The organism is Streptomyces sp. NBC_01261 (assembly GCF_036226385.1).
Taxonomy (GTDB): Bacteria; Actinomycetota; Actinomycetes; order Streptomycetales; family Streptomycetaceae; genus Streptomyces.
In genome coordinates, this window is the sequence record NZ_CP108463.1 from 3,550,001 (window position 1) to 3,665,343 (window position 115,343).

The following is a 115,343-nucleotide window of genomic DNA, read 5'->3' on the forward strand; positions in this document are numbered from 1 at the left end:
CGGGTTCCCCCTCAGGCGGAGCCGTAAACGTACTGGAGCGGGCCGCCTCGATGCAAATCGAGGCGGCCCGCTCCAGGTTCACGCGTACGAGGGGTCGTACAGCGGTCAGACCTCCACGACGACCGGGAGGATCATCGGCCTGCGCCGATAGTTGTCGGAGACCCACTTGCCCAGCGTGCGGCGGATCAGTTGCTGCAGCTGGTGGGGTTCCACGACGCCGTCCTGGGCCGAGCGCTCCAGGACCTCCGTGATCCTCGGGACCACGTCCACGAAGGCGGAGTCGTCGATGCCGGAGCCGCGGGCCTGGATGTGCGGGCCACCTGTGATCTTGCCGGTGGACGAGTCCACGACGAGGAAGACCGAGATGATGCCCTCGTCGCCCAGGATCCTGCGGTCCTTCAGCGCGGGTTCGCCGACATCGCCGACCGAGAGGCCGTCGACGTAGACGTAACCCGCCTGGACCTTGCCCGAGATCTTGGCCTTGCCCTCGATGAGGTCGACGACCACGCCGTCCTCGGCGATGACGATCCGGTCGTGCGGGACGCCGGTCATGGCGCCCAGTTCGGCGTTGGCCCGTAGGTGGCGCCATTCGCCGTGGACCGGCATCAGGTTCTTCGGCCGGCAGATGTTGTAGAAGTACAGCAGCTCGCCGGCCGAGGCGTGTCCGGAGACGTGGACCTTGGCGTTGCCCTTGTGGACGACGTTGGCGCCCCAGCGGGTGAGGCCGTTGATGACGCGGTAGACCGCGTTCTCGTTGCCCGGGATGAGCGACGAGGCCAGGATCACCGTGTCGCCCGCGACGATGCGGATCTGGTGGTCCCGGTTGGCCATGCGGGAGAGGGCGGCCATCGGTTCGCCCTGGGAGCCCGTACAGACCAGGACGACCTGGCTGTCCGGGAGGTCGTCGAGTGTCTTGACGTCCACCACCAGGCCCGGCGGGACCTTGAGATAGCCGAGGTCACGGGCGATGCCCATGTTCCGGACCATCGAGCGACCGACGAAGGCGACCCTGCGGCCGTGCTCGTGCGCCGTGTCCAGGACCTGCTGGATGCGGTGGACGTGGCTGGCGAAGCTGGCCACGATGATCCGCTTGCGGGCGTTGCCGAAGACCTGCCGCAGGACGTTCGAGATGTCGCGCTCGGGCGGGACGAAACCCGGGACCTCGGCGTTCGTCGAGTCTGCGAGGAGCAGGTCGATGCCCTCCTCGCTGAGCCGGGCGAACGCGTGTAGATCCGTGAGACGGCCGTCCAGCGGGAGCTGGTCCATCTTGAAGTCGCCGGTGTGGACGACCATGCCCGCGGGCGTGCGGATGGCGACCGCGAGCGCGTCCGGGATCGAGTGGTTGACCGCGACGAACTCGCAGTCGAAGGGACCGATGCGCTCGCGGTGCCCCTCGGCGACCTCCAGCGTGTACGGCCGGATGCGGTGCTCCTGGAGCTTCGCCTCGATGAGGGCGAGGGTCAGCTTGGAGCCGATCAGCGGAATGTCCGCCTTCTCACGAAGGAGGTACGGGACGGCGCCGATGTGGTCCTCGTGGCCGTGTGTGAGGACGATGCCGTCGATGTCGTCGAGCCGGTCCCTGATGGACGTGAAGTCCGGCAGGATCAGGTCGATCCCAGGCTGCTCCTCCTCGGGGAAGAGCACGCCGCAGTCGACGATGAGCAGACGGCCGCCGTATTCGAAGACCGTCATGTTTCGGCCGATTTCCCCGAGGCCACCGAGCGGGGTGACCCTCAGGCCGCCTTCGGGGAGCTTGGGCGGCGGGGCGAGTTCAGGATGCGGATGACTCAAAAGACTCTCCTACCCATGCGCGCCACGTACCTGTGGGCACGTGGCGCGCATGACGTTCGTGCAAATGCAGTTATCGGATGTGGGGTGCGGGCGCCGAAGCCCCGCGTATTCAGTTGTGAAGTCCGTTGTCAGAGCTGTACCCCGCCGGCGGCAAGATCGATCTTGAGCTGGGCGATCTCCTCGGGCGAGCACTCGACCATCGGTGAGCGCAGCGGTCCGGCGGGCAGTCCCTGGAGGGTGAGCGCGGCCTTGGTGGTCATGACGCCCTGGGTGCGGAACATGCCGGTGTAGACGGGGAGCAGCTTCTGGTGGATCTCGGTGGCCTTCTGGACGTCACCGGAGACGTACGCCTCCACCAGGGTGCGCAGCTCGGGTGTGACCACATGGCCGACGACCGAGACGAAGCCGACCGCGCCCACGGAGAGCAGCGGCAGGTTCAGCATGTCGTCGCCGGAGTACCAGGCGAGGCCGGTCCGGGCGATGGCCCAGCTGGCGCGGCCCAGGTCGCCCTTGGCGTCCTTGTTGGCGACGATCCGCGGGTGCTCGGCGAGTCGGACCAGTGTCTCGGTGCCGATCGGGACGCCGCTGCGGCCGGGGATGTCGTAGAGCATGACCGGCAGTTCGGCGGCGTCGGCGACGGCCGTGAAGTGCCGGTAGAGGCCCTCCTGCGGGGGCTTGTTGTAGTACGGCGTGACGACGAGCAGGCCGTGTGCGCCGGTGCGTTCGGCCGTGCGGGCGAGTTCGACGCTGTGGTGGGTGTCATTGGTGCCGACGCCGGCGATGACGTGGGCGCGGTCTCCGACCGCTTCCAGTACGGCTCGTACGAGATCCGCTTTCTCCGCGTCGCTGGTGGTCGGGGACTCACCGGTGGTGCCGTTGATGATCAGGCCGTCGTTGCCTGCGTCCACCAGGTGGGTAGCGAGCCGCTGAGCGCCGTCGAGGTCGAGTGCGCCGTCCGCCGTGAAGGGCGTGACCATGGCGGTGAGGACCCGCCCGAAGGGGGTCTGCGGAGTGGAGGTCGGAGCCATGGGTAACACGCTACTCGCTGCTCAATGCGGGGTCTGCCTCAGGGGCAGGCGACAAGTCATGACAAATGTGGAGCCCGGCACTGCCTGCTCGGGGGTTCAAGCAGTGCCGGGTCCGTTTGATCAGGCTAGATGAACTTCTCTAAATGCCGCAATACGGACACTTCGCGCGACCCATCCGTACATGTGTGCCCGACCGGCAAACGGAGGGGCGCTACGGGGCGACACGACCGTTGGCATTGAAGGCGGCGTAGGTGAGCGGCATGAGCTTGGCCCACTCCTCCTCCATCTTCTCGCCGACCATCTCGATCTCCCGCTGCGGGAAGGACGGGACCTTCGCCAACTCGTGCTGCGTGCGCAGGCCGAGGAAGTGCATCAGCGAGCGTGCGTTGCACGTGGCGTACATCGAGGAGAAGAGGCCTACGGGGAGGACGGCTCGGGCGACCTCGCGGGCGACGCCGGCGGCGAGCATCTCCTGGTAGCGCTCGTACGCCTGGACGTAGGACTCCTGCATCGAGCGTTCGACGATGGCCTGCTGCGCCTCGGTACCCGACACGAACACGTACTTGCCCGGGCGTCCCTGCTGGACCAGCTTGCGGTCCTCTCCGGGGACGTAGAAGACCGGCTGGAGTTCCCTGTAGCGGCCGGATTCCTCGTTGTACGAATTGTGTACGACGACACCGTTGGCCAGGAAGTTGTGCCAGGGGCCTTCCACCGACAGGTCGTACGTCATCTCCTCGCCGTCGTCCTCGATGGAGATCACCGGATCAGGCACGGCTACCGCGGTCTTCCCGCCGCGACGTGCGAGCTTCTGTTCCTCCGCGCTCTTGGCCGCGTGGCAGGGCTCGCAGGCAGGCGCCAGGTTCCGCTCGTCGAGTGCTCGGGTCAGGTCCTCGGCCACGGGAACGACGTGAGCGAGCGCGAGGTCTTCGCGTGCGAAGACCTCGCCGCAGGCGTAGCAGGTGTCGGTCTCACCGATGAGGCGGTCGCGCTGCATCGACGTCCAGACACCCACACCGCGCCCGAGGCTCGGCGGAACCAGCCTTTCGGAGGGGCGCGGTTCCGTCCCGGCGGTCATCACGGCATCTCCCACCGCGAGTTCACCAGCCTTGCGCCAGCCGTCCGGGGTGAGCACCGCATGATCGACTGTGGAGCGCAGAACCTTTCCACCTGCCGTGGTGATCTTGATCAGCGGCTTGACGCCCGACTGGATGACGTCGACGATCTGGGCCCGCTGGGCCGTCAGGGTCTCCTCGTCGTAGCAGCGGACGTGGTTGCGCCGGACCGATTCGAGTTTGCGCAGTCGGGTGGACGGGTGCTGCTCCCGGAATTCCGCGACGGCCGAGTCGGCCGCGTCCCGGTTGTCGTAGAGCCCCAGGTAATGGTCGGTCTCTCCGCGCCGGACCTGCGCCATCCACTTCTGTGCACCTGCGTGCCAGGTCACACCACCCGCCGAATGCGGCAGACGGTCCTCCACGCCCAGGTGCCACAGCTTGTACAGGTCCTCGATCGAGCGGCGCCTGAGGTTCCCCGCCTCGCTTTCGAGCGTGATCTCGGTGTCACCGGAGACGCACCAGCCCACCCGATGCCGCATGAACTCACGGAAGACGAAGATCGGGGCGCTGATGAAGAACGTCATCGAGTTGTGCTCGAAGGGGCTGCCGTGCCGGTCCCGCATCAGGTAGTTGATCAGACCCTTGGAGCGCTCGGGGTCCTTGCCCATCTCGTCCAGGGACTGCTCGCCGATCGTCGAGACGCGGGCGGCGAAGAGCACGTCCGCGTCGGACGCGGTGTGCTTGACCAGCTCGACGGTCACGTCACTGCGAAAACTGGGCTTGAGGTCGTCGGCGGGGGTGTCGGTCACGGCTCGGAGGGTCCTTCCATCACGTCTCTCGGGCGGCGCCCACTCTACGGCCAGGCACTGACATCGGGGCGTTCGGTGCCGGGCCACGACATTCATTGGCGAACTTCTGCGAATTCGGTGAAACGGGGCACCAATTGGGGCGTTCGCTCGTCTGTCTTGGTGAGAGTCACCCGTTCGATCCCGATTCGACCCCAGAGGGGAGAAGCACCACCGATGTTCCGTCGGCGCGAACCCGTTCCGTTCGCCTTCATCGCCGAGACCGACCGCTTCCGCAGCAATGTCGCACCGCCGCCGCGTGAGCGTGCGTCCGCCGGTCAGCTAGCCGGGCGTTGGCTCCTGGGTCTCACCATCGTCGCCGGAATCGTGGGCTCCCTGGTCCTCGGGATGCCGGCGCTGTCCCAGAACAACCTCTCGACCCAGCACCAGCAGTCCCAGGCCGCCGACAATCGCTGACCCGGCACGCGGCCGTACAGCTGACCATGACTCATCCGGACCCCCAACGGTGGTGAGTGGGAACCCGGCCGGATAGCCTCACCGGGCACAGCCCACGCATGGATTCAGTGAGGACACCAGCCGTGCCCCTGCCCTTCCTTACGGCCGACCGCGCATTCGAGGCCGCGGACGAGCTCGCGCTGCCGTTCGACGACCGCGACCGCTGGCGGCGCCCCTACCGGCCCGGCCCGTGGCGGGTGGCAGCAGCCGCGCTCGTGCTGCTGCTCGCGTCGTATGTGCTGTTCGCCGCAGTCATCATCGCGTTGACGGGCTCGCGGTCCGAGGCAGCGGTGATCCTCGGTATCGCGGTGGCCGTCATCCTCTGTGCCCTGCGGCTGCTGCGCATGGGCGTGTGGGTGAGCGCGCGCGGGCTGCGCCGGGTGCGGTTCCTCTTCACCCTGACGGTGCGGTGGGACCGGGTCGTCGCGGTGCGCACGGTGCAGCAGCCGGTGCGCTGGCTCGGACTGCCGCGCACGGTGCAGGGGCAGGCGCTGGTCCTCGTACGCAAGGACCGTGCTCCGGAGGACGTGACCGCGCTGCTGACCACGCACGACATCGACTTCGTGGCGCGTGCCTCCTCCTTCGACCGGGCTGCGGACTCGGTCGAGGTGTGGTCCGACGAGTACCGGCGGAGCTGACCGCCCGACAGCGGCCGTAATAAGCCGAGCAGTCGTATGCCGAAGGGGCCGGTCCGCAGTGAGTGCGGACCGGCCCCTTCGGCGTACGGGCGTTTCAGCCGCTCATGCCTGGACGGGGCGGCCGTCGTGCAGGGCGATCGCGCGTTGCATCGCCTTGCGGGCGCGCGGGGTGTCACGGGCGTCGTGGTAGGCGACGGCGAGGCGGAACCAGCTGCGCCAGTCGTCGGGGGCGTCCTCCGTCTCGGCCTTGCGCTTGGCGAAGACCTCGTCGGCGGAGTCGCGGTCGATGCGGCCGCCCGCGGTACGCCGCAACTCGTCGACGGGCAGGCCGCCTTCGGCGTCGAGTTCGGCGGCGAGCTTGTTGGCGTTGCGGACGAACTGGGTGTTCTTCCAGAGGAACCAGATGCCGATCACCGGCAGGATCAGGACCGCGACCCCGAAGGTGACCGTGATGAGCGTGCCCGACTGTATGAGCATGACGCCGCGGCTGCCGACCAGGACGAAGTAGAAGACCAGGACGGCGGCCGTGACGGCGTAGGTGACTTTGGCGCGCATGTCAGCCCAGGTCCAGGAAGTGCTCCAGGCCGAAGGTGAGGCCCGGGGTCGTCACCACGCGGCGGGCGCCGAGCAGGATGCCCGGCATGAAGCTGCTGTGGTGGAGCGAGTCGTGGCGGACGGTCAGCGTCTCGCCCTCGCCGCCCAGCAGGACCTCCTGGTGGGCCAGCAGGCCGCGCAGCCGGACGGCGTGCACCGGGATGCCGTCGACGTTCGCGCCGCGCGCGCCGTCCAGGGCCGTGGTCGTGGCGTCCGGCGCGGGGGCCGAGCCCGCCTTGGCCCGGGCCTCCGCGATGAGCTGGGCCGTGCGCGTGGCGGTGCCGCTGGGGGCGTCCACCTTGTTCGGGTGGTGCAGCTCGATGACCTCGACCGACTCGAAGTAGGGCGCGGCGATCTGCGCGAACTTCATGGTGAGTACGGCGCCGATGGAGAAGTTGGGCGCGATGAGGACGCCCGTCTCCGGAGACTCGGCCAGCCGGCCGTTCAGCTGCGCGAGGCGTTCGTCGGTCCAGCCCGTCGTACCGACGACGGCGTGGATGCCGTGCCGTACGCAGAAGTCGAGGTTGTCCATCACCGAGGCGGGCGTGGTCAGTTCGACCGCGACCTGGGCGCCCGAAGCCGTGAGCGCCTCCAGGGTGTCGCCGCGGCCCAGGGCGGCCACCAGTTCCATGTCCTCGGCGGCCTCGACGGCTCGTACCGCCTCGGCGCCGATCCGGCCCTTGGCACCGAGGACCGCCACGCGCAGCTTGCTCATCGTTCTTGCTTCCTTACCGGATACGGGTTCCGAAACCGGATACGGGTTCCGAAGGCGGGTGTCAGGCGACGGCGTCGTGCAGTCGGGCCGCCTGCTTGTCCTTGAGCGGGCCGATGACCGACAACGAGGGCCGCTGTCCCAGGATCTCGCGGGCGACCTCGCGGACCTCGTCCGGGGTGACCGACTGGATCCGGGCCAGCAGGTCGTCGACGGACATCTGCTCACCCCAGCACAGCTCGCTCTTGCCGATGCGGTTCATCAGCGCGCCCGTGTCTTCGAGGCCCAGGACCGTGGAGCCCTGGAGCTGGCCGACGGCGCGGCCGATCTCGTCGTCGGACAGGCCGTGTTCGGCGACCTGGTCGAGTTCGTCGCGGCAGATCTTCAGCACGTCGTGGACCTGCGAGGGCCGGCAGCCGGCGTAGACGCCGAAGAGGCCGCAGTCGGCGAAGCCGGACGTGTACGAGTACACGCTGTAGGCCAGGCCGCGCTTCTCCCGGACCTCCTGGAAGAGGCGGGACGACATGCCGCCGCCGAGGGCCGTGTTGAGGACCCCCAGCGCCCAGCGGCGCTCGTCGGTGCGGGCCAGGCCCGGCATGCCGAGGACGACGTGCGCCTGCTCGGTCTTGCGGCCGATCAGCTCGACCTTGCCGGTGGAGCGCAGCACGCGGCGGCCCTCGCGCGGGGCGATGGGTGTGGCCTCGGGGGTGCGGAAGGCGCCCGCCTTGTCGAAGGCCGCGCGGACCTGTCGTACGACCTTGTCGTGGTCGATGTTGCCGGCGGCCGCGACCACGAGGTGGGTCGGGTCGTAGTGCTTCTTGTAGAAGCGGCGGATGCGGTCCGCGGTGAGGGCGTTGACGGTGTCGACCGTGCCGAGGACGGGGCGGCCGAGGGGGTTGTCGCCGAACATCGTGCGCGCGAACAGGTCGTGCACGCAGTCGCCCGGGTCGTCCTCCGTCATGGCGATCTCTTCGAGGATGGCGCCACGCTCGACGTTGACGTCGTCCTCACGGATGAGGGAGCCGGTCAGCATGTCGCAGACCACGTCGATCGCGAGCGGCAGGTCGGTGTCGAGCACGCGCGCGTAGTAGCACGTGTACTCCTTCGCCGTGAACGCGTTCATCTCGCCGCCGACCGCGTCGATCGCGGAGGAGATGTCCAGCGCGCTGCGCTTGTGCGTGCCCTTGAAGAGGAGGTGCTCCAGGTAGTGCGTGGCGCCGTTCAGGGACGGTGTCTCGTCGCGGGAGCCCACGTGTGCCCAGATGCCGAAGGTCGCGGAGCGGACCGAGGGCAGCGTCTCGGTGACGATGCGCAGGCCGCCCGGGAGGGTGGTCTTGCGGACCGTGCCGATGCCGTTGGTGCCCTGGATGAGGGTTTGGGTACGGGCGACGGCCCGCGCCTCCGAAGAGGTGCGGGCCGTCGCCGTGGAGCTGCTCGACGTCACTTGTCGCCGTCGTCCTTCTTGTCGTCCTCGGCGTTCTCTTCACCCTCGATGACGGGGATGAGGGAGAGCTTGCCGCGGGAGTCGATCTCGGCGATCTCGACCTGGACCTTCTGGCCCACGCCGACGACGTCCTCGACGTTCTCCACGCGCTTGCCGCCGGCGAGCTTGCGGATCTGCGAGATGTGCAGCAGACCGTCCTTGCCCGGGAGCAGCGACACGAACGCGCCGAAGGTGGTGGTCTTGACGACCGTACCCAGGTAGCGCTCGCCGACCTCCGGCATGGTCGGGTTGGCGATGCCGTTGATCACTGCGCGAGCGGCCTCGGCCTGCGAGCCCTGCGCGGCACCGATGTAGATGGTGCCGTCGTCCTCGATCGTGATGTCGGCGCCGGTGTCCTCCTGGATCTGGTTGATCATCTTGCCCTTCGGGCCGATGACCTCGCCGATCTTGTCCACGGGGATCTTGACGGTGATGATCCGCGGGGCGTTCGGGGACATCTCGTCCGGCGTGTCGATCGCTTCCATCATCACGTCGAGGATGTGGAGGCGGGCGTCACGGGCCTGCTTGAGAGCGGCGGCCAGGACGGAGGCGGGGATGCCGTCCAGCTTGGTGTCCAGCTGGAGGGCGGTCACGAACTCCTTGGTGCCGGCGACCTTGAAGTCCATGTCGCCGAAGGCGTCCTCCGCACCGAGGATGTCGGTGAGGGCGACGTAGTGCGTCTCGCCGTTGATCTCCTGCGAGATCAGGCCCATGGCGATACCGGCGACGGGGGCCTTCAGCGGCACACCGGCGTTCAGCAGCGACATGGTGGAGGCGCAGACCGAGCCCATGGACGTCGAGCCGTTCGAGCCGAGGGCCTCGGACACCTGACGGATCGCGTAGGGGAACTCCTCGCGCGTCGGGAGCACCGGCACCAGGGCGCGCTCGGCGAGCGCTCCGTGGCCGATCTCGCGGCGCTTCGGGGAGCCGACGCGGCCGGTCTCGCCCACCGAGTACGGCGGGAAGTTGTAGTTGTGCATGTAGCGCTTGCGGGTCACCGGGGAGAGGGTGTCCAGCTGCTGCTCCATGCGGAGCATGTTGAGGGTGGTGACGCCCAGGATCTGGGTCTCGCCACGCTCGAACAGCGCGGAACCGTGCACGCGCGGGATGGCCTCGACCTCGGCGGCGAGCGTACGGATGTCCGTCACGCCACGGCCGTCGATGCGGATCTTGTCCTTGATGACACGCTCGCGCACCAGGGACTTGGTCAGCGAGCGGTACGCGGCGGAGATCTCCTTCTCGCGGCCCTCGAACTGCGGGAGCAGCTTCTCGGCGGCGATCTCCTTGATGCGGTCCAGCTCGGCCTCGCGCTCCTGCTTGCCGGCGATGGTGAGCGCCTGGGAGAGCTCGCTCTTGACCGCGGCGGTCAGGGCCTCCAGGACGTCGTCCTGGTAGTCGAGGAAGACCGGGAACTCGCCGGTCGGCTTGGCGGCCTTCGAAGCGAGGTCGGCCTGGGCCTTGCAGAGCACCTTGATGAAGGGCTTCGCGGCGTCCAGACCGGAGGCGACGACCTCCTCGGTGGGCGCCTCGGCGCCGCCCGCGACCAGCTGGATGGTCTTCTCGGTGGCCTCGGCCTCGACCATCATGATCGCGACGTCGCCGTCCTCCAGGACGCGACCGGCGACGACCATGTCGAAGACGGCGTCCTCAAGCTCGGTGTGCGTCGGGAACGCGACCCACTGGCCGTTGATCAGCGCGACGCGGACGCCGCCGATCGGGCCGGAGAAGGGCAGACCGGCCAGCTGCGTGGACGCGGAGGCGGCGTTGATCGCCACGACGTCGTACAGGTGGTCGGGGTTGAGGGCCATGATCGTGGCGACGACCTGGATCTCGTTGCGCAGGCCCTTCTTGAAGGACGGGCGCAGCGGGCGGTCGATCAGGCGGCAGGTGAGGATCGCGTCCTCGGACGGCCGGCCCTCACGGCGGAAGAAGCTGCCGGGGATCTTGCCGGCGGCGTACATCCGCTCCTCGACGTCCACCGTGAGGGGGAAGAAGTCGAGATTTTCCTTGGGCTTCTTGGAGGCGGTGGTGGCCGACAGCACCATGGTGTCGTCGTCCAGGTACGCCACGGCGGAGCCGGCGGCCTGCCTGGCCAGCCTGCCCGTCTCGAAGCGGATGGTGCGGGTGCCGAAAGTACCGTTGTCAATGACGGCCTCGGCGTAGTGGGTCTCGTTCTCCACTAGCGTTTTCTCCGTTACTTGTCGTCTTTCGTCCCTCCCCGCCCGTGTGGCGGGGGGACGGTGGCGGAGAAGCGCTGTCTGGTGCGGGCCGGTCTTCGATCGAAGCACCCGGGGTTTCCTGCCCGGGGGCCACTACCGAGGACCGGCGGCTGCGAGGCGCGCTTCTCCTCTTCGTGGTCGTGCTCTGTCGCACGCGGTCGTGCTGGGTCGTACGTCCTGCGTCTCACATCGTGCGTTGTGCTACCACACTACAAAGCGTCAGTGACACTCCGCACGTTTCCGCACGTACGGGCAATCCGCACATACGGCAAAGGGAGCGGCTCCCGATCGTTTCGGGAACCGCTCCCTTCACGGCGTCTTACTTGGCGCCCGCCGCACCGCGGCGGATGCCCAGGCGGTCCACCAGCGCACGGAAGCGCTGGATGTCCTTCTTGGCCAGGTACTGGAGCAGCCGGCGGCGCTGACCGACCAGGATCAGCAGACCACGACGGGAGTGGTGGTCGTGCTTGTGGGTCTTGAGGTGCTCGGTCAGGTCCGAGATACGGCGCGAGAGCATGGCGACCTGGACCTCGGGGGAGCCGGTGTCGCCCTCCTTCTGACCGAACTCACTGATGAGCTGCTTCTTCGTAGCGGCGTCGAGCGACACGCGTACTCCTCGTAGTCTGAGATGTGCCACCGAGTGCCCCTGGTCCACTTCTCAGGGGAGCTTCCATAACTCGGGAGGCGGGTATCCGCTGGGCGCTGCCTCCGGAGCGGTGAGCTCCAGGGGTGCGTACACAAACGGCCGCTACACAGCGTACCAGCCTGGGGGGACACCTCGGTCCAGCTCCGTGAAGGGCCCTGACCGGGGCGGATACGGCCACTAGGGTGATCTCCATCCACATGTGGATGGAGATGTGGACGCAGATCACGTCGGTTCGTCCGGAAGGGGTCGCTTCGCCATGGCGGAGACGGAGCAGGAGATCAAGGCACGCAAGGAGCGGGAGCGGGACGAGCTGTACGCCCTCGACATCTCGGGTGTCGAGTGGCGCAGCGCGCCGGGCACGGAGGACCACGAGGAGCGCGTCGAGATCGCCGACCTGCCCGACGGCGCGGTGGCCATGCGCTCGTCACTCGACCCGGACACCGTGCTGCGGTACACGGAGGCGGAGTGGACGGCCTTCGTGCTGGGGGCGCGGGACGGGGAGTTCGATCTGGAGCCGGCTCCGGAGGAGCAGCAGTAGCAGTCTTAGGAACGGGAAGAGGGGCGGCACGCGTGCGTGCCGCCCCTCTTCCCGTCAACGCTCCTTGCCGTCACTGCTTCGTGACGCTGCTCCCGATGCCCAGGACCAGCCAGGTCCACGCCTTGCCGCTGCTGGGACCGTCCGCCGCGTGGGCCGCGAAGTACAGCCGGCCGTCCTGGACGACGATGTCGTTCGCGTCGAGGGTCGTCAGGGTGTCGGCGTCCTGCGGCACCCCGAAGTAGAGGTACGGGGTCTCCTTGCCGGTCCTCGGGTCGAGGCTGACGAGTGCCGACGGCGATATGCGGTCGTCACTCATCCGCAGTGCGAGGAGCCGGCTGCCGCTCACGCGCAGCGGGTACAGCAGGGAGTTGGGCCCGGACTCGAACTTCTCCGTCGTCTTCCCGGTCGCCAGGTCGAAGCCGATGATCCAGTTCGCGTTGTGCGGGGCGCCCGCCTCCTTGCTCCGGACGAAGACCTGACCGAGGCCGACGGCGATCGTCTGGCAGTCGTCGATCACCAGGTAGTCGACCTGGTCGGAGCAGTCGCCGACGTAGTTGCCGCTGGTCAGGCCGATCGTGGCGCGCACCTTGCCCCGGTCGTCCAGGGAGAGCAGCTCGGTGAAGCCGGTCTCCCCCGCCGAAACGGCCACGACCGGCGGATCGCTCGACGGCAGTTCGAGATCCCGCAGGCCCTTGGTCCCGGCGTACGTCCACTTCTCCTTGCCGGTGCCGGGATCGACCTTGCGCACCTTGTAGGTGATCGTCTGCCAGGAGGCTGCGGTCGTGCTGTCGTCCCAGCACTCAAGGCGGACGAACAGGGCGCGTCCGCCCGCGGCCCCCATGTCCTGGCACGAGCCGGACTCCGTCGTACGCCAGATCCGCTCGCCGGAGTCCATGTCGTACGCGTCCGTGCCGCCGCCCCAGGTGACGGTCACGGTGGCGTGGGTCAGGGTGACGCTCGGGGTGTCCTGGGTGGCGCCGTCCGTCGGGGTGCCCGGTTCGTCGCCGATCGTGGAGACGGGGAACTCGTGCTCCCAGATCCGCTTGCCGTCGTCGAGGTCGAAGAAGGCGACGTGGTCGCAGAGGGACGCCTTGTCCTTGCCGTCCCTGAAGACCACGGCCGTGCGGTTCTCGCCGGTCACACGGCGGGTGTAGCCGCAGATCGGGCCGGCCAGGCGGAGTTTCCAGACCTCGTCGCCCGGTGCGGCGTCGGTGCCCGTCCTGAAGCCGACCAGCGTCTGGTTGATGCCCTTGGCGAGGATCTTGTCGGTGGCCCAGGTGCCGGGCATCTCGGTGTGTTCGCCGGCGGTCGCGTCGTCGATCGAGAAGCGGAACGCCATGTCGCCGGTGGTGGTGGCGGGCTTCTTCTCGACCGTGTCCCGGACGTCGAGGCGTCCCAGGCTCGCCGCGGGGGCGTTGTCGGTCGTCGCCCTCTTCTTGTCGTCGCTCCTGGCCGCCAGCAGGCCGACGGTACCTACGGCCGCTGCGAGGACGACCGCGAGCAGCCCCAGCAGCCTGTTCCGGCGGCGCTTCTTCTGCTGGTCGTTCCGGGTGAGGACGGAATGGGTGTACGGGGAGGGGGGTGGGCCGAAGCTCACGCGGGCGAATCCTTTCGGCGCCTTTTCATCGGTAGCACGTCGCCGTACGTCTGCTTCTCCTCGGCCGTCGGTGACGCCGGGTCAGCTCGTCAGTGAGCGGACCGTCGCGTACACGTCGAAGACAGCGAGCGCCAGCGGCACCAGCGTCAGCAGGACGAAGCCCTCGGCGATCTCCAGGAAACGCCCCCAGAACGGGGTGAGACCGCTGCGCGGGACGATCAGCCCGATCGCGGTCACGAGCGCGGTGGCCGCCGCGATCGCCGCGACGAGCCAGACCGTACGGAGGTCGAGGCCGCCGCGGTCGCCGTGGATCAGGGAGTCCGGCGGGTTGAGCGCGAGGCCCAGGCCGAGCAGCACGAGGGAGCCGAGTCCGGCGGCCAGAATGGGGGCGACCTGGGCGGTGTAGCGGAAGAGGTGGGCGCGCATCAGCAGCGCGACACCGGTCGCGAGGGCGAGCAGCTGGGCCCAGACGTCGTCGGAGAAACCGAGAACGGCCGAGGTGCCGACGGCGGTGACCGCGCAGCCGCCGACGAGGCCGACGAGGAGTTCGTGACCGCGGCGGGCCTGGGCGGCGACGCGTTCGGTGTCGACCGCATCCTGGGCGGCGGGCTCGGCGCCGTACGCGCTGCGCGGGGCGGTGTTCGGGGGGTCGAAGCCGATCGGCAGACGGGCGAAGCGCATCGAGAGGCCCGGCAGGAAGGCCAGCGCGCCGACCGCGACCGGGGCGCACAGGGCGGCGATCTCGGACGGCGTCCAGTGGGCCCGGATCGCGATGAACGCGACGATCAGGCCGACCGCGGACGCGAAGACGAGGGCGACGAACGGCGCGTCCCCGCCGGGTGAGCACAGGGTGAGGACGACGGCGGCCACCAGCACGGCCGCGCAGGCGAGGAGGAACTGCAGTTTGCCGATCCCCTGGCCGTCGGTGAGCGGCAGGAGGCCCGAGCCGGCCACCCCGATGTCGGTCAGGGCGCCGAGGCCCAGTGCGATGGCCGAGGACCTGTCGTCGTAGACCCGGGCGCGGACGCAGGCCAGGACGACCAGCAGGACGCCGACGACCGCGGCGAGGATGCCGGGCAGGCTGTTCATGTCGTGGCGCGGGTCTGCGGTCCAGGCGACGAAGGCGAGCAGGGCCGGCAGGACACCGCCGCCGACGAGGCCGGCGGCTCGGGTCAACTCGCCGTCCCACAGGGTGTGTTCGCGGGTCACCGCGGCCGAGACCGCCTCGGACACGTCGTCGAACACGGCCGGCGGGAGGGACTCGGAGAAGGGGCGCAGGGTGAGGAGTTCGCCGTCGAGGATGCGCTGGCCGGCGAACGTGCGGGAGCTGTCGAGGACGGTGCCGTCCCGTCGCACCAGGTGATAGCCGACCGGGGCACCCTCGGCGGGGCTCTGCCGGGAGAGCCTGAGGATCTCGGGATAGATGTCGGCGACCGGGATGTCGTCGGGCAATGCCACGTCGATGCGACTGTCGGGCGCGACGATCGTGACCCGGCAGAAACCGAGCCCCGGGCCGGTGCCGACAGGGGCTCCGGTACCGGGCCCGCCCGCCGCGGAAGCCGTGATGCTCACCTGCTGATCCCCCTCGATGGTGATGGTGCGTCTGCGTCGTGAAGGTGTCGCGCGGTGCGTTCCGCAGACCTTCACATCGCGCGGAATGCCCTGTTTTCCCAGCCTGGTTGGCGTGTGCTCACGCGAACATCCGGCACCCTACCGCTCACCTGTCCCGCGCGAAGTCAGTAGGATCGCGCGGCGGCCTGCGTCCGCCTGACACGGGGTGGCGGACGGTAGTCCCGGGGCCGCGCAAGGGAATTGGTGAGCAGTGAGCCACATCGTCGTCAAGCGCCCGCCGCGCGCGCTGCCGTCCGAGGTGCCCACGGACGAGATCGTTCTGCAACCGCCGCCGGAGTTGCCCCGGGGGCATCAGGAGAGCGTCCTGATGCAGTTGCTGCCGACGCTCGGCATGGGCGGCTCGGTGGTGTTCTTCTTCACGAACGGGCAGCCGTTCATGAAGATCATGGGCATGGTGATGATCGTCTCGACGGTGGCCATGTCCATCGCGATGGTGGTCCGCTTCCGGCGCGGCTCCCAGGGTCAGCTGGCGGACATGCGCACCGACTATCTGCGCTACCTGGCGCAGACCCGGCGGACCGCCCTGGACACCGCCCGGGCACAGCGCGACGCGCAGTACTACCTCCACCCCTCCCCCGAGCAGCTCTGGGCGCTGGTCGCCGAGGGCAGCCGGGTGTGGGAACGGCGGCCGGGCGACGAGGACTTCGGCCAGGTGCGCATCGGCCTCGGCCGGCAGTCGCTCGCCACCGCGCTCATCGCCCCCGAGACCGGCGGGGTGGAACAGCTGGAGCCACTGACGGCGGGTGCGATGCAGCGCTTCCTCTCCGTCCACGGCACCCTCGACGACCTGCCGATGGCAGTCTCCCTGCGTGCCTTCTCCTACCTCACCATCAGCGGCGAGACGCAGTCCGTACGGTCCTCCGCCCGGGCGCTGGCCGGCTCGCTGGCCGCGCTGCACTCGCCCGAGGACCTGGTGATCGTGGTCGCGGCGGCGAGGGAGGCGCTGCCGCACTGGGAGTGGGCCAAGTGGCTGCCGCACGCGCAGGCGCCCGGTGCCACGGACGGTGCGGGCACCCGCCGGCTGATCGACAGCGACCTCCGCGAGCTGGAGAACCTGATCTCCGCCCGGCTGACCGGCCGTCCGCGCTTCCACCCCGACGCGGCGCCGCTGCCGGACGAGCCGCACATCGTCGTCGTCCTCGACGGAGTCTCGCTGCCCCCCGACTCGGTCCTGGCCAACCCCGAGGGCCTGCAGGGCGTGACGCTCGTCGACGTCGTCCCCGGCGAACCGGCAGCGGCCCGCGGCGAGCTCTCCATCGTCGTACGGCCGACGTCGCTGCATCTGGAGTCCGGTCACGGCGATGTCTACGAGGGGACGCCCGACGCTCTCTCGTACGAGTCCGCCGAGGCGCTCGCGCGGCAGTTGGCGCCGCTGCAGATGGCGTCCGGTGGGGACGACGACCAACCGCTGCTCGCCAACCTGGAGTTCACCGATCTGCTGAACCTCGGTGACGCGGCCTCCGTGGACACCAAGCGCACCTGGCGGACGCGTTCGCTGGCCGAGCGGCTGCGGGTGCCGATCGGGCTCGGGGAGGACGGCCGACCCGTGATGCTCGACCTCAAGGAGGCGGCGCAGGAGGGCATGGGCCCGCACGGACTGTGCGTGGGCGCCACCGGCTCCGGCAAGTCCGAGCTGCTGCGCACGCTGGTCCTCGGTCTCGCGGTCACCCACTCCTCGGAGACCCTGAACTTCGTCCTCGCGGACTTCAAGGGCGGTGCCACCTTCGCCGGTATGGCGCAGATGCCGCACGTGGCGGCCGTGATCACCAACCTCGCGGACGACCTGACGCTCGTCGACCGCATGGGCGACTCCATCCGCGGAGAGCTCAACCGCCGCCAGGAACTCCTGCGCGACGCGGGCAACTACGCCAACATCCACGACTACGAGAAGGCACGCGCCGCGGGCGCCCCGCTGCAGCCGATCCCCTCCCTGGTGCTGGTGATCGACGAATTCAGCGAACTGCTCACCGCCAAGCCGGACTTCATCGAGATGTTCGTGCAGATCGGCCGGATCGGCCGCTCGCTCGGTGTGCATCTGCTGCTGGCCTCGCAGCGCCTGGAGGAGGGCCGACTGCGCGGTCTGGAGACCTATCTGTCGTACCGCGTCGGTCTGCGCACCTTCTCGGCGGCCGAGTCCCGGGCCGCGCTGGGCGTGCCCGACGCCTACGAACTCCCGAACGTCCCCGGGTCCGGCTTCCTGAAGTACGGCACGGACGAGATGGTGCGGTTCAAGGCCGCCTACGTGTCCGGCACTTACCGCTCGGACTCCCCGCAGGCGTCGTTCGGTGCCGGTCAACTGCCCGTCGACCGACGGCCGGTGCTGTTCACGGCGGCCGAGGTGCCGGTGCGGTACACGGCGGTGCCGCAGCAGCGCACCGAGTCCCCGGACATCGACGACGCGCTCGCCGACACGGTGCTCGACGTGATCGTGCGCCGGCTGGAGGCGCAGGGTCCGGCGGCCCACCAGGTGTGGCTGCCGCCGCTCGACAGCCCGCCGTCGCTGGACGGACTCCTGCCCGGCCTCACGGCGGTGCCGGGCCGCGGACTCACCCAGCCCGGCTACGAGGGCGCGGGCCGGCTGGTGGTCCCGGTCGGCCTGGTCGACAAGCCGTACGAGCAGCGCCGCGACCACCTGTGGATCGACTTCTCGGGCGCGGCCGGCCATATGCAGATCGTCGGCGGCCCACAGTCCGGCAAGTCCACCCTCCTGCGCTCCCTGATCTGCGCCTTCGCCCTGACCCACACCCCGCACGAAGTCCAGTTCTACGGCCTCGACTTCGGCGGCGGCGGTCTGTCCTCGGTGGCCGGCCTGCCGCACGTGGGCGGCATCGGCTCCCGCCTCGACCCCGAGAAGGTCCGGCGCACGGTCTCCGAGGTGTACGGCGTGATGACGCGCCGCGAGGAGTACTTCCGCTCGGCGGGCATCCCGTCGATCGCGGAGTTCCGGTCGCGCCGGGCGCGCGGCCAGATCTCGGTCACGGACCAGCCCTGGGGCGATGTCTTCCTCGTCATCGACGGGTGGGGCAACTTCCGTGCGGATTATGAGGGGTTGGAGGCGGCGGTGCTGGACATCGCCGCGCGCGGCCTGGGCTTCGGCATCCACCTGGTGCTCACCGCGTCCCGGTCGATGGAGGTCCGCGCAAACCTCAAGGACCACCTGATGAACCGCCTCGAACTGCGGCTCGGCGACACGATGGACTCCGAGATCGACCGCAAGGTGGCGGTGAACGTGCCGACCGGCGTCCCCGGACGCGGTGTGTCGCCGCAGCGGCTGCACTTCATGGCGGCGGTGCCGCGCATCGACGGCCTGGTCTCGGACACCGATCTGGCCGACGCCACCCAGGCGCTGGCGACCGAGGTGTCCCGGCACTGGGAGGCGCCTGGCGCGCCCGAAGTACGGTTGCTGCCCCGCGAGTTGGCCGCCGCGCAGCTGCCGACGGGCGACCTTTTCCCGCAGCGCGGCGTCGCGTTCGCCATCGACGAGAACAATCTGGAGCCGGTCTTCGTCGACTTCGAGCAGGACCCGTTCTTCCTTGTGTTCGGCGAGAGCGAGTCCGGCAAGTCGAACCTGCTGCGGCTGCTGGTCAAGCAGTTGACGGAGCGGTACACCGGCGACGAGGCGAAGCTCTTCGTCATCGACAACCGGCGCTCCCTGCTGGACGCGACGCCCGCCACGCACCTCGCCGAGTACATCCCCATGTCGAACGCCATGGACCATCACATGGTCGCCCTGGGGGACCTGATGCAGCGCCGTACCCCGACCGCCGACGTCACCGCCCGGCAACTCCGCGAGCGGAGCTGGTGGCAGGGCCCGACGGTGTACGTCGTCGTGGACGACTACGACCTCGTCTCCACGTCCAGCGGCAACCCGCTGGGCAACCTCACGGAGATGCTGCCGTTCGCCCGTGACGTCGGCGTCCGCTTCATCATCGCCCGCTCCACGGCGGGCGCCGGACGCGCCGCGTACGAGCCGTTCATGCAGCGGATGCAGGAACTGGGCGCCCAGGGCGTCGTCCTGGCGGGCGACCCCGGCGAGGGCGACGTGCTGGGCGGGGTACGGCCCCGGCCGATGCCTGCGGGGCGGGGGGTGTTCGTGTCACGGAAGCGGGGGAAGCCCTTGGTGCAGACGGGGTTGGTGCCGGAGACGGTGTTCTGACCGTCGGGCGAGGCCGGTCCGGTCCCTTGAACGAAGGCTCCGGACCGGCCTGTTGTTGGGTTGACGGACTGGTCCCGTCCGACGGGCGGGGTCCTACGGGGGCACGGGGAAGGGGTCCACGCGTGACATGGGACGAGTGGGAACAGCTGAAGAGTCAGGCCGCGCAGAAGCAGTCCGCGCGCATGCAGCTCAATCAGCTTCCGGCAGAGGACGGCGGCAGCACACCGCAAGGCGATCTGACCGTCGACCACAAGGATCTGGCGGCGATCGGCGACCGGGCGTTCAAGCTCTGGGAGGATCTGGGCCGGTACGGCCGTGACGCCTGGTCGAGCAGCCAGACCGCGGCCTCGGATCTCACGACCCAGGGGTTCAGGCTCGGCGGGGCGGTGGACCACGTACAACAGCGTTGGGAAGAGCAGCTCACGAGTCTGCTCGACGCATGCGCCCATATCTCCAACCACATGGACTACACCAAAAAGGCGCACCAGGGCGACGAGTTCTACATATCCGGCCAGATAAGCAGTATCTCGACACTGGACAAGGGTTTCAGTGAAGGGACGGGGCGCTGATGGACCTCGATACGCTCCGATTCGGGAACTTCGCCTCGCTCGGCACCGCCATTGACGACTGGTCCCGTGTGGTGAAACACCTGGAGACCCTTGAGAAGGACGCGCGTGACGGTCTCAAGGGACTGGCCGACAAAGCCAATTGGTCCGGTGTCAACGCGACCGTCTCCCGCGAGTTCATCACCAAGACGGCCGGCGAGTTCACCGACGCCCACACGCAGGCGACGACGATCTACAACATTCTCAAGGACACCCACGACGAACTCGTCGGTTACCACGATCAATTGGTCGAGACGATCTCACGCGGCCTCAAGAAGAACCTCACCGTGATGGACACCGGCAAAGGCTCCTTCACCGTCACCATGAACATCCACCCCGACCGCGCCGCGAAGGGCACCACGGTTCCCGAGCACAGCCAACAGGACGTGGACGAACTGTGCGAGGACGTCAAACGCCTCCTCAGCAGGGCGACCCACAGCGACGACACCGCCTCCGACGCCCTGCGGGCCATAGCGGACGAGGCCGAGTACGGCTTCTCCGGCGCGGCGTACGAGGACAGGGACTCCGCCGCGCAGGCGCTCAAGGATGCCGAGAAATACGCGAATCTCATCAAGAGCAAGGGGGACTCCATGTCCCTTGAGGAATTCGACGATCTCAACCGGCAGCTCGCGGGATACAAGAACGATCCCCTCTTCCAGGAGAAGTTCGCCACCACGCTGGGCCCCAAAGGCGTGCTGGACTTCTGGGCGGACCTCTCCGATCCCTCCGACGGAGGCGATCTCCAGCGGGCCCGCCTGGACCAGCTGGGCGATTTCCAGAAGAACCTCGGCCTCACCCTCGCGGGAGCGACGCGGTCGGACTCGCCGGCCATGCGGCAGTGGGAGGACGGCATGGTCAACCTGGCGGACGACCGCATTCAGACCCGTGGGACGCAGGTCTACGGCTTCCAGCTCATGAGTAATCTCATGCGCGTGGGTGACTACGACGACGCGTTCCTGGACAGGTACGGGAACGCTCTCGTCGCGACCGAGAAGAAGATGCAGCTTCCCGACCATTACTGGAACGGCAGCGGTGGGCCGTTCATGCCCAAGATGAATTTCATCGGCGAGGATTTCGGCCGGGACCCGATGACCGGTTTCATGACGGCCCTGTCGAACAGTCCCGATGCCGCGACCGCGTTCTTCAACGAGACCCAGCCCCAGGACAACGCGGAATGGGTTCTCAAGGACCGCCCCACGTTCGACGACACACCGTTGAACAGTCACGACGGAAACCAGTCACGCGACGCCACCGGAAACGCACTCGTCGCCGCGGCCACCGGTGTCAACCCCAATGATCCCCATGCCGTTCCGGTGCAACACAGCGCCGAGAACCGGAGCGTCCTCGACCGGTCGCTGAAGATCATCTCCGGCACGGGTGACGACTTCGCCCCCGAGATGCGTGACGACATGGCGAAGGTGCTGGTGAACTACGGCGACGAGGTGCACAACACGGCGAGTTCACTCGCGGACGATCCCAGTGACCCCCGCCAACTCGACCGGCACCAGCTGCTGGAAGTGACGAAACAGGTCTCGCGGGACCAGCACGCCTACGGAGTCCTCAACGACGGCCTGAACAAGGAGATGGTCCGCGACATTTACACGGACCACCCCAGTGACCCCAAGGAGACCCTACTCAGAGCCGGGCACACGGTGGGCTTCCTGGAGGAGGCCCGCTATCAGGCACTGGCGACCGACAAGGAAGATCCTTCGTGGAACGCCAAATGGCTTTACCACGGCTTCGGCGGCGCCGTTAACTTCATTCCGGTCGTCGGTGACGCGGCTCAGCGCGGCGTCGATGCCCTCGCATATCAATGGCAGTTGGACGAGCAGGCCCGTATCAACGACGACAACGCACGCCAGAACGGCGAGGTGTTCACCGCACGGGAGAACCAGTTGCAGAAGCTCAGCGACCTGTGGATCGACGCCAATCCGAACCACGGCGACAGCAACAGATACACACTGACCTCCGAGATCAACGGTGCCGCTTTCGACGGCAACGCGCGGGCTCAAGGACTGGCGGGCAATCAGTGATCACGGGTGCATCAGGACCTTCGGTACGGCGCGCGGCCGCCGCGGTGACGCTGCTCGTCCTGGCCACGGCCGGCTGTACGGACTCGGACTCACGCGCCTACACCGTTCCGGGCAAGGTCTGCGGAGTGGCCGTCGACTCGGATCTTCTGTCGCCGTTCCTGCCGGACGGACAGAAGCTCACCCAGCGTGCGTACAACGCCGGTCAGGAGAGCCCGCGTTGCCGGCTGTCGGTGGACGGCAAACTGGTCGTCTACCTGTCGGGCGATGTCGTTCCCGCGGAGACCGACCCCGTCAAGGTCCAGGACCGGGCCCTGGTACGACTCGGCAACCCCGCCTCCGTCGACATCGGTGACAGCGCCAGAGTGGCGGACAACGGAGCCTTGGCGGTGGCCGCGTGCACGTACGAAGGCCGACAGCGCAAGTTCGTCGCGTTGGTGCAACTCCAGGAGAAGACTCCCGCGAAGACCTCGGAGCGGCGGGACGCGTTGCGCTCGTTCCTGAAGTCCTACTTCCCGAGCGCCATGGCCAAGCAGGGGTGCAAGCAAGCGAGTTGAGCCGCTGCTCCGGATGAACGCGCGGTTGCGAAGACGGGGTGGGCACCTCCCGTGCGTGCCCACCCCGTTGTCACCGGCCGACCTGTCCTACTCGAAGAAGCTGGCGGCCTTCTTGTCGCCGCCGCGGTAGTCGCCGCCGGCCTGGTGGACCTTCTGCGTGATGGACAGCAGCGCCTGGTGAATGGCGGAGGTGTGGCCGTCCCACTCCCTCGACTTCCGGTTGAAGGACTCGTAGGCGTCACCGGCCCAGCCCTCGGCCGCGTCGTGGACGCCCTTCTTCAGCGCCGTGAGGTCGCTCTCCAACTGCTTGGCCAGATTGCCGAGTTCAGTGGCGAGCGCGTCCAGGGTGCCGTACTTGACGGCAAGATCCTGCATGTGCGGCGTGCCGGTCATGTTTCCTCATCTCCTTGACGATGTGAGAGGGACCTCGCGGTCCGGGGTGCGACGCTCGGGGCGGTCAGTAGAGGTTGAGCGCCGAGGTCTTCGCACCGGCGTCCACTTCGATGCTGGAGATCGTGGAGTGGAGTTCGTCCTCCAACTTGTCCTTGTCCTGCTTGGTGAGGTGAATTCCGTTCAGGAAGTCGTCGAGCATGCGGCCGATCCCGACCATGTGGTCGTTGATCTCGTGCTGCTTGGTCTTGAAGGCGTTGGCACCGTGGCCCGTCCAGTTCGCCTCGATCATGTCGATGCAGCCCTGGAGCTTCTGCAGGTGCTTCTTGACGTTGTCGTACCTGTCGATGACGTTCGTCTGGAGCTTTTGTACATGTGCGTCATCAAGCTTGCGGCCGTCAGCCATCTCGGCACTCCCTTTCGCGAGAGAGGTTGATGTTTCTGGGACGCAACACCGAGTGGTGAAGCGCTGGTTGGTCGGGTGAGCCCGGTGTACGAGCTCTCATGCGCCTCGCCGCGAACGAGCCACCGCGAAGGCTCCACCGCCGAGCACGACTACGGCCGCTGCGGCGCCGAGAGCGACCCACAGGGTGGTGTTGCCGGACGAGTCGGAGCTTGATGCTGCGGCGGAAGTCTGGCCGCCCGATGTGGAGTTGGGGGCCTGGGACGAGGTTGACGCGGAGACGGAGGGCGAGGCGGCGGTGCCGGTGGTCAGCCCGGGTGTCTTCTTGTTGCTGACGGGATCGATGTCGGCGGCTCCGGGGTCTCCCTTGCCCTTCAGGAGAACCTGCGCCGGCCGGATCGTGCCGTAACCGAGGTACCGGCTCGGCGTGTTCTTCGGCCAGTCCCGTCCCGCAGTGTCGATCATGACGCGGAGGACCTGGTTGGCGGTCCACTTGGGGTGGGCGGACCAGATGAGGGCGGCGGCGCCGGAGGTGATGGCGGTGGCTTGGCTGGTGCCGTTGCTCTGGGGGCAGTAGGCCCTGAATGTCTTGTCACACCAGGTGGGCACGTCTACGCCGGGCGAGGCCAGGTCAACGTAAGCACCGCTCTCCGAGAACTTTGCCACCTCGCCGTTCTCGTTGATTGCCGAGACGCCGACCACACCGGGGTATTTGGCGGGATAGCCGATGTAGTTCTTGTCTCCATCACCGTCGTTACCCACGCCGGCGATGAGCAACTTCCCCTTGCTCTGCGCATACTGCACGGCTTCAAGTCCACCGTCGATCGGGAAATCGCCAGTGAACGACATACTGATAATTTTCGCATCGGAATCGGCAGCGGCACGGATGGCCTCCACCAAAGTGCCGCCCTGCTTCTCGGTCTTCTTGTCGATTCCGGTAAGTGCAGTGCGGATCGGGATAATTTTAGCCCCCGGCGCAACACCTTTCAGGCCGCCCCCTTTGCCCGTCCCTGCGATCAGTTCGGCCATTGAAGTGCCGTGGCTCAGATAGTCATCCGTTTCATCGCCGGCGGCCCTCGTGACATCGACTCCAGGGAGCACCTGCCCCTTCAATGAACTCGTGTCCGGGTTGACACCGGTGTCGACGACTGCGACCGAGATACCCTTACCTGTGCTGACTTTCCACAGCCCCTGGGCGTTCATAGCGTCCAAGTACCACTGCTGCGACTGGACGTCATCGGCAGCCGCCGAAGGCGCGAGCCCGACAGACATGACGGCCAGAGCACCGAGCGTCGCGCCCACGGTGGTCACATGCCTCCGGGCATTCCTCGCCCACAGCGCGGCCCGGATGCGGCGTACGCCAGTCCCTGACTTCATGCTTCTGTACGTCCTCGGTCGTTTCGGTCAGTCGGTCGCCGACGGCGCATCGTCACGCGAGCGCTTCTTGTTCTCGGCGGATTGCTGTTGACGCTGCGTTCTCCGGCCTGCGGCACGGCCAAGGCCGCGCTCCTCCGCGGAACCGGGCACCTGGCCGGAACCACCGGACGCGGCTCCGTTGCCCTTGACGCCACCCCGACTCGCGGGCGCGCCGACAACACCGTCCGCGTTGCCCGGAGATCGACGCTGCGACTGCCCCTGCCCCGTGCCCGGCGCCGGTTTGTTCGCACCGATCACTCCGCGCTGGCCCGGCCTTTCACCGTTCGGACGAGCACCGGATGCTCCCTCACCGCCGATGACCGTGCCACGCGGAACCCTGGCACCCGTCGCATTCGGGCCGGCTTCAGAAGTGGGCCTGCCACCGACCACGCCACCCGTACGCGCAGCGCCCGTGGCTCCGGGGCCGGTTCGGGGCGATGGCTGACCGGGCACGCCGCCCACACGCCCGCCCGGCGCACCGCCTGTGCGTGAACCGGCCGTACCGGCACTTCTGGGCACACCTCCGGTTACACCCCGCCCCATGGGCGACCTGCCCATCGCAGATGCAGGCCCACGGGCACCCTGTTGGCCAACTGCGGATGCACGGCCCACCGGTTCCGCAGGGCCACGTCCGGTGCGGCCTCCGGCGGTGGTCCCCTCGGAGTTGGTAACCCGCCCTTGAGCCGATCCAGGAGTCCTGCCGCCAAGCCCGGCAGCGCGCCCGACCGGTCCCCCGAAGGCGGGAGGTACCGCGGCGGTCCCCATGGGAGGCAGCATCCCTCCCGAAGGACCACTGGGCCCTGTCACAGACGGCGTGGGAGTCACTGGCGTCGGCTTCACGGTTTCCGGTGGCAGCGTGCCGACGCTGTTGATCTCGGTACCGACCGTGGGCCGATGCACGTCGAGATTCGTGTGCGCGGGATGATGCTCAGTTGGCAGATTGTCTCCGGAGACGTCGCTCGGCACACCAACGTGGCTGCCTCCACTCTCACGGACAACTGCTCGGTGGACTGATCCTGAGTTGGAGTTGCCGGTGGAACCCGAGCCACCCTGACCCGGGTCGACCGGGACCTGCACCCCCACGTCGGGCATCGCCCGATACGGCTCCGGCGCCGCCTTCTCCAACTTCGCCAGTTCCGACCCCGACACCGAGTAGAACGACGCCAGCCGGTTCATCTGGTTGATCGCCTCTTGGCGGTCCTTCTCGACCTGGACCGCCTCGCTGTACTGCTTGTTGCCCTCGAACTGCTGGAGTACCGGGAGCTGCCCCGGCTTCTTCTGGGCCAGGACGGGACGCGTGTCCCTCGGCGGCAAGGAGCTGCGCACGGAAGCGAGCCCCGTCGCGGCGGCCGTGACCTGCACACCAGCACCGTCGGCGTACGTGGCCAGGCCCTCGGTGTGCGTGGCGAGGCCTTCGCCCCACTTCTGGAACGCCGAACCGGCGTCGCCCTGCCAGTCCTCACCCGCGTGCTTGAGATGACGCCTGAGCTCCACGGCGGCTTCGTTGATCGCCTTGCTCGCCTTCGCCAAGGTCTCGCCCGCGTGCTCCAGATCGGCGGGATTCCCCTGGTGGACCAGGTCGATCATGGCGTTGAGCCGGTGGTCCTCGAAGTCCGTGACCTTGCCGTTCGTCAGGAGGCGGACGCGCTTCGCTCCGAACGCGTCGTGCATCACCTCCGACACCCCGGCCAGTGCGTCGACCTGGCCGACCTGAAGGTCGACACGCTGCTGGTCGGTCAGCTCCTTCGGCGCCTTGTCGTCCCCGCTCACTACTGGAGTCCCTTCGTGGACTTCTTGGCGTCACTCAGCTTCCGCTCGCCCTCGCCGGACTTCTTCTCCTGGGATTCGGTGTACAGGCGGTCCGTCTCGACCTGGATCTCCCAGAAACGGCGTCGCTGGTCGTCGTCGAGGTTGTCGAAGCCGTTCTGTGCGCCCTGCGTCGCGATGCCCATGGCCTCGATCTGCAGCCCCAGCGTCTTGGAGAGCTGCGTGATGTGTTCATGGACCGACTGGTACTGGGTGAACAGCGCATCCGCCTCATGAAAGTCGAGGCCGTGCCCGCTGAGGGATGCCCGCGAGACCCGCTGCGCGCCCAGTTTGGAAGCGCTGCCCGCCGAGTCCTCGAACTCGGACAGCAGCTTGTCGATGCGCTGCTTGAACGTCATCAGCACGCCGGCGCCGACCTTGAGGTCGGCTGCCGTCTGCGGTGATGCCCCGCCTGTCAAGTCCGCAGGAAGCATGATGCCTTCCCTCCCCGTTTTCGTCGCCCGCCTCTGGGTGACCGCACCCCTTGAGCGTTCCTCTCCGCAACGCAATCACTCTAGTCGCTTCCTGTGACAGTCCCAACTGCCTTATGCGACAGCTGTGCTACCGCTCGACCGAGCTTCACCGCTTCTCCTCGGCTCGCTCTCACGCCCACCTGGGCAACTGCCGCCCCCTGACGCTACGTGACCTGCGGACGGGCGGCCTGAGTACGGCTACTCAGCCGCCGTAGCCGCACACTTGTGAGTGAGCGTCGGGGCGGCCGATGGGGTGGCACGGAGCCGTCGTTGCTGCGTGGCCATTGCGAATGGCGTCGTCCGGTTACGTCAACTCCCGTCGTCTGCCTGCTCCTTCGCAGGTCGCGCCCTCTTGACAGGCAGACGGAGCCCGCGGGTGGCGCCCCTCGCGGGGCTCGCCGGACGTCAGTCCAGCCCCGCGACTCTCCGCGCCCGCTTGCGCGCGTCCCGTGTCGCCACCGCCGTGCCGCCGAGTCCCGCCACCAACACGGCCGCGCCCAGGGCGACGTAGGTCGCGAGGCGGGCGTTGTGTTCATCGGCGGTTTCGCCGAGTTGGAGCTTCGCGGGGGACGGGGCCTGGGCCTTGGTGAGGCCTTCCTGGGGGTTGGGGGACTCGATCGGGTGGTCGTCCTCCGTGAGCGCGCGGACCGGGTCGACGACGCCCCAGCCGACGAGGCGGTCGTGGCCGGCGATGGTGCGCTCGGCGGTCTGCTCGATCTGGGCGACGACCTCGCGGGCGGTCCAGTCCGGATGCTTCGCCTTGATCAGCGCGGCGACACCGGCGACGTACGGCGCCGAGAAACTCGTACCGTTGTCGGAGCAGTGACCGCCCTTGGGGACGGTGGAGATCATGTCGACGCCGGGTGCCGCGACGCCGACGAAGTCGCCGGACTGGGAGAAGGACGCGCGTTCGTTGTTGCGGTCGGAGGCCGCGACGGCGAGGACACCCGCGAAGGACGCCGGGTACGTCTTCTTGACGTTGCCGCCCTGGCCGCCGTTGCCCGCCGACGCCACCACCACGATCTTCTTCGACAGTGCCGTGTCGATCGCCGACTCCAGGGACGGATCGGGCTTCACCGCGTTCGACGTGTCCTGCGAGATGTTGATGACGTCGGCCTTGGCCTGGATCGCGTAGGTGACCGCCGCCGCGAGCGTCTGTGCCGTGCCGTGGCCGTCCGCGTCGTTCTGCTGGATCGGGATGATGGTCGCCTCGGGGGCCAGGCCCACGAAGCCGGTGCCGCCGATCGGGCGGGCGGCGATGATGCCGGCGACCTTGGTGCCGTGTCCCACGGTGTCGGTCGTGCCGTTCTCGCTGCCCCGCGCGATCTTGTCGCCGTTGCTGTCCTTGAGGTTCTTCGGCATGAAGTTGCGGCCGCTCTTCACGTCCACCGCATGGGTGAGCTGGGGATTCTTCACGTCCACGCCGGTGTCGATCACCGCCACCCGTACGCCCTTGCCCTTGGACTGGTTCCACAGCTCGTCGAGAAGGACGCGTTGCAGGGCCCAAGGGCGGCCCGGGTACTCCTTGTTGGGGAACGTGCACTGGTCCGAGAAGCTGTCGTCCGCCGCGGCGGGAGGCGCGAGCACGACGGTCGACACGGTCAGGGTCGCGGCTACGGCGGCCATCGCCGCCGTAGCCCGGAGGGGGCGGGGGGAAGTCGTGTACGGCATGCCCAACTCTCCCTACGAACCCTGCGGTTGACGTGCCGCCGCCGTCGACAGGCGGGGGCCCGTGGGCAGGAACTCGGACCAGGAGGCGGGGATCGGCGCCGGGGCGACGTCGGCGTAGCCGAGGCGGATCTGGGCCTGCTCGGCCTCCTGCTGCTCCTGCTGGCGCTCCTTGGCCGTCGTACCGATGCCCGCGTCGTTCGTGGCGCTGTCGGCGTTGGACTGCAGGACGTAACGCAGACCCGTGTCGGTGACCAGGAAGACGGGGCCGGCCTTGGTCTCCTCGCCCTGGAACTGGCGGAAGAGCTGCCCGGAGCCGGGCGTGACGTAGGCGCTGGTGGAATCGGTGGGGAGCGGGGCGGGGAAGTCGGTGCCCGCCCAGGTCGTCAGGGTGGTGGCGCCCTTGTCGCCGACCTTCTGCAGGACGTTGCAGATCGTGCTGCGGCTGCCGGACGCGTCCGAGGCCTCGTTGACGGCCGTGGGTTCCTTGGTGGGCCAGCGGTGCTCGGCGCCGAAGGTCCCCTCCGGAGTGATCGCGCCCGGGCTCACCGCGGTGGCGTGGCCGGCCTGGCCGAGCGGGGCCAGGTCCTTGCTGTACAGCAGGAGTTGGGCGACGAAGGCGGAGACCTGCGCGACCCGGCCGGGGAGCACCACGTAGTAGTGCACCCCGCTGGCGTCGGACGCCTTGAGCACCATGCCCACCCTGTTGGTCGACGCGTCCAGCTCGCCCGGGGCCGCAGCGGCCGTACCGTGTGCGGCGCCGATGTCCGGGAAGGCGATCGGGTCGCCCTGGTGCAGGGTGGCCAGCCACTCCGGGGAGACGCGCTCGGGCTCGCGGCCGGTGCCGACGACGGCACGCAGCAGCAACTCGTCGCCCTTGTCCACGCGGTACGCCGTGCCGCTCGCGTCCACCACGTAGCGGTTCTTGTCCGGGTCCACGACGTAGAGCAGTTCTCCGCCCCGCAACCGCTGCTTGCCCTCGGTCTTCTTCATGTCGCGCTTGGCGAGGACCAGCGCCGCTTTCTGGATGGAGCCGCCGCCCGCGCTCGGGCGCTCGCAGACCGCCCAGCGCTTGTCGGCGCCCGCCTCGCTCGCCGAGGGAAGACGGTCGGGGGCGTACGGGATGCCGACGGTGACGCCGTGCGGGATCTTGCCGCCGTCGAGGACCGACTCGTCGACGGTGACGACCTCACCCTGGCCGGGGTTGAGGAGCAGCTTCGCGGACGCCATGTTGAGGACGGGGTGCAGCTGGGCCTTGCCGTCGGTCTTCAGGACGACGTAGCGGGTGGTCGATTTACTGGCGATGATCACCTTCGACTTGGGGGTGTCCCAGCCCTGCGGCGCCGTCGGTTTGAACATGCCCCAGGCGCCGAAGACCGCCATGACGACCACGCCCACGATGACACCGGGCACCACTCCGCGCAGCGGCCGCGGTGCCCCCTCCTCCGAACCGTCCGGGGAGGACTGCACGAAGGACGCCAGCATGCGCCGCTTCGCGAAGGTGTAGGCGTTGAGCTGGTCCCGCCGAGATGCCATCTGTGTCTGTCTCTCCCCGTGTTCCGCCTGGGCAGCGCTCGGGAGTTCGACGTCCCCCGCCCATCGATGTCAGACCGGGCACCTACTATGCCTGGTATCCGAGGGGACATGGGGAGCGGGTAGGGTACCTGGACCTTCAGGGGCCCTATGTGGTGCTGAAACAGCAGTGAGTTGTGAGCAAAACGGGGGGATGGAGTGATGGCTTCCGGAACGCGGACGCGGTCTCGTGACCGGTCGCGGACGAGGGGCTCCGGGACGCCCGGGCCGGGTTCGGCGCAGCCGCCGTCCGCGGCGGGCACACCGCCCCAGGGGCCGGGCGGACTTCATCTCAGGACGCGGCGCGGACAGGGCGGGGCATTCCGGTTGCAACGGCTCGTCCTGCTGGAGATCGCGGCGGCCGTCCTTCTCGTCGGCTGGGCGATCGACCCCATGGCGCTCGTGCCCGCGGGCGTCGTCGCCGTGGCGCTCGTGCTGCTCGCCTTCGTCCGTCGGCGCGGTCGCTCCCTGCCCGAATGGCTGGGTACCGCGCGGGCGTTGAGGACGCGTCAGAAGAGCGCCGCGACCACGGAGACACCGCCGGGCACCGAACCCGGTCTCGCACCGGCCGTGGAGTGCGACCAGACCCTGCGGACATATACGTACGGCGGCCGGGACCGGCGTCCGATCGGGCTGATCGGGGACGGCACCTTCGTGACCGCCGTCGTGCAGGTCGAGGCCGATGTCACCGCGCTGCGGGCCGACCGGAGCCGGCATCCGCTGCCGCTCTCGCTGGTCCGGGACGCGCTCGAAGTGGACGGCATCCGGCTGGAGTCGGCGCAGCTCGTGCTGCACACCCAGCCCGCGCCCGCGCTGCACCTGCCCCAGCACTCGGTGGCCGTCACCAACTACGCGCCGCTGCAGGAGCAGACCGGCGCCCCGGCGGTGCGCATCACCTGGATCGCGCTGAAGCTCGACCCCGAGCAGTGCCTGGAGGCCGTGGCCGCCCGGGGCGGAGGGCTCACCGGAACCCAGAAGTGCGTCGTACGCGTCGCCGACCATCTGTCGAGCCGCCTCACCGGTGCCGGTTTCCGCGCGACGATCCTGAACGAGGAGGAGCTGACCGCGGCCCTCGCCACCTCCGCCTGCGCGAACCCCCTGGTGACGGCGGAGGCCGGACGGACCGAAACGCGGGAACGCCGGACCGAGGAGTCCAGCCGGAGCTGGCGCTGCGACAACCGCAGACACACGACGTACTGGATCCGCCGCTGGCCCCAACTGGGCGGTCGCGGACCGTCGTTGCCGCAGCTGATCGCCCTGCTCACGGCCACACCGGCGCTCGCCACGACGTTCAGCCTCACGCTCGCGCGCGGGGAGCGCCAGGAGGTGTCGATGTGCGGGCACCTGCGGGTGACGGGCCGCAGTGACGACGAACTGGTCGCGGCGCGGCGCGCGTTGGAGGGCGCGGCACGGCACACGGGCCTGGCACTGGCCCGCCTCGACCGCGAGCAGCTCCCGGGTGTGCTCGCCACGCTGCCCCTCGGAGGTGCCCGATGACCGCGATGACGACACTGCGCAGCGGCTTCGGCCTGATCGGCCCGCGGCACGGACGGCATGTGCTCTCCCCCGAGCAGGTGGACGCGCTCGCGCTGCCCATCGGGGACGACGGTGTCGTGATCGGCGTCGACGCGGAGGGACAGCCCGCGGTGCTGGGGCTCAACCGGCCCACTCCGTACGACGTCGTCCTCATCGGCGGTCTGTGGACCGCACAGGTCATCGCCCTCAGAGCGGCGGCGACCGGGGCGCGCGTCGCCGTGGAGACCGGCCGCCCGCAGGCCTGGATGCAGATGGTCCACGCCATGGGCGGCGGACAGAACGGCCTGGCGGTGTACGACGTGGGCCGCGTCCAGCCACAGGGCGCCTCGGCGGGCACACCCGTGCTCGTGGTGCGGGACTGCGGCATGCGTCCGCCGCGCGGACGGGTCGTGTCCGGGCCCTGGCAGTCGGTGCTGACCCTGCTGCCGTATCTCAGTCCGGTCGCCCCTCGGCTCATACGGCAGGCGCGGCTCGTCGGTGTGCAGCGGATCTCGCCGGACGAGGCGGCGGAGCTGGGCCGCGCCATGGCACTCCCCCGGGCCGACGTCGACTCCCTGCCCACGCTCCCCGACGGCGTCACGCTCTGGTGCGGCGACCGCGACCGACAGTATGTGATGACACAGCCCACGGACGCCGAGATCGGATTGTTGGGTACACCACGCCGGATGGACTGAACTGGCGGGCCACTGACCGACATTGAACGATTTGCGAACTTTCATCCCTTCTCTCGTAGGGGATGCGCGCCACTACCACCCGTTTTGCGCGAGGAGTTGGTGGGCACGTGTGCCGGTTCAGGGCGTCGTGTGCCGCGTTGGACGGAGGCGGAGGGGTGGACGGGCCTGCCGTGAGGTTGCATGTGGTGATTAGGCTGGGACTGGGCGCCGCGTCAGGGCCCGCGGCCGGGCCGACAGCACTTCGGGGGACGGGCCGGGCGGATCCGATCGGTTCGGGCCGCCGAACGACCGTTCCCGACCCTTTCGACGGACCGGCCCGTACGACACGAGCGGTCGCCCCGGCACGACATGAGGGTGCTCGACCACACCAGGAGGAATTGTGAGCAGCGATCGGGACGGGATCCGCGGGGGCTGGGCCACGCCCGGCGATGACCAGCCCGACGACGAGTCCGCCATCGAGATGACGGGCGAGTTCACGATCGACTACGCGCCGCCGGCCTGGTACACGCAGAACTCGTCCGGCGCGTCGGGCGCGTCCGCACAGACCTCGCCACCGCCGACTCCGGCGAGCGGCACGGCGATGCCGCCTCCACCTCCGGCGCCTCCGGTCGGCCCCGCGTTCCCGATGCCCGTGCCACCGGACAACTCCGGCTTCCAGGCCGGGTGGGCCCCCGCGCCCGCGGTTCCGCAGGCTGCGGTCCCGCCGTCCGCGGTTCAACCGGCTGCGCCGCAGCCGCCTGTGGTCCCCGCCGAGGAGGACCCCGAGAGCGGCGACCTCGCGAGCGGGGCGACGATGCGGATCTCGTCCGCCGCGTTGAAGCGGGAGATCGTGGAGCGGGGTGGTGCGGGGGCGGATGCCGCTACGGCGCAGGCTGGCCCTGAGCAGACCGACGCGGAGACCCCGGTCGCTCCGGCTACCGCTCCCGCTCCCGCTCCCGCTCCCGCTCCCGCTCCCGCCGAGGTTTCCGTGGGTGACGAGGGTTCCGTCGAAGGTACAGAAGGTACGGAAGGTACCGAGGGTTCGAGTGCCGGCACCGGCGACTCCGCATCGGGCTTCGGGGAGCCGGAGTTCGAAGGCGAGGTCCCGGCGAACGGTGACGCCGAAGGCACCGACGCCGCCGAGTTGAGCACGCAGGACGAGGACGGCGCGGTCGCCGAGACGGACACCGGGGACTCCACACACTCCGCGGAATCCGCGAACTCCGCCGAAGGCCGGCGCACCGAAGACACCTCCGCGCCCACGGCAACCCCCGGCACGGACCCCGCCCCCAAAACGGACCCCGACACCGACCCGGCCGACGCCCCAGCGGATGACGCGACCGGTGACATGACCGGCGCCCCGGAGCACGAGCCGAGCAACGCCGACGCCAGACCAGCACCGCCATCAACCCCGCCCACAGCCGAGGCCGACTCCCCCCGGCCCACCGACCCGACCACGGGTACGACGGGTGTCACCGCCGACGTACAGGCCGACGTACAGGAAGCCCCTCCCGCCTGGGCTCCCCCGCCGGCCCCGCAGAGCGGTGTCCCTCCGCTGCCGCCGTCCTACCAGCCCGCCGCCCCGGCCCCGGCCGACCAGTGGCCCGCGCAGGCCCACCCCCAGGCTCAGCAGCCGCCGATGGACCACGCCGCGCCCCAACCGCCCGTACCGCAGCAGCCCGTCGCGGCCCCGGCCCAGCCGCCGTTGCCGCCTCAGCAGCAGCCTCCGTCGCAGCCGCACCCGCCGCAACCGGCACCGGCGGCCTGGGACGCACCGCCGGCACCGACCCCGCAGGGCCCGGCGCCCACGCCCGAAGGCGGCCCCACCGGTTACGGCTTCCCGCCCACCACACCCCCGGCTCCCACGCCGAACGAGCAGAGCGGCTACGGCTTCCCGCCCCCACCGGCACCGGCACCGGCACCAGCACCAGCACAACCGACCCAGCCCGCCCCCAACACCCCCAACGCCCCGGACCAGCAGGGCAGTTACGGCTTCCCCCCTGCACCCGCACAACAGGGCCCGCCCAACCCCGCCGCACCGAACCACCAAGACGGCGGCTACGGCTTCCCCCTCCCGCCCGCACAGCAAGCGCAACCCACCCCGGCACCCCCGCACCAACAGGGCAGTTACGGCTTCCCGCAGGGACCGGCACAGCAGGGCCCGCCCAGCCCCAACGCGCCCGACCAGCAGAGCAGTTACGGCTTCCCTCCGGTACCCGACCAGCAGACCCCACCCGCCCCCAGCACCCCCAACACCCCGGACCAACAAGCCAGTTACGGCTTCCCACCGGCACCCACACAGGCGGGCCCGCCCAACCCCCAGAGCGGCTACGGCTTCCCCCCTGCACCCCCGGCTCCCGCGCAGCAGCAGGCCCAGCCCGACGGACCGCAGCCCCCGCACGCACCGCAGCCGCAGGCGCAGCCCCAGCCACAGGCACAACCCCACCCCCAGGCTCAACCCCCGGTGGACCCCCGCACCGGCACCGCCTGGCCCCAGCCCATGCGGCACGATCAGCGGCAGCCGACCAATCCCGGTGCCGCGCCGCTCGGTTACACCGCTGCCGTGGAGCTGTCGTCGGACCGGCTGCTCAGCAACAAGAAGCAGAAGGCCAAGAGCGGTCGGCCCGGTGCCGCGCCCTCGCGGTTCAAGCTCGGCGGGAAGAAGGAAGAGGCCGAGCGGCAGCGGAAGTTGGAGCTGATCCGTACGCCGGTGCTGTCGTGCTACCGGATCGCGGTGATCAGCCTCAAGGGCGGTGTCGGCAAGACCACGACGACCACCGCGCTCGGCTCCACGCTGGCCACCGAGCGCCAGGACAAGATCCTCGCGATCGACGCCAACCCGGACGCCGGCACCCTCGGCCGCCGTGTGCGCCGCGAGACCGGCGCGACCATCCGCGACCTGGTCCAGGCGATCCCGTACCTCAACTCCTATATGGACATCCGGCGGTTCACGTCCCAGGCCTCGTCCGGTCTGGAGATCATCGCCAACGACGTCGACCCGGCCGTGTCGACCACCTTCAACGACGAGGACTACCGGCGCGCGATCGACGTGCTGGGCAAGCAGTACCCGGTCATCCTGACCGACTCCGGTACCGGTCTGCTCTACAGCGCGATGCGCGGTGTGCTGGACCTCGCCGACCAGCTCATCATCATCTCGACGCCGTCCGTGGACGGTGCGAGCAGTGCGAGTACGACGCTGGACTGGCTGTCGGCGCACGGGTACGCCGACCTCGTCTCACGCTCACTCACCGTCATCTCCGGTGTCCGCGAGACCGGCAAGACGATCAAGGTGGAGGACATCGTCAGCCACTTCGAGACGCGCTGCCGGGGTGTCGTGGTCGTGCCGTTCGACGAGCATCTCGCCGCCGGCGCCGAGGTCGACCTCGACATGATGCGGCCGAAGGTGCGGGAGTCGTACTTCAACCTCGCGGCCCTGGTCGCCGAGGACTTCGTCCGCCACCAGCAGATGCACGGCCTGTGGACGAACGACGGCAATCCCCCGCCCGTACTGGCCCCGCCGATGCCGGGCCAGCAGGGATACCCGGGCTACCCGGGACAGCCCGGCCAGCAGGGACAACCGGGTTATCCGGGCCAGCAGCCGTACCCGGGCCAGCAGGCTCCCGGCCAACCCGGTCCCTACCCCCAGCAACAGCAACAACACCAACCGCAGCCCCAACCGCCGCACCCCGGCCAGCAGTTGTACGGCCAGCAGCCCTACCCCCAGCAGGGTCAGCCCCCGGCGCAGCAGCCGGCCCCGCCGTATCCCCAGCACCCGGGTCAGCAGCCCCCGCCGCCGTACCCGCAGCACTCGGGCTACGGCCAGCCCCCGCAGGCTCCTCAGCAGGACGGCGACCAGACTCCGCCGCCTCCGCCCGCACCCCCGCAGCAGTAGGCGCACACGAAGGGCGGCCGGTACCCGTGGGTACCGGCCGCCCTTCGGCGTCGTAGAAACGAAATCAGCTACCCGGCGGCGTCCGTGTCCGCCGAGATCAGCTCCCGGCAGCGCTTCACGTCCTGCGCGATCTGCTCCAGCAGGCCCTCCAGCGAGTCGAACTTCGCCTGACCGCGCACGAAGGCGAGGAAGTCGACGGCGACATGCAGGCCGTACAGGTCGAGGCCGACGCGGTCGATCGCGTACGCCTCCACCGTGCGCTCGGTGCCGTCGAACTGAGGGTTCGTGCCGACCGAGATCGCGGCCGGCATGGCCTCGCCCTGAACGTGGAGGTAACCGGCGTAGACGCCGTCCGCCGGGATCGCCGTGTGGGGCAAGGTCTCGACGTTGGCTGTCGGGAAGCCCATTTCGCGACCGCGCTGGGCGCCGCGCACGACGACGCCCTCCACCCGGTGCGGGCGGCCGAGAATCTCGCGGGCGCCCTCGACGTCGCCTTCGGCGACCAGCCGCCTGGTCAGTGTGGAGGAGAAGGGCTCACCACCGCCCGCCGCACCGCTCACGTAAAGATCCACCACCTCTACCTCGAAGTCGTATGTCCTGCCCTGCTCGATCAGGAAGGCCACATTGCCCGCGGCCTTGTGGCCGAAGCGGAAGTTGGGGCCCTCGACGACCGCTTTCGCGTGCAGTTTGTCCACCAGGACCTTGACCACGAAGTCGGCCGGGGACAGTTTCGAGAACTCTTTGGTGAACGGCAGGATCAGCACCGCGTCCACCCCCAGCTCGGCCATCAGTTCGGCCCGGCGGTGGTGCGGGGCGAGCAGCGGGGGGTGGCTGCCGGGGCGCACGACCTCGCTGGGGTGCGGGTCGAAGGTGACGACGACCGAGGGAACGCCCAGCTCACGGGCGTGCTCCACGGCATGCCGGATGATCAGCTGGTGTCCGCGGTGGACCCCGTCATAAGAACCGATGGTGACGACACTGCGCCCCCAGTCCTCAGGGATGTCCTCCAAGCCACGCCAGCGCTGCACTGTGACCGCTCCTCATCGAACCCGTGTCCGTATGTAGACCTGATTGTCTTTGACAGTCGAAGAAAGCCCGAGAAAGTCAAAGACCTCATGCGCAGGTCTAAGGGTGCCATGCCAGGCACCTCCGTCCGGCATCGGCCTGGAGGCTGTGACCGGGCGCACGTGCCGAGGCCGCTATGCGGGAACCCTCACCCCGGCCAGGTTCTCGATCATGCGCCGCGTGCCGGGTCCGACCACCGCCGCCCAGTCCTCCGGGGTGTCGGCCAGCCAGCGGGCCATCAGGGCGGCGAAGCCGGGCACGTGGCGGCCCAGGTCGACGAGCCCGCGGTCGAAACGGGTCGCGCCCGCGGGGGTACGGACGAGCAGCCGGCCGGTGCGGTGGACGAGGTCGCGGATCTCGTCGTCGTCACGGCGGCCGGCCGTGTGCAGGAGGGCGTCCAGTACGGCGGGGTCGTGCTCGTGCGTGAGCAGGAACTCCAGGAGTTCACGGCGCAGGGGTCGGGAGATCGGGGTGCCGGGGGCGGCGAGCACGGGCGCGAGGGCGATCCGTACCGACGCCGGGCCACCGCTCAGGAGGCCGGTGACCAGGGGGAACAGCAGGACGCCGGCGGTGGGGCCGTGGTCGAGGCAGCGGTCGACGTAGACGCCGAGGTACGCGGCCGTCTCCGGCCACCGTACGGCGGTCTCGCGCACCAGGGCGGCGGCCCGGCGGGCGAGGGCCGGGGTCGTGACGTCGGCGAGCGTACGGACGGCCTCGCTCGCGTGCGGTCCGTGCAGGCGGGCGCGGAAGGCCTCCAGGACCGGTTCGGGGTGCGTGGTCAGGGCGGCGGCCAGCGCGCTCGGCGGGAATTGGGGATCGCCGGACGCGAAGTGCCGTAGCGCCTGCGGGAGATGGCGGGTGCGGGTGCGCGAATCGCGGACGAGGAGGGCGAGCGCGCCGCCGTGCAGGGTGGAGTCGGCGGGGCGGGCCAGGAGGAACTCGGCCGCGTGGCGCAGGAGTTCACGGTCTGCCTCGGTGCGTACGTGCTGGGCGGCCCGCAGTCCGTACGCCACCGCCGCCACCCTGCGCGCCGGCCGCTCGTCGTGCGCCCACCGGTCCACCGCCCGGCACACGGCCGACGGCTCCTCCTCGGCGAGTACGGCGAGGAGTTCGTCGGCCCGCCCGTGCGCACAGCCGACGAGCACCTCCGTCAGATCGTCCAGCGCCCGCCGCCGATGCGTGTGCAGCAGGGCCTGCGCGGCCGTCGCCACGGTCGCCTCCGGCGTCGCGGGCAACGACCGCTCGTCGTCGAACCACCGGGTCAGCAGCGGCTGTACGACGGCGGGGTCGGCGGCGAGCAACTCGGCGGCGGTGTCCAGGAATCGGGGCGGAACGCCGTCCTGCGGGGGCCCGTCGGTGAGCACGAGCCGCCGTAGCAGATCGAACCGCTCGGCCTCCGGCAGGCGCAGCGTGGTCCAGAACTCCGGCGTGAATTCCCCTGGCCCGGCGGCCTGTTGCTGCCTCCGCGTCACCAACTGGTCGGCCAGCAGCCGCAATGCCCCGGTGTACGGCGTGGCATCGGGCACCCTTCGCAGCACCTCGGCGAGCAGGTGTGCGGCCCACCAGGAGTCCGGGTCGGCGTTCAGGGCGTCCGCCAACTCCTCAAGCCGTAGGGCCAGTTGGTGGGTGCCGTGTTGCCGGGCGAGGAGCAGCAGGGCCTGTACGACGGGGCCGATGCGGTGGTGCGGTACGGGGAGCGGATGCCCGGTGTGCGGGGTTCTGGACCGGTGGACCAGCGCCCGCAGGGCCTCGTCGAGGTCGAGGTGCGTGCCCTGGATCCAGTCGGCCAACTCCTCGTGGGCGAACCGGTATCCGGTCCCGGCCGGCACGAGCAGCCCCTCGGTGAGCACGGCGGACGCCCACCCGCTGCCACCGCCGAGCCGCGCCGGTGCGGGACCCCACGGGAACACCGCCTCGAACGACTCCCGGTCCAACTCCCCCTGCCCCGGGCCGAGACTCCGCCGCGCCGCTTCGTGCACCTGCCCGGACACCTTGGCGGCGAGCCGTCGTACGGCGGTGCCGCGCAGCCCGTTCTCGGCGGCGAGCCGGACCGCGATCCGCAGGCACATGAGGTCGAGGTGGGCGGCGAACACGTCGTCCCGGTCGAGCGGGGCGCCAGGTGCGGCGGGCAGCGCGGCGAGCACCTCGGAGAGGAGTCGCAGGGCGAGGGGATGCCGGGCATCGGCTTCGGCAAGGACACCGTCCGGAACGCCGTAGGCTGCGCGGGCTCGGCGGGCTTCGTCCGGGCCGAGGTCTCCAAGGTGAACGCATACCGGCGGAACCGCCCTGGGGACTGCGCCCCCAGACCCCCCATCGGCCTGAACGGCCTCGTCCTCAGACGCCGGACGGGCCGAGTTGTGCGGGCCTGCACCCTTGAGCCCGGGTACCCCAGAATCAAACCCCCCGTACCGCAACTCCCCCGAAAACCCCGCCCCTTCCCAGTACTCCGCCCGACATCCCACCACCAACCGCGCCCCGCTCTCCCGCAACCACTCACCCGTCCCCCGGGTCCACTCGCCCAGCCGATGCGCGAGCACGGGCGGCATCTCCTCAGGCCCGTCGAGCAGCAGCAGCAAGGGCCGCCCGGCGTCCCGGGCAACCCGCGCCAGCCGCTCGGGGCCGACATCGCCGAGGTCGTCGAGGTCACCGGAGTCCCCCGGAGGCGAGACCGACGTGGCGACGATCCGTGCCGCCCGCTCCACCGTCCTACGTACCGCATCCGCCACCGACGCATCCCCGTCCCGCAGATCGGCCCCGCGCAACCACAGCGTGGGAGCCGGTTCCGCACCCCCGTTGCGCCGCGCGGCGAGCGCCGCGAGTTCCGTCGTACGGCCACTGCCCGGCGCTCCGACGAGGCCCAGCACGACGGCCGGACTCTCGACGAACGCGGCGAACTGCCTTACCAGCGACAGTCGTTCAACGGGCTCCACCACACACGAACCGTCGCCGTCACGGCCGGGACCGACGAACCCCGCGAGCGCCCCCGGTGGGCCGTCCGAGCCCACCGACGTGGCCGTGAGTTCCAGGACTCCCGCCAGATTGAGGTCGGCGCCGTACGCGGGCACGGTCGCGGAGTTCCGTGCGAGGAGGTCACCCAACGGGCCCTCCCCACCGTCCACTTGGCGCAACGGCACCGCGAACCCCGTGTCCCGTTGGCCGGACTGCAACGCGGTGCCGAGGACACCGATCACCGCGCCGGTCACCGCGTCGAGGACCGGGCCCCCGGCCGCTCCCCCGCCCAGCCGCAGCGCATCCCGCCCCGCCGTACCGATCGCCAACTCCAGGGCGTCGTCGAGGAGATGGAAGCGGTCGGTAGCCGTATACGTCACGGAGGTCGCGCCCAGGAGGCGGGCCTCGCGCCAGCGGTCGGCGGCCACGCGGACGTAGGTGCCGGTCTCGACGCGGTCCCGGACCGTGACGGGGAGCGGGTCGACGCCGAGGCCCTCGGTGCGGACGAGAGCGAGGTCGAGGGCGGGCAGCGGGGTCACCGCGTCGGCGGTCACGAGGCAGGTGCGGTCGCCGGCGGCGTGCAGGACGAGGCGGGGCAGTCCGTCGACCGCCTCGTGGCTGGTGATCACCGTGCCGTGGTGGTCGGCGACGAAACCGGTGCCGCGCGGGCGCCCGGCGAGGTCGCGGATGCGCACCAAGGACCCGTCACCGACAGCGAAGGCAGCACCGGCCCCGTCAGTAGCAGGCGGCGCGGCATCGATCACCTCGCCGACAGCGGACGCGGCGCCCCGCGTTGACCGCTCCGCCCGTGCGTCTCCCCGCGTCCGACGGCCGCCGCCCGTCCGCGGGCCACGTCCCGCCATGGTCGAACCTCCCCGCCGTACCCGTGCCCTGTGTTCGACGGTAGGCGTGGCGTGATCAGCGGGACAGATCGCGTGGTGAACGCGCCCCCTTCCGCTCCCTCGGTTCACTCCGAGCGCCTGCCCGGACGGGTGAATAGAAGCGGAGGGTTGGATACACCCTAGGGGTGGGGGAACCGAGGGGGGACCGTGGAGCGGCGGGAACGTAGACCCCGTGACCGCCGCTCCACGGGCGGGACTTGAGGCCCCGCCCCCGCCCTGAGCCTGTCTTCGGCCCTACCCCCGGAGGGACTCTCAGGCGAAGACCGCGAGGCTCTTCGCCTTGCCCTTCTGTTCCTCCACGAGCGCCAGGAAGCGGCCCTCGGGATCGAAGACGCCGACCGCGCCGGCGCCCGTGTACTCCTCGGGGATGTCCAGGCGGACGCCGTTGAGGAGCAGCTTCGCCCGACGGGAGTCCACGGACCAGCGCGGGAACGCGGCTTCCGCGGCCTCGGCGATCGGCATCACGGTCAGCTCCTCCTGGAGCTGGTCCAGGGTCCTCGCCGTGTCCAGCTTGTACGGGCCGACGCGGGTGCGGCGGAGAGCGGTCAGGTGACCGCCCACGCCGAGGTCGTCGCCCAGGTCGCGGGCCAGGGCCCGGATGTACGTGCCGGACGAGCAGACCACCGAGACCACCAGGTCCAGGACGGGGGTGCCGTCCTCGGCGACGGCGTCCCGGACGTCGTAGACCGCGAAGGAGGAGATGGTGACGGGGCGGGCGGGGATCTCGAAGTCCTCGCCGTCGCGGGCCCGTTTGTACGAGCGCACGCCCTTGATCTTGATGGCGCTGACCTTGGACGGGACCTGCATGATCTGACCGCTGAGCTTGGCGATCCCGGCGTCGACGGCGTCCCGGGTGACCTTCGAGGCGTCTGTCGACCCCGTGATCTCGCCCTCTGCGTCGTCGGTCAGGGTGCTCTGGCCCAGGCGGATCGTGCCCAGGTACTCCTTCTCCGTGAGGGCGAGATGCCCCAGGAGCTTGGTCGCCTTCTCGACTCCCAGGACGAGTACGCCCGTTGCCATGGGGTCGAGGGTGCCTGCGTGCCCGACGCGGCGGGTGCGGGCGATGCCGCGCATCTTGGCGACCACGTCGTGCGAGGTGAAGCCCGACGGCTTGTCCACGATGACAAGGCCGTCGGGCGTCGGGGTTTTCTCGGTCATTCGGCGGTGTCGTCCTCGTCGTCGTCCTCGTCGTCCGGCTTCTTGTACGGGTCCGCGTCACCCGCGTACGCGGCGCCCGCCGAGACCTCGCGTACCTTCTCGTCGGACTGCCGTGCCTTGTCGAGGAGGTCCTCGATGGTCTTGGCGGTGTCCGGGAGGGCGTCCGCGACGAAGGTGAGGGTCGGCGTGAACTTCACGCCCGCCGCGGCGCCCACCGCGGAACGGAGCACGCCCTTGGCGCTCTCCAGTCCGGCAGCCGCCTCGGCCCGCGCCTCGTCGTCCCCGTACACCGTGTAGAAGACGGTCGCCTCCCGCAGGTCACCCGTCACCCGGGTGTCCGTGATGGTGACGTGCGTGCCGAGCCGCGGATCCTTGATCCCGCGCTGCAGCTTCTTGGCCACCACCTCTCGGATGAGGTCCGCCAGCCTCTTGGCACGCGCGTTGTCGGCCACTGGTCCGTCTCCTTAGTAACTACGTCTTGCTGCAACTACGTCTTGCCGCTTGCTTCGGTCTTCGTCCGGCTTCAGTCTTCGTCCGGCTTCAGTCTTCGTCGCCGTGGAGTCTGCGTCGAACGGAGAGCAGTTCCACCTCGGGCCGCGCGGCGACGAGTCGCTCGCAGCGGTCCAGTACGTCGGTGAGGTGTCCCGTGTCCCCGGAGACCACCGCGAGCCCGATCTCGGCCCTGCGATGGAGGTCCTGACTGCCCGTCTCGGCCGCACTCACCGCGTACTTGCGCTGGAGTTCGGCCACGATCGGACGGACGAGAGAGCGTTTCTCCTTCAGCGAGTGGACGTCGCCGAGGAGCAGGTCGAAGGACAGAGTCCCCACATACATGTGTGTCCGGATGTCCCGCCGGTTCGGGGTATGGGCGCCGGTCTCGGACGCCGATACAGGAACCGTACACGCAACGGCCGGGGCCGATCGACGGAAATTCTCTCCGCCGACCGGCCCCGATCGCGTGCTGTGTCGATCAGCCGCGAGGCTTCTCGCGCATCTCGTACGTCGCGATGACGTCGTCGACCTTGATGTCGTTGAAGTTGCCGAGGTTGATACCGCCCTCGAACCCTTCGCGGATCTCGGTGACGTCGTCCTTGAAGCGACGCAGACCGGAGATGTTGAGGCTCTCCGCGATGACCTTGCCGTCGCGGACGAGGCGCGCCTTGGTGTTGCGCTTGACCTCTCCGGAGCGGACCAGGACACCGGCGATGTTGCCCAGCTTGGACGACTTGAAGACCTCGCGGATCTCCGCCGTGCCGAGCTCGACCTCCTCGTACTCCGGCTTGAGCATGCCCTTCAGGGCCGCCTCGATCTCCTCGATGGCCTGGTAGATCACCGAGTAGTACCGGACGTCGACGCCCTCGCGCTCCGCCATCTGCGCCGCGCGGCCCGCGGCGCGGACGTTGAAGCCGATGACGATCGCGTCGGAGCCGGTCGCCAGGTCGATGTCCGACTCGGTGACCGCACCCACGCCGCGGTGCAGGACGCGGATGTCGACCTCTTCGCCGACGTCGAGCTGGAGCAGCGAGGACTCGAGAGCCTCCACCGAACCGGACGCGTCGCCCTTGATGATGAGGTTGAGTTCCTGCACCAGACCGGCCTTGAGGGCCTCGTCCAGGTTCTCCAGGGAGAACCGGACACCACGCCGGGCGAAGTTGGCGTTGCGCTCGCGCGCCGCCCGCTTCTCGGCGATCTGACGTGCCGTGCGGTCCTCGTCGACGACGAGGAAGTTGTCGCCGGCGCCCGGGACGTTGGTGAGTCCGAGGACGAGGACCGGGGTCGAGGGACCCGCCTCTTCCACGTTGTCGCCCTTGTCGTCGAGCATCGCGCGGACACGGCCGTAGGCGTCGCCGACCACCATGGTGTCGCCGACCCGCAGGGTGCCGCGCTGGACCAGGACGGTCGCGACGGCGCCGCGGCCCTTGTCCAGGTGGGACTCGATCGCGATGCCCTGCGCGTCCTGCTCCGGGTTGGCCCGCAGGTCGAGCGAGGCGTCCGCGGTGAGGACCACGGCCTCCAGCAGGCTCTCGATGTTGAGGCCCTGCTTGGCGGAGATGTCGACGAACATGGTGTCGCCGCCGTACTCCTCGGCCACCAGACCGAACTCGGTGAGCTGACCGCGCACCTTGGTCGGGTCGGCACCTTCGACGTCGATCTTGTTGACCGCGACCACGATCGGCACGTCGGCCGCCTTGGCGTGGTTCAACGCTTCGATCGTCTGGGGCATCACACCGTCGTTGGCCGCCACCACGAGGATCGCGATGTCGGTCGACTTGGCACCGCGGGCACGCATGGCGGTGAACGCCTCGTGGCCCGGGGTGTCGATGAAGGTGATGCGACGCTCTTCGCCGTTGACCTCGGTGGCGACCTGGTACGCACCGATGTGCTGCGTGATACCGCCGGCCTCGCCCGCGATGACGTTCGTCTTGCGGATGGTGTCCAGCAGTCGGGTCTTACCGTGGTCGACGTGACCCATGACGGTCACGACCGGCGGACGCGCGACGAGGAACTCCTCGCCACCCTCGTCCTCGCCGAACTCGATGTCGAAGGACTCCAGGAGCTCGCGGTCCTCCTCCTCCGGGCTGACGATCTCCAGGACGAAGTTCATCTCGTCCGCGAGGAGCTTCAGCGTCTCGTCGGAGACGGACTGCGTGGCAGTGACCATCTCGCCGAGGTTCATCATCACGCCGACGAGCGACGCCGGGTTGGCGTTGATCTTCTCGGCGAAGTCGGTGAGGGACGCACCGCGCGACAGACGGACGGACTGTCCGTTGCCACGAGGCAGCATCACACCGCCGACCGACGGGGCCTGCATGGCCTCGTACTCCTGGCGCCTCTGCCGCTTCGACTTGCGACCGCGACGCGCGGGACCACCGGGACGACCGAAGGCGCCCTGTGTGCCACCGCGGCCACCCGGACCACCGGGACGGCCACCGAAGCCGGGACGGCCACCGCCGCCACCGGCGGGAGCACCCGGACGGCCGGCGAAACCGCCGCCACCGCCACCGGGACCCGCGGGACGACCGGCGAAACCGCCACCGCCGCCACCCGGACGACCGGCGAAGCCGCCGCCGCCACCGGGACGACCGCCGCCACCGCCACCGGGACCACCGGGACGACCGCCGCCGGCACCGGGACCGCGGCCACCGGGGCCGCCACCGGGACGGGGGCTGCCCGCAGCGGGACGCTGCGGCATCATGCCGGGGTTCGGACGGTTGCCACCGGGGCCACCGCCGGGACGCGGAGCGCCGCCCTGCGGGCGGGGCATGCCGCCCGGGCTCGGACGCGCGCCGCCGGGAGCACCCGGACGGGCACCGCCCGAGGCGCCCTGGGGACGGGGACCGCCCTGGCCGGCACCCTGCGGACGCGGAGCGCCACCGGGAGCACCGGGACGGTCCGAGCCGCCGTGGCCTGCGGCCGGTCGGGGTGCACCGGGACGGGGAGCCCCGGGGCGCGCCATGCCGGTGGAACCACCGGAGGTGAACGGGTTGTTGCCCGGACGGGGACCGGCCGGACGAGCACCGGGACGCGCGCCCGGACCGCCCTGGCCACCCGGACGCGGAGCGCCGGGACGGTCGCCGCGGTCACTGCGCTCGGGACGGTCGCCACGACCCTGACCACCCTGGCCGGGACCGGCCGGACGGGCACCGCCCGGACGGGGAGCCTGGCTCGCCGGACGCGGGGCGCCCGGACGCGGGGCAGAACTGGAACCGCCGTTGGAGGCAGGGGCGGCGGGTGCCGCCGGAGCCGCCGGAGGGGCGGTGAACTCGGGCGTGGTCGGCGCCGGCGAGGCCGGAGCCGGACGCGGCGCGGGCCGCGGACCCGGACGAGGACCACCGGCGGAGGCCGGTGCGGCGGGCGCGGCCGGGGCTGCGGGAGCCTCGGCGGCACTCTCGGCGACGGCCGGCTTCGGGGCCGGCGGGCGCGGGGCGGCAGGACCCGGACGGGCACCCTGCGCCGGAGAGGGGGCAGCCTTGCGTGCGGGGGCGGGCTTGCCGCCTCCGTTGCCCTGCTGGAGGGCGTCTGTCAGCTTGCGTACAACGGGCGCCTCGATCGTCGAGGACGCCGAACGGACGAATTCACCGAGTTCTTGGAGCTTGGCCATGACGACCTTGCTCTCCACCCCGAACTCCTTGGCGAGTTCGTATACCCGGACCTTAGCCACTTCGCTCCTTTTAGGTCCGGGTGCGTCCGGACCGTCGCTACTTCATGGGCGTACTCATCGCGTGCTCATCGAGTGCTCATCGCAATCTCGACCTACTTCCAACTCGCGGAATACCGGGCCGCACGGAGGTTCCGTACGACTCGCTCTTACTGTGTCGCCTGCTCGACGTAGAGACGCAACGCCTTTGTGTCGAGCGTTCCCTGGGCACGCAGCGCCCGTGGGAACGCCCGGCGGCGTACCGCCAGGTCGAGACAGACCAGGGCGGGGTGCAGATACGCGCCCCGGCCGGGCAGCGTACCGCGATGATCGGGAGCGCATTCGCCCTCGACCGCCACGATGCGCAGCAGTTCCTTCTTGGCCGCTCGCTCCCGGCACCCCACACAGGTGCGTTCAGGGCATGCGCGGGCTCGCGTCCGGCCAGACACTGCTAAGTCTACCTCCCCGCACCGACCCCACCCCTCCGGGGGAAGAATCGAACGGTTGTTGTCGTGATCTAAGCCACTCGCGGCCGAGATCTATTCCCCTGCCTGGTCGGACGGCTGTTCGGTGTCCGGACGGATGTCGATGCGCCACCCCGTCAGCCGGGCCGCGAGCCGGGCATTCTGCCCTTCCTTGCCGATCGCCAGGGACAGCTGGTAGTCCGGCACCGTCACGCGCGCGGAGCGGGCCGCGAGGTCCACCACCTCGACCTTGGAGACCCGTGCCGGGGAGAGCGCGTTGGCGACCATCTCGGCCGGGTCGTCCGACCAGTCGACGATGTCGATCTTCTCGCCGCTCAGCTCGCCCATCACCGCGCGCACCCGGCCACCCATGGGGCCGATGCAGGCGCCCTTGGCGTTCAGGCCGCTGCGGGTGGAGCGGACGGCGATCTTCGTACGGTGGCCGGCCTCGCGCGCGATGGCGGCGATCTCCACCGACCCGTCGGCGATCTCCGGCACCTCCATGGCGAACAGTTTCTTCACCAGATTGGGATGCGTACGGGACAGCGTCACGGACGGACCGCGCACGCCCTTCGCCACCCGGACGACGTACGACCGAAGGCGCATGCCGTGCGGGTACGTCTCGCCGGGGACCTGCTCCTGCACCGGCAGGATGGCCTCCAGCTTGCCGATGTCGACGAGCACGTTCTTCGGGTCGCGGCCCTGCTGGACGACTCCGGTGACGATGTCGCCCTCGCGGCCCGCGTACTCGCCGAGCGTCGCGTCGTCCTGCGCGTCCCGCAGGCGCTGCAGGATGACCTGCTTGGCGGTGGTGGCGGCGATCCGGCCGAAGTCGGACGGGGTGTCGTCGAACTCGCGCGCCTCCTGCCCCTCCTCCAGGTCCTCGGGGTCCTCCTTCGCCCACACGGTCACATGACCGGTCTCCCGGTCGAGCTTCACGCGCGCGTGGCGGCGGCTTCCCTCGGTGCGGTGGTAGGCGATGAGGAGCGCCGACTCGATCGCCTCGACCAGCAGGTCGAAGGAGATCTCCTTCTCCCGCACCAAGCCCCGCAGGGCACTCATGTCGATGTCCACGGCTACGCCTCCTCTGCGTTCTCTTCGTTGTCTGTGGTGTCCGTGACGTCTTCGACGTCGTCGTTCTTGTTCTTGCGGTTGAACTCGACCTGGACGCGGGCCTTGACGACGTCCGCGAAGGCGAGCCGCCTGGCGGTGGGCTTGCGCCCCTTCACGCCGGGCACTTCCACATCGATGCCGTCGTCGTCCACGGTGATGATCCGGGCGACCAGCTCACCGCTCTCGGTCAGCTGGAACTTCACCAGCCGGTCGGTGGCGCGTACGTAGTGACGGTGTTCGGTGAGTTCGCGCTCGGCGCCGGGGGTCCCGACCTCCAGGGTGTACTCGCCCGCGCCCATCGCGTCGGTCTCGTCGAGCTTCGCCGAGAGCGCGCGGCTCACATCGGCGATCTGGTCCAGATCGGCGCCGGTGTCCGAATCGACGACCACGCGCAGCACCCGCTTGCGTCCCACCGAGTCCACCGCGACCTCTTCGAGATCGAGTCCCTGGGAGCCGACGAGCGGTTCCAGCAGTTCTCGCAGCCTCTCGCTCTGGGTCGTGCTCATCCGGGTGACTCCTCGGCCGCGTGTGCTGTTGTGGGTAGGGCGCGTGTCTGCACAAAGGGTATCCGGTCCAGAGGTGTGTTGCCGTCCACCTGCGGATGGACCGGTGCCGGTGACTGCCGTCAGGCGTACGCGCGGGTACCGTGATCACGGGCGTGCCGCCCTTCCCGTCTTTTCGCCCGCCTTTTCGTTCGTACGAGCCCCCCGAGGACGATCTGCCGTGCCGTTCCCCCCGCCCTCGCGCACCCTTCTGGGACCGCGCAGAAGGAGCCTGCTCGCCTCGGCCGCCGGAGCCGCCCTCCTGGTGGGCTGTTCCACCGACGGGGACGACTCCGGGACCACGGGTGGCAGCGAGTCCGCCGCCGAACACGCACGCGCGCGTGCGGCCACCGACAGCGCGACCCTCCTCCAGCGCTACGACGCGGCACTCGCCGCGCACCCGACGCTGGCGGACCGCCTGGACCCGCTGCGCGCGGAGGTCGTACGGCACGCGGCGGCCTTCGGGGGCGGAAGCGGCGGCTCTACGGCTTCTTCCTCGCCGTCGGCATCGGCTTCCGCGTCGTCCGCCCCCGTTGCGGCGACCCCTGGCGATGCCCTGGCCGATCTGGCCACCGCCGAGCGGGCCCTCGCCGACCGGCGGGCCAAGGCGCTGCTCGACCTGCCCGGAGAACTGGCCCGGCTGCTGGCCTCGGTGGCCGCCGCAGGAGCCGCGCACGCGTATCTGCTGACGGAGGGTGCCAAGTGAGCAGCGAGGAGAAGGCCGCGGAACTGACCGCGCTGCAGGCCGCGTTGGCCGCCGAGCACGCGGCGGTGTACGGCTACGGCGTCGTCGGCGGCCGCATCCGCGAGGGCCGGCGCCAGGAGGCCAAGGCGGCCTACGACGCCCACCGGGCCCGGCGCGACGCGCTGGTCCGCGAGGTGCGGGACCTGGGCGGCAAGCCCGTGGCCGCGTCCGCCGCGTACGCGCTGCCCTTCCCGGTACCGGACTCGGCGGCGGCCGTGGAACTCGCCGCGGAGCTGGAGGACCGGGTGGCCGGGGTCTACTCCGACCTCGTGCGGGCCTCGACGGACGGGGTGCGCGGTACGGCCACGGAGGCGCTGCGGGAAGCGGCGGTCCGCGCGGTGCGGTGGCGCGGCGGGAGCGTACCCTTCCCTGGTCTCGCCGAGCGGGCCGCGACCCCCACGGCCTCGGCGACACCCACGGCGTGATCCGCACCGGGACGCAAGACCGCAGGACCGTAGGAAGGGAACAACTCGCGCATGGCTTTCGAACCGCCGCGGCGTCTGGTGAGGGCGCTCGGGGAGACGGCACCGAGCGGTGACGACTGGTTGGAGAAGCTGCCCGAGGTGGCTCAACAGGCCGTTGATCTACGCGAGTTGACTGTGGAGCGGGTGCAGGTTCCCGGTGGGCGCAGCAGTGTGGTCCTGCTGGTGCGGCGGGCTGATGGGACTCCGGCCGTGTTGAAACTGGCCCCGCGTCGGGCCCGCCCGGAGAGCGAGCGGGCCGCGCTTGCCAGGTGGGGCGGACTGGGTGCCGTGCAGCTCGTCGAGCCGTTCGCCGCCGAGGGTGTGCTGGTGCTGGAGCGGTTGCATCCTGATGTGTCGGTGCGGTCGTTGCCCGAGGCGAAGGCGTTGCTGGAGGCGGCGGGGACCTTGCGGCGGTTGTGGGTGGAGCCGCCCGGGGATCACGCGTTTGAGACTGTGGCCGAGCGGACGGGGCGGCAGGCTCGGGTCATGCGGGACAGCGGTGGGGATGAGGTTGCCTCGTTGGTCTCGGCGGCGTTGGAGGCCCGGGAGGCGTTGTTGGCTGCGCCGCCTGAGGTTCGGTTGCTGCATGGGACGTTTCGGCAGAGCAAGGTGCTTGCGGCTGAGCGGGTGCCGTGGCTTGCCGTGGGGCCGGATCCGGTCGTGGGTGAGTGTGCGTTTGATCTGGCTCGGTTGGTGCGGGATCGGGTTGAGGATCTGATCGCCACACCCTCGGGGGCTTCCACAACTCGGCGGAGGGTCAAGCGACTTGCCGAGTCCTTGGATGTGGATCAGGAGCGGTTGCGGGGGTGGACGTTGTTCCGGGCGGTGGAGTCCGGAGTGCGGGCACTGCGCGTGGGGCGGCCTCGGGATGCCGAGTTGTTGCTGGAATTTGCCGGGTGGCTGTAGGTCGCGTTTTGTCCACGGGTGCGTGAGGGCTGGGTGCGCGTGCCTCGGCCACCAGAATGTCGAGTTCCGCCGGGGTGAACTGGCTGTGGCGGGGGCCGCGAGGGTCAGGACGATCAGGTTCGCGGCCAGGCCGATCAGTCCCACGTTGACGTTGCCCGCCAGGTCCGTGTTCCACAACGTCGGCCAGATGACGGTCGGTTCGCCCACGAACAGGCCCGCCAGGACGGGGACCTTGCCCACCGGGCGGCGGGTCAGGAAGCCGGGGGCGGGGGCGAGTTGGGCTGTGCCGCGAGCGCGGGCCTGGCGGGGATCAGGTGGTAGCGGCGTACTACGCCTCCTTGGCAGGGGAGTTGAGCCGGTCCAGTCGGCGGACGGCGAGTTCGGCGAGCAGGGCGGAGCCGTCGGAGACGACGCTGTCGTCGAAGGCGGCGAGCGGGGAGTGGTTGGCGGGTGCGGTCTCCGGGTCGCCGGTGGTGTCGGCGCCGAGGAAGACGAAGGCGCCCGGCACCCGGTCCAGGACCCGGGAGAAGTCCTCCGAGCCGGTGATCGGGTCGGCCAGCGGTGCGAAGCGCTCCTCGTCGAAGGCCTCGCGGACGGTGTCGGCGAGGAAGTCGTACTCGGCGACGTGGTTGACCGTGACCGGGTACTCGGGCACGAAGTCGACCTCGGCGGTGAGGCCGTGGGCCGTCGCGATGTCCTCGCAGAGGCGGACGGCGACCTCGGCGACGCGTTCGGCGGCGGCCGGGGTGAAGGTGCGCACGGTCGCCTCGAAGACGGCGTCGTCCGGGATGATGTTGCGCCGGGTGCCCGCGTGGAAGGTGCCGACGGTGACCACGACCGGGTCGAAGACGTCGAAGCGCCGGGTCACCATCGTCTGCAGGGCGGTGACCATCTCGCAGGCCGCCGGCACCGGGTCCAGCGCGGCGTGCGGCCGCGACCCGTGCCCGCCGGCTCCTACGACCCGTACGTGCAGGCCCGCCGAGGCCGCCATCAGGGTGCCGGGGCGGGAGGCGAAGACGCCGGTGGGGTACGACGACGAGCTGACGTGCAGCCCGTAGGCCGCGTCGACCGGGCGGCCCGCCGCCGCCAGGACTCCCTCCTCGACCATGTGCCCGGCGCCGTCCCAGCCCTCCTCCCCCGGCTGGAACATGAACACCACGTCCCCGGCGAGGAGTTCGCGCCGGTCGGCGAGCAGCCGGGCGGCGCCGACGAGTCCGGCGGTGTGCAGGTCGTGGCCGCAGGCGTGCATGGCGCCGTCGATCCGGGAGGTGAACTCCGCGCCGGTGCGCTCGGTGACCGGCAGCCCGTCCATGTCTCCGCGCAGCAGTACGACGGGGCCGCCGGGCCCGGTTCCGCCGCCGCGCAGGACCGCCGTCACGGAGGACAGTGACGCGCCCGTGCTGATCTCCAGCGGCAGTCCGTCCAGGGCGGCCAGCACCTTCTCCTGGGTACGCGGCAGGTGCAGGCCGATCTCCGGTTCCTGGTGCAACGCCCTTCGCAGGAAGGCCAGTTCGCCCTGAAGCTCATGTGCGTCGTCTCTCAGCGTCATCCCGATCCCCTCGTAGGTCACTCCCGCGACTCCAGGACGCTGCCCAGCCGGACGGGTTCTCGTGCGTCGGGCGCCGTACGGACCGTGGTTCTGGTCGGCATTGATGAGAGGGCGGTGCATCAGCGCAGGGATCTTTGGAGAGATCCGCCGTACAACGGCCGTCAATCCGAGGGATTCACCATGCTGTCCGAATCCGATCTCGCTCTGGTCAACGCGTTGCAGCTCCGGCCGCGTGCTCCCTGGTCACTGATCGGCAGAGCACTCGGGGTCGGGCCGGTGACGGTGGCGCGGCACTGGGAGCGGTTGGTCGAGCGGCGGGAGGCGTGGCTGACCGCCTATCCCGGCGCGGCGGTCGGTGAACAGTTGGCGTTCGCGTTCGTGCAGGTGGACTGCGCGCCGGGTGAGGCGATGCGGGTGGCGCGGACGGTGGCCGGTGACGCGCAGCTGACTGCCGTCGATTATGTGGCGGGGCCCTGCGATCTGGTGCTGCATCTGGTGGCGGCGAGCCTGGAGGGGGTGTCTCGGTATGTCGTCGAGCGGGTCTCGGGGCTGCGGGGGGTGGTGGGGACGCGGACGTTGGTGGCGCCGCGGATGTACGCGGAGGGGAGTCGGTGGCAGGTGCGGGCGATCTCGCGTGAGCAGCGGGGGTTGTCGACGGCTGCGGAGCCGTCGCCGTCACCGGGGATGTCACCTCGGTTCGGGGAGTTGGATCGGGATCTGTTGCTTGCGCTGGGGGAGAACGCGCGTGCCTCGTATGCGGAGTTGGCTTCGCGGCTGGGGGTCGGCGCGAGTACCGTCCGGCGGCGTTTGGGGGCGGCGCTCGCGGGTGGGGTGATTCGGTTGCGGTGTGAGGTCGCTCGGTCTCTTTCGCCCGCGCCGGTGACGATGTTGTTGTGGTTGCGGGTGCCGCCGGATCAGTTGGAGCGGGCGGCTCGGACGCTCGGGCGGTTTCCTGAGGTACGGATGTGTGCGGCGGTCAGTGGGGCGGCGAATTTGTTGGTCGGGGTGTGGTTGCGGTCTGTGGGGGATGCGGTGGGGTTGGAGAGCGAGATGGTGGCCAAGTCGTCTCGGATGGAGATCGTGGATCGGGCGGTGACGTTGCGGCCGGTGAAGTCGGGTGGGTGTTTGTTGGATGAGCGGGGGCGGCTTGAGGGGCGGGTGGCTATGGATCTTTGGGGCGGTTGAGCTCCGGGGGGGGTCCGTCGCATTCGGGCTGCGGGTTCGTTGTGGCTGGTCGCGCAGTTCCCCGCGCCCCTCAGGGAGTTGCCCTGGCCGTGAGTTTTAGAGCTAGGACGGGACAGTCGGAAGCCGCGCGGCGGGCGCGTTTCGTCGTGCGGGGCGGTATGGGCGCTCCGTCCACCAAGGGGTAGCCCCATTCGTCCAGGGTGATGTGGTCCGGGAGCAGCTCGGCGCACAAGCCATGGCCCTGGCACGCGGTCCAGTCGATGTCGATCTTCTGGTCCATGGTCAGTAGGCCTCGTTCGGGATGGGCAACAAAGGTGTCGCGTCGCTCGCGGTGCACAAACCCCTTGCGTGGGCGTCCAGTTCAGGGGCGAATGTCGTCAGGGCGCTGCGGACCAGGCGGACCGTGCCGTCGGGGTGGTGGCAGGCGCCTCGGCCCTCTACCAGGCCGGACCAACGGGCCACGTCCTGGCGGGTGTTGGCCTGGGGGCCTGGGGTGGCCAGGGTCTGGAAGGCGGAGGCCATGCGCGGGAGGCCGTTGAGGCAGGGGCCGCACTGGCCGGCCGATTGCAGGGCCAAGTAGCGGAGAACGCGGGCGGTTTCGGCTACGCCACAGCGGTCCGCGGGGAGTGCGGCCAGGACGCCTGCTCCCAAGTCGCCCGTGTTCAGGGTGCGTTGGGCTGCCTCTGCCGCCGGGATCCAGGTGCCGTGGTAGCCGCCGACGAGTACCGCGGACATGCCGTCCAGGGGCAGGAGTCGGTTCAGGGGGAGGCCGAACGGGGCTTCCACCACCCGGACTTCGCGGCCCGGCACGTGCAGGGTGCAGAGGGCGCTGCCCGGCTGGGTCGGCGTCCCGGCGCTGCGGAACCAGTCGGCGCCGTAGCGGGCGATCAGGGCCAAGTGGGCCAGGGTTTCCACATTCTGGACGAGGGTGGGAGCCTTTCGCACTCCTCGTTCGCGGACCGGGGGGCGTTGGTGGCGGGGCAACGGGGCGTTTCCCGAGACGTATTGCGCCAGCGCCGACGCCTGGCCGGACAGGAAGCGTTTGGGCAGGCGGATGACTCGTACGGGCAAGGGGTCCCTGCGTTGAGCCAGGGCCGATTCCAGGAACGACGCGCCGTCCTCCACCGCCAGGTGGGCCTCCCCCGCGCCCACCGCCCGCGCCGCCAACTGCAGCCCGTCCAGGACCAGATGGGGAGAGAGACGCAGGAGCGTCTTGTCTTTCCTGCTGGCCGGTTCACCCTCCGCTCCGTTCGCCACGACCACGGGGGCGCGGCCCGTGCGGCGGCTCGCGTCGGTCACCGCGACGAGTTTGCGGTACGTCGGGAACGCGGCGCCTCCGCGGCCGGTGAGGCCGGATTCGGCGACCGTTCTCAGGACGGTGTCGGGATCTCCGTACGACAGTGGGCCGTAGCGGAGGTGGTGGGTGGAGAGGTCGGCCGCGGTGCCGCCGGGGGCGAGGAGGCGGGGGGACATGTAGATGTCGGTGAACGTCGTGGTGGTCATGAGCGGGCTCCTTCGGCTGTGCGGAGCAGGGCCGCGGGGGTGCGGCGGGACTCGCGGGCGGAGTGGGCCAGGCGGATGCCGAAGGCGGCTGCCACCGCGGCCACGCAGGACACGGTCAGCCAGGTCATCCAGTCGGTGCCGGTGTCCGTGCCGATGCCGATGCCGTGGATCAGGGCGACCGGCCAGGAGGCGTACGCCAGCCAGTGGAGCGCGCGCCAGGTGCGGTGGCCGATGCGTTCCCTGAGGAGGCTGGTGACCAGGACCGCGAGCATCAGGTCGAAGGCGACCGTGCCGAGGCCGAGCCAGAAGGGTTCGTAGGCGGAGACGAAGGGGACGACCGCGTCCACGACGGTGATGTTCACGTATCCGTCGATCACCGCCATCGCGATGTGCAGGGCCAGGAAGGCGGTCGCGGAGAGGGACAGGGTGCGGTGCAGGTTCACCGTGCCGAAGCGGGGCAGGCCGGGCAGCCGGGTGCGCAGGCGGACCGCGATGCCGAGCAGGACGACCACGGTGAACAGGACCAGGCAGACGGCGCCCGTGGCGCGGTTGGCGTACCAGAGGATCTCGGAGCTCATGCGGCGGTCCCCTGGGCCGTCGCCTGGTGGGTGGGCCAGCCCGGGGTCGTGACGACCGTGCCGTCCTGCGCCACCAGGCGTGCGGGGAGGCCCAGGCGCGTCAACCAGCGCTCCGCGCCTGCCCCCTTGACCAGGGACGCCGTGCTCGCCGCGTTGGCGTCGGCGCTCGTCGCGGCGGCGACCGAGACCGTGCGCCAGGGGCTGCGGACCGGGAGGCCGGTGCGCGGGTCGACGATGTGGTGCAGTTCGTAGCCGCCCCGGCGCCAGCGGCGGGCCGCCGTGCCCGAGGTGGCGAGGCCGCCGGAGCGCAGGCCGATCGTGGCGTACGTGCCGTGCGCGGGCGTCTCGTCGACGGAACCGGTGACGTCCTGGACGCGGATGTTCCAGCCGCCGGCCGGGGGCTCCCCCGCGACCGCGGTGTCGCCGCCGAGGCTCACCAGGACTCCGCAGCCCGCCACTTGGGCGAGCATCGTGGCGGCCTGGTCGGCGGCCCAGGCCTTCGCTGTGGCGCCGAGGTCCAGGCGGACGCCGGCCGGGACGGTGACCGTGCCCGTCGTACGGTCCAGGTCGATCGTGCGCCAGCCCGGGGCCCGCTTCACAGTGAGCCGGATCGGGCGGTCGTCCTCCTGGACGAGGGTGAAGTCGCGGTCGTAGCCGATGGCGTTCATGGCCGAGCCGACCGTCGGGTCGACCGCGCCGTCCGTCGCCTCGGCGGCGCGCAGCGCGACCGCCAACGCCTCCGCGAGCAGCGGGCTGACGGTGACCGGGCGGCCCGACGCGGCGTCCAGGGCGGCCAGTTCGGAGTCGGTACGGAACCTGCTGCAGGCCGCGTCGACCTCGGCGAGGTGCCGGGCGAGGAGCAGGTTGCAGGAGTCCAGCAGGGCCGGGTCGGTGACGACCAGCCGGACGCCGGTCCCGAGGGCGCGCCAGTCGGCGGCGGCGGTCGTGCGCAGGGGCGCGGTACTCGTACGTGTGCTCATCACGACGCTCCCGACGTGGAGTCGGTGGAGCCGCCGGAGGACGACGTCACGCCGGACGAGGACGACTGGAGGTCCGACGACGAAGACGAAGACGAAGGTGAGGAGGATGAGGATGAGGATGAGGACGACGACGAGGTCGAACTGTCCGATGTGGACGAGGTGTTGGAGGAGGCGGACGGCGAAGGTGTCGACGACGACGAACTGCTCGTGCCGGTGCCGCCCGCCGCCGTGTCCGCCTCCGCGTCCGACTGCATCGTGCCGACCAGGGCGAACACCCCGGCCGCCGCCGCCAGCGTGATCGCCGCCGTGGCGGCCGCGATGCGCCGCTTGCCTCTGCGGACCGCCGTAGCGGCCCCACGCTCCTTGACTGTCATGACCGTTCCCCTCCGCAGTGACGCTCTGTCACGTCCTACGGTCGGGGACCAGCCTGAGAGAAGTCTGTGAGGCGCCCATACGCCCCACCAGAACTCTCTGAGAGGAGTCTTAAATTGCTTGAGGCTTCAATCACTCACTGTGCGGTGAGGCGGGCGACCGCCTCGTCGACCGTCAGTTCCTCGCGCTCGCCGGTCCTGCGGTCCTTCAGTTCCAGGACACCCTCGGCGGAACGGCGGCCCGCGACCAGGATCTTCGGTACGCCGATCAGCTCCGAGTCGGTGAACTTCACGCCCGGGGAGACCCCGGCACGGTCGTCGACCAGGACGCGCAGGCCGGCCGCGCGCAGCTTCTCCGATACGTCCAGGGCGAGTTCGGTCTGGAGGGCCTTGCCCGCGGCCACGACGTGCACGTCGGCCGGGGCGACCTCGGCGGGCCAGCACAGGCCCTTGTCGTCGGCGGTCTGCTCGGCGAGGGCGGCGACCGCGCGGGAGACGCCGATGCCGTAGGAACCCATCGTCACGCGGACCGGCTTGCCGTGCTGGCCGAGGACGTCGAGCTTGAGGGCGTCGGCGTACTTGCGGCCGAGCTGGAAGATGTGGCCGATCTCGATCGCGCGGTCCAGCTTGAGGCCGGTGCCGCACTTGGGGCAGGGGTCGCCCTCCTGCACGACCACGACGTCGACGTACTCGCCGACCTCGAAGTCACGGCCCGCGACGACGTTCTTGGCGTGCGTGCCTTGCTTGTTGGCGCCGGTGATCCACGAAGTGCCGGGGGCCACCCGCGGGTCGGCGATGTACGTGACCTTCTCGCCCAGGCCCTGCGGACCGACGTAGCCACGCACCAGGTCGGGACGGCCGGTGAAGTCCTCCGCCGTCACCAACTCGACGGCGGCGGGGGCGAAATGGGCCTCGACCTTGCCGAGGTCGACCTCGCGGTCACCGGGGACTCCTACGGCCACGATCTCGCCGTCGACCTTCACGAGGAGGTTCTTCAGCGTGGCGGAGGCCTCGACGCCGAGGTGGGCGGCGAGGGTCTCGATGGTGGGGGTGTCGGGGGTCGGGATCTCTTCGAGCGCGGGTACGCCGGTGGCGTCCACGGGCTTCAACTCGTATGTGATCGCTTCGGTGTTGGCGGCGAAGTCGCAGTTCGGGCAGTCCGCGAAGGTGTCCTCGCCGGCCTCGGCGGGGGCCAGGAACTCCTCCGACTTGGAGCCGCCCATCGCGCCCGCGGTGGCGGCGCAGATGCGGTAGTCGAGGCCGAGGCGCGCGAACACCTTCTGGTAGGCCTCGCGGTGCAGGGCGTAGGAGTGGGCGAGACCCTCGTCCTCGGTGTCGAAGGAGTACGAGTCCTTCATCAGGAACTCGCGTCCGCGCAGCACACCGGCGCGGGGGCGGGCCTCGTCGCGGTACTTGTTCTGGATCTGGTAGAGGATGACCGGCAGGTCCTTGTAGGAGGACGCCTGGTCCTTCACGATCAGCGTGAAGATCTCCTCGTGGGTGGGGCCGAGGAGGTAGTCGCCGCCCTTGCGGTCCTTGAGGCGGAACAGCTCGGGGCCGTACTCGTCCCAGCGGCCGGTCGCCTCGTACGGCTCGCGGGGCAGGATCGCGGGGAGCAGCACCTCCTGGGCGCCGATCGCGTCCATCTCCTCACGCACGATCCGCTCGACGTTGGAGAGGACCTTCTTGCCGAGGGGCAGCCAGGACCAGATGCCGGCCGCGGTACGGCGGACGTAGCCGGCCCGCACGAGCAGCTTGTGACTGAGGACCTCGGCGTCCGCCGGGTCGTCGCGCAGCGTCTTCGCCATCAACTGGGACATGCGCTGGACCGGTGCGTTCGCCATGGTTCCTGTACTCCTGCCGGGAAAGGGTGATGGCTAGGAGGTTAGCCGGGCGTGCTGTGCCGGTGGAAATCGGTTAGCGGCGGCGGAGTGGCAGCGGGGCGCCCATCACTGCGTACGGCTTCGGGGCGCTCGGGAACAGGACCTGGCGGGCGAGGTCCTCGTAGCCGAGGGAGCGGTACAGGCCGCGGGCCGGGCTGTCCGTGTCGATCGCGGAGAGGATCGAGCGGGGTTCGGTGGCGGCGTCCGTGATGGTGGTGATCAGGGAGCGGCCCGCGCCACGGTTCTGGTAGTGCGGGTGGACGTGCAGCTCGGTGATCACGAAGGAGTGGTCGAGCCAGTCGTCGTGGTCCTGGGCTCGGAGGTACGGCTCCACGACCGTGGACCACCAGTGGGTGCGGTTGTTGGGCATGCCGTAGACGAATCCGACCAGTCGGCCCTCGGTGGTGGCGCCGAGGGCGCGGGCGCCGGGGTAGGTCATGTGGCGCAGGACGATCTGGCGTCGTACCGCTACCTCGTCCTGGCCCAGGCCGAACGCGAGGGCTTGTACGGCGAGGGCTTCGTCCACGTGGGCCGAGAGGTCCAGGGGGGTGATCACGACGTCTTCGGGGTGGCGGTGGCCGTGACCGGGAAATCGCATGTGGGGAGAGTACAGGGGGGTTCGGTTGTTGTTCTGGTGCGGGCCGCATGTGGCTGGGCGCGCCCACGCGGCGCAGCCGCACATGTCACAGCCCCGCGCTCCTGAAGGCCTCTAGAACAGGATGCTCATGAAGGCGCCGACCTCTTGGAAACCCACCCTCAGGTATGCCCGTCGCGCCGGGGTGTTGAAGTCGTTCACGTAGAGGCTGACCATCGGGGAGACGTCCGCGAGCGCGTAACGCAGTACCGATGCCATCGCGGGGGCCGCCACGCCCCTCCCCCGGTACTCGGGGGCCACCCACACGCCCTGGATCTGGCAGGCCTTGGGTGTCGCGGCGCCGATCTCCGCCTTGAAGACGACCTTGCCGTACTCGTCGAGGCGGGCGAACGAGCGCCCCGCGCCTACGAGTTCGGCCACTCGGGCCTGGTAGAGGAGGCCGCCGTCGCCGGCCAGCGGGGAGACCCCGACCTCCTCGGTGAACATCGCCACGCACGCCGGCATGATCGTGTCGATCTCGTCCTTGCGGATACGGCGGACGTACGGGTCGGGGGCGATGTCGGTGGGCATGCGGTCGGCGACCATGAGGGGCTGGCGGGCGCGGACCTCGCGGGCCGGGCCCCAGCTCGGTTCGAGAAGGCGCCAGAGCTGGGCCGTCGCCTCGGCCGGGCCGACGATCGAGGAGCAGCGACGGCCGGCCCTGCGGGCGCGGTCGGCGAAGGCGCGGACGGCTCTCGGGGTCGCGCAGATCGGGACGAGGTTGGCGCCCGCGTAGCAGAGGGACGTCAGCATGCCGTCCTCGTACCAGCCCCACATCTCGCCGCCGAGCCGCCAGGGGTCGAGGCCCGCGACCTGCACCCGCGAGGTGACGAAGGCGTTCGTGACCGGCTCGCGGTCGAGCACGGCGAGCGCGGCGTCCAGGTCGCTCGGTTCGAGCACCCGAGAGGTGGTCTGGGTCAACACGGTCAGGAGCCTCACCCTGGGTTCTGCGGATCTCTGCACCTTACCCGGCAGAGGCAGGCAGCGCCGCCCGGCCGCGGTCACCTCCGGGCGGCGAACCCGAGGAAGGCGTCCCAGCTGGCGGGGGCGAGGGTGAGGGTGGCTCCGCCGTGCTCGGGGAGGTGCTTGGAATCCCGTACGTGGATGGTGGTGGGGCAGGTGGCGATCTCTACGCACTGCCCGCCATCGCCCTGGCTGTAGCTGGACTTGTGCCAGGTGAGGGCGACTTCGAGGCACTGGCCGCCCTCGCCGCTGCTGTAGCTGCTCTTGAACCACACCAGCTCGGACGGCGCTTCGACGTTCATGTCTCTCCAAGCAGTTTCTCTACGAGGGCCAACGACTCGCGCGGGGTCAGGGCTTGGGCGCGCAGGACGCCGTATTGCTCCTCCAGTTCCCTGACCGATGCACGATCGGTGAAGAGGCGACTGTACTTGTGCACCTCCACGTAAGCGATCCTGCGCGCTTTCTCCGTCTCGATCAAGGTGAAAGGGCCGGAGAGCGCTGCGTGCTCCTCGCGGGTGTTCGGCATGATCTGAATGTCCACGTTGCGCTGCTGGCCGATGAGCAGGATCTGCTCCAACTGGCCCCGCATGACTGCCCGTCCGCCCAACTGCCTGCGCAGGATCGACTCCTCCATCACGAAGCTGATGGTGGGCGGCGGCTTGCGCGCGAAGATGTCCTGTCGGGTCAACCGCAGGGCGACCCGCTGCTCGATCGTCTCCTCGTCCAGCAGGGGTCGTCGCATCGTGAACACCGCTCGTGCGTAACCCTCCGTCTGTAGCAGGCCGTTGACCACGAGCGTGTCGTAGACGTGTTGCTCTACTGCCTTCCTCTCCAGCTCGGCGGCATTCTGGAAGAAGGCCGGATACTGGGCCCTCTCCACCTCCTCAACGAACTCGGCCAACACCCCGTCCGCGCCCAGCACTTCATCGGCCTTGAGGATGAACCTCCCCGACGGAATACGCCTCCCCTGCTCGTACGAAGCGATGGTCGACGCCGAGTACCCGGTGAGTGCCCCGAGTTGCGCCCGCTCCATTCCCGCCCGTACCCGGAACCGCTTCAACTGCCGCCCGAAGACGTGCAGTACCCCCGACCCCGCCTCCGGCACATCCGCTTCAGCTTCCGCTGCTTCTTCGCTCATGCACACCTCATTGCCCTCGCCCCACCACCGGTCACGGCGCAACCGCGTACAACTGGCAGCCGTACGCGTACAGCGCGTGACGGTCGCCGCGTCACTGCTGTTCAACGCTACGCACGCCACGGGACCGTGGTGGCATGAAGTCACCGACTCCCCTGGACCGGCATATGCCACAACTCCCGGTTCCCCTGCACGAGTTCACCATGCGGTTCACGTCCACCCCGCGCGGGGCGCGGCTGGCCAGACGGCTGGTCTCGCATCGGTTGCACGACTGGGGTTACCCGTACGGCGACGCCGTCAACGAGACGGTCACGCTGATCGGCGCCGAGCTGGTCGCGAACGCCGTGCGGCACGGGCATGTGCCCGGGCGGGATTTTCACCTGAGTCTTGTCGAGGCCGGGGCGCCCGGAACGTCGTACACCCTCCGTCTGATGGTCAGTGACACGCGAGGGGAGCGGCTGCCCGAGCCGATGGGGCAGGGCGAGGGGGACTGTGCGGCCGGGCGGGGGCTGCTGCTGGTCGAGGCGCTCTCCTCGCGCTGGGGTGTCGTGATGCGCGCTCCCGGCAAATCCGTCTGGGCCGACCTAGCCACATAAAAAAGTGTGACACTTTCACCGAAAGTGTCACACTTTCCCAACTACCCTCGTCCCTCAGCCGGCGACGGCCACCGTGGGTTCGCCGGAGGCGACACCGTCCGCCTCCATCTGCTCGGCGATCTTCATCGCCTCCTCGATCAGCGTCTCCACGATCTTCGACTCGGGCACGGTCTTGATGACCTCGCCCTTGACGAAGATCTGGCCCTTGCCGTTGCCGGAGGCGACGCCGAGGTCGGCCTCGCGGGCTTCGCCGGGACCGTTGACGACACAGCCCATGACCGCGACCCGCAGCGGGACCTCCATGCCCTCAAGGCCCGCCGTGACCTCCTCGGCCAGCTTGTATACGTCGACCTGCGCGCGACCACAGGACGGGCACGACACGATCTCCAGGCGGCGGGGCTTGAGGTTCAGGGACTCCAGGATCTGGTTGCCGACCTTGACCTCCTCCACCGGCGGGGCGGAGAGCGAGACGCGGATCGTGTCTCCGATGCCCTGCGAGAGCAGCGCGCCGAAAGCCACCGCCGACTTGATCGTGCCCTGGAAGGCCGGGCCCGCCTCGGTGACGCCGAGGTGGAGCGGGTAGTCGCACTGGGCCGCGAGCTGGCGGTACGCCTCGACCATCACGACCGGGTCGTTGTGCTTGACCGAGATCTTGATGTCCTGGAAGCCGTGCTCCTCGAAGAGGGACGCCTCCCAGAGGGCGGACTCGGCGAGGGCCTCCGGGGTGGCCTTGCCGTACTTCTTCAGCAATCGAGCGTCCAGCGAGCCCGCGTTCACGCCGATGCGGATCGGGGTGCCGTGGTCCTTCGCGGCCCGCGCGATCTCCTTGACCTTGTCGTCGAACTGCTTGATGTTGCCGGGGTTCACCCGGACCGCGGCGCAACCGGCCTCGATCGCCGCGAAGACGTACTTCGGCTGGAAATGGATGTCCGCGATCACCGGGATCTGCGACTTGCGGGCGATCGTCGCGAGGGCGTCGGCGTCGTCCTGTGTCGGGCAGGCGACCCGGACGATCTGGCAGCCGGACGCGGTCAGCTCGGCGATCTGCTGGAGCGTGGCGCCGATGTCCGACGTACGGGTCGTCGTCATGGACTGCACCGACACCGGCGCGTCGCCGCCGACCGCCACCGTGCCGACCTGGATCTGCCGGCTCTTGCGGCGCTCGGCGAGCCGGGTCGGAACGGACGGAATGCCGAGAGAAATCGCAGTCATCTGCTGTGCAACCCCAAGTCGTGGATCAAGGCCCCGGTCCCGGAACAGCGGGCTCCAGGCTTCGAGATTACGTCAACCCTGCGGGCCCGAGCACATCCCGGCCGTAAACCCACTCAATGGAAGGCGGCCCGGCACAGAAGATGCCGGGCCGCCACAAACCGTGAATGGCTAGGAGATTTTGACTGGGTTAACCACGTCCGCCACCAAAACCAGCAACGTGAAGCAGACGAAGATCCCCGCCACCACATACGCGACCGGCATCAGCTTCGCCACGTCGAAGGGGCCCGGGTCCGGGCGCTTGAGCACCTTCGCCAGGTTCCGCCGCAGCGCCTCCCACAGCGCGCCCGCGACATGCCCGCCGTCGAGCGGGAGCAGCGGGAGCATGTTGAAGAGGAACAGGGAGAGGTTGAAGCCGGCCACCAGCATCAGGGCCATGGCCAGCTGCTGGGTGGGCGGGATGTCGAGCGTGAAGATCTCGCCGCCCACGCGGGCCGCGCCGACCACGCCCATCGGGGAGTCGGCCTGGCGGGGGGCGCCGTCGAAGGCCGCGTTCCACAGGGCCGGGATCTTGCCGGGGAGGGCCGCGATGGAGTCGACGGCCTCGCCCATGCGGTCTCCCATCCAGGTGACCGAGTCGCCGAAGTCCTGGCGGACGATGCCGGTGGCCGCGCTGAAGCCGAGGAAGCCGGCGGTCACGTACTGGCCCTGGACGATCTGTCCGCTGGAGTCCTTCTTGGCGACCTGGTTCGACGCGATCTTCGCGTGGAGGGTGAGGGCCTGGCCCTTGCGCTCCACGACGATCGGGACCGTCTTGCCGGGGGTGGCGCGGATCAGGTCGGAGAGCTTGTTCCAGTCCGTGGTCCTGACTCCGTCGAAGCTGACGATCTTGTCGCCCGCCTTCAGGCCCGCTGCCGCCGCGGGGGACGCCGCGTCGGACTTCTTGCAGGTGTCGCGGTTCTGGCTCTGCGCGATGACGCACTCGGAGACCGAGCTGACCGTGTTGGTCTGCTGCGAGATGCCGAAGCCCATCAGGACGGTGAGGAAGAGCGCCACCGCGAGGATGAGGTTCATGAAGGGGCCCGCGAACATCACGATGACCCGTTTCCAGGGCTTGCGTGTGTAGAACAGGCGGGACTCGTCGCCGGGCTCCAGCTCCTCGAAGGCCGCCGAGCGGGCGTCCTCGATCATGCTGCGCCAGGGCGAGGTGGAGCGGGACTCGATCCTGCCGTCGGGGCCGGGCGGGAACATGCCGATCATGCGGATGTAGCCGCCGAACGGGATGGCCTTGAACCCGTACTCGGTATCGCCCTTCCGCTTGGACCAGATGGTCGGGCCGAAGCCGACCATGTACTGGGGCACCCGGATGCCGAAGAGCTTCGCCGTGGACAGATGCCCCAGCTCGTGCCAGGCGATCGAGACCAGCAGGCCGACCGCGAAGACGACTATGCCGAGGATCATCATCAGGGCTGTCATGCACGCGCCTCCGCGTTCGCCGTGGTCGTCTGCGCTGTCAGTTCGCGGGCCCGGGCGCGTGCCCAGGTCTCCGCTTCGAGGACGTCCGGCACGGTCAGGGAAGTTCCCGTGGCCGGTGTCCCGTGTTCCTCGACCACCCGTGTCACCGTCTCCATGATGCCGTTGAACGGCAGCGCGCCCGCGCGGAACGCCTCCACGCACTCCTCGTTCGCCGCATTGAACACCGCCGGAGCCGTGCCCGCGAGCTGTCCCACATGCCGGGCCAGCCCGACCGACGGGAACGCGTCGGTGTCGAGCGGGAAGAACTCCCACGTCGACGCCTTGCTCCAGTCGAACGCGGGCGCCGCGTCCGGGACCCGCTCGGGCCAGCCGAGCCCGATGGCGATCGGCCCGCGCATGTCGGGGGGCGTCGCCTGGGCGAGTGTCGAACCGTCCGTGAATTCCACCATCGAGTGGACATACGACTGCGGGTGCACGACCACCTCAATGCGATCGAAGGGAATGTCGTACAGCAGGTGCGCCTCGATCACTTCCAGCCCCTTGTTCACCAGGGTCGCCGAGTTGATCGTGATCACCGGCCCCATCGCCCAGGTGGGGTGCGCGAGTGCCTCTTCTACGGTCACGCGCGCCAGGTCCGCCTTCGTACGACCCCGGAAGGGGCCGCCGGACGCGGTGACGACGAGCTTGCGGACATCGGCGCGGGTACCGGCCGCGAGGGCCTGGAAGAGCGCCGCGTGCTCGGAGTCCACCGGGATGATCTGGCCCGGCTTGGCGAGCGCCTTCACCAGCGGGCCGCCGACGATGAGCGACTCCTTGTTGGCGAGCGCGAGGACGCGGCCCGCCTCCAGGGCGGCCAGAGTGGGCGCGAGTCCGATGGACCCGGTGATGCCGTTCAGCACGGTGTGGCAGTCGGAGGCGGCGAGTCGGGTGGCCGCGTCCGGTCCGGCCAGGATCTCGGGGAGCGGCTCCCCCGCGCCGTACTGCGCGGCGAGCGCCTCGCGCAGTGCCGGTACGACGTCCTCGCGGGCGACCCCGACCGTCCGCACCCTGAGCTGGTAGGCCTGCTCGGCGAGGAGCCCGACCCGGCCGCCGTTCGCGGAGAGGGCGGTGACCCGGAAGCGGTCCGGGTTGCGCAGCACCAGGTCGATGGCCTGGGTGCCGATGGACCCGGTGGACCCGAGGATCACCAGGGCCTTGGGACCGTCGCCCACGACGGGGTCGTAGACGAGATGTGGGTCGGCGAGGGGTGCTGGACTGTCGCTCATCCCTCCATTGTTGCCGCAACGGGTGGCCGGGGGGACAGCGGTTCCCTCGGGCGGGTGGCTTATCGGCTCTCGTCGGTGATTGAAGGGAAATCCCCCTTTGTGAATACGGCGTGAAGGTCGTGTGATAACACTTCAGTCCTGCGCCGGTGGACGACCGGTCAGTGGACGACATCCTGGGGGGATTCTCCATGCGGATACGCGCTGCCCTGCCCGCGCTCGCGGGCGCCGCGATACTCACCGGCACGCTGCTGAGCACTCCGGCAGAAGCCGCCGGCGGCGTCACGATCTACCACGTCTGGTTCGACAGCCCGGGCTCGGACAACCGGTCCAACACGAGCCTGAACGGCGAGTGGGTGCAGATCAAGAACACCAGTCGGTCGGCGATCTCGCTCAAGGGCTACGTCCTGAAGGACGTCTCCAACCACCGCTACACCTTCAAGAACATCAAGATCGGCGCCGGCAAGTACATCAAGGTGCACACCGGCAAGGGCACGGACACCGCGTCGAACACGTACCAGGGCCGTGCCGCCTATGTCTGGAACAACACCAGCGACACGGCGACGCTGACGAAGTCCAACGGCAGCAAGGTCGACACCTGTTCGTGGACGACGCGGGATCCGAGCGACAAGTACTGCTGAAACAGGGCTAGTCGACGGGGCGGTGCAGGTTGTCCGCCTTGGACGGGCCCGGGGTCGTGTCGGCGATCCAGGGTCCGTCGCCCGACGGGTCGACGATGCCTTCCTCCAGCCAGGTGTACGCGCCGCCCATGACGCCCTTGACGACCTTGTGGTCGATGTCGTCGGTGTTGGTCCACAGGCGGCCGAAGAGTTCCTCGACGCGGATGCGGGACTGTTCGCAGAAGGCGTCGGCGAGTTGGTAGGCCTCGCGGCCGTGATCGCCCTGGCTGCGCAGGAGTTCGGCCCGTACGCAGACCGCGCTCATCGCGAAGAGTTCCGCGCCGATGTCGACGATCCGGCCGAGGAAGCCCTGCTTGGTCTCCATGCGGCCCTGCCAGCGGGACATGGCGTAGAAGGTCGAGCGGGCCAGTTTGCGGGCACCGCGTTCGACGTAGCGAAGGTGCCGGGAGAGGTCGACGTCGTGGCGGAACTCGCCGTAGGTGCCCGGGAGTTGGCCGCTGCCCGCGACCAGCTTCGGGAGCCACTTGGCGTAGAAGACGCCCGCGTTGGCGCCCGCCTTCGCCTTGTCCTGGAGGGACTTGTCCGGGTCGATGAGGTCGCCGGCGACCTTGAGGTGGGCGTCGACGGCCTCGCGGGCGATCAGGAGGTGCATGATCTCCGTCGAGCCCTCGAAGATGCGGTTGATGCGGAGGTCGCGCAGGACCTGTTCGGCGGGGACGGCCCTCTCGCCGCGGGCCGCGAGGGACTCCGCCGTCTCGAAGCCTCGGCCGCCGCGGATCTGGACCAGTTCGTCGGCCATCAGCCAGCCCATCTCGGAGGAGAAGAGCTTGGCGAGCGCGCCCTCGATGCGGATGTCGTTGCGGTCCTCGTCGGCCATCTGCGAGGAGAGGTCGAGTACGGCCTCCAGGGCGAAGGTCGTCGCCGCGATGAAGGAGATCTTCGCGCCCACGGCCTCGTGCTCGGCGATCGTCCTGCCCCACTGCTCACGCGCCGCCGACCACTCGCGGGCGATCTTCAGACACCACTTGCCGGCCGCGACGCAGGACGCGGGCAGGGAGAGGCGGCCGGTGTTGAGGGTGGTGAGGGCGATCTTCAGGCCCGCGCCCTCGGGGCCGATGCGGTTGGCGGCGGGGACCCGGACCTGGTGGAAGCGGGTGACGCCGTTCTCGATGCCGCGCAGGCCCATGAAGGCGTTGCGGTTCTCGACGGTGATGCCGGGCGAGTCGGTCTCCACGACGAACGCGGTGATGCCGCCCTTGTGGCCCTCGCTCCTGGGCACCCGGGCCATCACGACCAGGAGGTCGGCGATCACGCCGTTGGTGGTCCAGAGCTTCACCCCGTCGAGGACGTAGGAGTCCCCGTCGGGCACCGCGCTGGTCGCGAGGCGTGCCGGGTCGGAGCCGACGTCCGGTTCGGTGAGCAGGAAGGCGCTGATGGCGGTGCGCGCGCAGCGGGGCAGGAACTCCGCCTTCTGCTCGTCCGTGCCGAACAGTTTCAGCGGCTGCGGTACGCCGATCGACTGGTGGGCGGAGAGCAGCACACCGACGGCAGGGCAGGCGGAGCCCGCGAGGGCGAGCGCCTTGTTGTAGTACACCTGGGTGAGGCCGAGGCCGCCGTACTTGGTGTCGATCTTCATGCCGAGGGCGCCGATCTCCTTGAGGCCGCTGATGACCTCGTCGGGGATGCGCGCCTCGCGTTCGATGCGGGCGGCGTCGATCCGGGTCTCGCAGAAGACGCGCAGTCGCGCGAGGAACTCCTCGCCGCGCCGGGAGTCCTCGGCGGCCGGGAGGGGGTGGGGGTGGATCAGGTCGAGCCGGAAGCGGCCGAGGAACAGTTCCTTGGCGAAGCTGGGCTTGCGCCAGTCCTGTTCCCGGGCCGCCTCCGCCACCTGCCGGGCTTCTCGCTCGGTGACGGTGGGTTTGCTGGATGGAGCGGACATGAGGCTCACCTCGCCGCGAATCGGGCCCTCGGACCATGGCGGTTACCGACGGGTGCTACCCGTTCGTATGTACCCGATCCACCGCGAAGCAGCCACCCTTCGCGCGTCCGTTCAGCCGATGTCGACGGAGTACGCCTTTGTGTCAAGGCGCCCCGAGCCCTTGAAGACCTCGGTGCCGGACTCGATGCCGGAGACGTACTTGTCGTTGCTCAGCAGCTTGCGCCGGACGAGGGCCTGGGTGAAGTCGTCGATGTTCAGGGTCGCCTTGGTGGTGTTGGCGGTGCGCACGAAGGAGTACACGTGCCAGCCGATGTTCCCCTGGTAGATGTCCCACATGGCGCCGTCGAGGCTGACGCTGCCGTACTTGGTGCCGAGCGGGCCCGCGCCGCCCTGCCGGTTCAGCCAGATCATGATCTCGTCGCTGGGCCGGTCCGCCCAGTCGGCGGTGTTCTCGGCATGCAGCCACAGGTCGTACGCCACGTCGAGCGTGCCGGGGTCGGAGCTGAGCGCGAACTCCCAGCTGGTCTTCACCGGCTTGCGGTCGCCGACCCGGATCGGCAGCCCGGTGGCCGCCCTGTCGACCTTCCAGCCCCAGTGCCAGCCGAGGACGGTGCTCGCGAACGTCTTCACATCGGCGTCGGTGCCCTTGCTGTTGTCGGCCCAGCCGAACGACGTGCCCCACGAAATGGCCGACCCCGACCGGGAGTTGTCCCACACGCACTGGCTGCCGGTGGCCTTGTCGCGTCCCCACTGGTTGTTGTTGACGTGGTACTTGCCGAGCGTGACGGTGTCGTCGGCCGTGCACCTCTCGCTCGACTCACCCGCCTGGGCGACGGTGACACCGGCGAGGGCCGCGAGCGCGACCGAGGCGGCGGCGAGCACCTTCGCCTTCTTCGAGAGGCGGGGTCTGCGGTGTTGCATCGGGGGTCCTTCCGGGGGACGGTTCGTCTGACGACCTCCCCGTGGCCGCCGACCCGCCCGGAGGTTGCCTCCCCCACCCGGAGAAACTCTCGGAGTCCGGTGTTTCGAGAAAGTGTCGAAGCGCTTCGACAGCCTATGGACACCCACACCGCCTGAAGCTAATGTCGAACCACCCCCACCCGCCCCTGTCAGCAACGCGCACTGTCGAAGCGCTTCACAAAGCTTGGAGAGCTGGATGGTCACCCTCGCCGAGGTCGCCCAGCACGCCGGAGTCTCGGCGAGCACGGTGAGCTATGTCCTCAGCGGCAAGCGGTCCATCTCCGGAGCCACCCGGCAGCGGGTCGAGCAGAGCATCCGCGAGCTGGGCTACCACCCGAACGCGGGCGCCCGCGCCCTGGCCAGCAGCCGGTCGAACATCATCGCGCTGATGGTGCCGCTGCGCACCGACATGTACGTGCCGGTGATGATGGAGATCGCCATCGCCGTGGCGACCACCGCCCGCCTGCACGGCTACGACGTGCTGCTGCTCACCGGCGAGGAGGGCCCCGACGCGGTGCGCCGGGTCACCGGCAGCGGGCTCGCCGACGCGATGATCCTGATGGACGTCGAACTCGACGACGAGCGGCTGCCGTTGCTGCGCGGCACCGACCAGCCCTCGGTACTCATCGGCCTCCCCGCCGACACCACCGGACTGACCTGCGTCGACCTCGACTTCGGGGCGACCGGCGCGCTGTGTGTCGAGCACCTCGCCAAACTCGGCCACCACGACATCGCTGTCATCGGCGAGGCCCCCGCCGTCTACGAGCGACACACCGGTTTCGCCGAACGCACCCTCGACGGACTCCGGTCCCGGGCACGGGAGTTGGGCCTGCGGGTACTGCACCGGCCGTGCGAGGGCGGGTACGACGCGATGACGACGACCCTGGCCCGGATCTTCGACGAACGCCCCGGCACCACGGGCTTCGTCGTGCAGAACGAGTCGGCGGTCGAGCCGCTGCTCGCGCTGCTGCGCCAGCAGGGCCGGGCCGTGCCGGAGGACGTGTCGGTGGTCGCGGTCTGCCCCGACCAGGTCGCCACCCAGGCCTCGGTACGGCTGACGTCCGTCGCCATCCCCGCGCAGGAGATGGGCCGTTACGCCGTGGAGCATCTGGTGGCCAAGCTCGACGGCCGCGGCAGCGACGAAGTCGTGCTGATCACACCGGAGTTGACGATGCGGGCGAGTACGGGGCCGGCTCCGTCAGCTTCTTGACCCGCCACGCTCCACGTGTTTGTGCGGTTACCCCCTGTCTGCTTTCCTCCAGGAGCACTCCTCGTGAATCAGCCTGCCGAAATCCAGTCCGAGGTCAGTCTCGCGCAGTCCTCCCCCACCGTCGGAACGTTCCGTGAGCGGGACGGCGCGCTGGAGTGGAGCGGCCGTCAGGAGACCCTGCGCATCGAAGCGTGGGGGCCGGACGCGGTCCGGGTCAGGGCCCGGCTCGGCGGCCCGCTGCTCGACGGACTGCCGGGCGCGCTCCTGGACGAGGCACCGCCCACCGAGGCGAGCGTCAAGATCGAGGATGGTCAAGGGACCCTGACCGTGGGCGAGTTGACCGTCGTGGTCGACGCCGAGGGCCTGGTCCGCTTCCTGCGCACCGACGACTCCACCGAGCTCCTCGCCGAGGCCCGCGCCCACTTCTGGTGGCCCGGCTCGCGCCTCTACACGGCGGTCGGCAACGGCCACCACCGCCTGGAGCAGCGCTTCGCCGCCTACGGGGACGAGAAGCTGTACGGCCTCGGCCAGCACCAGCACGGCAAGCTGGACCAGAAGGGGCTGGTCCTCGACCTGGTCCAGCGCAACGCCGAGGTCGGCATCCCGGTGCTGGTCTCCAGCCGCGGCTACACCCTGCTGTGGAACAACCCGGCGATCGGCCGCGTGGAACTGGCCGGCAACGGCACGCGCTGGGTGGCGGACTCGGCCCGGCAGATCGACTACTGGATCACCGCGGGCGACCCGGCCGACGGCCAACGCCGCTACAGCGCGGTGACGGGCCGTACGCCGATGCTCCCCAAGTGGGCGGCGGGCTTCTGGCAGTGCAAGCTGCGCTACCGCACCCAGGCCGAACTCCTGGCCGTGGCAAGGGAGTACAAGCGCCGCGACCTCCCCCTCTCGGCGATCGTCTGCGACTTCTTCCACTGGACGCACCTGGGCGACTGGAAGTTCGACCCGGCCGAGTGGCCCGACCCGGCGGCCATGGTCCGCGAACTCGACGAGCTGGGCGTGAAGTTGGTGGTGAGCGTCTGGCCCTCCGTCTCCCCCCTCAGCGAGAACCACTCCGTCCTGGAACAGCGCGGCTACCTCATCGGCACCCAGTACGGCCCGATGGCCCACGCCGACTGGCCGGACAAGGGAGTCGCGTCGACGGTCCAGGTGGCCTTCTACGACGCCACCAACCCCGAGGCCCGGGAGTTCCTGTGGTCGAAGATCCGCGACAACTACCTTGTCCCGTACGGGATCACGGCCTTCTGGCTGGACGCGTGCGAGCCCGAGCTGAAGCCGGGCTTCGCGGAGAACCTGCGCTACTGGGCGGGCCCGGGCCTGGAGGTCGGCAACATCTACCCGGCCGAGAACTCCCGCACCTTCTCCGAGGGGTTGCGCGCCGAGGGCGTCGGTGACGACGAGATCATCACCCTCAACCGCTCGGCGTGGGCGGGCAGTCAGCGCCACGGTGCCGCGCTCTGGTCGGGTGACATCGGCACCGACTTCCCCACCCTGCGCCGCCAGATAGCCGCGGGTCTCAACACCGCGCTCTCCGGCATCCCTTGGTGGAACACCGACATCGGCGGCTTCCACGGCGGCGACCCCGACGACCCGGCCTACCAGGAGGTCATGGTCCGCTGGTTCCAGTTCGGCGCGCTGTCCCCGCTGATGCGCCTGCACGGCTTCCGCGACCCGGGCATGCCGCTGGGCCCCGACATGACCGGCGGCCCCAACGAGGTCTGGTCGTACGGCGATCGGGCCCTGCCGATCCTGGAGAAGTACCTGCGGCTGCGCGAGCGCCTGAAGCCGTACGTCCTCGACGTGATGCGCGCCGCGCACGAGGAGGGGCTGCCGGTGATGCGCCCGCTGTTCCTCGAATTCCCGGCGGACCCGGCGACCTGGTCGGTCGACGACGCGTATCTCTTCGGCCCGGACCTGCTGGTCGCCCCGGTGCTGACGGCGGGCGCCACGGCCCGTACGGCATATCTCCCGGCGGGCGCGTGGTGGACGGACGCGTGGACGGGCGAGACGTACGAGGGCGGTACGGCGGTCACGGTCGACGCGCCGCTGGACCGGATCCCGCTGTTCCTGCGCGACGGGGCGGCGTTGCCGGTCACGGAGTAGCGGAGTCCGGAGGGGAGTTGGGCCTCCCCTCCGGGCCGTGACGCTTCCGTTGCGCGGAACTGTGGGCTCCGTCACAGCCGTGCCGATCTTGTTCTGGTGGACTCCTCCGATGGTCTTACGCAAGCTCGCCGGCGGGGCGGGCCTGATCGCGTTCGCCCTGTATCTCTGGGGTCTGCTGCACATCATGGGCGCACTGCTGGAGGCGGGGGACGGCGGCACCGACTCGGCGCCGCCGCGACCGTGCCGTACGGCCGACCGGCAGTACGACGAGAAGGCCCTGAACGTCGTCGACTACTCGGTGGACTACGTCCCGCTGCGATTCGTCTGCGAGACGAAGGACGGTGGCAGTTACGTCTCCGACACGGTTCCCGGCTACGTCAACCCGGCGGTGGGCGCCCTCACGCTGACCGCACTCGGCTGCTGGGTGTCCGCGCTCGTCGTGGCACCGCCCGGCCCTCGCGGTGTACGAGGACCGGGCGGCTGAGCGGGAGCACCGGGGTGCCCGGGTGGGTCAACTACTGCTGACGCTCTCGCTGTTGGTGGTGAAGTTCAGGCCGCCGGACGAGGACGTGATCTCGAACCCGAACTGCAGGTCGCCGATGGTCACGTTGCCGAACCAGCCCTTGGTGTCCTTGATCCACTTGAGGATCGGCAGGATGTCGACCGTGCCGGAGGTCGAGTTGGAGGTGCGCAGGAACGAGAACACGTCGTTGGCACCGTTGTTGCCCTTGTAGACGGTCCAGGTCGAACCGCCCAGCGTGAGCGTGCCCTGCGAGGTGCCGAGGGCGCCGACGGCTCCGGTCTTGTTGACCCAGAGCATGATCTCGTAGTCGTAGTTGGTGTCCCAGATGTCGTACGACGTGTTGTACGCGCCGGACGACGGGACCGTGACGTTGTAGCTGCTCTTGAGCGAACCGAGCGAGGTGATCGACTTGTTGATCACCTTCTTGGCGTTGGGGTAGGACTTGATGCCGCCGGTGTTGGGGTGGTTGGCGTTGACGCCCCAGTTGGTACCGGAGTTGGCCCAGATGCACTGGCTGCCGGCGCCGGAGCCCCAGATGTCGTTGTAGAGCGTGTAGCCGTTCAGGGTCGTGGTGCCCCACTGGTCGCAGGAGCTCCAGACGGCGGCGGAGGCGGGGGCCGAGGCGAGCGCGACGGTGGCGCCGAGCGCGAGTGCGGGGGCGAGAACGGCCGTGAGTACGCGGCCAGGCTTGCGTGTTGCCATGGTGTCCCTTCCATGGGTGGGGGGAGGTGCGAGTGGCTACCGCGCCCCCAGGGTGAGGACGCGGTCTTCTCCGGCGACGAGGTCGAGCGGCTCCGTGCCGGAGGAAGTCCGGAGTTCGACGCGGTGGGTACGGGACGGCCGGATCAGCGCCGTGGCGGAGTGGGGCGTCCAGCGCAGATCGACCTCCGCCCCGAACCTCGTGCGTACGCCGGTGAGTTGACCGTGCGGATACGCCGCCGGCAGCGCGGGCAGCAGGACCAGCCGGTCCGGGGTGGACTGCACGAGCGCCTCGACGAGCACGCCGGGCAGGGTGTGCGCGGCGTCCGCGTTGTAGACGTCGCGGTTCGGGTAGTGCGCGCTCATCAGCGAGGCGTGGAAGAAGTCACCGTCGAGCACCTGCCCCAGGGCGTGCGCGACCCGTTCACCGTCCCGGAGCCGGGCGGCGACCAGCGCGTGGTGGAGGTGCCCGTGCGCGGAGTCGTTCTCGGCGCCCCGGAGTTGGAGCGCGCGGTGCGCGGCGGCGGCGAGCTGTGGGGTGTCGTAGGGGTTGATCTCGTCGAGCGGCCACACACCGTAGAGGTGGCTGAGGTGACGGTGGTCGTAGGTGTCGTCGAGGCCCGGCCAGGCCCATTCGGCCAGCGCGCCTTGGGAGTTGACCCGGTGCGGTGGCAGCCGGTCGGCGAGGGCGAGCCAGCGGGCCGCGTCGGGAGTGCCCGGGTGGTGGGCGGCAGCCGCGTGGAGCGCGTGCCGGGCGGCCGAGAGGTCCATGTCCGCGTTGATCGCGCCCCAACTGGCGTTGGCGTTCGCGGGACGGTTCTCGGGCGAGTACGAGGGGACGACGACGAGCTGGCCGTCCGGGTCGGTACTGCTTCCGGTCGTGAGGAAGTCCTCATAGAACAGGGCGACTTCGGCCAGCGCGGCGGCGGTTCGCGGATCGCGCGCGCCGCGCGTCTCGTCGTGGTCGACGAGCGGCTTGAGCAGCCAGTCGGCGCCTGCGGTCCACAGATGCAGCGGGTACTCACGGCTGAAGTGGTACGACAGCCCGGACTCGCCGTCGGTGTGCGCGGGCGCGACGACACCCCGGGCGCCGAAGACGGCACGGGCGTTCTCCCGCCAGTCGTCGAGCTGACGGTGGATCAAGGACGCGAGCGCTTCGGTGACTTCGGGGAGCGCGGCACTCGCGGCGGAGGCGGTCTGGAGATTGAGGTTCGCGTCGTTGGTGAACGCCCCCGACCAGGCCGTGTCCCAGTCGCCGGTCCACAGTCCGGTGAGCCGGGGCGGCAACAGACCGCTGGAGGAGAGGAGATGGTACCGGCCGGCCGCGAAGAGCCGTTCGAGGAGGGCAGCACTGTGAGGCCGCTTCAGCAACTCACCACCGGGGAGGGCACGTTCGGCGTCGTCGGCGTGCAGATCGAGGGTGACACGGGCGTAGGCCGCACGGTGGAGCGCGAGGTGCCGGTCGAGGAGCGCGTCGTACGACTGCCACGCGTCGATCAGTTCCCGCAGCGCCCGGGTCTCCTCCACGACGTCCAGCTCACCGGTGTGGCGTCGGACCCGGGTGAGGAGAAGGACCTCGCCCGCCCCGGCGATCCGAACTCCCGTCGAGGTGAGCCGCGTCGTGCCGCCGGAGACCACGGCGAGGGTGACTCCGGTGTACGCGCGATCGCTGTCGGGATAGCGGACACGGAGGGTGAGAACGGCACCGTCGGAGGTGAGGAGCGTGCCGTGGCCGACACCCAACCCTAGTGGAGCCCCTGGGAGTTGATGGTCCTGGGCGAGGTCGAGGGTGAGCTCGGGGGCGGTGACGTGCTGGACGATCACGTCGTCGGCGCGGGAGACGAAGACACGGCTGCGCCAGTCGTCGCGGCGGGCGGCGACCTCGCCGGTGGTGAAGTCGACGGTACGGCGGTAGTCGGGCCCTGTCGCACCGGACTGCCTGCGCAGCCGTAGCTGGAAGGCCGGGTGGAAGGGCTGTACCCATTGGAGCGGACGGTCGTCCGTGAACCTCTCGGCGGCGGCGAGGTCACCGGCGAGCAACCGGGCCTGGAGCGCGGGGAGTTCGGCGGCGAGGCGTGGAGGGCGGGCGCGTTCGGCGCCGTTCGGGCGGACGAGGGTGTGGTGGGTGACGATGACGCGATCGTCGTTCGGATCGCCGGACACGAGAACGCCGTGGTGGCCGTTGCCGCTGAGGAAGGCGTCCTCCCAGCGGGTGGCGGGGAGGGGTTCCCAGGTGGCGTGCGCGGGGCCGGGCGACGAGGGGTCGGTGGGTGCGGGGATGCCGGTCATGGCCGCAGCACCGCCGCGCCGTAGCGGCCGAGGGTGATCTCGCCCGCGACGGTGTGGTCGGTGAGCAAGTCGTGCCGGGTGCCCGGGAGTTCGACGGTGACCGGTTCGCGGCTGTGGTTCAGGAGGAACAGCAACTCCCCGCGCCGTACGGCCTCGACGTCCGGCGGAAGCCCGGCGAGCACTGGACTCACCCCCGCGTCCGCGGCGACACGGGCGAGCAGCGCGCGCAGCGCGTGGGGCTCCGGGAGTGTCGAGACGTACCAGGACCCGCCCCGGCGCAGGACGGCGGGAAGACCGTCCAACTCACCGCCCTTGTAAGGAATTACCTCGTCGACGGCACCGGCACCGGTCGTGTTCTCGGGCTCGATCTCCTCCGACCAGAGCGTCCCGCGGAAGCCCTCGCACTCGGTGGTCTCCCCCGCGTCCAGGGGCCACCACTCGTGCAGGGTGCGGATGCCGAACAGTTCGCGGAGACGGGCGTCCATGCCACCCGGCCGGACCCGGTCGTCCTCGTCGGCGATGCCGGTCAGGAAGCCGGCGACGAGGGTGCCGCCGCCTCGGACGTACGCGAGGAGGTTGTCGATGGCGGTGTCCGTGAGGAGGTAGAGCTGCGGGACGACCACCAACTCGTAGGCGGAGAGATCGTGTTCGGGGTGGGCGAAGTCGGTGGTGAGGTGGGACTCCCAGAGGGCGCGGTGCCAGGCGCGGAGGACGTCCGGGTAGTCGACCTCGGTGGAGGGACGGCCGTCCTGCGCGCCCGCCCACCAGGCGTTCCAGTCGTGCAGGATCGCGATGTCGGAGGTGATGCGCGTGTCCGTCACCTCGGCGCCGATGCGCGCCAGTTCGGCGCCCAGCCGCTTGACCTCCTGGAAGGTGCGGCCCCGCTCCCCCGCATGGCTGAGCATCCCGGAGTGGAACTTCTCGGCGCCCTGGCGGGACTGGCGCCACTGGAAGTAGCAGACGGCGTCGGCGCCGCGGGCCACGGCCTGGAGGGACCAGAGGCGGTTGAGGCCGCGCGGCTTCGGGTGGTTCACACCGCGCCAGTTGACCGGTCCGGCGGCCTGTTCCATGAGCATCCAGGGGCCGCGTGCCTGCGAGCGGGCCAAGTCCTGGACGAGCGCGGCGCTTTGGGCACCGAGCGGATCGCGCGGGTTGGGATACAGATCGACCGAGACGACGTCCTCCTCCTCGGACCAGCGCCAGCCGTCCTGGCCCACCCACAGCGGCATGAAGTTGGTGGTGACCGGGAGGTGCGGGGTGTGCCGGCGGACGATGTCGCGCTCGGCGGTGTAGCACTCCAGGAGCATGTCGGAGGTGAAGCGCCGGAAGTCGAGCACGTGGGTGGGGTTGTTGAGGTAGTGGGCGTGACGCGGGGGCAGGACACCGTCCCAGGTGTCGTAGCCCTGGCTCCAAAAGGCCGTGCCCCAGGCCGAGTTGAGGGCATCGAGGGTGCCGTACTTCGCGCGCAGCCAGCGCCGGAAGGCGACGGCGGCCTCGTCGCCGTAGTCGAAGGTGCAGTACTCGTTGTTGATGTGCCACATCGTGAGGGCGGGGTGGCCGGCGTAACGGGCGGCCAGGGCCTCGGTGATGGCGGCGGCGTGGCTGCGGTAGACGGCGCTGGAGTGCGAGAAGTGCTGCCGCCCGCCCCACCACTCGATGCGGCCGTCGGCATCACGGGGCAGGGTCTCCGGGTGCAGGCGCCCCAGCCACGGCGGCGGGGAGGAGGTGGGCGTGGCGAGGACGACGCCGATGCCGTTGCCGTGCATCAGATCCATCAGCCGGTCGAGCCAACCGAACTCCCGTGCCCCCGGCTCGGGTTCGAGCCTGGCCCAGGAGAAGACGCCGAGGGTGACGGAGTTGACGCCGGCTTCCCTCATCAGCCGGACGTCCTCGTGCCAGGTCTCCTCGGGCCACTGCTCGGGGTTGTAGTCACCGCCGAAGAGAACGTGCCCACGGGTGGTGTCACTGAGCTGCGGCATCAGATCCGCTCCCCGTACTGGATGCCGCGCCCGTTGGTGGCGAGGTACACGCGCCCATGGATGCGCGGGTCACCGACGACGGCCTGCCCGATCCAACCCCACTGATGCCGGTCGTCGTTGATGCGCACCCAGGTCCTGGCCTCGTCGTCGGAGCGGTAGACGGCGGTGATGGTCTCGGTGGAGCCGACCTGGTAGATCGCGGGGTAGTCCGCTCCGGCGGCGGCCTTGCCGAAGCCGAGGGTGTACGAGGCCCGGCAACTGGCGACCTTCGAGAAGCTGACGCCCCCGTCGACGGACCGGTAGAGCCCGTTCCCCTTGACGCTCAACCACAGGTCACCGGACCGCCCCGGCGCCGCGACCAGCTGGAACTGACTGTCCCCGGCGGGCAGTCCACTCGCCCGCCCCGTGAACGAGCGGCCACTGTCAGTGCTGGCGTACAGCGTTCCCGTGTCGGTGTCGTACGCGTAGAAGAGTGTCGGGTCGGCCGGGTCGGCGAGGGGCGTGGCGCCCTTCGGGAAGGAGGAGACCTCGGACCAGGTCGCGCCGTTGTCCGCCGAGCGGTGAGTCGGGTACTTCGTGCCGTCCCAGTGCACGAAGGACCAGAGCAGCGTGCCGCCGTCGGCGCCGGTGGCGATCGGCCCCGGTGAGTCCCCGGCGATGTCGGGCTGGGCAGCGAAGGGCGCCCAGCTCCGCCCGCCGTCGCGGGAGTACGCACCGTTGCCGTGGTCGCCGAAGCCCGTGCGGACGACGTACGACGGCCTGCCCGCGGCCTGCGCGATCCCGGTCGCGGACCCGAACACGGGGTTCGTCGCCATGCCGCGCGACGGAGACGCCGTGAGCCGCTCGTGGTACATCACGCCGATGTCCCCCGAGGCGCTGAGCAGGTGCGCCTCCCCGACCGGGGGCGAGATCAGCTGCCTCACGGACGTCTCCTCCAACCCACGGATCCGCGGCGCCCAGTGGGTGAGGTCACGAGTGCCGTAGAGCGTGGCACCGGTGCCGTAGACGACGTGCTTCGAGTCGTACGGGTCGACGGCCACGGCCTGGATCCACCAGCCGAACTTCGGCTGTTCCGCACCCCACTTGAGGAAAGGAGTCTCGGACACGTCGAACACGGCAGCGTCCTTGAGGGACGTCCAGGTACGGCCGCCGTCGGTGGTCCGGTACAGGGTGTCGACGGCCGCCCAGCGGTTGTTGGTGGAGACGACGACGGTGCCGGCACGACGGGCGTCGACGGCGACGCCGCCGTAGCCGAAGCTGTCGCTGGACCCGTCGGACGTGGTTCCGCCCGGCTTCACCGGCGTGACCTCCGTCCAAGTCCCGCTCGCGACGGCCAACTTGTGCACACTGCCGGTGGACTGGCCGTTCGGCCCGGGCGCGTCGGCGTACGTCACGTACAGCTCGCGGCTGCGGCTGTCGTACGCGGCCCGGATCGGGACCTTGGCGGAGGTATCGGTGGGCTGCGCGGGGACGGCGGTCCAGGTGCTGCCGTCGGTGCTGCGGTAGAGGCTGACGGCGGTCGCGCTTCCGTCGCCGTCGCCCCACCCGGCGTAGACGGCACGCCCGACGGCGACGAGGAAGGTGACACCTTGCCCGGAGGCGCCGGCGGTCGCCGGGAAGCCGGTCACCGCTGCCCAAGTGGCGCCCCGGTCGGTCGACTTGAGCAGCCCGTCGTGCCGGGTGCCGAGCCACAGGGTGTCACTGTCCCGCGGATCGACGAGCAGCCTCTCCCCCGCGCCCCGCCCGTCCTCGTTGCCGCCCAGCTTCACGGCGAGGTCGGTACGGGTCCAGGTCGAGCCCCGGTCCTCGGAGCGGAGTACGGCACCGTTGCCCGCCCAGGACTGGGCGTACGTGCCGACGGCGAGATACAGCCGGTCCGAATGCGCGGGGTCGACGGCGAGCGCCTCGACACCGAGCAAGTTCCAGTCGTCCCACCCGAGTTGATCGGTGAGCGGGGTCCAGCGGGCGGACCGGTCGTCCCAGCGGTAGGCGCCGCCGATGTCGGTACGGGCGTAGGCGAGGCCGCGGACGGAGGGGTGAAAGAGAACACCGGTGACGAATCCGGTACCGCCTATTGCAACGTTACGCCAGCGATAGGAGGGGCCTTCCGCCGCATTCGCCTTCGCGGTGAAACCCGGCACGGTGATGAGCGCGGCGCCAGCCGCAGCCCCGGCGAGAACGGCCCGGCGGCTCAGTCGGGACGCATGCATGCACATACCTCGCTGTATGAGATGGGGTAAGGAGAGGTGTTTCAGGGGCGCGGGGCTGTATCGATTTGCGGCTCCGCCGCGTGGGCGCGACCAGCCCTCACACACCCGCGGACAAAAGACAACCGATTCAGCCCTTGACGGCGCCGGTAAGCATCCCTTTCTTAAAGTGCCGCTGCACGAACGGCGAAAGCACGGCCACCGGCAACAACGCCATCACCATGACCGCCATCTGCACGGCAAGCCCCGACAACTCCCCCGTCTTGATCGCCTGACCGAGCCCCACCGGAGCCTCCTGCTTCTGCACCAACTGGATCATGACATTCTGCAACGGCATCATGTCCTGGTCGTTCAGATACAGAGACGCGTTGAACCAGGCGCTCCAATACCCCACGGCATAGAACAACGTGATGACGGCCAACACCGCCCGCGACAACGGCATGACGATGACCCACAGAATCCGGAAGTCACCGGCACCGTCGATCCGCGCACTGTCGATGAGTTCCTGCGAGATCCCCATGAAGAACCCGCGCAACACAAGGATGTTGAAGACACTGAGCGCGCTGGGCAGGATCAACGCGAGATAGCTGTCGGTCAGCCCGAGCGACTGCACCAACAAGTACGTCGGAATGAGCCCGGCGCTGAAGAACATCGTCGCCAGCATCATCATCAGAATCCACCGGTGCCCGAGCGACCCGATACGCGAGAGCCCGTACGCACAGAGTACGGACACCGCCATGGAGAACGCCGTACCGACAACGGTGATGAGCACGCTGATGATCACCGCGCGGGTGACCTGCCCGCCGCTGAGGAGTTCCTTGTAGGCGACGAACGTGATGCCCTTGGGCACCATGACGAGCCCGCCGGCCTGGTCGATGGTCTTGCGTGAGGAGAGGCTGGTGACGAGGACGATCCACAGCGGAAAGAGGATGGCGAGACAGGCGAGCGTGAGGACGAGCCCCTTGCCCGCGAGCCCGACCCCGCCGGGTTCCTCCTCCCAGGTGGGCCGGGGCGGCGCGGCCCAACGCCTGGGCGGCCGTGCGGACTTGGCGGACGTGGCGGGCTCGACGGGTTGGTCGATGACGGCGGTCACTTCTTGTACACCCCCTGCTCGCCCATGAGGTGGGCCACTTTGTTCGCGGCGAGGACCAGCCCGAGGCTGATCACGCCCTTGACGAGTCCCGCGGCGGCGGCGTAGCCGAAGTCCTGGTTGCGGACGCCGTTCCACCAGACGAAGGTGTCGAGGACCTCCGCCGCTCCCGGCCCCACGGCGTCGCGTTGGAGCAGGATCTGCTCGAAGCCGACGGTCAGCGCGTCACCGACCCGAAGCACGAGCAGCAGTGCGATCACCGGCCGCAGCGCCGGCAGCGTGACGTGCCACATCCGGCGCCACCGCCCCGCGCCGTCCATCGCGGCGGCCTCGTACAGATCGGGACTGACGGAGGACAGCGCGGCGAGGAAGACGATGATCCCCCAGCCCGCGTCCTTCCACACGCTCTGCGCGGTGATGAGGAACTTGAACGTGTTGGGGTCGGTCATGACGTCGAGGCCGTCGAAGCCGTGTTGCCGCAGGAGTTGCGAGAACAGGCCCGCCCCGCCCAGGAGTTGCTGGAAGACGGCGATGACCAGCACCCAGGAGAAGAAGTGCGGGAGGTAGAGGATCGCCTGGGAGAGCGCCCGGACCCGGGGCCTGACCACGCTGTTGATGAGCAGCGCGAGCAGGATCGGGATCGGGAAGAACAGGATGAGCTGGAGGAAGAACAGGACGAGCGTGTTCTGTACGGCGCTCCAGAAGGCGGAGTCCGCGAAGATCAGCTGGAAGTTCTCCAGGCCGACCCAGGGGCTGTGCAGCATCGAGACGATGCCGTTGTCGCTGACGTAGGGGTCGTAGTCCTCGAAGGCGACGATGTTGCCGAGGATCGGCAGGTAGTTGAAGACCAGGATGAGCAGGACGGCCGGCAGGGTCATCAGGAGCAGGACGCGGTCGCGTCTGAACCTGAGCCGCCAACTCACCTTCGCCCTGGGCTTGTTCTGCCGGGAGCCGGTGGCGCCGCCGGACGCCGCCGGGGTCTTCGCTGTCGTGTCGGCCTCGGTCCTGCTCCGAGGCACCGTGCTGTGGGACACGGCCGTTCTCCTTGCCTCGGTACCCGGTCAGCTCGTCGCGGTGCCGTTGTCGTCGAGCAACTTCTGGTACCAGGCGCGGAGTTGGTCGCCACCCTTGCTCTTCCAGTCGGAGACGGCCTGCTGCATGTCGCTGATCTTCTTGCGGCCGCGGGTGATGTCGTCCTCCAACTGCTCGAAGTCGTTGAAGAGGTTGGTGTAGCGGCTCGGCTCGGTGATCTGCTGGCCGTAGAAGCTCGACTTCTTTGTGAAGGCGCCCATCCGCTGCTGCCACTCGACCTGCGCCTTGGCGACCTCGGGGAAGTCGGGGTGGGCGATCGTCGCGGCGGGGCTGGCGACCATGACGTAGGCGTTGATGACCTCGTTGTTGCCCTGGTCGGTCTTCGTGGGCACACCGTTCTTGACGGTGTAATGGGTGCCCTCCACACCGTAGTTGGTGAGCATGTACTCCTTGGTGCCGTACGGCGCGGCGGTGACGTTGGCGACGGCCAGCGCGTCGTGGATCACGGACTCGGAGGCCTTCTTGCTGATGAAGGCGAAGATGCCGGCCGGTTCGCCGGCCCACAGGGTCGGGTCGCCGCCGTCGTGGCCGAAGATGTCCATGCCCCAGATCTTGTAGGACGGGTTCTGGGTGGCCTGTTCGGCGGTGCGGCTCCACCACTGCGAGATGTCCTGGGCGTAGATGAGGAACTCGCCCGCCGCGAACTTGGGGCCCGGGTCGGTGGCCGCGCTCTTGCCCAACTTGGCGTCGGGGTGCACGTATCCGGCGGCGAACAGCTTGCGGGTCCACTCCAGCGCTTCGAGGTACTCCTGCGTCTCGACGCGGTTGACCAGCTTGCCGTCGACGAGGTTCCAGCCGAGCGACTTCTCGCTGCCGGAGAGCACACCCCAGGCGTTGAACGCGGTCCACTTCATGTCCAGGCAGGCCCAGCGCTTGGCCTTGGCGTTGGTGATCTCCTTGGCCAGGGCCATGAACTCGTCGGCGGAGGTGGGGACTTCGTACCCCTCCTTGTCGAAGATGTCCTTGCGGTAGAGCGGCACGATGTTGGGGACGTACGAGGACGGCATCGGCAGTCCGCGCAGCTTGCCGCCGAAGACGCAGCGCTGCCAGGCGTCGGACGGGATCGCCGCGAGGTTCGGGTAGTCCTTGACCTTGTCGCCGGCGAGGTAGGGGCCGAGGTCGGCGAACTTGCCGATGATGGCGCTGGGTATCTTGCCGCCCATGTTCCAGCCGGGGACGACCACGATGTCGGGGATGTCGCTGGAGGCGAGGACCGCGCCGAGCTTCTGGTCGTAGGTGTTGCCGTCCTGGTTCTGCCAGGTCACGTCGACGCCGATGAGGCTGTTCATCGCCTTGTAGTAGGCGTTGTCGCTCTTCGGCGGGGAGCCCCAGAACGGCGACATGATGGAGACCTTGCCGCCCTTGCCGAGCTTCTTCGGCACCGAGGTCTTCAGCGTGGCGAGGTCCAGCTTGCTGGAGAAGCCGATCGCGGAGCCGTTCTTCGAGGGGAGGTCCGGGGCCACCACGTTGCTGGCCACGAACGCCGGCAGCAGCTTCTTGACGCCCTTGCCCTCCGAACTGCCCCCGCCCGAACCGCTGTCCGAGGCCCCGCAGGCGGAGAGCAGCGGTACCCCTCCCGCCACCGCTGCGGCGACGACCGCCGTGGAGGCGAGAAAGCTTCTCCGGCTGGGAGCGGAGGCGGCGGAGGCGTTCGGCGTCATTGCGTCAACCCTTCATGGCGCACCAGGACACCCGGCGGTGGAGCCGTCGGCTGCGGTGTCTTGAGTGGAACAGAGCACTTAGTCGAAGCGCTTCGATGTTGCTGCGAGGTTAAGTGAACACCCAGGGGTGCACAAGGGTCGTTCCCAAGATTCCTCGGTAGTGCGGGGCATGACCTGTCCGTATGTGCTGCTTGAAATTACGGTGAAGGTCTCTTGACACCTGACCCGCATCGAATCAGCATCGAAGCGCTTCGAAAGAGCCGCGCCGCTCCATCGCAAGGGGAACCCCACGTGACCGCACAAACGCCGCCTACGCCGCCTTTCCGCGATCCGCGCCTGCCGTTCGCGAAGCGCATCGACGATCTGCTGGCACGGCTCACCCTCGACGAGAGGGTCGGCTTCCTGCACCAGTACGCGCCCGCCGTGGAGCGTCTGGACGTCGCCGCGTTCCGCACCGGCCAGGAGGCCCTGCACGGCGTCGCGTGGATGGGCCCGGCGACGGTCTTCCCGCAGGCGGTGGGCCTCGGCGCGACCTGGAACGAGGACCTCGTACGACGGGTCGGCGACGCGGTGTCCAAGGAGGTCCGCGCGATGCGGGCCCGCGACGACCGCGTCGGCCTCAACGTGTGGTCCCCGACGGTGAATCTGCTGCGCCACCCGCTGTGGGGCCGTAACGAGGAGGGCTACTCGGAGGACCCGAGGCTGACCTCGGCGATCGCCACCGCGTACACGCGCGGTCTGCGCGGCGACCACCCGACGTACTGGCGCACGGCGCCCGTCCTCAAGCACTGGCTGGCCCACAACAACGAGACGGGCCGCGACATTTCGTCGTCCTCGGTCCGCCCGCGCGTGCTGCACGAGTACGACCTGCGCGCCTTCCGCGAGACGGTCGAGGCGGGCGCGGTCGCCGGGGTGATGCCCGCGTACAACCTGGTCAACGGCCGCCCCAACCACGTCTCGCCGTATCTCCGCGAGCACCTGCGCACCTGGATCGACGAGGACCTCCTCGTCTGCTCGGACGCGGGCGCGCCCTCGAACCTGGTCGACTCCGAGCACTACTTCGACACCCACGAGGAGGCGACGGCGGCCTCGCTCCTTTCCGGCGTGGACAGCTTCACCGATCACGGCACGGACGGTTCGACGATGGTGGCGCGGGTCCAAGGTGCCCTGGACCAGGGCCTGTTGACGGCAGCTGACGTCGACGCGGCGGTCCGCCGTCAGCTCTCGGTGCGGTTCCGGCTCGGCGAGTTCGACCCGGCGCACGACCCGCACGCCGACATCAAGGACTTCGACACCCCGGCGCACCGGGCCCTCGCCCAGGAGGCCGCCGAGCAGGCGGTCGTCCTCCTGAAGAACGACGCCGATCTGCTGCCCCTCGCCCACGACACCCGCCTCGCCGTCGTCGGCCTGCTCGCGGACGAGTGCAAACTCGACTGGTACAGCGGCACGTTGATCCACCGCTCCACCCCGCTGGAGGGCCTGTACGAGCGGTTCGGCGCCGAGCGCGTGGAGTTCGCCGAGGGCGTGGACCGGGTCAGGCTGCGCACCTCCCAAGGCACCTTCCTGCACATCCCGTCGGCGGACGTACCCGACGAAGTACGCGGCGCCGAGGGCGCGTTGGACCCGGCCCTCCTCGCGGGCCGCACCGACCTCCCGCCGCTCACCACCGACGCCACCGGCACCGAACTCGCCCTCGTCGACTGGGGCGAGGGCGTCCTCACCCTGCGCGCCCCGGACGGCCGCTACCTCTCGGTCGCCGACGACGGCTACGTCCGCGCCTCCGCCGACCAGCCCGGAGGCTGGGTCGTCCAGGAGACATTCCGCCTGGAACCCCACGAGAACGGTCACCTCCTGCTGCACATCGGTACGGGTCGCCACGTCTCTGTCGCCGCCGACGGCGTGCAGGTTGCCGAAGAGGGCGCGGAAATCTTCGAGTTGGTCATCGCCGAGCGCGGCGAGGACGCGGTGACCCGGGTCGCGGAGGCGGCGGACGTGGTGCTCGTGGTCGCGGGCAACGACCCGCACATCAACGGCCGCGAGACCGAGGACCGTACGACACTCCGCCTCCCCGCCCACCAGGAACGCCTGCTGCGCGCGGCCCGCGCCGCGAACCCGAACACCGTCCTGGCCCTGGTCTCCGCGTACCCGTACACGGTCGACCCGTCCGGCCTCCCGGCGATCCTGTGGACCGCCCACGGCGGCCAGGCGGCGGGCACCGCCCTGGCCCGCGTCCTCGCCGGCGACATCTCCCCGGCCGGCCGCCTCCCCCAGACCTGGTACGCCGCCGACACCGACCTGCCCGGCCTCCTCGACTACGACGTGATCGGCGGCCACCAGACCTACCTCTACTTCGAGGGCACCCCGCTGTTCCCGTTCGGCCACGGCCTGTCGTACGCGTCCTTCGCGTACGGCGAGCTGACGGCACGGGTCGAACTCGGCGCGGTGCACGTGGAGTTCACGGTCACCAACACCGGGGACGCGACGGCGGACGAGGTCGCGCAGCTGTACACGCGCGCCGCCGACCCGTCGGTCCCACGCCCGCGCCGCGAACTCGTGGCGCACCGACGGGTGACCCTCGCACCGGGCGAGCGGGCCGAGCTGAACTTCCAACTCCCGCTGTCCGCCTTCGCGTTCTGGGACGTGGCGCGGGGTGGTTGGCGCCTGGAACCCGGCCCGTACGACCTCCTCCTCGGCGCCTCCAGCGAGGACATCCGCCTCCGTACGACGATGACGCTCGACGGCGAACCCGCAGCACCCCGCCCCCTCCTCCAACAGGGCCTGCCCGCGGCCGACTTCGACGAGCAGTCGGGCGGCGAGATCGTCGACCGCACGAAGACGGCGGGCGACGCGGTGACCCCATTCCAGGGCGGTACGGCCGAACTGACGTACCGGTACTGCGACTTCGGGGCGGGCGTCACCGAGGTGACCGTGGAGGTGGCGGGCGAGGGAGTCGTAGAACTGTCCCTGGACGGTGGCCCGGCGCTCGCCCAACTCGCCCTGCCCGCGCCGACGTCGGGCCCGTACGACTACACCACGCTCGGCGCCGGGATCGTCACCGAGGGCGTGCACGACGTGCACCTGAAGCTGCGCGGCCCACTGCGACTCGCACATGTCGGCTTCTCCGGCTGAGGGTCCGGAGAGGTCGCCGCCGGCCCGAAAAGGCCGGCGGCGAAGAAGGGGCCCGGCACCGGAAGGCATCGGTGCCGGGCCCCTTCAGGGAGGCTATATGAAAATGGATCCCATTAGCTAGAGCCGTGGGGTGAGAGGACGGTCAGAGCGCGAGGCCCGTGAGCACCAGCACCCGCTCGTAGGTGTAGTCGTCCATCGCGAACTTCACGCCCTCGCGGCCGACACCGGACTGCTTGGCGCCGCCGTACGGCATCTGGTCGGCACGGTAGGACGGGACGTCGCCGATCACGACACCGCCGACTTCGAGCGCGCGGTGGGCGCGGAAGGCGACCTGCACGTCGTGGGTGAACACCCCTGCCTGGAGGCCGTACTTGGAGTCGTTGGCGGCGGCGAAGGCGGCGGCCTCGCCGTCCACCTTCGTCACGGTCAGCACCGGTCCGAAGACCTCCTCGCAGGAGATCGTCGTGTCGGCCGGTACGTCCGTGAGGACGGTCGGCGCGTACGAGGCGCCGTCGCGCTTGCCGCCGGTGAGAAGGGTCGCGCCCGCCTCGACGGCCTCCTGCACCCACGACTCGACGCGCTGCGCGGCGGCCTCGCTGACCAGCGGGCCGACGTCGGTCTTGTCGTCGCCCGGGTCGCCGGTGACCTGGGCCTCGACGGCGGCGACTATGCGCGGGAGCAGCCGGTCGTAGACGGCCGCGTCGGCGATGACCCGCTGCACGGAGATGCAGGACTGGCCGCCCTGGTAGTTGGAGAAGGTGGCGATGCGGGTCGCGGCCCAGTCGAGGTCGGCGTCGGAGGCGTAGTCCCCGAGGACCACGGCCGCGCCGTTGCCGCCCAGCTCCAGGGTGCAGTGCTTGCGCGGCACCGAGTCCATGATCGCGTAGCCGACCTTCTCCGAACCGGTGAAGGAGATCACCGGCAGCCGCTCGTCCTGGACCAGGGCGGGCATGTGGTCGTTGGCGACCGGCAGGACGCTCCACGCACCGGCGGGCAGCTCGGACTCGGCGAGCAGGTCGCCGATGACCAGGCCGGAGAGCGGGGTGGCCGGGGCCGGCTTGAGGATGATCGGCACACCGGCCGCGATCGCGGGGGCGATCTTGTGGGCGCACAGGTTCAGCGGGAAGTTGAAGGGCGCGATGCCGAGGACGACGCCCTTCGGGAAGCGCCGGGTGAGGGCGAGCCGGCCCTGGCCGCCGGCGTCGGTGTCGAGGCGCTGGGCCTCGCCGCCGTTGAAGCGCCGGGCCTCCTCGGCGGCGAACCGGAACACGGACACCGCGCGGCCGACCTCGCCGCGCGCCCACTTGATCGGCTTGCCGTTCTCGGCGGAGATGAGCTGCGCGATCTCCTCGGTGCGCTCGACGAGACGCCGGCTGACGTGGTCGAGGGCGGCAGCGCGGACGTGGGCGGGGGTCGCGGCGAACTCGTCCCGTACGGCGTACGCGGCGGCCACCGCCTCCTCGACCTGGGCGTCGGTCGGCACGCTGACCTTGCCGACGAGGCGGCCGTCCCAGGGTGAGGTGACGTCGAAGGTGTCCTCGCCGATGGCCTGGCGGCCGGCGAGCCAGAAGGCGTGGGTGACTGCCACAGTTTCGTTGGGCATTGCGTGTGCCGGCCCTTCCGCGTTGGGGGTGCTTGTTCTCGGTGCTACTCGGTCCACCGTAGGTGCGGGGAAGCGAGCCTGCGTTTGTCCGGGCCGTAGCAGTGCCTGGCGCGGACACTCCAGTTCGGCAGATGCCGCCTACTCCGCGGCGGCCGTCGCCTTCAGCGCGAGCCACAACTCCATCCGTACGTCCGGATCGTCCAGCGACCGCCCGAGGATCTCCTCGACCCGCCGCATCCGGTACCGCAGGGTGTGCCGGTGCACCCCGAGGTCGGCAGCCGCCGCGTCCCACTGCCCGTGCCGGGACAGCCATGCCCGCAGCGAGGCGACGAGGTCCCCGCGCCCGGTGGCGTCGTGCTCGGCGAGCGGCCGCAGCAGCCCGTCCGCGAACGCCCGTACCGCGTCGTCCGCGAGCAACGGCAGCACGGACCCGGCGGCCAGTCGCTCATGTTCGACGAGCACCCGCCCCCGCCTCCGCGCCACGGACAACGCCTGTTCGGCCTGCTTGTAGGCGCCCGCGGCGGCGATGGGCCCGGCCGGTGCGGAGAGCCCGACGACGAGTTCGCTCTCGTCGCCGGTGTGCTCCCCCGCGGTCGAGGAGGCCCGCCCGGCCTCCCGCGTCGCCGCGTACTCCCCACACGCCTCGACGGCGACACCCCCGTCGACGGCCAGCACGACCAGCCGTTCCGGCCCTTCCGCTACGACGAGCACGGCTTCCCCGGACCGCGCGGCAGCGGATTCCACGGCCTCGGCGAGCCCGTCCAGGGGGTCACCGTCCGCCGACTCCCCCACGATGATCCGGAACGGCGCGTCGAGCAGCCCGCCGTACAGGTCCCCGGCGACCGCCCGCGCGTGGTCCGGGTGCCCGGCGAGCAGCAACCGCAGCACGGCCGCCCCGATCCGCTCATGGGCGGCCTGGAGGGACCGCGAGCGTTCCGTGGTGAGGGTCAGAAGCGCGATCGCGGAGTGCACGGCGTACCGCTCGGCCGTACCGAGCGCCGACTCCGTCCCTACGGCGAGTGCGGCGCGGGGGCGGCGGCCGGTGCCCAGGGTGTGCAGTTCGACCCGGTCCTCGTTGTCCGGCCCGCCCACGACGGACGAAGCCGGCGCGGCCCGGTCCCGCAACCGCTCCACGTCCGCCGTGAGCCGGGCGGCGCGGCGGCCGGCCCACTCCGGTGCGGTGGCGACGACGGCGCCGGACGCGTCGTAGAGCGCGGCCCATCCGTCGACCTGTGCGGCGAGTGCGGCGAGGAGTCCCTCGGGGCCGTCTGTGAGGGCCTGCTTGGTGAGTTCGCGCTGCGCGGCGAAGCCGGCGGTGACGGAGCGGTACTGGTCGGCGGCGATCGCCGCGGAGACGGCCTTGCTGATCGCGATGAAGGGGGTGCGCCGGGGGACTTCGAGCAGCGGCAGCCCCTCTTCCCCCGCGGTGTCGACGAGCGCCTGGGGAATCTCGTCGTAGTTGACCCCGACGGCGAACCCGAGCCCTACGACCCCGGCCCCCACCAGCCGCTTCACATACCGCCGCATGGCTTTCGGGTCCTCCGCGTCCAGCTTCAACGCGGTGATCAGCAGCAGCTCCCCGCCCTCCATGTACGGCACCGGATCGGCCAGCTCACTGGCATGCACCCACCGCACGGGCACGTCCAGCCGGTCCTCGCCGGCGCGCACGGTGAGCTTGAGCGCGGAGTGGTGGACGAGGGAGGCGAGCGTGGGGGGCATGGTGCCTTCAGATGGAGGAAGAACCGGCGATCATGTCGATCTTTTGGCCGTCGCGTATGAACGGCCTGTGCCGATTCTGCCTCACCGTATGGTCGGGGGTGCCTGTATGCCCGGTTCAGGGGGCTGTGGGGCGCAGATCCACCAGTGACGGCGGTGTGTGCTTCCCCTCGACCGTGGTGAGCGACAGCACCGCGTGCCCCGGCGGCACCTCGTGAGCGAGCTGGGACGCGGACCAGCGCTCCCGCTCGACCTGCCGTACGGTCACGGCCTCCGTCGTCACCGCCCGGCCCGTCACCAGCTTGCGCAGGGCGTGGATGGCCCGGGTCATCGGCTGGTCCGCGAAGACGGTGTGCTGGGCCACGTCCCGGGTCTCCACCCACTCCGTGCCCCAGGCGTGCGCGAAGCGACTGCCGTCCCAGGTCGTGACTCCCGAGAAGGCCATCCGGCAGCCGACCGCTCCGTGCAGCGGTCCGTGCAGCGTCTCGGGGACGTCGCCGAGGGTGCGCAGGGCTAGGAGTACGCCCGCGTTCTGCGAGCGCAGGCGCTGCATGTGCCGTACGGACTCGGTGGTCACCGTCCCGGTGGCGTCGTCGAGGACGAGACAGGCGAAGTGCCGGCGGCCCGTGTCGTGCACGACATGGTCGAACTGGGCCAGGACCAGCCGGGTGATCAGCCGGGAGGCCTCCTCGTGCCCGTGCGCCGGCACGTCGATGCGGACCCGCAGCGGGTGATGGGCGACGGCACGCAGCGAGAACGGCCGGACGGCCGCGTCGCCGGTGCCGAAGAAGTCGGCGAACACGGGCCGGTCCAGCAGCGCGAGCCGGTCGGCGAGCACCGGGCCGGGGTCGGCGGCACCGCCGCTCTGCCGGGCCCGGGCGTCGAGATCGCGGCGCAGACCGGCGTGCTCCGGCGCCGACAGGGCCTGGCGCAGGGCGTCCAGCGCCGACGGTTCGCCCTCCAGGAGGTCCCGCAGCACGGGCAGGGACGGGAAGGTGCCGTACACCGCCCGATACGGCCCGAGCAGTTGGGCGAGCGCGGTCGTGGCCCGTTGGGCACCGACGGTGTCGAGGTCTCCGACCAGCCCCTCGGCGAGGAACGCGGCGGCCGCGTCGGGGTCGGCACTGTCGGCGTAGGGATCCAGGTCGTAGACGGAGGTGGGGTCCCCGATCCGTACCACGACGTCGTACGCCGAGTCCGGTCCGAGCGGGGTGCCGGCCGCGCAGACCGCGACGACGGCGCACTGTCCGGTCAGCGCCCGCAGGGCGAGCGACTCGACGACCGGGGCGACCACGTGCCTGGTCTTCCCGGAGCCGGACGGTCCCACGACGAGGAGCGAGGTGCCGAGGGCGTCGGGGCCGAGCGCCGTGCCCGCGCCGCGGTAGGCCGACGGCGTGCGCTCCCCGGCCGTCCACTGTCCGATACGCACCTGCCCGTCCAGCAGGTCGTGCCGTGCGGCGCGGCCGGGCAGGTCACGGGCTCCGGACGGGTGGGCCCAGGCCGCCGCCCCGTTGCGCAGCACCGTGTCGCTGAAGGTGGCCACCTGCGCGTCCCTGCGGGCGGTTTCCCACGCGTGCCCGACCCGGGCACAGTCCACATCGTTCATACGGCCCGTGAGCACTTCGGCGGTGAGGAGCTCCGCCGCCTCGTACTGGCCCGCCTCACGCAGCTCGGGCCACTGGGCGGGCAGCAGAACGGCAGGCGCCGGCCGGGCCTCGCCCTCGCCAGTACGGCTGCGTGCGGCGAGTCGTTCCTTCGCGAACGCCCACCAGCCGCCGAGCCGGGCGAAGGGCCACAGGACCAGGGCGGTGATGAGCGCGTACAGCGTGTCGGTGAAGAGCACCGACTGGAAGAGGTCGGGGCTACCGGCGATCAGGACGACGAGGGAGAACAGCGGGTCCTGGACCGGCAGCGGCTCCCAGCCGACACCGGGAAACGCGGTGGGAAACACGAAACTGAGCGCGACGAGACCGCCGACGAGCGCCAGCAGGGCACGAGCGGGCTGGGGTCGACCGCCGACGACATGCCGGGCCACCTCCAGCCAGCCGCCCAGCCTGACGACGGCGTAGACGAGCAGGGCGAAGAAGACACCGTCGTAGACGCTGATGGCGTCCGCGCCCTGGTTCCCCTTGGGGGACACCGTCCCCGCCCACCACCAGTCGCCAGGGGTGAACAGCTTGAGCAGGGCCCACTGGTACGGAACGGCACCGTGGCGCCAGAAGGACCACACGATCAGCGCCACCACCAGGGGGACCAACAGCCCGAGGATCGCGACCGGGGAGAGCCGCGCCGATGCCCGGTCGGCCTTGGGCGGGCGGTATCCGTAGCGCCAGATGCCGGGCGCGGCGGCCGGGCGGGGCTCGTTCAGCCAGTCGGCGACGGCCGGGTCGAACCGCGGCGCCTGTTCGGGCGCGGGTGTCATCCCCGGTGTCCGCGCAGGCCGCGGCGGCATGGCCGGTACCTCCGCCGGTCCCGCAGGACGGGGCACAGGATTGGCCTGTGTGTGTCGCGCGTCCCGCGTCCCGTCGCTGTCCATCGTCCTCGCCCTCGCCCTCGCCCCTTGACCAGCCGTTCCGTACACCGTCGGCGAGTCAATCTAACGCGCCCACAGGGGAGTTCACCGCTTACCGGGCCGGGCCCGTACCGATCCTCGCGATCCCGGCACTGTCCACAGCGGACAACCGGTCTCCCCGACACCGCCCACATGGAGCATGCCCACCCCCGGTCACCCGCCCTAGCCTGCGAGAAAGGAAGAAAGCAGAAAAGCGTCCGCACCACCCCAGGAGCCCCTCATGACCGCACTTCCGCAGGAGCGCCGCGTTCTCACCGCCATCCCGGGCCCGAAGTCGCAGGAGCTGCAGGCCCGCCGTACCGCCGCGGTCGCGGCCGGTGTGGGCTCCGTGCTGCCCGTGTTCACCGCCCGCGCGGGCGGCGGGATCGTCGAGGACGTCGACGGGAACCGGTTCATCGACTTCGGTTCCGGCATCGCCGTGACGAGCGTCGGCGCCTCCGCCGAGGCCGTCGTACGCCGTGCCACCGCGCAGCTCGCCGACTTCACCCACACCTGTTTCATGGTCACGCCCTACGAGGGGTACGTCGAGGTCGCCGAGGCGCTCGCCGAGCTGACCCCGGGCGACCACGCGAAGAAGTCCGCGCTGTTCAACTCCGGCGCCGAGGCCGTCGAGAACGCCGTGAAGATCGCGCGGGCGTACACGAAGCGCCAGGCCGTCGTCGTGTTCGACCACGGGTACCACGGCCGGACCAACCTCACGATGGCGCTGACCTCGAAGAACATGCCGTACAAGAACGGCTTCGGGCCGTTCGCGCCCGAGGTCTACCGCGTCCCGGTCGCCTACGGCTACCGCTGGCCGACCGGTCCGGACAACGCCGGTGCCGAGGCCTCCGCGCAGGCCATCGACATGATCAACAAGCAGATCGGCGCGGACAACGTCGCCGCGATCATCATCGAGCCGGTCCTCGGCGAGGGCGGCTTCATCGAGCCGGCGAAGGGCTTCCTGCCGGCGCTGAGCGAGTTCGCCAAGGCCAACGGGATCGTGTTCGTCGCCGACGAGATCCAGTCCGGGTTCTGCCGTACGGGGCAGTGGTTCGCGTGTGAGGACGAGGGTGTCGTGCCCGATCTGATCACCACCGCCAAGGGCATCGCGGGCGGGCTGCCGCTCGCCGCCGTCACCGGGCGCGCCGAGATCATGGACGCGGCCCACGCCGGTGGGCTGGGCGGGACCTACGGCGGCAACCCCGTCGCCTGTGCCGGTGCGCTCGGCGCGATCGAGACCATGAAGGAGCTGGACCTCAACGCCAAGGCCAAGAACATCGAGTCGGTCATGAAGGTCCGGCTCGGGGCCATGGCGGAGAAGTTCGACATCATCGGCGACGTGCGCGGGCGCGGCGCGATGATCGCCATCGAGCTGGTCAAGGACCGTACGACCAAGGAACCGAACCCGGAGGCGACGGCCGCGCTCGCCAAGGCCTGCCACCAGGAGGGGCTGCTGGTCCTGACCTGTGGCACCTACGGCAACGTGCTGCGCTTCCTGCCCCCGCTGGTCATCGGGGACGACCTGCTGAGCGAGGGGCTCGACATCATCGAGCAGGCGTTCGCACGTATCTGAGCCACCCCCGCGCGTGCACCCCAGCCACACGCAACTCGCAGCTCCCGCACAGGAGTTGAGCCTCATGCGCCGCAACCGCCCCACCCGTTTCGCTCACAGCGATTCCACAGCCGGGGCGGCGGGCGTCAGGCCGTGTGAAGAAGGTGTGCGGGGTGCATGACGGGACGCGATTCCACCTGTCTTACCCGCAGCCACTGCCGTAGGTTCTACCCAGATGAGAGATACACCCCGCCCACAGGGGACTGTGGGCGACTTCAGGCCGGGGCCTCCCCAGCTTCGACCTGGTCGTGCCCTCGCGCACACAACAGGAGCCTCTGGCTCCGAATCTCCTCACCGATCGGACAGTCGCCCGCCCCAAACCCCCCGGGGCGGCCGACGACCCGATCCGGACGGCCGGCTCGGAACTACCCCCCCTGTTCCGGGCCGGCCGACCTCCTTTTTCTGGCTGCTTCTCGCCCTTCCCGCGCTCCTCTTCGCGGTGATCACCTGGCAGGTGGCGGCCGACGGCCCCCTCCTCCGCCTGGACACCCGCCTCAGCCACGCCCTCGTCCACCCGGACCGCGCCTCCGAACTCCTCGCCGACCTCGGCAACATCCAGGTCGCGATCCCGGTCCTCGTCGTCGTTCTCGTCCACGTCGGCCGACGCGGCCGTGCCACAGGTCTCGACCGCTGGTGGCTGCCACCCCTCGCGGCGGCCGTGCTGATGGCCCTGGTCCCGGCGATCGTCGTCCCCCTCAAGGAACTGATCGCCCGCGGCGGCACCCCGGCGGTCCCGCCCGGCACCGGCTACTACCCCTCCGGCCACACGGCCACCGCGATGATCGCGTACGGCGCCTCGGCCCTGGTTCTCCTCCCTCGGCTCCGGACGGTGTACGCCCGGCGCGGGGTCGTGATCATCTGCGCCCTGCTCGTCGCCGGCGTCAGCTTCGGTCTGGTCCGCCGGGGCTACCACTGGCCACTGGACGTCGTGGCCAGTTGGTGCCTCGGTACGGTGCTGCTCGCCTCGCTGCGGCTCTTCCTCGGCCGCTTCCTCGGCCGCTTTCGCGACGGACCTCAGCCGAAGTAGCCGTCGAACGTCTTCTGGAACTCCCAGTTCGAGTACCGGTCCCAGTTGATCGACCACGTCATCAGCCCGCGCAGGGTCGGCCAGGTGCCGTGGGTCGCGTACGAGCCGCAACTCACCTTCTTCGTCAGGCAGTCCAGGGTCTTGGTGACCTCGGCCGGGGCGACATAGCCGTTGCCCGCGTTGACCGACGCCGGCATGCCGATGGCGATCTGGTCCGGGCGCAGGGCCGGGAACAGGTTGTTGGTGTCACCCGCCACCGGGAAGCCCGTGAGCAGCATGTCCGTCATCGCGATGTGGAAATCGGCTCCGCCCATGGTGTGGTACTGGTTGTCGAGGCCCATGATCGGGCCCGAGTTGTAGTCCTGGACGTGCAGCAGGGTGAGGTCGTCGCGCAGGGCGTAGATGACGGGCAGATACGCCCCGCACCTCGGGTCCTGGCCGCCGAACCTGCCGGTGCCGTAGAACTGGTAGCCCATCTGCACGAAGAACGTCTCGGGTGCCATGCTCAGCACGAACTTCGAGCCGTACTTGGCCTTCAGGGTCTTCAGGGCCGCGATGAGGTTGACCACCACGGGAGTTGTGGGGCTCTTGAAGTTCGTGTCGCTCGCGTCCAGCGACAGGGAGTGGCCCTCGAAGTCGATGTCGAGGCCGTCGAGTCCGTAGGTGTCGATGATGTTCGAGACCGAGGAGACGAAGGTGTCCCTGGCCGCCGTCGTGGTCAGTTGGACCTGGCCGTTGGCGCCGCCTATGGAGATCAACACCTTCTTCCCCGCCGCCTGTTTGGCCTTGATGGCCGCCTTGAAGTCGGCGTCGCTCTCGACGTTCGCGCACTCGCTGACCTGGCAGCGGTTGAAGCGGATGTCGCCGGAGGTGGCGGAGGTGGGTTCGCCGAAGGCCAGGTCGATGACGTCCCAGCTGTCGGGTACGTCCGCCAGGCGGGTGTAGCCGGAGCCGTTGGCGAAGCTCGCGTGGAGGTAGCCGACCAGGGCGTGGGTGGGCAGTCCGGTGCTGGGGCCCGAGCCGGTGGACGTCGTCGCGGTGACCGCCGTCGACTTCGCGGACTCACCCGCGTCGTTCACCGCGGTGACCTGGAAGCTGTACCCCGTTGCGGCCGACAGCCCGCCCACGGTGGCCGAAGTGCCGCTCGCCGTCTGGACCTTGACCCCGCCGCGGTAGATCGCGTAGCTCGTGGCGCCGGTGACGGCGGACCAGGAGAGGGCGACGGAGGAGGACGTCACGGAGCCTACGGCGAGGCCCGTCGGAGTGGTCGGCGGCTGGCCTACGTCCACTGCCGGGCCGGTGAGGGAGATGTCGTCGGCGTAGTAGGCGCCGGTGGCGTACCAGCCGTGCGTGTAGATCGTGACCTTGGTGGTGGACGGGCCGGTGCGGAAGCCGGTCGTCAACCGCTGCCAGTCGGGGGCCGATTGGGTCCAGGTGGAGACGTCGGTGGTGCCGGTGCCGCTCGCGCCGAGGTAGACGTAGCTGCCGCGGACGTAACCGGCGAGCGAGTACTGGGAGTTGGGCTGCACGGTCACCGTCTGCGCGCACTGGGCGTAGTCGTTGCCGGCCGGGGTCGCCTGCAACGCCGAACTGCCGCCGTACACAGGCGACTTGACCGTCGTACCGCTGTTCGCGGTGCAGGACCAGCTGTCGAGGCCTGCTTCGAAGCCTCCGTTCTTCGCCAGGTCCGCGTCGGCCGCACGGGCGGCCGACGAGAGCGCGGTGAATCCGGACACGGCCAGGGCCGCGACCGTGAGCATGGTGAGGACGGGTCTGGTGCGGTCCACAAGTGCCTCCGGACATGGGGGAATTGGAGGGGTGGAGCGCGCCCAATTTGGTCCAGACCAATTAGCTTGTCAAGACCTCGGTCAGTTACCCGCCCTCCCCTTCCGTGGCCAGCCCCGCCGCCGCCTCGTGCATGGCGAGTTCGAGAAGTGCGGGGTCGGTGAGGGTGCCGGAGCCGTCCGGCGGTACCAGCCAGCGGACTCCACCGGTGGACCGGCCGGGGTACGGCACGACGATCCAGGTGCCGAGTCCCGCCGTACGGATCCCCGTGCCCAGCCAGCGGCTCGCGGTGCCGGGCGGTACGAGGAAGCCCATCCGTGCGTCACCGAAGTCGACGAGTACCGGGCCCAGTTGATCGATGACCCTGGTGAGCACATCGAGCGTGGGATAGCCGAGCTCACCCGGCAGGATGAGTACGTCCCAGGCCTTGCCGGCGGGCAGCAGCGCGACCCCGAGGGGGTTGCGCTCCCATTCCCAGCGGCAGGCCTCCGGATCCGGAGCTACGGATGCCAGCCACTCGACGGCCGTCTTCGCCCCAGTCATGAGGAGACCTCCCTTTCTCATGTCGACGCTGGTCGCGTCACAGGAGAGAGGGAGGTCTCCGCCAGGCATTACGCGGGTTCCGGCTCCTCGAAGGAGTGAACCGGATCACATGTCACGGAGGGCTGGGCTCAGCTGTCGAAGCCGAGGCCCAGCTTGTCCATCGTCTTCAGCCAGAGGTTGCGCCGGCCGCCGTGCGAATCGGCGTGCGCCAGCGACCACTTGGTGAGCGCGATGCCGGTCCAGGCGAAGGGCTCGGGCGGGAAGGGCAGCGGCTTCTTGCGGACCATCTCCAGTTCCGTGCGCTCGGTCCGCTCCCCCGCGAGCAGGTCCAGCATCACGTCCGCGCCGAAGCGGGTCGCGCCGACGCCGAGCCCGGTGAAGCCCGCCGCGTACGCGACCTTGCCCTGGTGGGCGGTGCCGAAGAACGCCGAGAAGCGCGAGCAGGTGTCGATCGCGCCGCCCCACGCGTGCGAGAAGTTGAGCCCCTCCAGCTGCGGGAAGCAGGTGAAGAAGTGCTCGGCGAGCTTGGCGTAGGTCTCCGGCCGGTCGTCGTACTCGGCGCGGACCCGGCCGCCGTAGGGATAGATGGCGTCGTAACCGCCCCACAGGACGCGGTTGTCGGCGGAGAGCCGGAAGTAGTGGAACTGGTTCGCCGAATCGCCGAGACCCTGGCGGTTCTTCCAGCCGATCGACGCCAACCGGTCGGCGGAGAGCGGCTCGGTCATCAGGGCGTAGTCGTAGACCGGGACGGTGTACGCGCGGACGCGCTTGACCAGGTTCGGGAAGATGTTGGTGCCGAGCGCGACCCGGCGGGCGCGGACCGAGCCGTACGGAGTGCGCACGGCCATGCCGGCGCCGTGCGGCCTGAGGGCGAGGGCGGGGGTGTGTTCGTAGACGCGGACGCCGAGTTGGAGGCAGGCGCGCTTCAACCCCCAGGCCAGTTTGGCCGGGTTGAGCATCGCGACGCCCCGGCTGTCGTAGAGGCCGGCCAGGAAGGTCGGGGAGGCGACCTGTTCGCGGACCGCGTCGGCGTCCAGGAACTCGGTGCCGTCGGCGAGGCCCTGGCTCTCCAACTCGGTGTGCCAGTCGTGGAGTTCCTCGGCCTGGTGCGGTTCGGTGGCGACATCGATCTCGCCGGTGCGCTCGAACTCGCAGTCCAGGGAGTAGCGGGCGACCGCCGCCTCGATCTCGTCGAGGTTGCGGGCGCCCAGCTCCTCCAGTCTGTGGATCTCGTCGGGCCAGCGGGTGAGGCCGTTGGACAGTCCGTGGGTGAGCGAGGCGGCGCAGAATCCGCCGTTGCGGCCCGAGGCGGCCCAGCCCACCTCGCGGCCCTCCACCAGCACCACGTCCCGCCGCGGGTCGCGCTCCTTGGCGAGGAGCGCGGTCCACAGTCCGCTGTACCCGCCGCCGACGACCAGCAGATCGCAGGTCTCACCGCCGGTGAGCGCGGGTTCGGGGTGGGGCTTGCCGGGGTCGTCCAGCCAGAACGGCACCGGCCGTGCTTCGGAAAGAGACTTGGTCCAGTTGTTGCTACGGCTCATGGCGCTCGGGGCCATGATTTCAACTCCCTACAGGGTTCACCGGGTTGGCGCTGTTGCTGCGGTTATGCCTTTACCTTGTTGCGGCGGTTGGTGATCGCCATGGAGACGAGGACCAACAATACGGCGACGAGGAACATGGTCGTACCGATGACATTGATCTGAACGGGTGTGCCGCGCTGTGCCGAACCCCAGACGAACATGGGGAAGGTGACGGTCGAACCCGCGTTGAAATTGGTGATGATGAAGTCGTCGAAGGAGAGCGCGAAGGAGAGCAGCGCGCCTGCCGCGATGCCGGGGGCCGCGATGGGCAGGGTGACGCGCAGGAACGTCTGCACCGGGCCGGCGTAGAGGTCCTGGGCGGCCTGTTCCAGGCGCGGGTCCATCGACATCACGCGGGCCTTGACGGCGGTGACGACGAAGCTGAGGCAGAACATGATGTGGGCGATCAGGATGGTGTAGAAGCCCAGTTGGGCGCCCATGTTGAGGAACAGGGTGAGCAGCGAGGCGGCCATGACGACCTCGGGCATCGCCATCGGCAGGAAGATCAGCGAGTTGATCGCGCCGCGGGCGCGGAAGCGGTAGCGGACCAGCGCGAAGGCGATCATCGTGCCGAGCAGCGTGGCGCCGATCGTCGCCCAGACGGCGATCTGGAGGCTGATGGAGAGCGAGCCGCACATGTCGGCGACACCGCACGGCTTCTCCCAGGCGTCCAGCGAGAACTGCTGCCACTCGTAATTGAAGCGCCCCTTCGGCTTGTTGAAGGAGAACACCGTGACGATGACGTTCGGAAGGAGGAGATATCCGAGGGTCAACAGGCCCGCGATGACGACGAAATGACGCTTGAACCAGCGTACGACGGCCATTTAAACCAGATCCTCCGTCCCGGACTTGCGAATGTAGATGGTCACCATGGCGAGGATGGCGGCCATGAGGATGAAGGAGAGCGCGGCCGCTGTCGGGTAATCCAGAATGCGCAGGAACTGCGTCTGGATGACGTTTCCGATCATGCGGGTGTCGGTGGAGCCGAGGAGTTCGGCGTTGACGTAGTCACCGGCCGCCGGGATGAAGGTCAGCAGGGTGCCGGAGACGACGCCGGGCATCGACAGCGGGAAGGTGACCTTGCGGAAGGTGGTGAACGGCTTGGCGTAGAGGTCGCCGGCCGCCTCGTGCAGCCGTCCGTCGATGCGCTCCAGCGAGGTGTAGAGCGGAAGCACCATGAACGGCAGGAAGTTGTACGTCAGTCCGCACACCACGGCGAGTGGTGTGGCCAGCACGCGGTCGCCCGAGGTCCAGCCGAGCCAGTTGGTGACGTCCAGGACGTGCAGCGTGTTGAGGACGCTGACGACCGGGCCGCTGTCCGCGAGGATCGTCTTCCAGGCGAGGGTGCGGATCAGGAAGCTGGTGAAGAACGGCGCGATCACCAGGATCATGATCAGGTTCCGCCAGCGTCCCGCGCGGAACGCGATGAGGTACGCCAGCGGATACCCCAGCAGCAGACAGAGGATGGTCGCGGCGGCGGCGTAGAGGACCGAGCGCAGGAACTGCGGCCAGTACTCGGACAGCGAGTCCCAGTAGGTGACGAAGTGCCAGGTGACCTTGTAGCCGTCCTCCAGGGAGCCCGTCTGGATCGACGTGGAGCCCTGGTAGATCATCGGCAGCGCGAAGAAGACGATCAGCCAGAGGATGCCGGGCAGCAGCAGCCAGTACGGCGTCCAGCGGCCCCGCTTCTTGCGCGGCGGCTTCTCCTCCGGCGCGGGCGCCAGGGGCGGCGCCTCGGTGACAGCGGCCATCAGGCGGCCTCCTCCTCGATGTCGACGCCGGCGTCGATGTCCTGCGCCGCGTCGAGGCCGAAGGTGTGGGCCGGGTTCCAGTGCAGGACGACGTCGGCACCGGGCCGCAGCCGGAGGTCGCGGTCGATGTTCTGTGCGTAGACCTCGAACTCGGGGCAGACCGGGCTGTCGATGACGTACTGGGTGGAGACGCCGATGAAGCTGGAGTCGGCGATCTTGCCGGTGATGCGGTTGCGGCCGGCCGGGATCTCGCCGGCGTCGTCGGCGTGCGTGAGGGTGATCTTCTCGGGGCGTACGCCGACCAGGACCTTGCCGCCGGTCGTCGTGGGCGCCGAACATCGCGCCTCGGGGAGGACCAGCTTGCCGCCGCCCGCCTTGAGGATGATGTCGTCGCCGCTCTTGGAGTCGACCTCGGCCTCGATGAGGTTGGAGGTGCCGAGGAAGTTGGCGACGAAGGTGGTGTTCGGGTTCTCGTAGAGATCGCTGGGCGAGCCGAGCTGCTCGACGCGGCCCGCGTTCATCACGGCGACCGTGTCGGCCATGGTCATGGCCTCCTCCTGGTCGTGCGTGACGTGGATGAAGGTGATGCCGACCTCGGTCTGGATGCGCTTGAGCTCCAGCTGCATCTGGCGGCGCAGCTTGAGGTCGAGGGCGCCGAGGGGCTCGTCGAGGAGCAGCACCTTGGGGGTGTTGATCAGCGCGCGGGCGACCGCCACCCGCTGCTGCTGGCCGCCGGAGAGCTGATGCGGCTTCTTGCGGGCCTGCTCGCCGAGCTGGACAAGGTCGAGCATGTCGACGACCTGCTGCTTCACCGACTTGATGCCGCGCCGGCGCAGACCGAAAGCGACGTTCTCGAAGATGTCGAGGTGCGGGAAGAGGGCGTACGACTGGAAGACGGTGTTCACCGGCCGCTTGTAGGGCGGGAGGTCGGTGACTTCCTGGTCGCCGAGGTGGACGGTGCCGGAGGAAGGTTCCTCCAGGCCGGCGATCATGCGCAGGGTGGTGGTCTTGCCGCAGCCCGAGGCGCCGAGCAGGGCGAAGAAGGAGCCCTGGGGGACGGTCAGGTCGAGCGGCTGTACGGCGGTGAAGCCGTTGTCGTAGGTCTTGCTGATACCGGAGAGGCGGACATCGCCGCTGTTGTCCTTGGTGTTCATCGTCGTCACGCCCCTGTGAGCTTTGCGAACTTCTGCTGGTAGGCCGTCTCTTCCTTCGAGCTCAGCGAGCGGAAGGCGTGGGACTTGGCCGCCATGGCCTTGTCGGGAAGGATCAGCGGGTTGCTCGCCGCCGACTTGTCGATCTTGGCGAGGTAGGGCTTCACGTCCGCGACCGGGCTGACGTAGTTGACGTAGGCGGCGAGTTCGGCGGCCGGCTCGGGCTCGTAGTAGTAGTCGATGAGCCGCTCGGCGTTCGTCTTGTGGCGCGCCTTGTTGGGGATCAGCATGTTGTCGGTCGACGTCATGTAGCCGACGGCGGGGATGACGTAACCGACGTCCGGGTTGTCCGCCTGGAGTTGCACGATGTCGCCGCCCCAGGCGACGCACGCGGCGAAGTCGCCCTTGCTGAGGTCGGACGTGTAGTCGTTGCCGGTGAAGCGGCGGATCTGGCCCTTGTCGACGGCCTTCTGGAGGCGGGCGATGACCGCGTCGTAGTCGTCGGTGGTGAACTTCGCCGGGTCCTTGCCCATGTCGAGCATGGTCATGCCGACGCTGTCGCGCATCTCGGTGAGGAAGCCGACGCGGCCCTTGAGCTTGGGGTTGTCGAGGAGGTCGGAGATCGACTTCACCTCGACGCCGTCGAGCGCCTTCTTGTTGTAGGCGATGACGGTCGAGATGCCCTGCCACACGTACGAGTAGGCCCGGCCCGGGTCCCAGTCGGGGCTGCGGAACTGGTCCGACAGGTTGGCGTAGGCGTGCGGCAGGTTGGACGCGTCCAGTTTCTGGACGTAGCCCAGGCGGATCATGCGGGCGGCCAGCCAGTCGGTGAGGACGATCAGGTCGCGGCCGGTGGACTGGCCGGCGGCGAGCTGCGGCTGGATCTTGCCGAAGAACTCGTCGTTGTCGTTGATGTCCTCGGTGTACTTGACCTTGATGCCGGTCCGCTTGGTGAACGCTTCCAGCGTCGGACGGTGGTTGCCGCTCTCGTCCGTGTCGATGTACTCGGGCCAGTTGGAGAAGTCGATCTCCTTCTCCGTGGCCGAGTGGTCGTCGGCGGACACACCGCCCTGGGTCTTGCCTGCCGCGGGGATCCCGCAGCCGCTCAGGGCCCCGAGTCCGCCGACCGCGAGCGCGCCGCCCGCGGAGGCGCGCAGCACCGAACGGCGGGTCATGGCGGACCGGCTCTTGCGGAAGCTGCGCCGCGCGGCGGCCACTTCGGCCGGGGTCAGGCGGTCGGGCTCGAACTGCTTCATGCGCGTGCTGCCCTTTCGGGAGGAGACGGCCGCGGCTCGGGCGGCCGTCAGTTCTGCTATCGGTCCCCGAAGATCGTGCGGTGCCAGTCCTTCCTGGCCACTGCGGTGTTGTCGAACATGACGTGCTTGATCTGCGTGTATTCCTCGAACGAGTAGGCGGACATGTCCTTGCCGAAGCCGGACGCCTTGTATCCGCCGTGGGGCATCTCGCTGATGATCGGGATGTGGTCGTTGATCCACACGCACCCGGCCTTGATCTCGCGGGTCGCGCGGTTGGCCCGGTAGACGTCCCGGCTCCACGCGGAGGCCGCGAGGCCGTACGGGGTGTCGTTGGCGAGCGCGATGCCCTCGTCGTCGGTGTCGAAGGGCAGGACCACGAGGACCGGGCCGAACAGCTCGGACTGCACGATCTCGCTGTCCTGGGCGGCGTCCGCGACCAGGGTGGGGCGATAGTACGCGCCGTTCTTGAGATCCCCCTGAGGAGCCTCGCCGCCGGTCACCACGCGCGCGTAGCCACGCGCCCGGTCGACGAACCCGGCGACGCGGTCGCGCTGGACGTGCGAGATCAGCGGCCCGAGGTCGGTGCCCGGGGCGAAGGGATCGCCGACCCGGACGCTCGCCATGAGGGCGGCCGTCTTCTGGACGAACGCGTCGTAGAGGGGCCGCTGCACGTACGCGCGCGTGGCGGCCGTGCAGTCCTGCCCGGTGTTGATGAGCGAACCGGCGACGGCTCCGTTGACGGCGGCTTCGAGATCCGCGTCGTCGAAGACCACGAAGGGTGCCTTGCCGCCCAGCTCCAGGTGGAGGCGCTTGACGGTGGCGGTCGCGATCTCGGCGACGCGCTTGCCGACGGCGGTGGACCCGGTGAAGGAGGTCATGGCCACGTCCGGGTGACCGACGAGATGCTCACCGGCGACCTTCCCCGCGCCGGTGATGATGTTGATGACACCGTCCGGGATGCCCGCCTCCGTGGCGGCCTGCGCGAACATCAGCGAGGTGAGCGGGGTCAGCTCGGCGGGCTTCAGGACGATCGTGTTGCCCGCGGCGATCGCCGGGAGGATCTTCCAGGCGGCCATCTGGAGGGGGTAGTTCCAGGGCGCGATGGAGCCGACGACACCGATGGGTTCCCGGCGTACGTACGACGTGTGGTCGCCGGAGTACTCACCGGCGGACTGCCCCTGCAGATGCCGTGCGGCACCGGCGAAGAAGGACGTGTTGTCGATCGTCCCGGGGACGTCGAACTCGCGGGTCAGCTTGAGGGGCTTGCCGCACTGGAGGGACTCGGCGCGGGCGAAGTCGTCCGCGCGCTCGGCGAGTACGGCGGCGAAACGGTGCAGCGCGTCGGAGCGCTCGCCGGGGGTGGCCCCCGACCAGGCCGGGAACGCGGCGCGCGCGGCGGCCACGGCGGCGTCCACGTCCGCCGTCCCGGCCAGCTCGTACGTGTAGACGTCCTCGCCGGTGGCCGGGTCGACGACGGCATGGGTGTGGCCCGAGGTGCCCTTGGTCAGGCGGCCCGCGATGAACTGCGCGCCGTCCGCGAAGTACTCCTGTGCGGGGAATCGTTCCGGGGTGACGCTGCCCGGGTTGTGCATGTCGCTCTCCTCCGCCTTCGCCCCGCTTCGTCCGCTGGCGGGTGGCGTAGCTCCAGCTCGATTTGAATGCCGATCCTGACAGAGCAAAGGGACTCCAACAAGTGATTCCGTTGTTGCCTTTTGGTTACGCGACGGAATCTGTCGACCAGGTGTCGAGTCCTCGTGGAAAAGGGGGGACGGAGTGTCAGTGGTGCCTGCAAGACTCGCGTGTATGGACAGGATCACGGGGAAGCTCGCGGCGGGGGCCGCGGAAAAGATCGATTCGCGGGAAGCCCTGATCAGGGAAGTGCGCGCGGGGACCAGGGTCAAGTACCTGCACTTCTGGGGCCACCGGCCCCGCCCGGACGGCCGCGTGAGCGCGAGCTGTCTGAGCCAGTGGTGGCCGTCGCCGTTCACCGTGGACGGGGTGACGTACGCGACCGCCGAGCACTGGATGATGGCGGGCAAAGCGCGGCTGTTCGGCGACGAGGACGCGCTTGCGCGGGTGCTGGCCGCGGGGCATCCGTCCCAGGCGAAGAACGCGGGGCGGCTGGTGCGGGGGTTCGACGAGGAGGTCTGGGCGCGGGAGCGGTTCGGGATCGTCGTCGAGGGAAGCGTGCGGAAGTTCTCGGCGGATGCGGAGTCGAGGGCGTTTCTGCTGGGGACGGGGGAGCGGGTGTTGGTGGAGGCGAGTCCTGTGGACCGGGTGTGGGGGATTGGGCTCGCTGCGGATGATGTGGCGGCGGGGGATCCTGAGCGGTGGCGGGGGGCTAATTTGTTGGGGTTTGCGTTGATGGGGGCGCGGGGGCGGCTGGGGGTGGGGTGACGGGGGGTGAGCGGGGCGGGGGGTTTGTGCCGGGGTGGGAGTCGGTGGGCTGGGTGCGGAGTGCGGGTGGGTGGGGACTGGTCGCGCCCGCGCGGCGGAGCCGCAGGTCGACACAGCCCCGCGCCCCTGAGGGGGTCGGGGGGCGTCGGGGTCATGGGGCGGGGGCTCGGGTGCGTTGTGGGGTCGGGGTCGTGGCGGTACGGCGAGCCCGCGGCCGGTGGGGCCCGCTGTTTGTTGACATGGCTCAACGGGTTGGTGCCGGGTACGCGGCGGGCTGCGCCGCACCGTCACGACCCGCTCCCGTTTCGTCGGCGGCTGCCGGCTCGTGGGCCCATCCCGGCCCGTCCGTGATCACGGACGCGTGCACACCCTCGGCGGGGTGCGTGTGGGGCCGACTGCTGTGGGGGCCTGCCAGGGTGGGTCAGACCTGGGGCAGGGCCGGGGCCGTCACGCTGGGGGCGGAGTTGTAGAAGGGGTCGGTGTCCGAGGTGTCGGTGCTGTCGCCGTGGTTGATGGCGAACACGATGGTGACGATCAGCACGGCGACCGTGATGACCCCCAGGACGGTCCCGATGATGCCCGTGATGAAACCCGCCTGGGCCTGACCTCGGTTCGTGGCCTCGCCCCGGTCGGCCCGCTTCTTGCCCTTGACGCCGAGGATGATCGCGGTGATGCCGAGGCCGAGGGAGACGACGCCGTAGAAGCAGAACAGGCAGCAGGACAGGATGCCCAGCACCATCGCGGTGGTGCCCATGTTGTTCTGCGGGGCCATCGGCATACCGGGCCAGCCGTAGCCCTGCGGGTAACCGGGGTAGCCGTAGCCACCCGGCATTCCCGGGCCGCCGGGCGTTCCGGGGCCGGGGCCGTTCGGGGGGCCGGGTTGGGCGTAGCCGCCGGGGGTGGTGGGCTGGCCGTAGCCGGGAGCGCCGTAGGTGGGGAGGCCTGGGGGTGTGCCGGGTGGGCCGTAGCCGGGGGCCGCGCCGGGTGCGGGGGCTGTTGCCGAACCGGGTGGGGTGAAGCCTTCGGCCGGCATGGCGGTCACGGTGGCCTGGTCGTGCACGAACGGTGACTGCGGCGGGGGCTGGTCCTGCGGGTGGGGCTGGTGGGCCGCGGCGGGTGGCTGAGCGCCCTTCTGCAGCGATGGCCCGCTCTCCGGTGCTGCCCACGGGTCGCGGTTCGCTCCCGCGCCCGCTGCTCCCGCACCGGCGTCCGGCTGTGTCTGGTCCCCCACGTTCCGTCCCCGTCCCCGTCGGTCCTTCGTTCAGAGCGACCATGCTAGAGCGTTCCACTGACGGCTCTGCCACACGGGCCGTCGGGGATGACGTCGGGATCGGCGACGCCGGTTCCGGGCGGGGCCGGCCGGCGAGCGGCACGGACGCCATCACCGACCAGCAGCACACGACACCACCACCGAGCCACCCGCACCCACAGCCGCAGTCGCAGTCGTGGTCGTGGTCGCAGTCGCAGTCGTGGTCGTGGTCGCAGTCGTGGTCGCACCAACGGCCGCGCATCCCGGTCCGCCCGCCCCCGCCGCCGCCCCCCGCGCCCCCTGACCCGCCCCACCCCGACCCCCTCAGGGGCGCGGGGCTGTGTCGACCTGCGGCTCCGCCGCGCGGGCGCGACCAGCCCCCACCCACCCGCACCTCGCACCCCGCACCCCGCACCCCGCACCCCGCACACAACCCAAACCACCCACCCCCAACCCGGCACCCTCACCCCGCCCCCACCACCCCCGACCCGCCCTACCCCACCTCACCCCACGCCCCGTCCCCCACCCCGGCCTACGATGATCCCGAGTCAACGATCAGCCGATCACCCGCGTCCCGCACGGCCTCGCCCGGGACGCCGTTCCGGGGAGGAACCTTGTCCGACCAGAGCTCCGACCGCAGCGCCACAACCGCCGCCGGTCAGGCCCGTCAGGCCCGTGACCTGCACGCCTTTATCGCCGGGCTGCCGAAGGCCGAGCTGCATGTCCATCACGTCGGCTCCGCCTCCCCGCGGATCGTCTCGGAGCTGGCCGCCCGGCACTCCGACTCCAAGGTGCCCACCGACCCCGAGGCCCTGGTCGACTACTTCAGCTTCACGGACTTCGCGCACTTCATCGACGTGTACCTGTCCGTGGTCGACCTCATCCGCACGCCGGAGGACGTACGGCTGCTGACCTACGAGGTCGCCCGGGACATGGCCCGGCAGCGGGTGCGGTACGCCGAGTTGACCATCACGCCGTTCTCGTCGACCCGGCGCGGGATCGACGAGCGGGCCTTCATGGACGCGATCGAGGACGCCCGCAAGGCAGCCGAGGCGGAGTTCGGGACCGTGCTGCGGTGGTGCTTCGACATCCCCGGGGAGGCCGGGCTCGAAGCCGCCGAGGAGACCGTGCGGCTCGCGACCGACGATCGCGTACGGCCGGAGGGGCTGGTGTCGTTCGGGCTCGGCGGGCCGGAGATCGGGGTGCCGCGACCGCAGTTCAAGCCGTACTTCGACCGGGCCATCGCCGCCGGCCTGCACTCCGTGCCGCACGCCGGTGAGACCACCGGCCCCGAGACGGTCTGGGACGCCCTGAACGACCTGCGCGCCGAGCGTATCGGCCACGGCACCACCTCCGCCCAGGACCCCAAGCTGCTCGCCCACCTCGCCGAGCACGGCATCGCGCTGGAGGTCTGCCCGACCTCCAACATCGCCACCCGCGCGGTCCGCACGCTCGACGAGCACCCGATCAAGGAGTTCGTCCGCGCCGGGGTCCTGGTCACCATCAACTCCGACGACCCGCCGATGTTCGGCACCGACCTCAACAACGAGTACGCGGTCACCGCCCGCCTCCTCGACCTGGACGAACGCGGTGTCGCCGACCTCGCGAAGAACGCCGTGCGGGCCTCCTTCCTGGACTCGGCGGGCAAGGCCCGGATCAACGACGAGATCGACACCTACACCTCGGCGTGGCTCGCCCCCTGACGGACCGGCGGGCTCTGGCAACCAGCAGAATGGGCCCATGCAGAACGTGACCGCCGTGGGCCATCGCGGCGACCCCTACCGTGTCCGCGAGAACACCATCGACTCGCTGCGTTCCGCGCTCGACCAGGGCGCGGACGCCGTCGAGTTCGACGTACGGCTGACCCGTGACGGCGTCCCCGTGCTGCTGCACGACGAGACGCTGAACCGGCTGTGGGAGCTGGACCGGCCGCTGAAGTCCCTGTCCGTGGACGAGGTGCGCGGGCTCACGGACGGCCGGGTGCCGACGCTGGTCGAGGCACTGGCCGCGACCGAGGGCAGCCGGGTGATGGTCGACCTGCCCGGACCCGCCGACCCGCGGGCCGTGCGCCGAATCGTCGACGAGATCCGCGAGTTCGGGGCGGACGACCGCGTGTACTACTGCGCGGGCGCCGACGCCATGCTCGCCGTCCGCGCCGCCGACCCGTCCGCCGAGATCGCCCTGACCTGGACCTCGCTCGCTCCCCCGCGCCCCGCGGTCCTCGAAGCGGTACGGCCGCGCTGGCTCAACTACCGCTTCACGCTGGTCGATCGGGACCTCACCGCCCGCGTCCACCGCGACGGTTACCTCCTGTCGGTCTGGACCCCGGACACCCGCCGCTCGATGCGCCGCCTCCTCGACATGGGCGTCGACTCGATCACCACCAACCGGGTCGACGTGCTCTGCGGGCTCAGGAAGAAGGGCTGAGGGAAGCGTCCCGCCGCCCCGCCGACTCCCTTGGCGGGGCGATGGATTGAGCGTCCACCCCCTCCCCCACCCACAGCCGGATCAGCAGCACGGCGGTCGCCTCCAGCAACCCCGCACCCTGACTCAACTCCCCCGCCGCGAACGGCTCACAGCCCACATCCCGCACCAACTGCCCTACGACCGCGAGGGATTCGGCGTCGTCCCCGCTCAACGGCACGCCGACCGGGTGGCCGTCGAACACCGGCGGCGTCAGACGCCAGACGTCCTCGTGGCAAAGGTTGAACGCCTTGACGACGTGGGCCTCGGGCCCGACTGCGGCGGCGAGTTGCCCGGCTGCGGAAGGAACGCCCGCGGTGAGGAGCCGGAAGCCGTCGCCGACGGGGTTCGCGCGGTCGATCAACACCCCCCCCGGACAAAGGTAGTTGCCGAGCCACTTCCGCTACACCCGGGACAGCTAGAGCCGGGAGCGCTGAGCCACCGTCGCCGGGTCGGTCGGGGTCGTGCGGGTGAGGTACTGCGGTATCGGGGTGTTGTCCTCGCCGGTGTCGCGGGTGAGGCCGTAGCGGGTCGCGCCCTGGGTGGGGCCGGTGGTGATGTCCCGCTCCACGGCGTCCCAGGTGGTGGGGAAGACGTTCAGGCCGTAGTCGGCGCCGCGTTCGTTGTTGGTGAGGGTGACGCTGCCGTCGACGTAGAAGTACTCGTTCTGCCACATCTGTTGGGTGCCGGTGGGCAGGACGTCGTAGCCGGTGGCGGAGCTGCCCATGCCGGTGGCGGTGGTGTCGGTGGTGCTGACCGGGTCGTCCATGCGGCGACCGCCGCCCGAGGCCACGTGGAACAGCCTGCCCTTCAGGGCGGTCCAACTCGGCATGGCCAGCGCGCCGTTGCGGTACTGCGGCGAGATCTGCCAGCGGACGAGGACGTAACCCTGGCCGCTCAGCGTCACGTTGTCACCCCGGTGGTTCATGGTGGCGTGCGCGCCGCCGGTGCTGGTCACGCCGGAGGCGGGTCGGTGCGGGAGGGCCGCGGGCGGGGTGGTGGGGTCCGGCGCCCGGTCCACCCCGTCGACGACCGAGCCGTAGGGACCGGAGGTCGCCTTCGAGGGGGAGGTGGACGGGGAGGGTGAAGGCGACTCGGATGTGGACGGTGAGGGTGACGCGGGGGTCGTCGGGGTGCCGGACCCTGGCCCGGGTGTCGTGGCCGCCGCCGTGGGGGTGAGGGCTTTCGGGGGCGGGTCGTTCGGGGACTGGGTGACGACGTAGACACCGCCCGCGGCGATCGTCGCGCCCGCCGCCACGGCGACGACGGGCTTGGTCAGCACTCCGAGCAGCTTGGCGGACCAGCCGGCGGGCGCACCGGCCGAACCGGCGATCCCGGCCGAGCCCGCAGCCCCGGAAGCTCCCGAGACTCCCGCCGAACCCGCGACGCCGGACGCGCCGGCCGCCCCTGCCGAACCGACGGCACCCGTAGCACCCGCGGCACCCGCCGCACCTCCGATGCCCGAAGCACCCGCGGCCCCAGCGGTCCCGGCCGCACCCGCCAAGCCCACGGAACCCGCCGCACCCGCCGCACCCGCCGCACTTCCAATGCCCGAAGCACCCGCGGCCCCAGCGGTCCCGGCCGCACCCGCCAAGCCCACGGAACCCGCCGCACCCGCCGCACCTCCAATGCCCGAAGCACCCGCGACCCCAGCGGTCCCGGCCGCACCCGCCAAGCCCACGGAACCCGCCGCACCCGCCGCACCTACGGCTCCCGCCGAGCCGACCGCGCCTGCGGAGCCGGCGAGGCCCGCAGCACCTGCGACGCCAGAAGCTCCTGCTGTGCCTGCCACCCCGGCGGAACCGGCAACACCAGAAGCACCCACTGCGCCCGCGAACCCCGCCGCACCTGTGACCCCACCGGTACCTACGACGCCTGCCGCACCCGCAGCACCCGCCGAGCCTACGGACCCGGCCGCGCCGGCCGAGCCCATGAACCCCGCCGCGCTCGCGACCCCACCGGCACCCGCCGCACCTGCCGCACCCGCCGCCCCACTCGCCCCAACCCCAAAAGCAGCCCCAACCGTCCCGGCCGCACCCACCACCCCCGCCGCCGCAGCCGCCGTCTTCGCCCCGAACGCCAGGGACAACGTGAAGCCGAGCGGGAGCGGGACGAGGGCGATGCCGACAAGGAGGCGTTCCGCCGGTACGACGGACTCGCGGGGGTCGCCGCAGTAGGCGCAGCCGCGGAGGTGCCGGGCCAGGCGTTTGCGCCAGACCGAGTCTTGGCGGCCGTCCCGACGGGCGGTGAGGGCGCGGAGGTCGGGGCAGGCGGTGTCGAGGGCGCGGACGATGGCGCGGGCGGTCTCCAGGCGTTCCTTCATGCGCTGGACGCGGACCGCCGCGTGCTGGCGGCTGATGCCGAGCGCCGACGCCAGTTCGCGGCGGGTGAGTTCGCCCGCGACCTCCAGCCACCACAGGGAGAGGAGTTGGCGGTCCTCGTCGTCGAGCCAGCGCACCGCCTCCGCGACCTCGCGCCGCTGGCCCGCCAACTGGAGCCGCAGGACGGTGAGTTCGGCGAAGTCGGCGGCGTCTCCCGCTAGCCCGTCCGGCAATTGGTCGGGGGACTTCCTGCGGCGTGCGCGGTCCCGTATCTGGCGCATGGCGATCGCCACCAGCCAGGAACGGAAGCTGTCGGGGTCGCGGAGCGAGCCGAGGTGGTCGACGGCGCGGAGCATCGTCTCCTGGACCACGTCGTCCACGTCGGCATGGCCGTTGAGGGCGCGGCCGACCACGTTGTAGACCAACGGCAGCCAGCCCGCGACCAGTTCGTCCAGCGCCCACCGGTCACCGGCCTGCGCCGCCGCGATGGTGGAGCGCCATTCCCGCCCGTCCACGTCGCCTCTCACTCTCCCGGTTTCACAACTCGGTCCACGACGGCGTCACTTGCTGTACAGCAGCGTCCCGAAGCCGAGTTGGTCGAAACCGCCACTGTTCGGGCCGTAGTCGCCGCCACCGCCCTCCGCACGCACCTTCTCAGCCATGAGGGTGATGAACGGGGTGGAGAGGCGTCGGCGGCGGGCGTAGTGGTTGTACAGAATCTCCCAGACCGGACGAACGGCGCCCCGGGCTATGTCGGAGATCACAGGCTGTTCCATGTACCGCCCGTTGCCCTGGCCGCTGCGCCAGCCGTACGTCGTGAAGGGCACGGCCGCGCCGAGGTTGTACTCGGCGACGTACTCGGCGGCCTGCATGAACCGGTTGTCGAGGTAGCCGTAGAGGTCGATGTCCTGGTTCCAGGCCATCTCGCAGATCGCGCCCATGAGGCCCATGCCCATCATCGTGTGGCCCTGGTCGCGTCCGCTCTCCTGCCACTGGGCGAGGTGCCGGCCGGCGTAGACGAAGGGGATGGCGTGCCGGAACGAGCCGTTGCCCGCGCCGGACTTCATGTAGGTGACCGCGCGCCGGAAGGTGGCGCGGTCGTCGCAGAGGATGCCGATGGCCATGAGGGAGGCGACGTTGCACAGGTCCCAATTGGCCCAGTAGTTGCTGATGTTGGCGGTGTTGTGGCGGGTGAGGAAGTCGATGTTCATCGGCTGGAAGACCGTGCGCATCATCTTCTTGAAGCGGGCGAACGCGAAGTGCGGGTGGTCGCGGACGAGTTCGGCGGCGTTCGCGAACTGGTAGCCGTAGATGCCGGCGGCCAGGAAGCGGTCGGCGTTGCCGCTGACCGAAGTGAGCATGGCCGACCAGGCGTTGAGGATGGCGACGGCGGTGTCGCCGTTGGCCTTGGTGCCGCCGATCTTCCAGCGCAGGGCGTTCTGGTAGGCGGCGTGGATGTCGTTGTACATCGTGACGTAGTTCTGGCCGGTGCCGCCGCGTACGACGACGGCCTGCGGGCGGGGCTGCCAACCGCTCGCGGAGTGACGGTTGTCGGTGAGCCGCGTCCAGCCCTTCAGCCAGGGTTCCTTGCGGGCGGCGACGCGGACCTTGGCGCGGTGCAGGTCGCCGGCGTTGTGCAGCATGCCCGGGTGCACGAGGGCCTGCGGGCGGGCGGTGGCGGTGCCGACGGCGGTGGCTGTGCCGGTCTGCGCGGCGTCCGCCCCTCCCCCGGAGAACGCGGCGATACCGCCGCCGACGACTCCCGCCGCCGCGACTCCGCCGCCGAGGGTGAAGAGGCCCCGGCGGGTGAGGCGGTGCTTGTTGGTGGGCCTACGGGCGCTGGTGGCCATGTGGGTGGCTCCGGTGCGTGAGGAGACTGGGGACGCGGAGGGAGACGGAGCGAAGGTCTCCGCGATAACAGTTTTTCCGGCGCCGACTTGGACCCCGTAGGGGGCAACCCCGGCAAACCCCTTGTGCGGTACGGCGGTTGCTCCGGGTAACACCAGGGGCGGGCGCCCTCCTCGCCGACGATCCGCCCACGGCCGCGCTGGACGAGGCTGATCACCGACAGCCACCGGAGATCCCAGGAGCAACCGATGCACTCGACGCGCGCCCGCCGTCGCACCACCGTCCTCACGGCCTCCCTCGTACTCGCCCTCGCGGCAGGCCCGTTGGCCGCACCCGCGTTCGCCGCACCCCCGTCGGCCACCGCGCGGCAGACGGCCGGACCGGATGCCGAAGCGCTGCGCGCGGCACTCGCCGGGCTCCCGAACTCCGACGCGACGGCGGCTCTCGTACGGGTGGGAGGCACGGACGGGACCTGGCGCGGCAGTTCGGGTGTGCACGATCTGGAGAGCGGTGCCGCCGCCGATCCCGACGCGCGCTTCCGGGCGGGTTCGACGACGAAGGTGGTGACGGCGGCGACCGTGCTACGGCTCGCGGCGCGGGGGAAGGTCGACCTGGACACCCCGGTCCAGCACTACCTGCCGGGGCTGCTCACGAAGGCCTTCGAGCCCATCTCCGTACGGCGGTTGCTGAACCACACCAGCGGTATCCAGGCCGGTGACGGCTTCGGGGACGCCTTCGAGGACCAGTACGCGCACCGCTTCGACACCCTCACGCCGAGACAGGTGGTGGCGTCGGCGG

The 115,343-nt window shown here is 70.0% G+C and carries 89 protein-coding genes and 3 pseudogenes (1 of these 92 cut by a window edge); 27 read left to right on the plus strand and 65 right to left on the minus strand.

What is annotated here, in order from left to right; translation table 11 throughout:
- Window positions 1-105: 105 nt before the first annotated feature.
- The 5 genes and pseudogenes from OG226_RS15145 to OG226_RS15165 form a co-directional block, all read right to left on the minus strand.
- Window positions 106-1,791, minus strand: a complete 1,686-nt coding sequence (locus OG226_RS15145) for a ribonuclease J (protein WP_328678167.1) — start codon at window positions 1,789-1,791, stop codon at window positions 106-108.
- Between the two features lie 128 nt (window positions 1,792-1,919).
- A complete protein-coding gene (dapA, locus tag OG226_RS15150) occupies window positions 1,920-2,819 on the minus strand; it encodes a 4-hydroxy-tetrahydrodipicolinate synthase (RefSeq protein WP_328678168.1) in 900 nt (299 codons plus the stop codon).
- A gap of 211 nt (window positions 2,820-3,030) precedes the next feature.
- Window positions 3,031-3,480, minus strand: a pseudogene (gene thyX, locus OG226_RS15155) (FAD-dependent thymidylate synthase); the annotation flags it as partial.
- A 3-nt stretch (window positions 3,481-3,483) separates the two neighbouring features.
- Window positions 3,484-4,410: pseudogene (locus OG226_RS15160) on the minus strand (HNH endonuclease); the annotation flags it as partial.
- Window positions 4,390-4,680, minus strand: a pseudogene (locus tag OG226_RS15165) (FAD-dependent thymidylate synthase); the annotation flags it as partial. The pseudogenes OG226_RS15165 and OG226_RS15160, both read right to left, overlap by 21 nt.
- Before the next feature lie 213 nt (window positions 4,681-4,893).
- Between OG226_RS15165 and OG226_RS15170 the strand changes: the two are divergent.
- Together OG226_RS15170 and OG226_RS15175 are read left to right on the plus strand one after the other, a co-directional pair.
- Complete coding sequence (locus OG226_RS15170; RefSeq protein WP_329349223.1) at window positions 4,894-5,133, plus strand: hypothetical protein; 240 nt, start codon at window positions 4,894-4,896, stop codon at window positions 5,131-5,133.
- Window positions 5,134-5,255: 122 nt separating this feature from the next.
- Window positions 5,256-5,810, plus strand: a complete 555-nt coding sequence (locus OG226_RS15175) for a hypothetical protein (protein ID WP_328678170.1) — start codon at window positions 5,256-5,258, stop codon at window positions 5,808-5,810.
- 102 nt (window positions 5,811-5,912) lie between these two features.
- Here OG226_RS15175 and OG226_RS15180 read toward each other — a convergent pair whose 3' ends face one another.
- The 5 genes from OG226_RS15180 to rpsO form a co-directional block, all read right to left on the minus strand.
- Window positions 5,913-6,365, minus strand: a complete 453-nt coding sequence (locus OG226_RS15180) for a hypothetical protein (protein ID WP_328678171.1) — start codon at window positions 6,363-6,365, stop codon at window positions 5,913-5,915.
- A 1-nt stretch (window position 6,366) separates the two neighbouring features.
- Window positions 6,367-7,119 carry a 4-hydroxy-tetrahydrodipicolinate reductase gene (gene dapB / locus OG226_RS15185; RefSeq protein WP_329349224.1) on the minus strand — a complete coding sequence of 251 codons (753 nt, stop codon included), beginning with the start codon at window positions 7,117-7,119 and terminating at the stop codon, window positions 6,367-6,369.
- A gap of 61 nt (window positions 7,120-7,180) precedes the next feature.
- Window positions 7,181-8,560: a M16 family metallopeptidase gene (locus OG226_RS15190; RefSeq protein ID WP_328678173.1), complete on the minus strand. Its 1,380-nt coding sequence runs from the start codon at window positions 8,558-8,560 to the stop codon at window positions 7,181-7,183.
- Window positions 8,557-10,779, minus strand: coding sequence for a polyribonucleotide nucleotidyltransferase (locus OG226_RS15195; protein ID WP_328678174.1), 2,223 nt, complete (start codon window positions 10,777-10,779; stop codon window positions 8,557-8,559). The genes OG226_RS15190 and OG226_RS15195 overlap by 4 nt, the downstream gene beginning before the upstream one ends.
- A gap of 358 nt (window positions 10,780-11,137) precedes the next feature.
- On the minus strand, window positions 11,138-11,425 hold the full coding sequence (rpsO, locus tag OG226_RS15200; RefSeq protein WP_019064787.1) for a 30S ribosomal protein S15: 288 nt from the start codon (window positions 11,423-11,425) through the stop codon (window positions 11,138-11,140).
- A gap of 295 nt (window positions 11,426-11,720) precedes the next feature.
- On the opposite strand from rpsO, the gene OG226_RS15205 reads away from it, so the two are divergent.
- A complete protein-coding gene (locus OG226_RS15205; protein WP_328678178.1) occupies window positions 11,721-12,002 on the plus strand; it encodes a DUF397 domain-containing protein in 282 nt (93 codons plus the stop codon).
- A gap of 70 nt (window positions 12,003-12,072) precedes the next feature.
- Here the strand turns inward: OG226_RS15205 and OG226_RS15210 are convergent, their stop codons facing one another.
- Both OG226_RS15210 and eccD read right to left on the minus strand, forming a co-directional pair.
- A complete protein-coding gene (locus OG226_RS15210; protein ID WP_329349225.1) occupies window positions 12,073-13,599 on the minus strand; it encodes an outer membrane protein assembly factor BamB family protein in 1,527 nt (508 codons plus the stop codon).
- A gap of 81 nt (window positions 13,600-13,680) precedes the next feature.
- Window positions 13,681-15,171 (minus strand): type VII secretion integral membrane protein EccD, encoded by a 1,491-nt coding sequence (gene eccD / locus OG226_RS15215; RefSeq protein ID WP_328678182.1) that lies wholly within the window; start codon window positions 15,169-15,171, stop codon window positions 13,681-13,683.
- A 250-nt stretch (window positions 15,172-15,421) separates the two neighbouring features.
- Here eccD and eccCa point away from each other — a divergent pair, with 250 nt between their 5' ends.
- The 4 genes from eccCa to OG226_RS15235 all read left to right on the plus strand — a co-directional run bounded on the left by eccCa (window position 15,422) and on the right by OG226_RS15235 (window position 22,579).
- On the plus strand, window positions 15,422-19,387 hold the full coding sequence (gene eccCa, locus OG226_RS15220) for a type VII secretion protein EccCa (RefSeq protein WP_329349226.1): 3,966 nt from the start codon (window positions 15,422-15,424) through the stop codon (window positions 19,385-19,387).
- 122 nt (window positions 19,388-19,509) lie between these two features.
- Window positions 19,510-19,956, plus strand: a complete 447-nt coding sequence (locus tag OG226_RS15225) for a hypothetical protein (protein WP_329349227.1) — start codon at window positions 19,510-19,512, stop codon at window positions 19,954-19,956.
- Entirely contained in the window at window positions 19,956-22,025 is a 2,070-nt protein-coding gene (locus tag OG226_RS15230) for a DUF6571 family protein (protein WP_328678187.1), read from the plus strand. Before OG226_RS15225 ends, OG226_RS15230 begins: the two co-directional genes overlap by 1 nt.
- A complete protein-coding gene (locus OG226_RS15235) occupies window positions 22,022-22,579 on the plus strand; it encodes a hypothetical protein (protein ID WP_328678190.1) in 558 nt (185 codons plus the stop codon). Before OG226_RS15230 ends, OG226_RS15235 begins: the two co-directional genes overlap by 4 nt.
- 87 nt (window positions 22,580-22,666) lie before the next feature.
- On the opposite strand, the gene OG226_RS15240 is transcribed toward OG226_RS15235, so the two are convergent.
- The 7 genes from OG226_RS15240 to eccB form a co-directional block, all read right to left on the minus strand.
- Window positions 22,667-22,972, minus strand: coding sequence for a WXG100 family type VII secretion target (locus OG226_RS15240; RefSeq protein WP_327400905.1), 306 nt, complete (start codon window positions 22,970-22,972; stop codon window positions 22,667-22,669).
- Window positions 22,973-23,036: 64 nt separating this feature from the next.
- A complete protein-coding gene (locus OG226_RS15245) occupies window positions 23,037-23,375 on the minus strand; it encodes a WXG100 family type VII secretion target (RefSeq protein ID WP_019064778.1) in 339 nt (112 codons plus the stop codon).
- A 96-nt stretch (window positions 23,376-23,471) separates the two neighbouring features.
- Window positions 23,472-24,683, minus strand: a complete 1,212-nt coding sequence (locus OG226_RS15250) for a S8 family serine peptidase (protein ID WP_328678194.1) — start codon at window positions 24,681-24,683, stop codon at window positions 23,472-23,474.
- A 93-nt stretch (window positions 24,684-24,776) separates the two neighbouring features.
- Window positions 24,777-26,558, minus strand: a complete 1,782-nt coding sequence (locus OG226_RS15255; RefSeq protein WP_328678196.1) for a WXG100 family type VII secretion target — start codon at window positions 26,556-26,558, stop codon at window positions 24,777-24,779.
- Entirely contained in the window at window positions 26,558-27,028 is a 471-nt protein-coding gene (locus OG226_RS15260; protein WP_329349228.1) for a hypothetical protein, read from the minus strand. Before OG226_RS15260 ends, OG226_RS15255 begins: the two co-directional genes overlap by 1 nt.
- A gap of 444 nt (window positions 27,029-27,472) precedes the next feature.
- Window positions 27,473-28,738 (minus strand): type VII secretion-associated serine protease mycosin, encoded by a 1,266-nt coding sequence (gene mycP, locus OG226_RS15265; protein ID WP_328678199.1) that lies wholly within the window; start codon window positions 28,736-28,738, stop codon window positions 27,473-27,475.
- 12 nt (window positions 28,739-28,750) lie between these two features.
- Window positions 28,751-30,271 carry a type VII secretion protein EccB gene (eccB, locus tag OG226_RS15270; protein WP_328678200.1) on the minus strand — a complete coding sequence of 507 codons (1,521 nt, stop codon included), beginning with the start codon at window positions 30,269-30,271 and terminating at the stop codon, window positions 28,751-28,753.
- A gap of 198 nt (window positions 30,272-30,469) precedes the next feature.
- On the opposite strand from eccB, the gene eccE reads away from it, so the two are divergent.
- The 3 genes from eccE to OG226_RS15285 all read left to right on the plus strand — a co-directional run bounded on the left by eccE (window position 30,470) and on the right by OG226_RS15285 (window position 36,388).
- Entirely contained in the window at window positions 30,470-31,804 is a 1,335-nt protein-coding gene (gene eccE / locus OG226_RS15275; RefSeq protein WP_329349229.1) for a type VII secretion protein EccE, read from the plus strand.
- Window positions 31,801-32,517: a hypothetical protein gene (locus OG226_RS15280; protein WP_328678203.1), complete on the plus strand. Its 717-nt coding sequence runs from the start codon at window positions 31,801-31,803 to the stop codon at window positions 32,515-32,517. Before eccE ends, OG226_RS15280 begins: the two co-directional genes overlap by 4 nt.
- Before the next feature lie 379 nt (window positions 32,518-32,896).
- Window positions 32,897-36,388 carry an SCO5717 family growth-regulating ATPase gene (locus OG226_RS15285; RefSeq protein ID WP_329349230.1) on the plus strand — a complete coding sequence of 1,164 codons (3,492 nt, stop codon included), beginning with the start codon at window positions 32,897-32,899 and terminating at the stop codon, window positions 36,386-36,388.
- A 68-nt stretch (window positions 36,389-36,456) separates the two neighbouring features.
- On the opposite strand, the gene OG226_RS15290 is transcribed toward OG226_RS15285, so the two are convergent.
- The 9 genes from OG226_RS15290 to rimP form a co-directional block, all read right to left on the minus strand.
- Complete coding sequence (locus tag OG226_RS15290) at window positions 36,457-37,416, minus strand: bifunctional riboflavin kinase/FAD synthetase (RefSeq protein WP_329349231.1); 960 nt, start codon at window positions 37,414-37,416, stop codon at window positions 36,457-36,459.
- A gap of 171 nt (window positions 37,417-37,587) precedes the next feature.
- On the minus strand, window positions 37,588-41,265 hold the full coding sequence (locus OG226_RS15295) for a trypsin-like peptidase domain-containing protein (protein WP_443066888.1): 3,678 nt from the start codon (window positions 41,263-41,265) through the stop codon (window positions 37,588-37,590).
- A gap of 291 nt (window positions 41,266-41,556) precedes the next feature.
- Window positions 41,557-42,462: a tRNA pseudouridine(55) synthase TruB gene (gene truB / locus OG226_RS15300; RefSeq protein WP_329349233.1), complete on the minus strand. Its 906-nt coding sequence runs from the start codon at window positions 42,460-42,462 to the stop codon at window positions 41,557-41,559.
- On the minus strand, window positions 42,459-42,914 hold the full coding sequence (rbfA, locus tag OG226_RS15305) for a 30S ribosome-binding factor RbfA (RefSeq protein WP_019064766.1): 456 nt from the start codon (window positions 42,912-42,914) through the stop codon (window positions 42,459-42,461). The genes truB and rbfA overlap by 4 nt, the downstream gene beginning before the upstream one ends.
- A gap of 88 nt (window positions 42,915-43,002) precedes the next feature.
- On the minus strand, window positions 43,003-43,296 hold the full coding sequence (locus OG226_RS15310; RefSeq protein ID WP_328678215.1) for a DUF503 domain-containing protein: 294 nt from the start codon (window positions 43,294-43,296) through the stop codon (window positions 43,003-43,005).
- A 136-nt stretch (window positions 43,297-43,432) separates the two neighbouring features.
- On the minus strand, window positions 43,433-46,624 hold the full coding sequence (gene infB, locus OG226_RS15315; RefSeq protein WP_328678217.1) for a translation initiation factor IF-2: 3,192 nt from the start codon (window positions 46,622-46,624) through the stop codon (window positions 43,433-43,435).
- A gap of 146 nt (window positions 46,625-46,770) precedes the next feature.
- Entirely contained in the window at window positions 46,771-47,049 is a 279-nt protein-coding gene (locus OG226_RS15320) for a YlxR family protein (RefSeq protein ID WP_328678218.1), read from the minus strand.
- Between the two features lie 90 nt (window positions 47,050-47,139).
- The gene (nusA, locus tag OG226_RS15325; RefSeq protein WP_033284955.1) at window positions 47,140-48,138 is read right to left on the minus strand and encodes a transcription termination factor NusA; all 999 of its coding nucleotides are present in this window, start codon (window positions 48,136-48,138) and stop codon (window positions 47,140-47,142) included.
- A gap of 2 nt (window positions 48,139-48,140) precedes the next feature.
- Window positions 48,141-48,683 carry a ribosome maturation factor RimP gene (gene rimP / locus OG226_RS15330; RefSeq protein WP_329349234.1) on the minus strand — a complete coding sequence of 181 codons (543 nt, stop codon included), beginning with the start codon at window positions 48,681-48,683 and terminating at the stop codon, window positions 48,141-48,143.
- 217 nt (window positions 48,684-48,900) lie between these two features.
- Between rimP and OG226_RS15335 the strand changes: the two genes are divergently transcribed.
- Genes OG226_RS15335 through OG226_RS15345 form a run of 3 tightly spaced genes read left to right on the plus strand, consistent with a single transcriptional unit; the run spans window position 48,901 to window position 50,834 of the window.
- On the plus strand, window positions 48,901-49,425 hold the full coding sequence (locus tag OG226_RS15335) for a hypothetical protein (protein WP_328678225.1): 525 nt from the start codon (window positions 48,901-48,903) through the stop codon (window positions 49,423-49,425).
- Window positions 49,422-49,889: a ferritin-like domain-containing protein gene (locus OG226_RS15340; RefSeq protein ID WP_328678227.1), complete on the plus strand. Its 468-nt coding sequence runs from the start codon at window positions 49,422-49,424 to the stop codon at window positions 49,887-49,889. The genes OG226_RS15335 and OG226_RS15340 overlap by 4 nt, the downstream gene beginning before the upstream one ends.
- Before the next feature lie 51 nt (window positions 49,890-49,940).
- Window positions 49,941-50,834, plus strand: coding sequence for an aminoglycoside phosphotransferase family protein (locus OG226_RS15345; RefSeq protein ID WP_329349235.1), 894 nt, complete (start codon window positions 49,941-49,943; stop codon window positions 50,832-50,834).
- 328 nt (window positions 50,835-51,162) lie between these two features.
- On the opposite strand, the gene OG226_RS15350 is transcribed toward OG226_RS15345, so the two are convergent.
- Window positions 51,163-52,383, minus strand: a complete 1,221-nt coding sequence (locus tag OG226_RS15350; protein WP_329349236.1) for a M20 metallopeptidase family protein — start codon at window positions 52,381-52,383, stop codon at window positions 51,163-51,165.
- A gap of 84 nt (window positions 52,384-52,467) precedes the next feature.
- Here OG226_RS15350 and OG226_RS15355 point away from each other — a divergent pair, with 84 nt between their 5' ends.
- Complete coding sequence (locus tag OG226_RS15355) at window positions 52,468-53,568, plus strand: Lrp/AsnC family transcriptional regulator (protein WP_329349237.1); 1,101 nt, start codon at window positions 52,468-52,470, stop codon at window positions 53,566-53,568.
- 70 nt (window positions 53,569-53,638) lie between these two features.
- Here the strand turns inward: OG226_RS15355 and OG226_RS15360 are convergent, their stop codons facing one another.
- From OG226_RS15360 to OG226_RS15375, 4 genes are read right to left on the minus strand one after another with little or no spacing between them, the layout of a single operon-like run.
- Window positions 53,639-53,848, minus strand: coding sequence for a ferredoxin (locus OG226_RS15360; RefSeq protein ID WP_329349238.1), 210 nt, complete (start codon window positions 53,846-53,848; stop codon window positions 53,639-53,641).
- A gap of 2 nt (window positions 53,849-53,850) precedes the next feature.
- Window positions 53,851-55,071: an NADH-ubiquinone oxidoreductase-F iron-sulfur binding region domain-containing protein gene (locus tag OG226_RS15365; protein ID WP_329349239.1), complete on the minus strand. Its 1,221-nt coding sequence runs from the start codon at window positions 55,069-55,071 to the stop codon at window positions 53,851-53,853.
- Complete coding sequence (locus OG226_RS15370) at window positions 55,068-55,649, minus strand: ferric reductase-like transmembrane domain-containing protein (protein ID WP_329349240.1); 582 nt, start codon at window positions 55,647-55,649, stop codon at window positions 55,068-55,070. The genes OG226_RS15365 and OG226_RS15370 overlap by 4 nt, the downstream gene beginning before the upstream one ends.
- Window positions 55,646-56,629 carry an FAD:protein FMN transferase gene (locus tag OG226_RS15375; protein WP_328678239.1) on the minus strand — a complete coding sequence of 328 codons (984 nt, stop codon included), beginning with the start codon at window positions 56,627-56,629 and terminating at the stop codon, window positions 55,646-55,648. The genes OG226_RS15370 and OG226_RS15375 overlap by 4 nt, the downstream gene beginning before the upstream one ends.
- Before the next feature lie 15 nt (window positions 56,630-56,644).
- On the opposite strand from OG226_RS15375, the gene OG226_RS15380 reads away from it, so the two are divergent.
- Window positions 56,645-57,073: a hypothetical protein gene (locus OG226_RS15380; RefSeq protein ID WP_329349241.1), complete on the plus strand. Its 429-nt coding sequence runs from the start codon at window positions 56,645-56,647 to the stop codon at window positions 57,071-57,073.
- Between the two features lie 64 nt (window positions 57,074-57,137).
- Here OG226_RS15380 and OG226_RS15385 read toward each other — a convergent pair whose 3' ends face one another.
- The 5 genes from OG226_RS15385 to OG226_RS15405 all read right to left on the minus strand — a co-directional run bounded on the left by OG226_RS15385 (window position 57,138) and on the right by OG226_RS15405 (window position 61,618).
- Entirely contained in the window at window positions 57,138-58,844 is a 1,707-nt protein-coding gene (locus OG226_RS15385; RefSeq protein ID WP_328678243.1) for a proline--tRNA ligase, read from the minus strand.
- Window positions 58,845-58,917: 73 nt separating this feature from the next.
- Entirely contained in the window at window positions 58,918-59,481 is a 564-nt protein-coding gene (locus tag OG226_RS15390) for a GNAT family N-acetyltransferase (protein ID WP_329349242.1), read from the minus strand.
- A gap of 111 nt (window positions 59,482-59,592) precedes the next feature.
- Entirely contained in the window at window positions 59,593-60,441 is an 849-nt protein-coding gene (locus OG226_RS15395) for a GNAT family N-acetyltransferase (RefSeq protein WP_328678247.1), read from the minus strand.
- A gap of 77 nt (window positions 60,442-60,518) precedes the next feature.
- Window positions 60,519-60,782: a DUF397 domain-containing protein gene (locus tag OG226_RS15400; protein WP_328678249.1), complete on the minus strand. Its 264-nt coding sequence runs from the start codon at window positions 60,780-60,782 to the stop codon at window positions 60,519-60,521.
- Window positions 60,779-61,618, minus strand: coding sequence for a helix-turn-helix domain-containing protein (locus OG226_RS15405; RefSeq protein WP_328678251.1), 840 nt, complete (start codon window positions 61,616-61,618; stop codon window positions 60,779-60,781). The genes OG226_RS15400 and OG226_RS15405 overlap by 4 nt, the downstream gene beginning before the upstream one ends.
- 134 nt (window positions 61,619-61,752) lie before the next feature.
- Here OG226_RS15405 and OG226_RS15410 point away from each other — a divergent pair, with 134 nt between their 5' ends.
- Window positions 61,753-62,211, plus strand: coding sequence for an ATP-binding protein (locus tag OG226_RS15410; RefSeq protein WP_329349243.1), 459 nt, complete (start codon window positions 61,753-61,755; stop codon window positions 62,209-62,211).
- A 54-nt stretch (window positions 62,212-62,265) separates the two neighbouring features.
- Here the strand turns inward: OG226_RS15410 and ispG are convergent, their stop codons facing one another.
- The 3 genes from ispG to dxr form a co-directional block, all read right to left on the minus strand.
- A complete protein-coding gene (gene ispG / locus OG226_RS15415; RefSeq protein ID WP_033284935.1) occupies window positions 62,266-63,423 on the minus strand; it encodes a flavodoxin-dependent (E)-4-hydroxy-3-methylbut-2-enyl-diphosphate synthase in 1,158 nt (385 codons plus the stop codon).
- Window positions 63,424-63,591: 168 nt separating this feature from the next.
- Window positions 63,592-64,884, minus strand: coding sequence for a M50 family metallopeptidase (locus OG226_RS15420; protein WP_329353394.1), 1,293 nt, complete (start codon window positions 64,882-64,884; stop codon window positions 63,592-63,594).
- An 8-nt stretch (window positions 64,885-64,892) separates the two neighbouring features.
- Entirely contained in the window at window positions 64,893-66,161 is a 1,269-nt protein-coding gene (gene dxr, locus OG226_RS15425; RefSeq protein ID WP_328678257.1) for a 1-deoxy-D-xylulose-5-phosphate reductoisomerase, read from the minus strand.
- A 188-nt stretch (window positions 66,162-66,349) separates the two neighbouring features.
- Between dxr and OG226_RS15430 the strand changes: the two genes are divergently transcribed.
- Window positions 66,350-66,799, plus strand: a complete 450-nt coding sequence (locus OG226_RS15430; protein ID WP_328678260.1) for a lamin tail domain-containing protein — start codon at window positions 66,350-66,352, stop codon at window positions 66,797-66,799.
- A 7-nt stretch (window positions 66,800-66,806) separates the two neighbouring features.
- Here the strand turns inward: OG226_RS15430 and OG226_RS15435 are convergent, their stop codons facing one another.
- The gene (locus tag OG226_RS15435) at window positions 66,807-68,738 is read right to left on the minus strand and encodes an acyl-CoA dehydrogenase family protein (RefSeq protein WP_328678262.1); all 1,932 of its coding nucleotides are present in this window, start codon (window positions 68,736-68,738) and stop codon (window positions 66,807-66,809) included.
- 111 nt (window positions 68,739-68,849) lie between these two features.
- Window positions 68,850-69,659 (minus strand): GH12 family glycosyl hydrolase domain-containing protein, encoded by an 810-nt coding sequence (locus tag OG226_RS15440; protein WP_329349244.1) that lies wholly within the window; start codon window positions 69,657-69,659, stop codon window positions 68,850-68,852.
- Window positions 69,660-69,894: 235 nt separating this feature from the next.
- Here OG226_RS15440 and OG226_RS15445 point away from each other — a divergent pair, with 235 nt between their 5' ends.
- From OG226_RS15445 to OG226_RS15455, 3 genes are all read left to right on the plus strand, one after another.
- Window positions 69,895-70,908 (plus strand): LacI family DNA-binding transcriptional regulator, encoded by a 1,014-nt coding sequence (locus OG226_RS15445; protein WP_328678266.1) that lies wholly within the window; start codon window positions 69,895-69,897, stop codon window positions 70,906-70,908.
- A 63-nt stretch (window positions 70,909-70,971) separates the two neighbouring features.
- Window positions 70,972-73,020: a glycoside hydrolase family 31 protein gene (locus OG226_RS15450; RefSeq protein ID WP_329349245.1), complete on the plus strand. Its 2,049-nt coding sequence runs from the start codon at window positions 70,972-70,974 to the stop codon at window positions 73,018-73,020.
- A gap of 109 nt (window positions 73,021-73,129) precedes the next feature.
- Window positions 73,130-73,504, plus strand: coding sequence for a hypothetical protein (locus OG226_RS15455; RefSeq protein WP_328678270.1), 375 nt, complete (start codon window positions 73,130-73,132; stop codon window positions 73,502-73,504).
- Window positions 73,505-73,531: 27 nt separating this feature from the next.
- Here OG226_RS15455 and OG226_RS15460 read toward each other — a convergent pair whose 3' ends face one another.
- The 7 genes from OG226_RS15460 to OG226_RS15490 all read right to left on the minus strand — a co-directional run bounded on the left by OG226_RS15460 (window position 73,532) and on the right by OG226_RS15490 (window position 84,560).
- A complete protein-coding gene (locus OG226_RS15460; RefSeq protein ID WP_328678271.1) occupies window positions 73,532-74,245 on the minus strand; it encodes a glycoside hydrolase family 12 protein in 714 nt (237 codons plus the stop codon).
- A gap of 36 nt (window positions 74,246-74,281) precedes the next feature.
- Window positions 74,282-76,531 (minus strand): glycosyl hydrolase family 95 catalytic domain-containing protein, encoded by a 2,250-nt coding sequence (locus OG226_RS15465; protein WP_329349246.1) that lies wholly within the window; start codon window positions 76,529-76,531, stop codon window positions 74,282-74,284.
- Window positions 76,528-78,510, minus strand: coding sequence for a beta-galactosidase (locus OG226_RS15470; protein WP_329349247.1), 1,983 nt, complete (start codon window positions 78,508-78,510; stop codon window positions 76,528-76,530). The genes OG226_RS15465 and OG226_RS15470 overlap by 4 nt, the downstream gene beginning before the upstream one ends.
- Window positions 78,510-80,720: a 1,4-beta-glucanase gene (locus OG226_RS15475; RefSeq protein WP_329349248.1), complete on the minus strand. Its 2,211-nt coding sequence runs from the start codon at window positions 80,718-80,720 to the stop codon at window positions 78,510-78,512. Before OG226_RS15475 ends, OG226_RS15470 begins: the two co-directional genes overlap by 1 nt.
- Before the next feature lie 127 nt (window positions 80,721-80,847).
- Complete coding sequence (locus OG226_RS15480; RefSeq protein WP_329349249.1) at window positions 80,848-81,810, minus strand: carbohydrate ABC transporter permease; 963 nt, start codon at window positions 81,808-81,810, stop codon at window positions 80,848-80,850.
- Window positions 81,807-82,841, minus strand: coding sequence for an ABC transporter permease (locus OG226_RS15485; protein ID WP_329349250.1), 1,035 nt, complete (start codon window positions 82,839-82,841; stop codon window positions 81,807-81,809). The genes OG226_RS15480 and OG226_RS15485 overlap by 4 nt, the downstream gene beginning before the upstream one ends.
- 27 nt (window positions 82,842-82,868) lie before the next feature.
- On the minus strand, window positions 82,869-84,560 hold the full coding sequence (locus OG226_RS15490; RefSeq protein ID WP_329349251.1) for an extracellular solute-binding protein: 1,692 nt from the start codon (window positions 84,558-84,560) through the stop codon (window positions 82,869-82,871).
- Window positions 84,561-84,851: 291 nt separating this feature from the next.
- On the opposite strand from OG226_RS15490, the gene OG226_RS15495 reads away from it, so the two are divergent.
- Window positions 84,852-87,689, plus strand: coding sequence for a glycoside hydrolase family 3 C-terminal domain-containing protein (locus OG226_RS15495; protein WP_329349252.1), 2,838 nt, complete (start codon window positions 84,852-84,854; stop codon window positions 87,687-87,689).
- A gap of 142 nt (window positions 87,690-87,831) precedes the next feature.
- Here OG226_RS15495 and OG226_RS15500 read toward each other — a convergent pair whose 3' ends face one another.
- The 3 genes from OG226_RS15500 to OG226_RS15510 form a co-directional block, all read right to left on the minus strand.
- Window positions 87,832-89,277 carry an aldehyde dehydrogenase family protein gene (locus OG226_RS15500; RefSeq protein ID WP_329353395.1) on the minus strand — a complete coding sequence of 482 codons (1,446 nt, stop codon included), beginning with the start codon at window positions 89,275-89,277 and terminating at the stop codon, window positions 87,832-87,834.
- Window positions 89,278-89,430: 153 nt separating this feature from the next.
- A complete protein-coding gene (locus OG226_RS15505; protein WP_329349253.1) occupies window positions 89,431-91,011 on the minus strand; it encodes a PucR family transcriptional regulator in 1,581 nt (526 codons plus the stop codon).
- Between the two features lie 115 nt (window positions 91,012-91,126).
- Window positions 91,127-93,544, minus strand: coding sequence for an ATP/GTP-binding protein (locus tag OG226_RS15510; RefSeq protein ID WP_329349254.1), 2,418 nt, complete (start codon window positions 93,542-93,544; stop codon window positions 91,127-91,129).
- Between the two features lie 256 nt (window positions 93,545-93,800).
- On the opposite strand from OG226_RS15510, the gene gabT reads away from it, so the two are divergent.
- Both gabT and OG226_RS15520 read left to right on the plus strand, forming a co-directional pair.
- Window positions 93,801-95,135, plus strand: a complete 1,335-nt coding sequence (gabT, locus tag OG226_RS15515; protein WP_328678291.1) for a 4-aminobutyrate--2-oxoglutarate transaminase — start codon at window positions 93,801-93,803, stop codon at window positions 95,133-95,135.
- Between the two features lie 478 nt (window positions 95,136-95,613).
- Window positions 95,614-96,201, plus strand: coding sequence for a phosphatase PAP2 family protein (locus OG226_RS15520; protein ID WP_443066889.1), 588 nt, complete (start codon window positions 95,614-95,616; stop codon window positions 96,199-96,201).
- Here OG226_RS15520 and OG226_RS15525 read toward each other — a convergent pair.
- The 8 genes from OG226_RS15525 to OG226_RS15560 all read right to left on the minus strand — a co-directional run bounded on the left by OG226_RS15525 (window position 96,189) and on the right by OG226_RS15560 (window position 105,859).
- Window positions 96,189-97,961 (minus strand): chitinase, encoded by a 1,773-nt coding sequence (locus tag OG226_RS15525; protein WP_329353399.1) that lies wholly within the window; start codon window positions 97,959-97,961, stop codon window positions 96,189-96,191. The two genes, OG226_RS15520 and OG226_RS15525, sit on opposite strands and share 13 nt — an antisense overlap.
- A gap of 112 nt (window positions 97,962-98,073) precedes the next feature.
- Window positions 98,074-98,529, minus strand: a complete 456-nt coding sequence (locus tag OG226_RS15530) for a hypothetical protein (protein ID WP_328678293.1) — start codon at window positions 98,527-98,529, stop codon at window positions 98,074-98,076.
- A 128-nt stretch (window positions 98,530-98,657) separates the two neighbouring features.
- Complete coding sequence (locus tag OG226_RS15535; protein ID WP_329349255.1) at window positions 98,658-100,085, minus strand: NAD(P)/FAD-dependent oxidoreductase; 1,428 nt, start codon at window positions 100,083-100,085, stop codon at window positions 98,658-98,660.
- Window positions 100,086-100,132: 47 nt separating this feature from the next.
- A complete protein-coding gene (locus tag OG226_RS15540) occupies window positions 100,133-100,933 on the minus strand; it encodes an ABC transporter permease (protein WP_033284912.1) in 801 nt (266 codons plus the stop codon).
- On the minus strand, window positions 100,934-101,860 hold the full coding sequence (locus tag OG226_RS15545) for an ABC transporter permease (RefSeq protein ID WP_328678297.1): 927 nt from the start codon (window positions 101,858-101,860) through the stop codon (window positions 100,934-100,936).
- Entirely contained in the window at window positions 101,860-103,014 is a 1,155-nt protein-coding gene (locus OG226_RS15550) for an ABC transporter ATP-binding protein (RefSeq protein ID WP_327407046.1), read from the minus strand. The genes OG226_RS15545 and OG226_RS15550 overlap by 1 nt, the downstream gene beginning before the upstream one ends.
- Window positions 103,015-103,019: 5 nt before the next feature.
- Complete coding sequence (locus OG226_RS15555) at window positions 103,020-104,267, minus strand: ABC transporter substrate-binding protein (protein WP_328678301.1); 1,248 nt, start codon at window positions 104,265-104,267, stop codon at window positions 103,020-103,022.
- A 56-nt stretch (window positions 104,268-104,323) separates the two neighbouring features.
- Window positions 104,324-105,859, minus strand: coding sequence for a gamma-aminobutyraldehyde dehydrogenase (locus OG226_RS15560; protein ID WP_328678303.1), 1,536 nt, complete (start codon window positions 105,857-105,859; stop codon window positions 104,324-104,326).
- A gap of 211 nt (window positions 105,860-106,070) precedes the next feature.
- Here OG226_RS15560 and OG226_RS15565 point away from each other — a divergent pair, with 211 nt between their 5' ends.
- Entirely contained in the window at window positions 106,071-106,664 is a 594-nt protein-coding gene (locus OG226_RS15565; protein WP_329349256.1) for an NADAR family protein, read from the plus strand.
- A 421-nt stretch (window positions 106,665-107,085) separates the two neighbouring features.
- On the opposite strand, the gene OG226_RS15570 is transcribed toward OG226_RS15565, so the two are convergent.
- The gene (locus OG226_RS15570) at window positions 107,086-107,895 is read right to left on the minus strand and encodes a DUF4190 domain-containing protein (protein ID WP_329349257.1); all 810 of its coding nucleotides are present in this window, start codon (window positions 107,893-107,895) and stop codon (window positions 107,086-107,088) included.
- Between the two features lie 632 nt (window positions 107,896-108,527).
- Between OG226_RS15570 and OG226_RS15575 the strand changes: the two genes are divergently transcribed.
- The gene (locus tag OG226_RS15575; protein WP_329349258.1) at window positions 108,528-109,616 is read left to right on the plus strand and encodes an adenosine deaminase; all 1,089 of its coding nucleotides are present in this window, start codon (window positions 108,528-108,530) and stop codon (window positions 109,614-109,616) included.
- A gap of 37 nt (window positions 109,617-109,653) precedes the next feature.
- Window positions 109,654-110,340: a glycerophosphodiester phosphodiesterase gene (locus OG226_RS15580; RefSeq protein WP_329349259.1), complete on the plus strand. Its 687-nt coding sequence runs from the start codon at window positions 109,654-109,656 to the stop codon at window positions 110,338-110,340.
- On the opposite strand, the gene OG226_RS15585 is transcribed toward OG226_RS15580, so the two are convergent.
- Genes OG226_RS15585 through OG226_RS15595 form a run of 3 tightly spaced genes read right to left on the minus strand, consistent with a single transcriptional unit; the run spans window position 110,324 to window position 114,547 of the window.
- Window positions 110,324-110,740 carry a hypothetical protein gene (locus tag OG226_RS15585; RefSeq protein WP_443066890.1) on the minus strand — a complete coding sequence of 139 codons (417 nt, stop codon included), beginning with the start codon at window positions 110,738-110,740 and terminating at the stop codon, window positions 110,324-110,326. The genes OG226_RS15580 and OG226_RS15585 overlap by 17 nt on opposite strands.
- Before the next feature lie 54 nt (window positions 110,741-110,794).
- Window positions 110,795-113,212: an RNA polymerase sigma factor gene (locus OG226_RS15590; protein WP_329349260.1), complete on the minus strand. Its 2,418-nt coding sequence runs from the start codon at window positions 113,210-113,212 to the stop codon at window positions 110,795-110,797.
- A gap of 45 nt (window positions 113,213-113,257) precedes the next feature.
- On the minus strand, window positions 113,258-114,547 hold the full coding sequence (locus OG226_RS15595; RefSeq protein ID WP_329349261.1) for an alginate lyase family protein: 1,290 nt from the start codon (window positions 114,545-114,547) through the stop codon (window positions 113,258-113,260).
- Window positions 114,548-114,793: 246 nt separating this feature from the next.
- On the opposite strand from OG226_RS15595, the gene OG226_RS15600 reads away from it, so the two are divergent.
- Window positions 114,794-115,343: the 5' portion of a serine hydrolase domain-containing protein gene (locus OG226_RS15600; protein WP_328678316.1), read on the plus strand. 611 nt of this gene lie beyond the right edge of the window; the window shows 550 of its 1,161 coding nt (coding positions 1-550); the start codon lies at window positions 114,794-114,796; the stop codon falls past the right edge of the window.

Coding starts and splice junctions, on each gene's coding strand:
- OG226_RS15435 (WP_328678262.1), bottom strand. CDS start 68,738: ATGTCCGCTCCATCCAGCAAACCCACCGTCACCGAGCGAGAAGCCCGG.
- OG226_RS15560 (WP_328678303.1), bottom strand. CDS start 105,859: ATGCACAACCCGGGCAGCGTCACCCCGGAACGATTCCCCGCACAGGAG.
- OG226_RS15245 (WP_019064778.1), bottom strand. CDS start 23,375: ATGGCTGACGGCCGCAAGCTTGATGACGCACATGTACAAAAGCTCCAG.
- gabT (WP_328678291.1), top strand. CDS start 93,801: ATGACCGCACTTCCGCAGGAGCGCCGCGTTCTCACCGCCATCCCGGGC.
- OG226_RS15405 (WP_328678251.1), bottom strand. CDS start 61,618: ATGAGCGAAGAAGCAGCGGAAGCTGAAGCGGATGTGCCGGAGGCGGGG.
- OG226_RS15580 (WP_329349259.1), top strand. CDS start 109,654: ATGCAGAACGTGACCGCCGTGGGCCATCGCGGCGACCCCTACCGTGTC.
- OG226_RS15540 (WP_033284912.1), bottom strand. CDS start 100,933: ATGGCCGTCGTACGCTGGTTCAAGCGTCATTTCGTCGTCATCGCGGGC.
- OG226_RS15510 (WP_329349254.1), bottom strand. CDS start 93,544: ATGGACAGCGACGGGACGCGGGACGCGCGACACACACAGGCCAATCCT.
- OG226_RS15280 (WP_328678203.1), top strand. CDS start 31,801: ATGACCGCGATGACGACACTGCGCAGCGGCTTCGGCCTGATCGGCCCG.
- eccB (WP_328678200.1), bottom strand. CDS start 30,271: ATGGCATCTCGGCGGGACCAGCTCAACGCCTACACCTTCGCGAAGCGG.
- OG226_RS15205 (WP_328678178.1), top strand. CDS start 11,721: ATGGCGGAGACGGAGCAGGAGATCAAGGCACGCAAGGAGCGGGAGCGG.
- OG226_RS15410 (WP_329349243.1), top strand. CDS start 61,753: ATGAAGTCACCGACTCCCCTGGACCGGCATATGCCACAACTCCCGGTT.
- OG226_RS15180 (WP_328678171.1), bottom strand. CDS start 6,365: ATGCGCGCCAAAGTCACCTACGCCGTCACGGCCGCCGTCCTGGTCTTC.
- dapA (WP_328678168.1), bottom strand. CDS start 2,819: ATGGCTCCGACCTCCACTCCGCAGACCCCCTTCGGGCGGGTCCTCACC.
- OG226_RS15490 (WP_329349251.1), bottom strand. CDS start 84,560: ATGACGCCGAACGCCTCCGCCGCCTCCGCTCCCAGCCGGAGAAGCTTT.
- OG226_RS15460 (WP_328678271.1), bottom strand. CDS start 74,245: ATGGCAACACGCAAGCCTGGCCGCGTACTCACGGCCGTTCTCGCCCCC.
- truB (WP_329349233.1), bottom strand. CDS start 42,462: ATGACCGAGAAAACCCCGACGCCCGACGGCCTTGTCATCGTGGACAAG.
- OG226_RS15260 (WP_329349228.1), bottom strand. CDS start 27,028: ATGCTTCCTGCGGACTTGACAGGCGGGGCATCACCGCAGACGGCAGCC.
- OG226_RS15455 (WP_328678270.1), top strand. CDS start 73,130: ATGGTCTTACGCAAGCTCGCCGGCGGGGCGGGCCTGATCGCGTTCGCC.
- OG226_RS15550 (WP_327407046.1), bottom strand. CDS start 103,014: ATGAACACCAAGGACAACAGCGGCGATGTCCGCCTCTCCGGTATCAGC.
- OG226_RS15430 (WP_328678260.1), top strand. CDS start 66,350: ATGCGGATACGCGCTGCCCTGCCCGCGCTCGCGGGCGCCGCGATACTC.
- OG226_RS15390 (WP_329349242.1), bottom strand. CDS start 59,481: ATGCGATTTCCCGGTCACGGCCACCGCCACCCCGAAGACGTCGTGATC.
- OG226_RS15525 (WP_329353399.1), bottom strand. CDS start 97,961: ATGCTCACGGTCGCGGCCCTGGCCGTGTCCGGATTCACCGCGCTCTCG.
- OG226_RS15170 (WP_329349223.1), top strand. CDS start 4,894: ATGTTCCGTCGGCGCGAACCCGTTCCGTTCGCCTTCATCGCCGAGACC.
- OG226_RS15385 (WP_328678243.1), bottom strand. CDS start 58,844: ATGGCGAACGCACCGGTCCAGCGCATGTCCCAGTTGATGGCGAAGACG.
- OG226_RS15505 (WP_329349253.1), bottom strand. CDS start 91,011: ATGCCCCCCACGCTCGCCTCCCTCGTCCACCACTCCGCGCTCAAGCTC.
- OG226_RS15370 (WP_329349240.1), bottom strand. CDS start 55,649: ATGAGCTCCGAGATCCTCTGGTACGCCAACCGCGCCACGGGCGCCGTC.
- rimP (WP_329349234.1), bottom strand. CDS start 48,683: ATGAGCACGACCCAGAGCGAGAGGCTGCGAGAACTGCTGGAACCGCTC.
- OG226_RS15350 (WP_329349236.1), bottom strand. CDS start 52,383: ATGACGCTGAGAGACGACGCACATGAGCTTCAGGGCGAACTGGCCTTC.
- OG226_RS15470 (WP_329349247.1), bottom strand. CDS start 78,510: ATGCCGCAGCTCAGTGACACCACCCGTGGGCACGTTCTCTTCGGCGGT.
- OG226_RS15310 (WP_328678215.1), bottom strand. CDS start 43,296: ATGTATGTGGGGACTCTGTCCTTCGACCTGCTCCTCGGCGACGTCCAC.
- OG226_RS15555 (WP_328678301.1), bottom strand. CDS start 104,267: ATGAAGCAGTTCGAGCCCGACCGCCTGACCCCGGCCGAAGTGGCCGCC.
- dxr (WP_328678257.1), bottom strand. CDS start 66,161: ATGAGCGACAGTCCAGCACCCCTCGCCGACCCACATCTCGTCTACGAC.
- eccE (WP_329349229.1), top strand. CDS start 30,470: ATGGCTTCCGGAACGCGGACGCGGTCTCGTGACCGGTCGCGGACGAGG.
- mycP (WP_328678199.1), bottom strand. CDS start 28,738: ATGCCGTACACGACTTCCCCCCGCCCCCTCCGGGCTACGGCGGCGATG.
- OG226_RS15565 (WP_329349256.1), top strand. CDS start 106,071: ATGGACAGGATCACGGGGAAGCTCGCGGCGGGGGCCGCGGAAAAGATC.
- OG226_RS15475 (WP_329349248.1), bottom strand. CDS start 80,720: ATGCATGCGTCCCGACTGAGCCGCCGGGCCGTTCTCGCCGGGGCTGCG.
- OG226_RS15360 (WP_329349238.1), bottom strand. CDS start 53,848: ATGGACCAGAAGATCGACATCGACTGGACCGCGTGCCAGGGCCATGGC.
- dapB (WP_329349224.1), bottom strand. CDS start 7,119: ATGAGCAAGCTGCGCGTGGCGGTCCTCGGTGCCAAGGGCCGGATCGGC.
- OG226_RS15465 (WP_329349246.1), bottom strand. CDS start 76,531: ATGACCGGCATCCCCGCACCCACCGACCCCTCGTCGCCCGGCCCCGCG.
- OG226_RS15365 (WP_329349239.1), bottom strand. CDS start 55,071: ATGACCACCACGACGTTCACCGACATCTACATGTCCCCCCGCCTCCTC.
- OG226_RS15345 (WP_329349235.1), top strand. CDS start 49,941: ATGGCTTTCGAACCGCCGCGGCGTCTGGTGAGGGCGCTCGGGGAGACG.
- OG226_RS15230 (WP_328678187.1), top strand. CDS start 19,956: ATGGACCTCGATACGCTCCGATTCGGGAACTTCGCCTCGCTCGGCACC.
- OG226_RS15445 (WP_328678266.1), top strand. CDS start 69,895: ATGGTCACCCTCGCCGAGGTCGCCCAGCACGCCGGAGTCTCGGCGAGC.
- OG226_RS15595 (WP_329349261.1), bottom strand. CDS start 114,547: ATGGCCACCAGCGCCCGTAGGCCCACCAACAAGCACCGCCTCACCCGC.
- OG226_RS15400 (WP_328678249.1), bottom strand. CDS start 60,782: ATGAACGTCGAAGCGCCGTCCGAGCTGGTGTGGTTCAAGAGCAGCTAC.
- OG226_RS15530 (WP_328678293.1), bottom strand. CDS start 98,529: ATGACTGGGGCGAAGACGGCCGTCGAGTGGCTGGCATCCGTAGCTCCG.
- OG226_RS15535 (WP_329349255.1), bottom strand. CDS start 100,085: ATGGCCCCGAGCGCCATGAGCCGTAGCAACAACTGGACCAAGTCTCTT.
- OG226_RS15420 (WP_329353394.1), bottom strand. CDS start 64,884: ATGATGATCCTCGGCATAGTCGTCTTCGCGGTCGGCCTGCTGGTCTCG.
- OG226_RS15295 (WP_443066888.1), bottom strand. CDS start 41,265: ATGGCGGGACGTGGCCCGCGGACGGGCGGCGGCCGTCGGACGCGGGGA.
- OG226_RS15375 (WP_328678239.1), bottom strand. CDS start 56,629: ATGAGCACACGTACGAGTACCGCGCCCCTGCGCACGACCGCCGCCGCC.
- OG226_RS15440 (WP_329349244.1), bottom strand. CDS start 69,659: ATGCAACACCGCAGACCCCGCCTCTCGAAGAAGGCGAAGGTGCTCGCC.
- ispG (WP_033284935.1), bottom strand. CDS start 63,423: ATGACTGCGATTTCTCTCGGCATTCCGTCCGTTCCGACCCGGCTCGCC.
- OG226_RS15545 (WP_328678297.1), bottom strand. CDS start 101,860: ATGGCCGCTGTCACCGAGGCGCCGCCCCTGGCGCCCGCGCCGGAGGAG.
- OG226_RS15240 (WP_327400905.1), bottom strand. CDS start 22,972: ATGACCGGCACGCCGCACATGCAGGATCTTGCCGTCAAGTACGGCACC.